96 protein-coding genes are annotated in these 115,343 nt (G+C 34.1%); 47 read left to right on the top strand and 49 right to left on the bottom strand.

Annotated features, from left to right (window positions below):
• Nucleotides 1-20: 20 nt before the first annotated feature.
• The gene (locus tag ABD859_RS04940; RefSeq protein WP_345141083.1) at nucleotides 21-2,795 is read left to right on the top strand and encodes a M4 family metallopeptidase; all 2,775 of its coding nucleotides are present in this window, start codon (nucleotides 21-23) and stop codon (nucleotides 2,793-2,795) included.
• A 136-nt stretch (nucleotides 2,796-2,931) separates the two neighbouring features.
• On the opposite strand, the gene ABD859_RS04935 is transcribed toward ABD859_RS04940, so the two are convergent.
• Nucleotides 2,932-3,462 (bottom strand): DUF6646 family protein, encoded by a 531-nt coding sequence (locus ABD859_RS04935; RefSeq protein WP_345141080.1) that lies wholly within the window; start codon nucleotides 3,460-3,462, stop codon nucleotides 2,932-2,934.
• A gap of 48 nt (nucleotides 3,463-3,510) precedes the next feature.
• On the bottom strand, nucleotides 3,511-4,245 hold the full coding sequence (locus ABD859_RS04930; protein ID WP_345141077.1) for a metallophosphoesterase family protein: 735 nt from the start codon (nucleotides 4,243-4,245) through the stop codon (nucleotides 3,511-3,513).
• A 140-nt stretch (nucleotides 4,246-4,385) separates the two neighbouring features.
• Between ABD859_RS04930 and dinB the strand changes: the two genes are divergently transcribed.
• Both dinB and ABD859_RS04920 read left to right on the top strand, forming a co-directional pair.
• Nucleotides 4,386-5,468: a DNA polymerase IV gene (gene dinB / locus ABD859_RS04925; RefSeq protein WP_345141074.1), complete on the top strand. Its 1,083-nt coding sequence runs from the start codon at nucleotides 4,386-4,388 to the stop codon at nucleotides 5,466-5,468.
• Nucleotides 5,469-5,551: 83 nt separating this feature from the next.
• Nucleotides 5,552-6,052 (top strand): PAS domain-containing protein, encoded by a 501-nt coding sequence (locus ABD859_RS04920; protein WP_345141071.1) that lies wholly within the window; start codon nucleotides 5,552-5,554, stop codon nucleotides 6,050-6,052.
• 151 nt (nucleotides 6,053-6,203) lie between these two features.
• On the opposite strand, the gene ABD859_RS04915 is transcribed toward ABD859_RS04920, so the two are convergent.
• From ABD859_RS04915 to ABD859_RS04870, 10 genes are all read right to left on the bottom strand, one after another.
• On the bottom strand, nucleotides 6,204-7,808 hold the full coding sequence (locus ABD859_RS04915; RefSeq protein WP_345141068.1) for a fumarate hydratase: 1,605 nt from the start codon (nucleotides 7,806-7,808) through the stop codon (nucleotides 6,204-6,206).
• Between the two features lie 71 nt (nucleotides 7,809-7,879).
• Nucleotides 7,880-8,623: a hypothetical protein gene (locus ABD859_RS04910; RefSeq protein ID WP_345141065.1), complete on the bottom strand. Its 744-nt coding sequence runs from the start codon at nucleotides 8,621-8,623 to the stop codon at nucleotides 7,880-7,882.
• Between the two features lie 4 nt (nucleotides 8,624-8,627).
• The gene (tnpA, locus tag ABD859_RS04905) at nucleotides 8,628-9,089 is read right to left on the bottom strand and encodes an IS200/IS605 family transposase (protein WP_345141061.1); all 462 of its coding nucleotides are present in this window, start codon (nucleotides 9,087-9,089) and stop codon (nucleotides 8,628-8,630) included.
• A gap of 817 nt (nucleotides 9,090-9,906) precedes the next feature.
• The gene (locus tag ABD859_RS04900) at nucleotides 9,907-11,346 is read right to left on the bottom strand and encodes a nucleoside recognition domain-containing protein (protein ID WP_345141058.1); all 1,440 of its coding nucleotides are present in this window, start codon (nucleotides 11,344-11,346) and stop codon (nucleotides 9,907-9,909) included.
• Between the two features lie 258 nt (nucleotides 11,347-11,604).
• A complete protein-coding gene (locus tag ABD859_RS04895; protein WP_345141055.1) occupies nucleotides 11,605-12,678 on the bottom strand; it encodes a winged helix DNA-binding domain-containing protein in 1,074 nt (357 codons plus the stop codon).
• A gap of 92 nt (nucleotides 12,679-12,770) precedes the next feature.
• Nucleotides 12,771-13,484, bottom strand: coding sequence for a 3'-5' exonuclease (locus tag ABD859_RS04890; RefSeq protein WP_345141048.1), 714 nt, complete (start codon nucleotides 13,482-13,484; stop codon nucleotides 12,771-12,773).
• A 142-nt stretch (nucleotides 13,485-13,626) separates the two neighbouring features.
• Nucleotides 13,627-14,103, bottom strand: coding sequence for a methylated-DNA--[protein]-cysteine S-methyltransferase (locus tag ABD859_RS04885; protein ID WP_345141045.1), 477 nt, complete (start codon nucleotides 14,101-14,103; stop codon nucleotides 13,627-13,629).
• Between the two features lie 74 nt (nucleotides 14,104-14,177).
• Nucleotides 14,178-15,002, bottom strand: coding sequence for an SDR family oxidoreductase (locus tag ABD859_RS04880; RefSeq protein WP_345141042.1), 825 nt, complete (start codon nucleotides 15,000-15,002; stop codon nucleotides 14,178-14,180).
• A 56-nt stretch (nucleotides 15,003-15,058) separates the two neighbouring features.
• Nucleotides 15,059-15,514 (bottom strand): GNAT family N-acetyltransferase, encoded by a 456-nt coding sequence (locus tag ABD859_RS04875; protein ID WP_345141039.1) that lies wholly within the window; start codon nucleotides 15,512-15,514, stop codon nucleotides 15,059-15,061.
• Complete coding sequence (locus ABD859_RS04870) at nucleotides 15,502-16,401, bottom strand: LysR family transcriptional regulator (RefSeq protein ID WP_345141036.1); 900 nt, start codon at nucleotides 16,399-16,401, stop codon at nucleotides 15,502-15,504. Before ABD859_RS04870 ends, ABD859_RS04875 begins: the two co-directional genes overlap by 13 nt.
• A 146-nt stretch (nucleotides 16,402-16,547) precedes the next feature.
• On the opposite strand from ABD859_RS04870, the gene ABD859_RS04865 reads away from it, so the two are divergent.
• Nucleotides 16,548-16,943: a rhodanese-like domain-containing protein gene (locus tag ABD859_RS04865; protein WP_345141033.1), complete on the top strand. Its 396-nt coding sequence runs from the start codon at nucleotides 16,548-16,550 to the stop codon at nucleotides 16,941-16,943.
• 58 nt (nucleotides 16,944-17,001) lie between these two features.
• Here ABD859_RS04865 and ABD859_RS04860 read toward each other — a convergent pair whose 3' ends face one another.
• From ABD859_RS04860 to ABD859_RS04850, 3 genes are read right to left on the bottom strand one after another with little or no spacing between them, the layout of a single operon-like run.
• A complete protein-coding gene (locus ABD859_RS04860; protein ID WP_345141030.1) occupies nucleotides 17,002-19,392 on the bottom strand; it encodes a M28 family peptidase in 2,391 nt (796 codons plus the stop codon).
• Nucleotides 19,393-19,403: 11 nt separating this feature from the next.
• Nucleotides 19,404-19,751 carry a hypothetical protein gene (locus ABD859_RS04855; RefSeq protein WP_345141028.1) on the bottom strand — a complete coding sequence of 116 codons (348 nt, stop codon included), beginning with the start codon at nucleotides 19,749-19,751 and terminating at the stop codon, nucleotides 19,404-19,406.
• Nucleotides 19,751-21,277 (bottom strand): carbon-nitrogen hydrolase family protein, encoded by a 1,527-nt coding sequence (locus tag ABD859_RS04850; RefSeq protein WP_345141026.1) that lies wholly within the window; start codon nucleotides 21,275-21,277, stop codon nucleotides 19,751-19,753. Before ABD859_RS04850 ends, ABD859_RS04855 begins: the two co-directional genes overlap by 1 nt.
• Before the next feature lie 172 nt (nucleotides 21,278-21,449).
• On the opposite strand from ABD859_RS04850, the gene ABD859_RS04845 reads away from it, so the two are divergent.
• Complete coding sequence (locus ABD859_RS04845) at nucleotides 21,450-21,782, top strand: single-stranded DNA-binding protein (RefSeq protein ID WP_345141024.1); 333 nt, start codon at nucleotides 21,450-21,452, stop codon at nucleotides 21,780-21,782.
• 85 nt (nucleotides 21,783-21,867) lie between these two features.
• Here the strand turns inward: ABD859_RS04845 and ABD859_RS04840 are convergent, their stop codons facing one another.
• The 13 genes from ABD859_RS04840 to metG form a co-directional block, all read right to left on the bottom strand.
• Nucleotides 21,868-22,560 carry a DUF2461 domain-containing protein gene (locus tag ABD859_RS04840; RefSeq protein WP_345141022.1) on the bottom strand — a complete coding sequence of 231 codons (693 nt, stop codon included), beginning with the start codon at nucleotides 22,558-22,560 and terminating at the stop codon, nucleotides 21,868-21,870.
• Nucleotides 22,561-22,918: 358 nt separating this feature from the next.
• Nucleotides 22,919-23,437, bottom strand: coding sequence for a ferritin (locus ABD859_RS04835; protein WP_345141020.1), 519 nt, complete (start codon nucleotides 23,435-23,437; stop codon nucleotides 22,919-22,921).
• 94 nt (nucleotides 23,438-23,531) lie between these two features.
• Nucleotides 23,532-24,983 carry a hypothetical protein gene (locus ABD859_RS04830; RefSeq protein WP_345141018.1) on the bottom strand — a complete coding sequence of 484 codons (1,452 nt, stop codon included), beginning with the start codon at nucleotides 24,981-24,983 and terminating at the stop codon, nucleotides 23,532-23,534.
• A 153-nt stretch (nucleotides 24,984-25,136) separates the two neighbouring features.
• Nucleotides 25,137-26,273: an OmpA family protein gene (locus ABD859_RS04825; RefSeq protein ID WP_345141016.1), complete on the bottom strand. Its 1,137-nt coding sequence runs from the start codon at nucleotides 26,271-26,273 to the stop codon at nucleotides 25,137-25,139.
• A gap of 108 nt (nucleotides 26,274-26,381) precedes the next feature.
• Nucleotides 26,382-27,014, bottom strand: a complete 633-nt coding sequence (locus ABD859_RS04820) for a CatA-like O-acetyltransferase (protein ID WP_345141014.1) — start codon at nucleotides 27,012-27,014, stop codon at nucleotides 26,382-26,384.
• Nucleotides 27,014-27,721, bottom strand: a complete 708-nt coding sequence (locus tag ABD859_RS04815) for an HAD family hydrolase (RefSeq protein WP_345141011.1) — start codon at nucleotides 27,719-27,721, stop codon at nucleotides 27,014-27,016. The genes ABD859_RS04820 and ABD859_RS04815 overlap by 1 nt, the downstream gene beginning before the upstream one ends.
• Nucleotides 27,722-27,889: 168 nt before the next feature.
• Entirely contained in the window at nucleotides 27,890-28,780 is an 891-nt protein-coding gene (locus ABD859_RS04810) for a DMT family transporter (RefSeq protein ID WP_345141007.1), read from the bottom strand.
• Nucleotides 28,781-28,904: 124 nt separating this feature from the next.
• Nucleotides 28,905-30,422: a flotillin family protein gene (locus tag ABD859_RS04805; RefSeq protein ID WP_345141004.1), complete on the bottom strand. Its 1,518-nt coding sequence runs from the start codon at nucleotides 30,420-30,422 to the stop codon at nucleotides 28,905-28,907.
• Between the two features lie 16 nt (nucleotides 30,423-30,438).
• The gene (locus ABD859_RS04800; protein WP_345141002.1) at nucleotides 30,439-30,999 is read right to left on the bottom strand and encodes an NfeD family protein; all 561 of its coding nucleotides are present in this window, start codon (nucleotides 30,997-30,999) and stop codon (nucleotides 30,439-30,441) included.
• Nucleotides 31,000-31,171: 172 nt separating this feature from the next.
• Entirely contained in the window at nucleotides 31,172-31,858 is a 687-nt protein-coding gene (locus ABD859_RS04795) for an RloB family protein (RefSeq protein ID WP_345140999.1), read from the bottom strand.
• Nucleotides 31,859-33,223, bottom strand: coding sequence for an AAA family ATPase (locus ABD859_RS04790; protein ID WP_345140996.1), 1,365 nt, complete (start codon nucleotides 33,221-33,223; stop codon nucleotides 31,859-31,861).
• A 167-nt stretch (nucleotides 33,224-33,390) separates the two neighbouring features.
• Complete coding sequence (locus ABD859_RS04785) at nucleotides 33,391-33,666, bottom strand: hypothetical protein (protein WP_345140993.1); 276 nt, start codon at nucleotides 33,664-33,666, stop codon at nucleotides 33,391-33,393.
• A gap of 244 nt (nucleotides 33,667-33,910) precedes the next feature.
• Nucleotides 33,911-35,968, bottom strand: a complete 2,058-nt coding sequence (gene metG / locus ABD859_RS04780) for a methionine--tRNA ligase (protein ID WP_345140991.1) — start codon at nucleotides 35,966-35,968, stop codon at nucleotides 33,911-33,913.
• Between the two features lie 491 nt (nucleotides 35,969-36,459).
• Here metG and ABD859_RS04775 point away from each other — a divergent pair, with 491 nt between their 5' ends.
• Nucleotides 36,460-36,687 (top strand): CDGSH iron-sulfur domain-containing protein, encoded by a 228-nt coding sequence (locus ABD859_RS04775; protein WP_012022943.1) that lies wholly within the window; start codon nucleotides 36,460-36,462, stop codon nucleotides 36,685-36,687.
• Nucleotides 36,688-36,744: 57 nt separating this feature from the next.
• Here the strand turns inward: ABD859_RS04775 and ABD859_RS04770 are convergent, their stop codons facing one another.
• The 10 genes from ABD859_RS04770 to ABD859_RS04725 all read right to left on the bottom strand — a co-directional run bounded on the left by ABD859_RS04770 (nucleotide 36,745) and on the right by ABD859_RS04725 (nucleotide 42,799).
• Nucleotides 36,745-37,107, bottom strand: coding sequence for a DUF7716 domain-containing protein (locus tag ABD859_RS04770; protein ID WP_345140985.1), 363 nt, complete (start codon nucleotides 37,105-37,107; stop codon nucleotides 36,745-36,747).
• Between the two features lie 10 nt (nucleotides 37,108-37,117).
• Entirely contained in the window at nucleotides 37,118-37,861 is a 744-nt protein-coding gene (locus tag ABD859_RS04765) for a hypothetical protein (RefSeq protein ID WP_345140982.1), read from the bottom strand.
• 51 nt (nucleotides 37,862-37,912) lie between these two features.
• Nucleotides 37,913-38,275: a hypothetical protein gene (locus ABD859_RS04760; protein ID WP_345140980.1), complete on the bottom strand. Its 363-nt coding sequence runs from the start codon at nucleotides 38,273-38,275 to the stop codon at nucleotides 37,913-37,915.
• 217 nt (nucleotides 38,276-38,492) lie between these two features.
• Nucleotides 38,493-38,924, bottom strand: coding sequence for a hypothetical protein (locus tag ABD859_RS04755; RefSeq protein WP_345140977.1), 432 nt, complete (start codon nucleotides 38,922-38,924; stop codon nucleotides 38,493-38,495).
• Between the two features lie 14 nt (nucleotides 38,925-38,938).
• Nucleotides 38,939-39,190 (bottom strand): DUF4304 domain-containing protein, encoded by a 252-nt coding sequence (locus tag ABD859_RS04750; RefSeq protein WP_345140974.1) that lies wholly within the window; start codon nucleotides 39,188-39,190, stop codon nucleotides 38,939-38,941.
• Nucleotides 39,191-39,262: 72 nt separating this feature from the next.
• Entirely contained in the window at nucleotides 39,263-40,165 is a 903-nt protein-coding gene (locus tag ABD859_RS04745; protein ID WP_345140971.1) for a PhzF family phenazine biosynthesis protein, read from the bottom strand.
• A 74-nt stretch (nucleotides 40,166-40,239) separates the two neighbouring features.
• Nucleotides 40,240-40,797 (bottom strand): YdeI/OmpD-associated family protein, encoded by a 558-nt coding sequence (locus tag ABD859_RS04740; RefSeq protein WP_345140968.1) that lies wholly within the window; start codon nucleotides 40,795-40,797, stop codon nucleotides 40,240-40,242.
• Nucleotides 40,798-40,810: 13 nt separating this feature from the next.
• Entirely contained in the window at nucleotides 40,811-41,362 is a 552-nt protein-coding gene (locus ABD859_RS04735) for a DUF6438 domain-containing protein (protein WP_345140965.1), read from the bottom strand.
• Between the two features lie 102 nt (nucleotides 41,363-41,464).
• Nucleotides 41,465-41,911 carry a protease complex subunit PrcB family protein gene (locus ABD859_RS04730; protein WP_345140963.1) on the bottom strand — a complete coding sequence of 149 codons (447 nt, stop codon included), beginning with the start codon at nucleotides 41,909-41,911 and terminating at the stop codon, nucleotides 41,465-41,467.
• Nucleotides 41,912-42,055: 144 nt separating this feature from the next.
• Nucleotides 42,056-42,799 carry a hypothetical protein gene (locus tag ABD859_RS04725; protein ID WP_345140960.1) on the bottom strand — a complete coding sequence of 248 codons (744 nt, stop codon included), beginning with the start codon at nucleotides 42,797-42,799 and terminating at the stop codon, nucleotides 42,056-42,058.
• Nucleotides 42,800-42,998: 199 nt separating this feature from the next.
• On the opposite strand from ABD859_RS04725, the gene ABD859_RS04720 reads away from it, so the two are divergent.
• The 10 genes from ABD859_RS04720 (at nucleotide 42,999) to proC (ending at nucleotide 53,711) form a co-directional block, all read left to right on the top strand.
• Nucleotides 42,999-43,538: a DMP19 family protein gene (locus ABD859_RS04720; RefSeq protein WP_345140957.1), complete on the top strand. Its 540-nt coding sequence runs from the start codon at nucleotides 42,999-43,001 to the stop codon at nucleotides 43,536-43,538.
• 139 nt (nucleotides 43,539-43,677) lie between these two features.
• Nucleotides 43,678-44,574, top strand: coding sequence for a hypothetical protein (locus ABD859_RS04715; protein ID WP_345140954.1), 897 nt, complete (start codon nucleotides 43,678-43,680; stop codon nucleotides 44,572-44,574).
• A 27-nt stretch (nucleotides 44,575-44,601) separates the two neighbouring features.
• Nucleotides 44,602-46,011, top strand: a complete 1,410-nt coding sequence (locus ABD859_RS04710; protein ID WP_345140951.1) for a tetratricopeptide repeat protein — start codon at nucleotides 44,602-44,604, stop codon at nucleotides 46,009-46,011.
• Nucleotides 46,012-46,090: 79 nt separating this feature from the next.
• Complete coding sequence (gene serS, locus ABD859_RS04705; RefSeq protein WP_345140948.1) at nucleotides 46,091-47,362, top strand: serine--tRNA ligase; 1,272 nt, start codon at nucleotides 46,091-46,093, stop codon at nucleotides 47,360-47,362.
• A gap of 91 nt (nucleotides 47,363-47,453) precedes the next feature.
• Nucleotides 47,454-48,296 (top strand): prolipoprotein diacylglyceryl transferase, encoded by an 843-nt coding sequence (gene lgt / locus ABD859_RS04700; RefSeq protein ID WP_345140947.1) that lies wholly within the window; start codon nucleotides 47,454-47,456, stop codon nucleotides 48,294-48,296.
• 50 nt (nucleotides 48,297-48,346) lie between these two features.
• On the top strand, nucleotides 48,347-50,128 hold the full coding sequence (locus tag ABD859_RS04695; RefSeq protein ID WP_345140944.1) for a tetratricopeptide repeat protein: 1,782 nt from the start codon (nucleotides 48,347-48,349) through the stop codon (nucleotides 50,126-50,128).
• Between the two features lie 87 nt (nucleotides 50,129-50,215).
• Nucleotides 50,216-50,527 carry a DUF4286 family protein gene (locus ABD859_RS04690; RefSeq protein ID WP_345140941.1) on the top strand — a complete coding sequence of 104 codons (312 nt, stop codon included), beginning with the start codon at nucleotides 50,216-50,218 and terminating at the stop codon, nucleotides 50,525-50,527.
• Between the two features lie 177 nt (nucleotides 50,528-50,704).
• A complete protein-coding gene (rsmA, locus tag ABD859_RS04685; protein WP_345140938.1) occupies nucleotides 50,705-51,490 on the top strand; it encodes a 16S rRNA (adenine(1518)-N(6)/adenine(1519)-N(6))-dimethyltransferase RsmA in 786 nt (261 codons plus the stop codon).
• The gene (gene mgtE / locus ABD859_RS04680) at nucleotides 51,474-52,823 is read left to right on the top strand and encodes a magnesium transporter (protein WP_345140934.1); all 1,350 of its coding nucleotides are present in this window, start codon (nucleotides 51,474-51,476) and stop codon (nucleotides 52,821-52,823) included. The genes rsmA and mgtE overlap by 17 nt, the downstream gene beginning before the upstream one ends.
• A gap of 111 nt (nucleotides 52,824-52,934) precedes the next feature.
• Nucleotides 52,935-53,711, top strand: coding sequence for a pyrroline-5-carboxylate reductase (gene proC, locus ABD859_RS04675; protein WP_345140931.1), 777 nt, complete (start codon nucleotides 52,935-52,937; stop codon nucleotides 53,709-53,711).
• Nucleotides 53,712-53,778: 67 nt separating this feature from the next.
• Here proC and ABD859_RS04670 read toward each other — a convergent pair whose 3' ends face one another.
• A complete protein-coding gene (locus tag ABD859_RS04670) occupies nucleotides 53,779-54,303 on the bottom strand; it encodes a hypothetical protein (protein ID WP_345140928.1) in 525 nt (174 codons plus the stop codon).
• A gap of 1 nt (nucleotide 54,304) precedes the next feature.
• Nucleotides 54,305-55,447 (bottom strand): Na+/H+ antiporter NhaA, encoded by a 1,143-nt coding sequence (gene nhaA, locus ABD859_RS04665; protein WP_345140925.1) that lies wholly within the window; start codon nucleotides 55,445-55,447, stop codon nucleotides 54,305-54,307.
• Between the two features lie 187 nt (nucleotides 55,448-55,634).
• Between nhaA and ABD859_RS04660 the strand changes: the two genes are divergently transcribed.
• The 8 genes from ABD859_RS04660 to ABD859_RS04625 all read left to right on the top strand — a co-directional run bounded on the left by ABD859_RS04660 (nucleotide 55,635) and on the right by ABD859_RS04625 (nucleotide 61,669).
• Nucleotides 55,635-57,182: a hypothetical protein gene (locus ABD859_RS04660; RefSeq protein ID WP_345140922.1), complete on the top strand. Its 1,548-nt coding sequence runs from the start codon at nucleotides 55,635-55,637 to the stop codon at nucleotides 57,180-57,182.
• A gap of 38 nt (nucleotides 57,183-57,220) precedes the next feature.
• Nucleotides 57,221-58,165, top strand: coding sequence for a 2-hydroxyacid dehydrogenase (locus ABD859_RS04655; RefSeq protein ID WP_345140919.1), 945 nt, complete (start codon nucleotides 57,221-57,223; stop codon nucleotides 58,163-58,165).
• Between the two features lie 202 nt (nucleotides 58,166-58,367).
• Nucleotides 58,368-58,739 (top strand): DUF805 domain-containing protein, encoded by a 372-nt coding sequence (locus tag ABD859_RS04650; protein WP_345140916.1) that lies wholly within the window; start codon nucleotides 58,368-58,370, stop codon nucleotides 58,737-58,739.
• Nucleotides 58,740-58,758: 19 nt separating this feature from the next.
• Nucleotides 58,759-59,037, top strand: coding sequence for a TM2 domain-containing protein (locus tag ABD859_RS04645; RefSeq protein WP_345140914.1), 279 nt, complete (start codon nucleotides 58,759-58,761; stop codon nucleotides 59,035-59,037).
• Nucleotides 59,038-59,116: 79 nt separating this feature from the next.
• Nucleotides 59,117-59,380 (top strand): TM2 domain-containing protein, encoded by a 264-nt coding sequence (locus tag ABD859_RS04640; protein WP_345140911.1) that lies wholly within the window; start codon nucleotides 59,117-59,119, stop codon nucleotides 59,378-59,380.
• 183 nt (nucleotides 59,381-59,563) lie between these two features.
• Nucleotides 59,564-59,842: a TM2 domain-containing protein gene (locus tag ABD859_RS04635; RefSeq protein ID WP_345140908.1), complete on the top strand. Its 279-nt coding sequence runs from the start codon at nucleotides 59,564-59,566 to the stop codon at nucleotides 59,840-59,842.
• Nucleotides 59,843-60,041: 199 nt separating this feature from the next.
• Nucleotides 60,042-60,407, top strand: coding sequence for a DUF805 domain-containing protein (locus ABD859_RS04630; RefSeq protein WP_345140906.1), 366 nt, complete (start codon nucleotides 60,042-60,044; stop codon nucleotides 60,405-60,407).
• Between the two features lie 164 nt (nucleotides 60,408-60,571).
• On the top strand, nucleotides 60,572-61,669 hold the full coding sequence (locus tag ABD859_RS04625) for a suppressor of fused domain protein (RefSeq protein ID WP_345140903.1): 1,098 nt from the start codon (nucleotides 60,572-60,574) through the stop codon (nucleotides 61,667-61,669).
• Between the two features lie 65 nt (nucleotides 61,670-61,734).
• On the opposite strand, the gene ABD859_RS04620 is transcribed toward ABD859_RS04625, so the two are convergent.
• The gene (locus ABD859_RS04620) at nucleotides 61,735-63,537 is read right to left on the bottom strand and encodes a GNAT family N-acyltransferase (RefSeq protein WP_345140901.1); all 1,803 of its coding nucleotides are present in this window, start codon (nucleotides 63,535-63,537) and stop codon (nucleotides 61,735-61,737) included.
• Nucleotides 63,538-63,657: 120 nt separating this feature from the next.
• Here ABD859_RS04620 and ABD859_RS04615 point away from each other — a divergent pair, with 120 nt between their 5' ends.
• From ABD859_RS04615 to ABD859_RS04600, 4 genes are all read left to right on the top strand, one after another.
• The gene (locus tag ABD859_RS04615; RefSeq protein ID WP_345140898.1) at nucleotides 63,658-64,419 is read left to right on the top strand and encodes an exodeoxyribonuclease III; all 762 of its coding nucleotides are present in this window, start codon (nucleotides 63,658-63,660) and stop codon (nucleotides 64,417-64,419) included.
• Nucleotides 64,420-64,521: 102 nt separating this feature from the next.
• Nucleotides 64,522-65,769 (top strand): porin family protein, encoded by a 1,248-nt coding sequence (locus tag ABD859_RS04610; protein ID WP_345140895.1) that lies wholly within the window; start codon nucleotides 64,522-64,524, stop codon nucleotides 65,767-65,769.
• 129 nt (nucleotides 65,770-65,898) lie between these two features.
• Entirely contained in the window at nucleotides 65,899-66,843 is a 945-nt protein-coding gene (locus tag ABD859_RS04605; protein WP_345140891.1) for an OmpA family protein, read from the top strand.
• A 178-nt stretch (nucleotides 66,844-67,021) separates the two neighbouring features.
• Nucleotides 67,022-68,059: an aldo/keto reductase gene (locus tag ABD859_RS04600; protein ID WP_345140889.1), complete on the top strand. Its 1,038-nt coding sequence runs from the start codon at nucleotides 67,022-67,024 to the stop codon at nucleotides 68,057-68,059.
• A 122-nt stretch (nucleotides 68,060-68,181) separates the two neighbouring features.
• Here the strand turns inward: ABD859_RS04600 and ABD859_RS04595 are convergent, their stop codons facing one another.
• From ABD859_RS04595 to panC, 5 genes are all read right to left on the bottom strand, one after another.
• Nucleotides 68,182-70,146, bottom strand: coding sequence for a transglycosylase domain-containing protein (locus tag ABD859_RS04595; RefSeq protein WP_345140886.1), 1,965 nt, complete (start codon nucleotides 70,144-70,146; stop codon nucleotides 68,182-68,184).
• Nucleotides 70,147-70,328: 182 nt separating this feature from the next.
• Nucleotides 70,329-71,690 carry a DNA repair protein RadA gene (radA, locus tag ABD859_RS04590; RefSeq protein WP_345140883.1) on the bottom strand — a complete coding sequence of 454 codons (1,362 nt, stop codon included), beginning with the start codon at nucleotides 71,688-71,690 and terminating at the stop codon, nucleotides 70,329-70,331.
• A complete protein-coding gene (locus tag ABD859_RS04585) occupies nucleotides 71,690-72,844 on the bottom strand; it encodes an alpha/beta hydrolase (protein ID WP_345140880.1) in 1,155 nt (384 codons plus the stop codon). The genes radA and ABD859_RS04585 overlap by 1 nt, the downstream gene beginning before the upstream one ends.
• A 196-nt stretch (nucleotides 72,845-73,040) precedes the next feature.
• The gene (gene panD, locus ABD859_RS04580; RefSeq protein ID WP_008465481.1) at nucleotides 73,041-73,391 is read right to left on the bottom strand and encodes an aspartate 1-decarboxylase; all 351 of its coding nucleotides are present in this window, start codon (nucleotides 73,389-73,391) and stop codon (nucleotides 73,041-73,043) included.
• A 14-nt stretch (nucleotides 73,392-73,405) separates the two neighbouring features.
• Complete coding sequence (gene panC / locus ABD859_RS04575; RefSeq protein WP_345140876.1) at nucleotides 73,406-74,284, bottom strand: pantoate--beta-alanine ligase; 879 nt, start codon at nucleotides 74,282-74,284, stop codon at nucleotides 73,406-73,408.
• Between the two features lie 78 nt (nucleotides 74,285-74,362).
• Here panC and ABD859_RS04570 point away from each other — a divergent pair, with 78 nt between their 5' ends.
• From ABD859_RS04570 to ABD859_RS04495, 16 genes are all read left to right on the top strand, one after another.
• Entirely contained in the window at nucleotides 74,363-75,169 is an 807-nt protein-coding gene (locus tag ABD859_RS04570; protein WP_012022912.1) for a glycogen/starch synthase, read from the top strand.
• Between the two features lie 21 nt (nucleotides 75,170-75,190).
• On the top strand, nucleotides 75,191-76,810 hold the full coding sequence (gene bamH, locus ABD859_RS04565; protein WP_345140872.1) for a BamH family beta-barrel-assembly machinery protein: 1,620 nt from the start codon (nucleotides 75,191-75,193) through the stop codon (nucleotides 76,808-76,810).
• A 9-nt stretch (nucleotides 76,811-76,819) separates the two neighbouring features.
• Nucleotides 76,820-78,670 (top strand): glutamine--fructose-6-phosphate transaminase (isomerizing), encoded by a 1,851-nt coding sequence (gene glmS, locus ABD859_RS04560; RefSeq protein WP_345140869.1) that lies wholly within the window; start codon nucleotides 76,820-76,822, stop codon nucleotides 78,668-78,670.
• 317 nt (nucleotides 78,671-78,987) lie between these two features.
• Nucleotides 78,988-81,780, top strand: a complete 2,793-nt coding sequence (locus ABD859_RS04555) for a TonB-dependent receptor (protein ID WP_345140866.1) — start codon at nucleotides 78,988-78,990, stop codon at nucleotides 81,778-81,780.
• Between the two features lie 49 nt (nucleotides 81,781-81,829).
• Nucleotides 81,830-83,401: a G-D-S-L family lipolytic protein gene (locus ABD859_RS04550; protein WP_345140863.1), complete on the top strand. Its 1,572-nt coding sequence runs from the start codon at nucleotides 81,830-81,832 to the stop codon at nucleotides 83,399-83,401.
• A gap of 237 nt (nucleotides 83,402-83,638) precedes the next feature.
• The gene (gene atpD / locus ABD859_RS04545) at nucleotides 83,639-85,150 is read left to right on the top strand and encodes a F0F1 ATP synthase subunit beta (protein ID WP_345140860.1); all 1,512 of its coding nucleotides are present in this window, start codon (nucleotides 83,639-83,641) and stop codon (nucleotides 85,148-85,150) included.
• 93 nt (nucleotides 85,151-85,243) lie between these two features.
• Complete coding sequence (locus ABD859_RS04540; protein ID WP_345140857.1) at nucleotides 85,244-85,525, top strand: F0F1 ATP synthase subunit delta/epsilon; 282 nt, start codon at nucleotides 85,244-85,246, stop codon at nucleotides 85,523-85,525.
• Nucleotides 85,526-85,747: 222 nt separating this feature from the next.
• Nucleotides 85,748-86,035, top strand: a complete 288-nt coding sequence (locus ABD859_RS04535) for a hypothetical protein (protein ID WP_345140854.1) — start codon at nucleotides 85,748-85,750, stop codon at nucleotides 86,033-86,035.
• 81 nt (nucleotides 86,036-86,116) lie between these two features.
• The gene (locus ABD859_RS04530) at nucleotides 86,117-86,641 is read left to right on the top strand and encodes a hypothetical protein (protein WP_345140851.1); all 525 of its coding nucleotides are present in this window, start codon (nucleotides 86,117-86,119) and stop codon (nucleotides 86,639-86,641) included.
• 183 nt (nucleotides 86,642-86,824) lie between these two features.
• Nucleotides 86,825-87,463: an NAD(P)-dependent oxidoreductase gene (locus ABD859_RS04525; protein WP_345140848.1), complete on the top strand. Its 639-nt coding sequence runs from the start codon at nucleotides 86,825-86,827 to the stop codon at nucleotides 87,461-87,463.
• A gap of 74 nt (nucleotides 87,464-87,537) precedes the next feature.
• Nucleotides 87,538-88,674 carry an aminotransferase class I/II-fold pyridoxal phosphate-dependent enzyme gene (locus tag ABD859_RS04520; RefSeq protein ID WP_345140846.1) on the top strand — a complete coding sequence of 379 codons (1,137 nt, stop codon included), beginning with the start codon at nucleotides 87,538-87,540 and terminating at the stop codon, nucleotides 88,672-88,674.
• Between the two features lie 5 nt (nucleotides 88,675-88,679).
• The gene (locus ABD859_RS04515) at nucleotides 88,680-89,090 is read left to right on the top strand and encodes a putative signal transducing protein (RefSeq protein WP_345140844.1); all 411 of its coding nucleotides are present in this window, start codon (nucleotides 88,680-88,682) and stop codon (nucleotides 89,088-89,090) included.
• A gap of 31 nt (nucleotides 89,091-89,121) precedes the next feature.
• Entirely contained in the window at nucleotides 89,122-89,985 is an 864-nt protein-coding gene (locus ABD859_RS04510) for a TraB/GumN family protein (protein ID WP_345140841.1), read from the top strand.
• A gap of 9 nt (nucleotides 89,986-89,994) precedes the next feature.
• Nucleotides 89,995-90,618, top strand: a complete 624-nt coding sequence (gene bioD, locus ABD859_RS04505; protein ID WP_345140838.1) for a dethiobiotin synthase — start codon at nucleotides 89,995-89,997, stop codon at nucleotides 90,616-90,618.
• An 18-nt stretch (nucleotides 90,619-90,636) separates the two neighbouring features.
• Nucleotides 90,637-91,908, top strand: coding sequence for an adenosylmethionine--8-amino-7-oxononanoate transaminase (bioA, locus tag ABD859_RS04500; RefSeq protein ID WP_345140835.1), 1,272 nt, complete (start codon nucleotides 90,637-90,639; stop codon nucleotides 91,906-91,908).
• 46 nt (nucleotides 91,909-91,954) lie between these two features.
• Complete coding sequence (locus ABD859_RS04495) at nucleotides 91,955-93,124, top strand: beta-ketoacyl synthase N-terminal-like domain-containing protein (RefSeq protein WP_345140832.1); 1,170 nt, start codon at nucleotides 91,955-91,957, stop codon at nucleotides 93,122-93,124.
• A gap of 61 nt (nucleotides 93,125-93,185) precedes the next feature.
• Here the strand turns inward: ABD859_RS04495 and ABD859_RS04490 are convergent, their stop codons facing one another.
• From ABD859_RS04490 to ABD859_RS04480, 3 genes are all read right to left on the bottom strand, one after another.
• On the bottom strand, nucleotides 93,186-96,242 hold the full coding sequence (locus ABD859_RS04490) for a DUF7507 domain-containing protein (protein ID WP_345140829.1): 3,057 nt from the start codon (nucleotides 96,240-96,242) through the stop codon (nucleotides 93,186-93,188).
• Nucleotides 96,243-96,379: 137 nt separating this feature from the next.
• Nucleotides 96,380-100,594 carry an Ig-like domain-containing protein gene (locus ABD859_RS04485; protein WP_345140826.1) on the bottom strand — a complete coding sequence of 1,405 codons (4,215 nt, stop codon included), beginning with the start codon at nucleotides 100,592-100,594 and terminating at the stop codon, nucleotides 96,380-96,382.
• A 401-nt stretch (nucleotides 100,595-100,995) separates the two neighbouring features.
• Complete coding sequence (locus ABD859_RS04480; protein WP_345140823.1) at nucleotides 100,996-101,472, bottom strand: regulatory protein RecX; 477 nt, start codon at nucleotides 101,470-101,472, stop codon at nucleotides 100,996-100,998.
• 289 nt (nucleotides 101,473-101,761) lie between these two features.
• On the opposite strand from ABD859_RS04480, the gene ABD859_RS04475 reads away from it, so the two are divergent.
• The 3 genes from ABD859_RS04475 to ABD859_RS04465 all read left to right on the top strand — a co-directional run.
• Nucleotides 101,762-107,407 (top strand): T9SS sorting signal type C domain-containing protein, encoded by a 5,646-nt coding sequence (locus tag ABD859_RS04475; RefSeq protein WP_345140820.1) that lies wholly within the window; start codon nucleotides 101,762-101,764, stop codon nucleotides 107,405-107,407.
• Nucleotides 107,408-107,562: 155 nt separating this feature from the next.
• On the top strand, nucleotides 107,563-111,414 hold the full coding sequence (locus ABD859_RS04470; protein ID WP_345140818.1) for a calcium-binding protein: 3,852 nt from the start codon (nucleotides 107,563-107,565) through the stop codon (nucleotides 111,412-111,414).
• A gap of 621 nt (nucleotides 111,415-112,035) precedes the next feature.
• Nucleotides 112,036-115,343 (top strand): beta strand repeat-containing protein (locus tag ABD859_RS04465; RefSeq protein WP_425554226.1); only part of this gene is annotated, 3,308 nt, incomplete at its 3' end.

Below are 115,343 nucleotides of genomic sequence, written 5' to 3'. Positions count from 1 at the left end.
CTTAAAAACCCCCAATTATTATGGAAAGAAAATTACCAAGAATTATTACCGCAGCTTTACTTATTTTATCACTTTCTGCAGCGGCGCAAGTTACTGACAAACGGGTAAGCCAAAAAAATGTATCCGAAAATGGACAGCCTAGTTTAATTACATTTAGTGATGTGTCGACTTACAAAGGGACAGATTCTCAAAAAGTTTTTAAAGAACAGCTTGGATTGAAAGATAATCAGTCTTTTAGAAAAGTAAAAGCTGAAACTGACAAACAAGGTTATACACACGAAAAATTTCAACTGTATGAGCAGGGCATTAAAGTAGAATTTGCAAATTACACACTGCACTCTCAAAACGGAAAATTAGTTTCGATGAATGGAGAATACTACAACATCGAAAATGTAAAACTAACTCCTGCACTTTCTCAGCAGGAAGCTTTTAACAGAGCACTCAGTCATACCCATGCATCAGAATATCTTTGGGAAAAACCACAAGATGCAAAAGAAATAGGGTATGAAAAACCTGTTGGAGAATTGGTTCTTCTGCCAGATATGGAACAACAGGGTGAACAAAGAACTACAGATAAAGTCCGCCTTGCCTACAAATTTGATATTTATGCCACAAAGCCGTTAAGCCGCGGTGATTTGTACATAGACGCACAAACAGGAAAAGCATTGTTTTATAATGCGACGATAAAACACCTGAACGATAATGTTCATGCAAGAAAAGTTTCTGCTTCAAAAAGTGAAAGTAAAGAAACTGTTTCAGCTAAAAAAGCGATTGTAGCCGCGAACGCTGCAACACGCTACAGCGGTACACAAACCATCCAAACTACTTTAAGCGGTTCCTCTTATATTTTATTGGATGGAACTCGTGGTAACGGAATCCAAACTTATAATTCTGCAAGAACAGCTACATACCCAACTACAAACTTTACTGATGCTGACAATAACTGGACGGCTGCAGAATATAACAATACCAATAAAGACAACGGCGCTCTTGATGCACATTGGGGAGCCGAAATGACTTACGATTATTGGTCTGCAGTACACGGCAGAAATAGTTATGACGATGCCGGAGCAAAAATTAAAAGCTATGTGCATTACAATTTAATTGCTGCAGGATATTCAAGCAATAATAATGCTTTCTGGAACGGAAGTGTTATGACATACGGCGACGGAAGCGGTACAGGAGGATTTGATATTTTAACTTCTTTGGATGTTGCCGGACACGAAATTGGCCACGCGGTTTGTACCTATACAGCAAATCTTGCATACCAAAAAGAATCTGGAGCAATGAATGAAGCTTTTTCCGATATCTGGGCGGCTTGTATCGAATATCGTGCAGCACCGACAAAATCGACTTGGTTAGTGGGTGAAGATATTGAAAGAAGAAGCGGACATGTAGCACTTCGTTCAATGAGCAATCCAAAATCAGAAGGGCAGCCGGACACTTATGGAGGAACTAATTGGATTAGTGTAAGCTGTACGCCTACAAGCAGTAACGACTATTGCGGTGTGCATACTAACTCAGGAGTTTTTAATCACTGGTTTTATATTTTATCTGTTGGAAAAACAGGAACTAATGATATAGGAAGTTCATACAATGTAACAGGAATTGGAATTGATAAAGCTGCGAAAATTGCCTTTAGATTAGAAGATGTATATTTAACTTCAAACTCAACTTTTGCCAATGCAAGAACATCAGGTATTCAGTCTGCAATTGATTTATACGGAGCAGGATCTGCGGAAGTTATTGCAACTACAAATGCATTTTATGCAATAGGTGTTGGAGCGGTATATTCTGGATCAACAGATACAACTGCGCCATCTGCTCCAACAGGTTTAGCAGCTTCCGGAACAACTGGAACTACTACAAATTTAACCTGGACAGCTTCTACAGATAATGTGGCAGTTACTGGATATGATATTTACCAAGGAACAACTTTAAAAGGTTCTTCTACTACAACATCATACAACGTAACCGGATTAACAGCTTTAACAACATACAGTTTTACTGTAAAAGCAAAAGATGCAGCCGGAAATGTTTCTGCTGCGAGTAATGCGGTAAGTGTAACAACTACAGCGGCAACAGTTTCTTATTGCGCATCTCAAGGAAACAGCACAGCAGATGAAAGAATAAGCAAAGTTGTTTTTGGAACAATCAACAATACATCTACAGGAACTGCGGGTTATGAAAACTATACTTCGCTTTCTACCAATGCGGCAAGAGGAAGTGCTTACACTATTACCATAACTCCGGTTTGGACATCAACCACTTACAATGAAGGTTATGCTGTATTTATTGATTATAATCAGGATGGTGATTTTGCAGATTCTGGTGAAACCGTATGGACAAAAGCAGCTTCAAAAACTACTCCGGTAACTGGAACAATTACAATTCCGGCAACAGCAGTTTTAGGAGCAACTAGAATGAGAGTTTCTATGAAATATAATGCGATTCCAACATCTTGTGAAGGGTTCTCTTATGGACAAGTAGAAGATTACACAATAAACATTACAGCTTCTGGAACTATTGAAGCCGAACCAATCGCAGCAGGAATTACTGAAACAACAGAAACTGAAAGTTTTGCATTATATCCAAATCCTGTTGAAAGCGAATTAAATATTTCACTTTCAGAAGCAAACGGCTATTCGTATAAAATTATTAATACATTAGGTCAGCAGCTGGGTTCAGGACAAGTTTCAGGAACAATTGACGTAAGCAGACTAAGCACAGGAATTTATCTTATAGAATTAAATAATGGTGCAAAAAAAATCGTTAAGAAATTTGCCAAACAGTAAAAAACAGAAATAAATAAAAACAAAAACCGCTCAAATATTTGAGCGGTTTTTAATTTATAATACTTTGCAAAACAATTTTTTATAATGCTGTATTTAAAGTAAACATAGAATGTTTTGCTGTAGATTTTTAATTAAATTAGTTTAGTTTGAAAGAAGCTCCTAAACTAAAAGTAACCTGATTGTTTAAATGATCAAATACATCATTGTTGTCACTGTATTTTGCAATTGGAAATCCAATTTCTGTGAAAACACCAAAACCATCAGTAAAAAAGTAACGTCCGCCAACATGGCCTCCAAAATTACGCAAACCTAAACTTAAACCTGGGTAAACATCTAATTGTTCAACTCCAATAACACTGCTTAAATTAGCATTAATCCTTGCTTTAGCATCAAAACGATCTTTAAATTCTGGTTTGTAATCATTGTATGGAGTTGGATTGTTGTGGTAGAAACCGTTAAAATTATCTACACCAAGCAAATAATTAGCAACAAATCCAAAAGAGAAATTTTCTCCTAAACCAAAATCAACAGAACCCTGAATTCCTGAACCGCCATCTTGAAGATTAGCACCTACATTTACTCTAACATCGCCTTTACCAGTAAAAGCCTGCTGCGCCTGAATAAATCCAAAGGATACTAAAAACAAAAATGTGATAACTTTTTTCATAACTTAAATATTAATTATTTTGATGGTGCAAATTTAGTTTTTTACTGATTAATTCCTACCTTTTTCGTTAGAATACAATTCATTTAACGGATCGCTCTGCCAGAATTCCTTGGTGTCGATGTTCATAATCGTCAACGGACCTTTAAAAGCCGCACCTGTATCAACGTTCCAGACACAAGCCTTGTTTACAGGTACAGTTTGTCCAATTCGGGTAACCGGCGTGTGGCCAATATAAATCTCTTTATAAACGGTAAAACGCTTTGGATAATATAAATCATCAGGTTTTAATTTTGGATCTAATGCTAAAGCAGATTCCCAAAGAGTTCTGTCCCAATAAAATAATTTTGGAAAATATTCCCAGACTACGCCGTTTAAATTGGTAAATCCGGCATGAACAAAAAGTCGGTTTTCATCATCAAGATAATAATCTTTCAAAGACTCAAAAAACGCAATATGTTCTTTTTTTCTTTCAGGAGATATTTTAGAATATCCTTCAACAGTAGCTTTTCCGCCATGTTTGTACCACATTTCTTCATCAAAATCTTCATGTCGGTTTTCAAGCCAGTCTAAGGCAAGTTGATCATGATTTCCTCTAATGCAAATGCAGTTTTGTTTGGTTTTAAGGTCGATTAAAAAATCAATAACTTCTGCCGACTGGCTCCAGCCGTCAACATAATCGCCTAAAAATATAAGAGTGTCTTTTGTAGTAACTTCGGCTTTCTTCAATACTTGTTCAAGTGCGAGTAATCCTCCGTGTATGTCGCCTATAACAAATGTTCGCATTTTTAAATATTTCGGGTGTAACTACAAAAATAATTAAAATGATTCGTTTGTGATCATTAAGTTGTTAATCTTTAAAAATTGATACTATTTATAACTAATTCTGCTGTTCTTTTTATGTCTTTCCTGTTTAAATTTGCATAATGTCAGACACGCCAGTATATCGTAAAATAATTCATATTGATATGGATGCCTTTTATGCTTCGGTAGAGCAGATGGATAATCCTGCTTTGCGCGGAAAACCCGTAGCTGTAGGCGGTTCTGAAAATAGAGGAGTAGTTTCTGCTGCAAGTTACGAAGCTCGAAAATTTGGTGTGCGAAGTGCTATTAGCGGCGTTCTTGCGAAAAAATATTGTCCTGAAATTATTTTTGTCCGTCCCAGATTTGACCGTTATAAAGAAATCTCATCCAAAATTCATAAAATCTTTCATGAATATACTGATTTAGTCGAACCGCTTTCGCTCGATGAAGCTTATCTGGATGTAACCCAAAACAAAAAAGGAAATCCAAGCGCCAGTTTATTAGCACAGGAAATCAGATCCCGAATATTAAATGAAGTTGGATTAACAGCTTCTGCCGGAATATCAGTTAATAAATTTGTGGCCAAAATTGCCAGCGACATCAACAAACCCAATGGGCAAAAAACAGTAAATCCCGATGAAATTATTCCATTTTTGGAAGAACTGCCCATTAGAAAATTCTACGGCGTTGGAAAAGTAACGACAGAAAAGATGTATCAGCTGGGTATTTTTACCGGATTAGATCTTAAAAGCAAATCATTAGAGTTTTTAGAAAAGCACTTTGGCAAATCGGGAACATTTTATTACAGTGTCGTTAGAGGAATTCATAACAGCGAAGTAAAACCACACCGAATTACAAAATCAGTTGCGGCAGAACATACATTTGATGTAAATCTTTCATCGGAGATTTTTATGCTGGAACAGCTTGAAAGAATTGCAATTTCTTTAGAAAAAAGACTCAAGCGACATAACGTTTCGGGAAAAACAGTAACGCTTAAAATAAAATACAGCGATTTTACACAGCAAACGAGAAGTAAAACACTGGCTTATTTTATTTCCGATAAAAGTTTGATAATGGAAACCATTCAGGAATTACTTTATCAGGAAAAAATGAAAGATTCAGTTCGATTACTCGGAATTTCACTTAGTAATTTAAATACAGAAGAAAAAAAAGCAGTGGTTGTGCAGTTAAAATTTGCATTTTAATCGGTTTAAATACGGTTTTCGTTGAAAAGTTTGCAATTTTAGTGCTACCTTTGAGGGAAAAGTATTTCTAAAATTCATTTATAATGAAAAAGAATAGCTCTGAAGAAATAATAAACCGCACTTTGGTGCCAATTTTGGCCTTAGATCTTCATTATGAGTATTTAAATGAATTAAAGGCTGTTTTTGCCGATATGAAAAAGGTGAATAAAATTTCTTCTCAATTTACCTGGAACGAAAAAGACCTCAAAATTGAAGAAAGAATCAAAGACGAAGTCGTTCTTATTACCGATTTAGATTTGAAAATTGTCTTCGCATCAAACGGAATAAAAAGAATGACAGGATATCAGGAAGAAGAAGTTCTGGGAAAAACACCCAGAATGTTTCAAGGTCCGGCAACCAATAAATCTGTTTTAAAAGAAATTAAAGAAGCCATAAAACAGGAAATTCCGTTTAAAAAAACAATCGAAAATTATAAAAAAGACGGAAGAACTTATAAATGCAGCGTCGATGCTACACCGGTTTATAATTTGAAAGGAAAACTTTCGCATTTTATTGCCTTTGAGAGAGAAGATAAAAGTGCTTAATGTTTTATCTAACCGCAAGGTACACTAGGAATTACGCAAAGCGCGCTGCCTTTTAAAATATAAGAAACATAAAAGCCGTCTCATGAGACGGCTTTTATTATATTTTTTGCGAACCTTGCGCAAACCTTAGCGTGCTTTGCGGTTAAACTCTCTAAAGATTCTCAAAGAAATCATTTCCTTTATCATCTGTAATAATAAAAGCTGGGAAATCTTTAACCGTGATTTTGCGAACAGCTTCCATTCCTAATTCTTCAAAATCAACAACTTCAACTTTCAAGATATTATCCTGAGCCAAAATTGCAGCCGGTCCTCCAATAGAACCTAAGTAGAATCCGCCATATTTGTTACAAGCATCTGTAACCTGTTTAGTACGATTTCCTTTTGCCAGCATAACCATACTGCCGCCATGTTTTTGGAATTCATCAACATAGACATCCATACGTCCAGCTGTTGTTGGTCCAAAACTTCCTGAAGCCATTCCTTCCGGAGTTTTTGCTGGTCCGGCGTAATAAACAGGGTGATTTTTAAAGTAATCCGGCATTGGTTTTCCGGCATCCAGTAATTCTTTAATTTTTGCGTGTGCAATATCTCGGGCTACAATAACAGTTCCGTTTAGTTTTAAACGTGTTTTAATAGGGTATTGAGAAAGTTTTGCCAAAATATCTGCCATTGGCTGGTCTAAGTCAATTTCAACCGGAGCTTCTAAATGCGGCGCCGTTTCTGGTAAAAATTGTTTTGGATTTACTTCTAACTGTTCAACGAAAATTCCGTCTTTTGTAATTTTCCCTTTGATATTTCTGTCAGCAGAACAAGAAACGCCCAATCCAACCGGACAGGAAGCTGCATGACGAGGTAAACGAATTACGCGGACATCGTGCGTGAAATATTTTCCGCCAAACTGAGCTCCGATTTCACTTTCCTGACAGATTTTTTGAACACGAGCTTCCCATTCTAAGTCACGAAACGCCTGACCTGCCATATTTCCTGTAGTTGGCAGATTATCATAATATCCGGCAGATGCTTTTTTAACAGCGCTTAAGTTTGCTTCTGCAGAAGTACCGCCAATAACCAAAGCTAAATGGTAAGGAGGACAAGCCGAAGTTCCTAAATCTTTAATTTTCGCACGGATAAAAGCATCCATCGATTTGTCGTTTAATAACGATTTTGTCTGTTGATATAAATATGTTTTATTCGCAGATCCACCGCCTTTTGCCATAAACAAAAACTCGTATGAAGCTCCTTTTTTAGCATAAATGTCAATTTGCGCCGGAAGATTTGATCCTGAGTTTTTTTCCTCAAACATCGAAATCGGAACAATTTGAGAATAACGTAAATTACGCTTTTGATACGTATTAAAAATACCACGGCTTAACCATTCAGCATCATCAACACCAGTAAAAATACTTTCTCCTTTTTTGGCCATTACAATCGCAGTTCCAGTATCCTGACAGCTTGGTAACTGACCTTCTGCGGCAACAGTTGCATTTTGCAGTAAATTGTAAGCTACGAAACGGTCATTGTCTGTAGCTTCCGGATCGTCAAGAATGTTTCTTAGTTTTTGTAAATGAGTTGTTCTCAGCATAAATGAAACATCGGTTAATGCTTCTTCTGCCAATAATTCTAAACCTTTTGGATCAACGGTTAAAACTTCGCGTTCTCCAAACTGTTCAACTTTTACAAAATCAGAGGTGATTTTGCGGTACTGCGTATCATCCTTCAAAATTGGGTAAGGATCCTGGTATATAAAATCAATCATTTCTTTGTTTTTTTACAAAGTTAGAAATTATTTACCTAAGAAAGAATTTGAATAAGGTCTCTTAAAAGAGTTTATTGCTGTTTATGAAACTCATCAAAAGTCATCTTTTTTTCGAAGTAAGGTTTTTCTTTTGCCGAAAGAAGTTTCTTTTTCCATTTATCTCCTTTCAAAGTAAAAGATATTGAATCTGAGTATTGTACGACTCCAGAATCTTCAGAATCATCGTCTGTCGGTACAAATGCAACAGTTTTGCAATAAAAGGATTTTGGATCTTTTTCAGAATCCCCGCTTATGAATTCGGTCCAGCTTCCCCAGCCGCTGTCTGACATTGAGAACCATTCATGAACAAGGTCTACATTATTGTTTTTTAAATAATAAAGATAATTGTCATGCGTATAACCACATGCAGGATATCCTGAGGTAACTTTTATAAATGAAGAATTTTTATCTGATGAATCAGTTAAACCAAAAGAACCGTACCATTCTGCACCTTTTTCATATTGTTTGATTGCTACATTTGAAGAAGCAACTTTGGTTTTATTTTGATAAAAATCAAGTCTGAATTTAGAAGTCACAATACTGTCTTTGTCTACATCTTTCTCTATTAAGTTTGCCAGAATGTGACTAATATTTGAATTTTTATCGTCAGAAAGCATTATGGTATCTATCTGCAGCGGACTTTTTTCGGTTTCTTGTACACTGTTTTCAGCAGTTTCCGGAATTTCTATAGCGTTTAAGTCTGCTGTTTCAGCTTTCTTCTGTTCTTTTTGGCAGGCAGCCAAAAGTATTATAATGAAAAGATATTTTAGTTTCATAAAATTATTTTAGTTCTTCAAAAATATATGTTTCTTCGTATTGCACATTGAATTTGTTCAGAAAATTTAGACATTCTTTATTGAAACTTTGTTTTTGATGATGCTCTTTTTGATTTTGAATGTATTTATAAACGGAGTCAATTTGAGATTGGCTGTATGAAAAAACGCCATAACCCTCCTGCCAGGAAAATTTAGACTTTGTTAATTGGTTTTCGTTTATATATTTTGACGATTTTGCCTTGACAGTTTTCATTAATTCAGAAATTGTAATTGTCGGTTTTAACGATAGCAGACAATGAACGTGATCTTCAACTCCGTTGATAATAATCGTTTTACATCCGGTTTCATTGATTAAATTTCCAATTACACCAAGTAAATTAGATCTCCATTTTTCATCAATAACTGCATTTCGATATTTTACAGCAAAAATTATTTGAAGATAAACTTGATGGTATGTGTTTGCCATTCTTCTTTTTTATTGCAAAATAAATCTTTTTGCTTTGACGTGGTTATTTTTTTTGTAATATTTAACTTTCTTTTTTGGTAAGATATCGGTCGTTCCTATGGAACTTAAAATCAGACGTCATAATAATCAACGGATTAAAATCCGTTGCTACAAAATTGATTCGTTCCTATCGGAACTTTAGCGGTTAAGAAATTAAGAAGAACCATTGGTTCGCAACATTTTGTAGGGCCGGATTTTAATCCGGTTTAAAATATCGATAGTTAAAAAAGATCCATCGGATCGGCCGATATTATTCGTTTTTTAAAAGGTCTAGACAAAAGTTTTCGCAAGATTGAATGATTCTTCTAAAACTTATATTTTAAGAATTAAGAAGAACCATTGGTTCGCAACATCTTGTAGAGCCGGATTTTAATCCGGTTTACAAAATATTGAAATAGAAAAATATCCGTCGGATTAACCAATATTCCCTTTTTTTTAAAAGACCGCGACAAAGCTGCCATAAGATTGAACGGTTTTTCTAAAACCTATATTTTAAGAAATTAAGAAGAGCCATTGGCTCGAAACATATTGGAGAGCCGGATTTTAATCCGGTTTAAAATATCGAAATAGAAAAAGATCCGTTGGATTAACCAATATTCCCGTTTTTTTAAAAGACCGCAACAAAAGCACAAGATTGAATGGTTCTTCTAAAACTTATGTTTTAAAAAATTAAGAAGAGCCATTGGCTCGAACATATTGTAGAGCCGGATTTTAATCCGGTTTTAAAATGTCGATAGTAAAAAGAGATCCATCGGATCGACCGATAATAATCAGATTTTTAAAAAAACCAAGTTGCTACAAAAATCGCTGTAATAACGCAGATCAAATCTACTAAAAGCATGGTTCCTAAAGCATAACGCGTATTTTTGATATTAACCGATCCGAAATAAACTGCAATTACATAAAAAGTACTTTCGGCACTGCACTGAAAAATACTGCTTAGTCTGGCTGTTAAAGAATCAGCACCAAAAGTATTCATAGAATCAATTAAGAAACCGCGTGAACCAGCTGAGCTAAACGGACGAAGCATAGCAACCGGCAAAGCATTTGTAATTTCTTTGCTTACGCCCATGTTTGAGAATACAAAAGCAATTCCGTCGCTGATAATTTCAAATAAACCGCTGTTTCTGAATAGTGAAATCGCAACCAGCATTCCTAAAACGTAAGGAAAAATCGTAACTCCGGTTTTAACCCCGTTGTTGGCGCCTACAACAAAAGTGTCAAAAACAGTTGTGTTGGCTTCAGAGAATTTCTTTTCGTTTTTGAAAGAGAAAATCAGCGTAAAAGCAATAATAGCAATTAAAATTAATCCTGAAAGATTAGAAGTAAAATAGTTCTTTCCAATTAAGTCAAGATGATTTACATACATTAACAAACCAATAATAGCCGCAATTAATCCCATTAAACCAATTAAAAGCGAAGCACTTTTAAAGTTGATTTTTTGTTTAACTCCCACAATTAAAAAAGCTGCAATGGTACCAATAAACGAGGTAATAATACATGGCAGCATAACATCCGCAGGATTACTTGCGTTTGCAGCAGCGCGATATCCAATAATTGAAGTGGCAATTAAAGTTAAACCCGACGCATGAAGACACATAAACATAATCTGTGCATCGCTGGCTTTGTCCTTATCGGGATTTATTTCCTGAAGACTTTCCATGGCTTTAAGACCAAAAGGCGTTGCAGCCGAATCTAATCCTAAGAAATTGGCAGCAAAGTTTAAAGTCATGTACGATATAGAAGGGTGATTTTTAGGAATACTTGGAAAAACCTTTACAAATACCGGACTTAATACTTTTGCCAGATTTCCAGAAGCGCCTGAAACAATTAAAAGTTCCATAAGACCGCAGAAAAAAGCTAAGTAAGCAATAAGAGGCAGAATTAAATCGACTAAAGTGCTTTTACAAGTTGGTAAAAGTCCGTCTGATTTTTGAAGACCGCTGTAAATTTTTACCGTTTTGTTTTTATAAACATAAGTCGTGTCGGCATTTAGCGTGTCACGATTGATAATCATGGTTTGATCCGGTGCTTTTTTAATGCTGTCTTTAATGAAAGCAGGAAGCTGTTCGATATATTTTTCAGAAACAAGAATTGGATCGTCCTTTTTTCCATTTAAAACAGAATCAATAGTATAAGTATTGGCTGTAAATAAGCTTACCACAATAAAAACAATCGAAGAAATAAAAATGACTAACCAAAATCTGCTCAATACCATAATACTATTTTTTTGTAAATGTAATTATTTAGACATAAAATGCATAAAGATTTTGTTTAATGAAACGGGAATTATAAGATTTTGGGTTTGGTTGATGTATCAAAATTTGATTTTTTTGATGTCACCCCGCTGGGGCTTATATTCTTTGTGTGATTATAATGCTATAAATATGTCGCTCTTCCAGAGCTATTTTTATAACGCTGAAGATAACTCCGGAAGAGCAACATATTTGTAGAACTCCAGCTGAGCGAAATATAATTATTCAATCACAACTTTTGTCTGCAGATAATTTTCAAAAGCTTTTATTCCTTCAAATAAAACTTCTTTTTTAGAACTCTCGGTTTCATTGAAAAAATCCGTTTCTATTTTTGCGTGATCTTTTTTAATGGTTCGTTTCCATATTCCAATTACTTTTCCGTTTTCTAAAATTATGGGTTTAAAAATACCATTATTGGTAAAAACTTTCGATTGATGATCTGCCAAGAAAGAAGCTTCGCGTGTTTTATAAGAAATCAAAATTTCATCAAAAGCGGGAAGAAAATGAACGCTTTCAATAGATTTATTATTGTCAAAAGCTTGATTTTTAAAGTAATAATATTGGTTTTCAATCTCAATAGAATTTAATTGCAACTTAATTGCGTTAATAGATTTTAGGCAGATTGTAGGCGGAAAACCAGACCACCAGGAAAAATCTTGTAACGTTGCCGGACCGTGACTTTCAAAATAACGCAAAGCGAGTTTTGCAAGACCTTCTTCTTTTGTGAGTTTTGAATTTGGATTTTTTACACGTTCTTCAAGAAGTGCATAAGTGATTTGTTTGCCTTTCATTTTTCCGTTGCACACCAAACCGTCCAATTCTGCATGCATTATAATCGCGGCACTAAGAAAATCCTCTTTCGAAGTTTTCTTAATATCGAGTTCCTGCATGATTTCGTCTCGGGTTAAATGATTATTTCCAGATAATAACTTTTGTATTGAATGAAGAGTTTTGTCTAGTTTTTGAGTATCAAAGCCATATTTTTTGGCGGCTGAAATTGTAAAACGTTTTACCTGAGGAGCAGATAAATCAAGCATCCAATAAATATCTTCGGCTGCAACAAAGTGCCAGGTTGGTCGTAAAATATGAGTTCGGATTATTTTACCTGAGTTTACAGCTTCTTCGATTTCTTTTTCAGAAGCTTCACATCTGCAGCCAACTGCCCATTTTGCCATTGCATAATCCTGAGCCTGCATTGCTCCAAAATGTTTTACAATTTCCTGCGGCGAGCATTTTTCTACATTATACAGTTTTTGTGAAACCATTCGATGATGTGATATTTCTTCACTTTTCATATTCTAAATAATTTAAAAACATTAAGTTATATTAATTTACTTAAATAAAAACTTATGATCTCAGAATTTCACAACCTTAGCAGCAAGAATAACTATACATGAATAATTTCATCTTCAATCAGCAGATCTTCTCTGCGAAGGCGAAGGAAAATCTGCGCTACGGCAATGGTATCTTTTTCACAATAGGTAATAATTCGGTCTATGTCTTTTTCGACATAAAAAACATTTGCAACCTGACTACCGTCGATATCGCCTTTTGGAGATGGAATACCCAGAATTTTAGTTAAGAGTTTTAAAGATGTAAAATGTTTATAGTCACCAAATTTCCATAATTCTAAAGTATCTAAATGCGGGACTTCCCACGGTTTTTTTCCAAATAAATTCAATTTATCCGGAATAGGCATTTGGTTAATAATCATTCGTCTGGCAATAAACGGAATATCGAATTCTTTCGAATTATGTCCGCACATTAAATGCTGAGGCTGATTAAAATGATTGTTAATCAGGTTAGAAAAGTCTTTTAAAATTTTCTTTTCTTCACCAAAAAACGAAGTAACCCTGAAATTACGAACATCACCTTTAATCGTGAAATAACCGACAGAAATACAAATGATCTTTCCAAACTCAGCCCAGATTCCGGCACGTTCATAAAATTCTTCAGGGGTAAAATCGTCTTTTCGCTGATATTGCGTTTTAATATCCCATAAAGACTGCATTTCTGCATCTAGCGAATTGAAGTTTTCCTCTTCGGGAACTGTTTCTATATCAAGAAAGAGAATGTTGTTGAGATTTATTTTTTCAATCATATTTTTTGAGACTGCACGAATTACTCTAATTTCCGTTGATTCTTTTTCGAAAAGAGAACACAAAACAAAGGAATTATCTTACTTTATTGTTTAAGCAAAAGTATTTAAAATTAGTGCAAATTAGTGTAATTCGTGGCTAAAACTAAAATAAACTTTGTTGCTGCGAAGGACTTTCATGTTCCAAAAGCCATTTTTTTCGGGAAAGCCCGCCGGCATAACCTGTTAGAGATCCGTTTGTGCCAATAACGCGGTGACAAGGAACGACAATCCATAACGGATTTTTACCGTTTGCCGATGCTACAGCACGAATTGCTTTTACATCACCCAGCTTTTTGGTCTGATCCATATAGCTGACTGTTTTTCCATACGGAATTTCCAATAGCGCTTTCCATACTTTCTGCTGAAACTCTGTTCCCTGCGGATTTAGTTTGAGATCAAAATTAGTTCTTTTGCCTTCAAAGTATTCATTTAACTGCAAAACTGCATCCTGTAAAACTTTTGGAATAGTTTTCGAAACCTCATTTGTTCCCACATCTGAAACAGAAATTACCGCAATGCCGTTTTCATCTCCAATGATTTTGGTGATTCCTAAAGGCGAATTGATATATACTGTTTCCATATTTTTTAACCGCAATGGTATTAAGGTTTATCACAAAGTTCGCAAAGTTTTTTTAAACGATGTTTGTTTCAAACTTAATAATCCTCCAGTCTAAATTTATAATTTAAGACGGTTTCCACTTTTTCACTAGAAATTATCTTTTTAATGTTCGATTTTTGAGAACTAAATTTAGGTAAAACCAGATTTAAGTCTTTTGCTTTTTGAGTATAAAAGTCTTTTCTTGTTGGGTGAAAAGGAGCAGAGGCATTAAAAACTTCATTCCATTTCGATTGGTTTATGATTTCTTCTATGATTTTGATGCAGTCATTCTGGTGAATTAAATTTACCGGAGCGTCGCCATTTTCCAGATTTTCTTTTCCGGCCAAGAACTTAACAGGCTGGCGATCTTCGCCAATTAATCCGCCAAATCGAAGAATAGTGGTTTTAAAATTTTTGTTTTCGAGTAATACGTTTTCAGAAATTAGTAATTGTCTGCCGCTTTCTGTTTCTGGAATTGCGGTTGTTTGTTCTGTAATTGTTTCGTTTTGATCTCCATAAACCGAAGTCGAACTTACAAAAAGAACTTTTGAAACAGTAGATTGTTCTATAAACGAAATTAAATTTTTTATTTTTTGTACAAATTCCATTTTTGCAGCTGTTTCTAAATCAGCAGGTTTTCTGCCTAATTTGGGCGGAATGTCAATAATAAGAATTTCGCTTTCGGCTAAAAAATCAATGATATTTTCAGAAATACTTTCGCTTTCAAGCGTAACCAAAAACGGATTTATTCCAGCTTCTTTTAAAATAGCAAGTTTGTTTTCTGAAGTTGTAGAACCGTTTACTAAATGTCCTTTTTGAATTAGTCTTTTTGCTAAAGGAAGACCGAGCCAGCCACAACCTAATATGCTTATTTGTTTCATTTTTTATGGTTCAAAGTAACAAAGGTACAAAGATACCGAGGTTTCTTTTTGATGTTTTATAGATTTAAATCTAAAGTAAATCTCACTTTGTCTTTGCCTTTTGCACCAATTCTGTTGTAAAACTTAATGGCTCTTTCATTAAACTGAGGTGTCTGCCATTGTATGTTAACACAATTGTTTTTGGTTCCGATTTCTTTTAGTTTGTTGATTAAAACTTCGCCAATTCCAAAACTTCGTGCTTCTTCTTCAAGAAACAAACAATCCATGTATAAAAAATGGGCAGCATCCCAGGTTGAAAAATCAAAAGTATACGACGTATAACCAACAACAGTTTCTTTTGCAGCCACTACCAAACAGTACAATTTCGGATTTTTACCAAAAAGCGCTTTTTTCAAGCCTTCTTCTTTTCCTTCAGGAGAAAATTCGGCTTTTTCAAATTGGGCGTGTTTTTCTAATAGTATAATTAGTTTGGGTAAATCGGTTATTTCGCAGTTTCTTATTAAATATTCCATAAAAGGTTAATTTCGGTTTGTAAAAAATTGATAAAATGCTCAAAGTATTCCGGAAGATTTTCTTTGGCTCGTGTGGCGATAAAATGTTTCCGTTTTAGGCCATTTTTACCCACTTTTACGGCTTTAATAGAATTATTCTTTAAATGTGGCTGTAATGCCCATTTTGCCATTGACATAACGCCCATTTCTGCTTTTACCATTTCGAGAGAAGCTTCGGTCAATGGAAGCGGTGTAATTTTTCTTGGTGTTACTTTGGCTGGAGCCAAAAAAAACTGATGTATGGTAACCGTTTCCAGCGGAAGCGAATGGATTAGTAAATGTTCGTTTACGAAGTCTTCGGCGACAACATATTTCTTATCGGCCCAGGGATGATTTTCAGAAACCACCATTACAACTTCATCCTGAAACAATTCGGTATATTTTATATTGCTGTCTTTAGTAATATCGCTTACAATGGCAATGTCTATGGTGTTGTCCAGAAGTTTTTGAAGCGGAATATGCGTGGCTTCGGTTATAATTTTAAGTTCGATGTTGGGATATAAAAGATGAAATTGTTTTAAAACCGACGGAAGCCAGTGATACCCCGAGAAACATTCGGTACTGATTCTGATTTCGCCGTATTCGCCAAAAACCATTTGCTTAATCTGCGATTGGGTTTCTGAGAGTTTGTGAAGAATTTCATTAGCCAGTTCGTAGATTTTTTCGCCCGCTTTGGTCAAAACCAATTTTTTGTTGGTTCTTAAAAAAATGGCCGTACCTAATTGATGTTCGGCTTCTTTCAGCTGATGACTTAATGCCGATTGTGTCAAATGAAGTTTATCAATAGCTTTTGTAATGCTGCCTTCTTCAACAATTGCTTTTATCAATTTTAAATGACGTATTTCCATTTTGCGAGGATTAATACAACAAAGTAACAAAATTTTGAAGTGGCTTTACATGAAAAAAACTAATGCGTTTCATGAATTCTTTTCGTTTTTATGGTGTGGATTGATAATCTACTTTTGGAAAACAAAATCATTAAAACACAATTAAAATGGAAGCACAAATTAAACATTACGAGAATAAGTTAGCTTTTGAAATGGATCCTTCAGATTTGTTTGATGCACTTAACAACGGTGAAAAAGTAATAGCTCTTGATGCCAGAAAAGCTTTTGGGTTTGAAGCAGAACATATTCCGAATGCCATAAATATTCCGCATCGCGAAATGAATGCAGAATCCACCAAACATTTAGACCGCGATATTTTGTATGTGACATATTGTGACGGAATTGGATGCAACGCGTCGACAAAAGGTGCTTTGAATATGGCGAAACTGGGTTTTAAAGTGAAAGAATTAATGGGCGGTATCGAGTGGTGGAAGTTTGACGGTTATGCAACCGAAGGCACAAAAGGAAAAACGGAAGGTCTAAAATTTGAATGTGCTTGCTAAAAGCAAAAAAGCAGACTTCGATTAGAAAGTCTGCTTTTTTTATTTTTTGAAATTTAAATTACGGTTGTACAACCGGTTTTAAACTGTCTTTTACAATTGTGGCACTGTCTTTAATTGGTGCGGGCTGAATTGGCGGATTAACCGGAGGTGTATATCGTTTTATTTTCTGCTGAATCATTACGGCATCATTTAAAACAAAAGGTGTCGGCATCATCCAGTCGCTTCTTGGTTTTACTTTTAAAAGTGGATTTGTCATTAAATCAAAAGAACTTTCAATTAAATCCATATCAAAAATAGACGATTTGTTGATATAGAAATCCATTACAAGTGGTTCATTGCCTACAACATAGTAGCATAAAAGTTTCATGCCGTCTCTTTCCAGACGATTTCCTTTTGCGTCAGAAGTCGAAACTCCGTTTGCTTTAAAGTTGTAAAACGTCATTTTTGGATTGGCATAAATATCGTAACGGTTTACTTTTCTATTTGGCGTAATCTTGATTTGTAAATATCGGTTATTGCCCACAACACTGTCTTTTAAGAAAGAAATGGTTGGTTTTGGAACTTCTATAACCGGAGCAATAGCGCTGTATGTAAATCCAGAATTGTATTTACTGGCAATTGGCAGACTGTTTAATCCAACCGCTTTTTGTGTTTTTTCGCCTAAATACGATTTAGTCCATTCATCAAGATTTACGTCGTAAGTTGCCCAAACAGCAGAATTGGTATTGGCATTGTAAACATATAACAAACTGTTGGATTTTGCTTTTCCATGTTCGTAGTTGGAATGATATCCTGCGTAAATAAAAAATCCTATAGAAACAGCAAAGAAAACCATGATCCATGCACCTTTTTTTGCAAAAGTGTTGAATATTGGCAATAATAATCCAAAAAGCAGAACCGTTAAAATTGCGCTTCCAAAAAGTATTTTTAAACCTAAACCAATTGGAAACATTACAATAAACGGCGCAACAATGGCTAAAGCCGGAATGCTGAAAAGCAGATTCATTCCTAAGCTGTAATGCTGCGTGAAAACAAAAATACCAAACAAAAGAATTCCAAAATATACCGGAATAATTAAAAAACCTGCGCCAGTTAAGCTGTTTGCTAAAAATCCGTTTATGATAATCCAAAGGATAAGCGGCGAGATAAAATGGTTCATTGTTATTTTAGCATCAGAAAAATGATGGTAAAAAGCGAAACATATCGCAATGCTTAAAGTTACAAAGGCGCCAATGTAAGCGTGGCCGTTATAAGTAAAGCCGTTTAACAGATCTGAATACTGCGGATAAATTTCTAAAATGATTTTCCATCCTAAAAATGTAACCAGACCAGCAATAATTACAGAACCTAAAAGCGGTACAAAACCTTTGAATATTTCTCTTACAGAAATCATTCTTTTGGCTTTTCCAATGAACAGGAAAATTACCAAAAGCCCAAAAGCGATTAATGTCATTGGCATTACCCATGAAAAAGGATAGCTTATGAAAGAAAACGGAGCACTGAAATAAACATAATCTTCTGTTGAAGCGGTTTGATTTAAATCAGCGTTTGCAAAGTATTTTAGTAACGGCATTAAGTAAGAACCCTGATGAGCGAGTGTCATTTTGTTTAAATGCTGCACATCGTCCTGTTGTGTGTGGTAATTGTAATGTCCGTCGATAAAAGCGAAATTAAATCCCTGAATATTTCCCTGCTCTCTAAAAACAGTTAAATCAGTATCGTTAGGAAGCATTTTGTAAATGCTGTACATCAATGAGTTTGATACTGGATAAGAAGGTTTTGCCTTAGTGAATTCTTGTACAAGTGCCTGATTTCCCTGATTGGTTTCCATCAGCATATAACTTGGCCCCGAAGTTCCTCTTGCTTCAAAATTTAAAACTAAACCAACATCTTTTGCCCATGGATGTTTGTTTACAAAAAGCGCTGCTCCGTTTAAACCTAATTCTTCAGCATCTGAAAAAAGAATAATGATATCGTTTTTTTGAGGTTCTTTAGCATATAAAAAAGCTCTGATTCCTTCAAGAATTGTAGCAACTCCAGATGCATCGTCGCTGGCACCTTTTGAAAACGAATGCGGTGCACTGTCGTAATGTGAAAGAAGTAAAAGTGCTTTTGTGTTATTGGTTCCCTTAATTCGGGCAAGTATATTTTTAGATTTTACCAGAAGACCTTTGTCATTAAGTGTGAAACCTTCCTGAACACTAGTCTCTAGTCCAATTCTGTTTAGCTCAAGTTTAAGATAATTAGCTACGAGCTCGTGATTGGTTGAACCTACATAATGAGGTTTTTGTGCTATAATTTCAACCTGATTTAAAGCTCTTTCTGTAGAAAAATCAGCGAGAGCTTCGTCATTTTTTGAAATGTATTGAGGCATCATCGTCGCATAAATAATAGCTAATAATGCTAGAATGCAGATTATTGCGAGAATCGAGGTGGGGTTTTTTCTCATGGTAAATACATCTAAATTTCTTTTTTAACAAGCATATAATAATCATTGTCCAAAGACCTGTATCCCTGGTCATACAGGAAATAGTAGGTATTGCCTGTTTTGGTCTGCAAGATATTAGTAAAGAAATCAAAATCAAAGCCTTTGTTAATCATTTTATCCCTTGTTGCCTTTGATTTTCCCTCAACATTCAGCTCTGATAAAATACGATAATTTTTTCGTAGTTTATTATTTACATTTCTCATGTAATTATTACTGTCTTTGTTTATTTTGTTGTTGTAGGCATTACGGCAGCCATCTGAACAAAACTTTTTATCTTCCCGTCCTACAAGTTTTTCAGAGCATTCAAGACATGTTCTCATTATTTGGTTTTGTTAATTTGATATAAATCTTTTCTTCGGTCTTTTAAGATTCGTACGCTTCCATGTTCATGCAGATTTTTCAGCAAGTTAAGATCAACATCAACAATTAGAGTCATTTCTGTATTTGGAGTGGCTTCGGCTTTAATTCCGTTACTTGGAAAAGCAAAATCAGAAGGCGTAAAAACAGATGCCTGTGCATATTGAATATCCATATTGTTAACTTTTGGAAGATTTCCAACACAGCCGGCAATTGCCACATAACACTCGTTTTCTATAGCACGTGCCTGCGAGCAGTGTTTTACTCGGGTATAAGCATTTTGAGTATCAGTTAAAAATGGAACAAAAAGAATATTCATTCCTTCATCTGCCAATAATCTTGAAAGTTCCGGGAACTCGACATCATAACAAATCAAAATTCCAATTTTACCACAATCGGTATCATAAGTCTTAAATTCAGAACCACCTTTCATTCCCCAATGATGGACTTCGTTTGGTGTGATATGAATTTTATAATACATTTCAGAAGTTCCGTCCCTTTTGCATAAAAAGCCAACATTGTACAGAATACCGTTTTCAAGATGCGGCATACTTCCGGTTATAATGTTGATGTTGTATGAAATAGCAAATTCCTGAAAACGCTTTCTAATAGGTTCTGAATGTCGGGCAAGTTCACGAATCGCTTCCGCTTCAGATAAATGATTAAAGTCGGCCATTAATGGTGCTGTAAAAAGTTCCGGGAAAAGAGCGAAATCACTTCCATAACCTGAAACAACATCAATGAAAAATTCTGCTTGTTCAAAAAGGGCTTCAACATTGTTCAGCTGACGCATCTGCCATTGAATTAATCCTAAACGAATAATACTTTTTTCAGAATTAATCAACTTAGGACTTTCATCATAATAAACATTGTTCCATTCCAGAAGAACAGCAAATTCTTTAGATTCTTCGTCGCCTTCCAGATAGTTTTTAAGTATTTTAAGCACGTGAAAATCATTGCTCAGCTGAAAAGAAAGCACCGGATCATGAAGTTCTTTGTCTTTTACTTTTTCGATATAATTTCTTGGCGAAAACTTTTTGGCATACTGGCTGTAATTTGGAATTCTGCCTGCAAAAACAATAGCTTTTAAATTCAGTTGTTCGCAAAGTTCTTTTCGGGCATCATATAAACGTCGGCCTAAACGCAAGCCACGATAATTTGGATGAATAAAAACATCAATCCCGTATAAAATTTCACCGTCAGGATTATGGGTCGAGAATGTGTAATCACCAATAATTTGTCTGTAATTGTGTCTTTTGTCAACCAGTTTTTCATCTACAATAAGTGATAATGCCGAGCCTACCACTACGCCGTCGACTAAGATTACTAACTGTCCTTCGGGAAATATTGAAAGTAATTTTTTTATATCGTTTGATCTCCAATAGGAGTTGGCCATTTCTGGATACGATTCAACCATTGAATTTTTCAATTGTTTGTAATCTTCAAATGCAAGGTTTCGTAACTCAACTTTTTTAATTTCTGTCTGCATATATGTACGATTTATCTCAAATATAGCAAAAATAAATTCCATTTACAAACGCTTACAAATAATTACAACCGAAAGTAAATAGTTTGTAACCGAATATTTTTTGCGGGTTGGCGCAACTTTGCAACGTTGAATTAATCAACAATTTTATATGAACATTTAAATAGTATACGCCATGAATGCAATGAAAAACAGAGTACAATTAATTGGTAACGCAGGTAACGATCCTGAAATTAAAACATTAGAAAGCGGTAAAAAGCTGGCTCATTTAACAATCGCTACAAACGAAGTTTACAGAAATGATAAAGGCGATAAAGTAGAGCAAACAGAATGGCACCGCGTAACAGCGTGGGGAAAAACAGCTGAAATTATCGAAAAATATGTGGTAAAAGGTAAAGAAGTTGCCGTTGAAGGTAAATTGACTCACAGAAGCTACGACGACAAAAACGGAGAAAAAAAATACATTACAGAAGTGGTAGTAAATGAAATTTTACTACTTAGTAAATAATCTTTGATAAAACCACGAAAGTAAGTATCAGTAAAAACAAACCCGACAGGTTTTTAAAAAACTGTCGGGTTTAATATTTTAATGTTTATAAAACTGAAGCACCGTTTATATCTGTCGACAGAACTTCGCTCATATAATCGAAAAAAGGTCTCATGTGTATGAATGTCTGCAATGCCTGATCTAAAAACTGCGGGCTCAATACTTCCTCGTCAGTAAAACGTTTTATGATTAAAAACTGTTTAAAGCGCAGTAGATCTATAGCTTCATGATCTGCATCAAATCCTTTTGGTGTAGTTTTAAGCTGTTCGCCCTGCAGAGTTCCAAAAGTTTCAATGAAAGTTTTCGAATTTAAAATTTTTCTAAAAGATTCATGATCGTGGGCAAACTCACTTCTTATACGTTTTAAATCGGCTGCATTGGGTCCCCAGAAACCGCCGGCAAAAAAGCTGTTTCCTTTTTCAAGATGGAAATAGTAACCACCGCGTCGCGCACTTGTTGCGCGAGTGTAACTTCCTCCCCAAAAAGTCTTAAACGGAGTTTTGTCTTTAGAAAAACGAATGTCACGGTAAATTCTGTAAACACTCTTTTTACCCGATTGTGTTTCCAGAACATCGGTTTTAGAAAGTTCTTTGAGCAGAGCATCTGCAAAGTTTTGAATGTGGTTTAATTCGATTAAATATTTCGGTTTATTTTCGTCAAACCACGGTTTATTATTGTTGTTTTTAAGTTTATGTAAAAAATCAAGACTTGATTTGGGTATCGCAACACTGTTTTTCATAATTAGATAAGGAATTTTTTAAAAACCAGAAGACGAATGTAAGTAAAATTAAAAACCCACCAGATTTCTTGGTGGGTTTTTTATATATCGTTAAGCAGTTTTTTTGATTAAATCAAACATAGGACAGCGTGTGCAGCGTTTCTTTTCGCTTTTTTTATATTTCTCGCAGCAAGAAGATTTACAATTTTCAATCTTCTTGATTTTGTCAAGGATATCTTTATTCTTTTTTTTCTTTTTATCCTTTTTCTTGTCCTTGTCTTTTTCTTTCTTGCCCAATTTTCCTCTGTATTAGTAAAAACAGAGACAAATATAAACGAAAAAAGTTATTTTTAAGCGTTCTAAATAAACTTTAACTTTTTTATTTTGGATTAATAGCAATTGAACTCGTAACTGTTAATTGCTGAATATCACGGTCAAACAAGTAAAGTCCGCCTTTATCATCGCCAATTAAGTTGATTTTATCTAAAATAGATTTAGCCGTTGCTTCTTCTTCGATTTGTTCAGAAACATACCATTGTAAGAAATTATGTGTTGCATAATCTTTATCTTCAAAAGTAATGTGTACTAATTCGTTGATCGATTGTGAAACAAAAAGTTCATGATTGTAAAGTTCCTCAAACATTTCTTTAAAAGTAGAATAACTTGTTTTAGGCGCTTTTAAATCTGTAATCTGAGCATGTCCTCCTCGTTCGTTTACATATTTTACCAATTTAAGCATGTGCGCACGCTCTTCGTCTGACTGTGTGTACATGAATTGAGCTATTCCTTCTAATCCGTGTACTTCGGCCCAGCAAGCCATAGAAAGATAGGTTTGAGAAGATTCTGCTTCTATGCGGATTTGCTTATTTAAAGCTGATTCAATATTTTTTGATAGCATAATGATGTCTTTTTTGTAAAATTAAAAAAAATAATCCAAACCCTTTTTTCAAACCCTGAAAACATTGAGACATTGTCATAAAATCTCAATAGCCTTAACGGGGTTTTATAGACCCAAACGACGCCGGATTTGAGAATATCGCCTTATTCATGATTGGATTTCCAATGTCGTTTGTAAAACCATCAGTAAATTTTCGCATAACAAGCTGTCTTAATGCAGAATCATAATAACTTAAAATGTAGAAATCTTTAAGTTTTAGTGTGTTTTGCAATGTGATATTCTTGCTGATATTTAAAAAATAGTATAAGTTGTCTGTTGCTAAAGGTTCTGGCTTTTCATTTTTTACAAAATCTAAATTTTTATTTAGCATAGAATCAAAATAAACCATTTTGCTTTGTGTACGCATACCCGGAAAATTTAAAATTTCCTCTTTGCTGTATAAATAATCAGTATCTATGTATTCTATGTAACCACCAAGGGTAACCAAATTATTTTCACCATTTTTAGTTACAGAAACCCCGGCACCCAGGTTTGCTAAGTTCCTAATAAATTTGGCTGTGTTTTTTATTTCCTGAGGTCGGTTATTATCTGTCTGAACTAAAAAAGGAGAGTTTTTAAACCGAATTGTATCGTTTTTTGATGCGGTAAAATTTTTAATACTATTTCCGGAATCAAAATCTTTTATATCAAACAAAAATTCTTCTTTATTGGCAGCCAGCTGAAATAACTTTTTGTCGTAATAAAATGAATTTGCGGTTTGAGCAGGATTTTTAGAAACAGGCAGATTGAAAAACTTTTCGTTAACATCTGAAGTCTCCAGATTAAGATCGAAAACTTGTGTTTTTTTAGAATTATAATCCAGCGTTAAAATGATATGATTATCCAAAACATACATTTTATTGATTGCAGCAGCTTTATCTAAAGGATTAAAATCATTTAAATCCATTTTTTGGATGGGGTAGTACCGAATAAGAGTACTGAAAGAAAAACTTTTGCCTCCTCCATTCTGAAATGCGAAAGAAGAAAAATCAAACATCTTTATTTCGCAGTTTCCATTATCAAATTTATAAAGAAGAAGATGCTGCTGGGCTCTTTCTTTTGCCAAAAGATAAAAAGCATTATCTTTTTGAAATGAGGTTATAATGTATTCAAGATTATCGGGAAAATCAAAATTTAGTGACCTCGAAGTTTTAGCTTCAGGGAAATATTTGACAATACGTATATTTCTCAAATTAAATGAAGCCCAATACAACAAAGGATTTTTGTCTTCGCCAATACTGTAACCTATTAAATCTCTATTTAAAGCAAATTTGATAGAATCAGTAAACTGAGTGGTAAGGAATAATGCTTTATTATATTTTAAAATGGTAGTTTTTTTATCATCTGATGCAAAAACATAAACATCATGGGTTTTTACATCTTCGGCATTTAGAATCTGCCCTTCATCTAAAGGGTTATTTAAATTTAAGGGAAAAGAGTTTAATACAGTTTGACCTATCAGTACTGATTTAGAGAGTAAAAGCGAGATAAGTAATAGTTTTTTCATGAATTTCTAAGCGTCAAATATCATTCCAAATTTAACGAAATAAACTGTATGTAATTTCAGTAGAGCAGAATAGGAGTCGTTTTATAATTAAAGAAACAAAAAAAAGTCCTTAAGAAATTTCTTAAGGACTTGATTTTTAATGATCAGAAAAAATTAGTTTACTTTAAAAGTAACTCTTCTTGCTAATCTTCTAGCTTCTTCTGAATCTTTTTGAATTGAAGTATCTGCTCCAGAAGCCACAACATTTAATCTTGAAGATGCAATTCCAGCTTTTTCAAAGATAGTTTTTACATTGTTTGCTCTGTGGTTAGATAGTTTTTCATTGTATTCAGCTTTTCCAACTTGGTCAGCATATCCAATAATATCAAGATTTGCAGATGGATTTTTTCTTAAGTAAGTTAAAACCACATCAATCGCAGCAGTTGAATTTTCAATTGGAGTTGCTTTGTTAAAATCGAAATAAACACTGTAGTATTTATCGTTGATCATTTCTTTAACAATGTCTTTATCGCTTACTACATTTGTTGTTGTTGTAACCGGTTTTTCTACGATAACTTGTTTTGATTGAGGAATGTTCTTGATTTGATTTTCAAGATCAGCAATTTTGTTGTCGTAATCTCTAAGATCAACATTTTCAGAAATTACGGTCCAGTCTGCATGCTTAGCATTTTTACCTAAGTAAATGTTTAAACCAACAGTTCCGTTGAACATTAATCCAGAAAATCCTCTGTTGCCGTCAAGATAAGCACCATCAAAAGAACGGTCCTGAGAAGCGTTTAAGATAGTAGAGAAGTCTCCCGTTAAAGCGATTCTGTTTGATAATCTTATTTGTCCGGTTACACCAGCAATAAAGTTACCCATTTCGTCTGATCCTCTAAAGCTGTCGCTTTTTAATTGAGCGTAACCAAAACCAGCATGTCCTAATAAACCAAAAGTGTTAGTCCACGTTTCAAAATTCATGATACGGCCTAAGTTAGCAACTGCTTGTAAATCTACTCGGTAGTATTTTGAATCAAAATCGATAGAACTGCCTTTTGCAGTAAAACTATTGTATCCAAAATCTGCCTTAAGACCAAATTTGTTGTTAAACATATAACGAACTCCTAAGTCTCCAGTCCAGGGACCTAAAGTGTTAGTTGCATAACCTGCAGAAAATGGTCGCTGAGGTTTAGTTAATCCCCCTGATAATTCTACAGACCATTTGTTATAGCTGTCTGCAGTTTTTTCTGTTTGCGCATTTACATGAATTAACCCTAAAGCAAACGCCAGAGTAATAACAATTTTTTTCATTGTAATTGAGTTTTAAAATTTTCCTCAAACCAACGAATTTATTGCTGCTTACAATGTCCAGTAAAAGACATTAGAATATTAAAATAAGGTAAAAATGTAAGATTAATGCTATTTCCCATTCATGACTTCCTGAAAATTATCTACAAAGCGTCCTACATGCATTCCGTCCATTAAACCATGGTGAACGTGCACTGACATTGCGATAGTTCGTTTTCCGGTTTCTGAAGTTATCATTTTTCCAAATGATATTTTTGGGCAGCTGTCTGGAAATGTGAAACTTCGGGCGTGTGTAAGCGAAGTAAAGTTTATCCATGGAATTGCCGAAAAATGAATCAGATTATCATCTTCAAAAGATCTTGTAAAAAGGCCGGTTGTGTTTTGAATGCGCTCGATTTCTGCCAAAGCATTTTTTTCGAAAATTCTAAAATCAGGATTGTACTCCATTAAAGAAAATCCAAAAGTTCCGTCTTCACGTCCAATTGTAGCCGAAGCATCAATTCGATCGTTACTATAAATCTTGCCTTCGGAAATTCTGTATTTAAAATTTTCGACTGAGTTTACGGCAGTTAAAGTTTTGTGCAAGTAGAAAATAAAGAAAGAAGCGTTTAATTCTTTGGCCGTTTTATAGGCTTTTGTACAGTCAATTTCGACAGTAACGCCAAAAAAAGGTTCTTCCATTCGGCTGAAATGTTCAAAATGTTCTTTTCTATTCCAGTTTTCTAAGTCTAAAAGTGTTTTCATTATAGTAAATTATGGACTACCTCAGTAATCTTTTCAAATGAGCTGAAATGTTTATGCTCGACTTTGTGATTTATTTTTTCGTGTTCCCAAGTGGTATGAAACGGAATATGAACGGCATATCCGCCAATTTCCAAAACTGGAAGAACATCTGATTTTAATGAATTTCCAATCATTAAAAATTCGCTTGACTGAATTTCTAAACGTCCCAGCAGTTTTTGATAATCAATCTGTTGTTTGTCTGACATCACTTCGATATGGTGAAAATAATGTCCTAAACCTGAACGATGCAGTTTGCTGTGCTGATCTTTTAAATCGCCTTTTGTGGCAACAACCAGTTTATATTTTCCGTGAAGTGCCTGCAGTGTTTCTTCGACTCCGTCCAGAAGTTCTATTGGTTTTTCAAGCAGTTCTTTTCCGTATTGAATGATTTTGCCAATAACTTCAACCGGAATAGTGTTGTTTGAAATATTCATGGCCGCTTCAATCATTGACAAAATATAACCTTTGATTCCATATCCATATAATGGGAGATTGGCAATTTCAATTTTAAATAATTCCTGCGAAATGCCCTGATGCGAAAGATAATCTTCCATCAAAGCGCAGAATTTATGTTCGGTTTCCTCAAAATAAGGTTCGTTTACAAATAAAGTATCATCGGCATCAAACGCGATTACTTTTAAGTTTGGTATTTTGCTTTTATGTAACATGGTTTTTTGTTTGAAGTGTGTTTTGTTTCAGGTTTCAAGTTCTTGACACGAATTTCACCAATTTATATGCATTCATTAAAAAAGATTAAAATAAATCCGCTCAATCTGCGTGATCTGCTTGAAACTTTTTTTGTCTCGAATTCCTCGAATTTACACTAAATTTTTATGTTATGAGTTCTTTGAAAACAGTCTTTTTAAAGAAATAGTTTTATCATAAAACGTGATTCGGATTCCGAAAAGTAAAATGATACCGCCGAAAACCATTTGTAAAGTTATTTTTTCTTCTAAAAACAACCAAGCCAAAATGGAGGTAATTACTGCCTGACTTAATAAACTAAGCGAAACTCTCGTTGCGCGCATGTGCTGTGTGGCATAACTAATCGAAAGCCACGCACACAATTGGCAGATCACGGCCTGTAAAATTAATACAAACCAGCCGGTATCAGAAAATCCGGTGAAGGGTTCGTTTAGCGAATAACATAAAATTCCCAAATAAATACTGGAAGCCAATAAACTAATTGTCATAAACGATAATACATCAACCTGAGATAACACATTTTTGCTTACCAAAAGGTAAATCGAATATAAGATTCCTGATAAAACAGCAAACAGAAAGGCTTTATCGAAATTTAAATCGATAAAAAACTCAAATCCAACTAAAGTTATCATTCCGAATAAAGCCACGAGAGTTCCAATCCAGAAATTCGTTGCAGGTTTTGTTTTCAAGAAGAAAAATGAACCTACACCAACCCAAACCGGAGATAAATTAGTAAGCAGAGAAGCCTGAGTCGCGCTTGATGCCTGAATGGCGATATTCCAAACCGCCACATCTGAGGCAAACATAACGCCGCAAAGTGCTGCCAAAAGTGTGAATTTTAAACTTGGAAGTTTAAAGTTTTTACTAAATATAACGTAAGGTAATAGTAAAGTAACTGCAAAAGCCATTCTGTAAAAAGCCGAAATTAATCCCGGAGTTAAACGTAATTTTACCAATATTGGAAAAATTGAAATGCAGAGAATACCGCAGATTAGAGCTAATCTTGGTTTGGTAATTTTCATTGTATTTTATTCTTGTATTATTTTTCAAAGATAGTTGAGAAAGCGAATATTTTGAAAGCAAAAAACGCGAATCAATTAAAAATATTAACCAATTCACGCTTTTTTTATTTTAAAAAGTAAAAGTTTATTCTTTATCCTCTACAACTTCTGCTGTTGCTGCCGAAGGAGCTTCTGGAATATCTTCGCCTTTTAAATACGTTGGTAAGTTTAATCCGGCCATGTTGAATAAATCATTTAATGGCGGCACGGTTTTCATCATGCCCGAAACAAAGTTGGCAGTTGAACCATTTTCGCCCTGACCATTTCCAGAATCCCAAACCGTAATTTTATCGATTTTAATATTTTTAACGGCTTCAACCTGCGTTTTAACAAGTTCAGGAAGTTTTTCTAATAATAAAAGCTGGAATGCTTTGCTTGGATCTCCGCCTGCAGCAGCAACAACATCTTTATAACCTTCTGCCTGTTTGGTTAAGATTTCAAAAAGACCTTTTGCTTCGGCTTCCATTTTAGCGTAAATCGCATCGGCTTCACCTCGTGCATTTTCTCTAATAGTTTCTGCTGCTGCCTGAGCTTCAATAATCGCTCTTTGTTTGGCAATTTCGGCAGGAACAACAATGTTTGCAATTTGTGTAGAACGCTCTCTTTCAGAACGTGCAAGCTCGGCTTTTTGTTCTGCAAGATATGATTCTTCAAGTGCTTTTGCTTGTTGTACTTTTTCTGCAGCAATTGCAATACGCAAAGATTCTGCTTCTTTTTCTCTACGAATTGCTTCAGAGTTTGCGATCGCAATTTTTGCCTCGTTTTCTCCCTGAATCGCAATAGCGTTGGCTTCAGAAGTTTTTACCCTTGTATCTCTTGCCGCTTCTGCTTTACCAATTGTTTCATCTTTAGAAGCAGTAGCAATACTGATTTCTTTATCTTTTTGCGTAATGGCGATTTTTACGTCACGGTCTCTGTGTGTTTCTGCGATTTGAGTATCTTTTTCTCTATCGGCAAGAGCCTTACCAATTTCCCCGATTTTCTCCTGCTCGGCAACGCTGATTTTTGCTTCGTTGATTGCTTTTGCTGCAGCTTCTTTTCCTAAAGCTTCGATATAGCCAGATTCGTCTCTAATATCGGTAACGTTAACGTTGATTAGTTTTAAACCAATTTTCTTTAATTCGCTGTCAACGTTTTTAGAAATATTATCAAGGAATTTATCACGGTCTGAGTTGATTTCTTCAATGGTCATAGTTGCAATTACCAAACGCAATTGCCCAAATAAAATATCTTTTGCCAATTCCTGAACTTGTTCATACGACAAGCCTAATAATCTTTCGGCTGCTGTATTCATACTGTCTGATTCTGTAGAAATTGCAATTGTAAATCGGCAGGGAACATCGACTCTAATGTTCTGACGGCTTAATGCATTGGTTAAATTGGCTTCGATAGAAAGCGGTTTTAAATCCAGAAATGCATAATCCTGAATTACCGGCCATATAAAAGCACCGCCTCCGTGTACACATCGTGCCGATGTGCCGCCGGTGCGCCCGTAAATAACTAAGATTTTATCTGAAGGACAGCGTTTGTACCTCGATATTAATGCCGAAATGGTTACGAATAGAACTATTGCCGCAACTGCAATTAGAATAATTGGATTCATTATCATTTTATTTATGTTATATGGTTTCTACAATTAAAATGTTGTTTTCTACTTTAATGACTTTTACTGATGATCCTGATGGAATTCGGTCACTTTCGGTCATGGCTTCAAGTTCATGAAAAGCACCATTTACGCTGATTAGAATTTTGCCTTTCCCGGTTTTATTCTCGGGAATGGTCAAATACACTTCGGCGGTTTTATTTAAAGTATTATTGATTTGAAAAGAATTGTCTTCGGCCAGTTTTTGAACTTGTTTGATTACGAAGAAAAACAAAAGCACAAATAAAACACCAACAACAAACGACAGAACAATTAAAAACCAAGTATGTTCGCCAATTGTAGAATAAAAAGAAATTCCGGTCCAGCTAAAACCTAAAAGAAAATTGATGAGGTTTCGAAGTGAAAACAATTGAAAATCGCCGTCGTGTGCATCAGCATGAAAGTCGGTATCAAAACCATCGGCAACGTCAAGACCTGTAAAGGTGATAATAGTCTGAATTAGAAAAATTAAACTTGTTGGAATTGCGATGTACCAAAAAGATTTTAATAAGACTGGTAAACTTTCTAATAGCTCCATAATGTTTGATTTTTTACGAATAACATTTGGTGCTAATATCTTATTTTTTATGAAAGAAAACTAATTTCAGGAAAAAATGTATTTACAAGTATTTGTAGAATAAGAAAGCGTGAAATTCATTTTGAAATTTCACGCTTTTAATACTGTTTTAAAAAGAATTTATATTCTTGTATTATGGTGCTTGCGGTTCTATAACTTCTTTATTAATTAAGGAGTATCTTAAAAGCTCTTTCATTAAGAGATATACTTTTGTAGATTTTACCGCAGGGAAGTAGCTATCTTTATTGATATCTGCCTTTTCGGCTCTTTCGATCGCTTTTAAAATTAGATCAGGAGTTAAATATCCTTTAGGGTAATTTTTGATTTTTGAAGTGGTATGTTTTTCACCAAGTTCTGTTTTTGATTCTTTACTAGTTGTACATTGAATGTTTTCTCGTTCATCTAAGTGGAATAAAAGCCAAATCTCAAAACAATAATTACTTATAAATAAATTTGCATCAACTAGACTTTCACAATATGCTTTTAATTCTGGATATTCTTCTGGTGGATGTTGATCTACATCAAGCACAAATCTAAATTTGTCTTCTGCTGAAGGGGTTACTGGTAAATCTTTAGGAGGGTTTTCGATAAATGATTTTGCTCTTTCGATTAATTTTTTGGGTTGAGAACCAACAACATTTGTATCTTTTTCAAACACGTGTAAAATACTCGCTTTTTTAGGTTCAAAAAACAAATTATTAAATGTTCCAAAATATTTTGGCTCTTTATCCTCTCCTTCATAAACAATGAAGAATTTAGTTGCATCTTTAAATGATTCTTTTTTATTATAATCATCTAGTGTAAATCTTTTACGCTCCATTTATGAAAGATTTTCTTCTGATATTAATTTTGAAAAATCACCTAAAAATGGAATTCCGCCATATCTTCCCTCTAAATATCCTCTTTCTAAAACCTTATCACCACGAGGATTAAAATTACTTAAAGGATAGAATTCGGTACTACCATCGGACTTTTTTTCTGTAAACCAAATTTCATCTCTCCGTAATATATGATCGTCTAATAAATGACTTTCGTGAGTTGTAAAAATCAGTTGACTATTAGTTTTTGAATTTAAAGAATATGTTTTTAACAGTTCTTTTGCTAGTAAAGGATGCATACTTCTTTCTAATTCATCGATTATATATACAGAATCATTTTCGTGCAGTAATTCTTCAAAAGCAGGAGCAAGTTCGAATAGTCGATTTGTACCATCTGATTCTTCATGAAAATCAAACATGAAATTAGAGTTTTCATGTTTGGTTGATAATGTCAAAACAAAATAGTTGTTATTGTCCTTTATAAAACTAAAATGCTTCTCTCTATATTTAAATACGATTGCATTTTTCTTTGTTTTATTTTCATTGTTTTGAATATCGGATTCTAATTCATCAATTAAATTGTTCTTTATATTTATGTCATCCAAACCAAAAAATAAATCTGCATCAATTTTCCTTCTTATAATTTTTTCAATTCCAGTTTTACTATTTAGAAGTATTGCGTTTATGAAATCTAACTTTTTAGTTCCCAGCAGTGCAGATTCGGTAAATGCAATATTTATGGAATTGGGAAAAACTAAATGTAATTTTGAAAATGCTTCAATTATTTTATCTAATATATTGTTGCTCTCTAAGAGTAAATAACAATTATTTAAAACAGTTTCATTTTCTTTCAGCTGTTTTTTTAGAAATTTTTTAGCAAACTTAATGTCATTTATATCTTTAAAATATTTTCCGAATTCAACTTCATTGTCAATTCTTTTAAATAATAATTCTTCATTATTATTTTTAACAGAATTTATTAAATAAAGCCATTCTTCCTTAATTTTTCCTTTTAAAATTTCTACAGCGTAATCAAAATGAATTCCTTGATATTCATATTCAATTCTAAATGTTGAAGGTTTGTCAAGATAAATTTTATCTAATCTGAATCTTTTGCTTTGGGGCACTAACAATTCCACATCATTTATAGCAATTGATTTTAGAAAAGATATGGCTCTTACTAAATTACTTTTTCCTGCAGCATTAGCACCATAAATCGCAGCTGTTTTTAAAACTTCGACACCAGATTTAGTTTTCTTTATGTGATTTGTAAGCTGGCGTGATCCATTTCCTTTTGCAGGAAGCATGTTAAATTCTGTCTCATCTTTGAAAGACATAAAATTACTGACAACAAAACGGATAAGCATGGTTTTACGATTTTTTCGTTAAAAATTATATTTTGAAGTAAAATAACGAATATATTAATGGTAAAAAAAATTCCTGAACGATTTTTTCGAAAATATTAACTTGCATTAAATATTTAAAATAAAAAAGCATGAAATCCATTTTGGGATTTCACGCTTTCTAGGATTTTTTAAATTGCAACGAATTTACTACAAGCCTTTTCAATTTCATTATCAGAAAACTGTCCGAGAGTTTCATTCAGCATTTTGCTGGCTCTAATGGAGTTAATCATTCTGATTCTCAAATCTTGATCGTTGCCCATTTCAGTCAGCAAAATGGTTTCGAAAATTTCAGACAAATGTTCAGGATGTTCTCTAAAATCATCTACAAACCAAAGGTCTGAAAGAAATTGTGCCATTGCTGTCATTACAGCGGTTTCTGTTGTTTTTTCATTTTCTTTAGTCATCTCGAAAATATTAAACGCACGAAACCCTCGCTTTAGGTGTGACTAAATATCCGTAGATAGATTTAGGGCAGTTTCCTGCTCCTTCACCATAACAAGGGTTCGCTTATTGTTAACTTCTAATAAGTTTTTATTGAAAGTCTACAGAAATTTAGTCACTACAAACATACAATTATAAACGTATATAAAAGTAAAAAACATGAGAAATTTCTCATGTTTTTAATATTTCGATTCTGTAAAAGAACTTTTAGTTTACAGTCGCTCCATTTGGTGCATCAGCATCTGGATTTACAAAAACCAGTTTTCCTTCTGCATTTGTTGTCATCAGGATCATTCCCTGACTTTCAACACCGCGTAAAGCTCTCGGAGCCAAGTTTGCTAAAACAGAAACGCGTTTTCCAATAATTTCTTCTGGAGAAAAACTTTCAGCAATTCCTGAAACAATCGTGCGGACATCGATTCCCGTATCTACTTTAAGAACTAAAAGTTTGTTTGCTTTTGGCATTTTTTCTGCCTCAAGAATAGTTCCTATACGAATATCCATTTTTGCAAAATCCTCAAACTGAATTAAATCTTTTTGTGGTTCAGCTTGTTTGTTTTCTGCAAGATTAGCTGTTTTTGTTGCTTCCAATTTATCTATTTGTTTTTGTATTTCTTCGTCTTCTATTTTTGCGAAAAGCAATTCTGCTTCGCCAATTTGGTGTCCAGATGCAATTAATTCTGAATTATCTGCAACATCACTCCATTTTATACTGCCTTCGTTTTTCAATATTTTTGAAAGTTTAGCAGCTGTAAAAGGTAAAAACGGCTCAGATAAAACGCTTAAAGCAGCAGCGATTTGAAGCGCCACATACATTTGCGTTTTTACACGCTCTGGATTGTCTTTCATAACCTTCCAAGGCTCTTCGTCGGCAAGATATTTATTTCCTAAACGTGCAACATTCATTAATTCACCAAGAGCTTCACGGAATCTGTAACGCTCAACCGAACTTGCAATTACAGCCGGATATGCTTTTAATTCTGCTAAAGTTGCTTCGTCGATTTCTGTAAACTCATTTGGAGTTGGAATAATACCTTCGTAATATTTGTTGGTTAAAACTACAACACGGTTTACGAAGTTTCCGAAAACGGCAACTAATTCGTTATTATTTCTAGCTTGGAAATCTTTCCATGTAAAGTCGTTATCTTTTGTTTCCGGCGCGTTTGATGTTAATGCGTAACGTAAAACATCCTGCTTATCCGGGAATTCTTCTAAATATTCGTGTAACCAAACTGCCCAGTTTTTAGAAGTCGAAAGTTTGTTTCCTTCTAAATTCAGGAACTCATTTGCCGGAACGTTATCTGGTAAAATATAGCTTCCTTCTGCTTTAAGCATTGCCGGGAAAATAATACAGTGAAAAACAATATTGTCTTTCCCAATAAAGTGAACCAGTTTTGTATCCTGATCTTTCCAGTAAGGTTCCCATTCTTTTCCTTCGCGTGCAGCCCATTCTTTTGTTGATGAAATGTACCCAATTGGCGCATCAAACCAAACGTATAGTTTTTTGCCTTCGGCACCTTCAACCGGAACATCAATTCCCCAGTCAAGGTCACGCGTTACTGCGCGAGGTTCTAATCCTGCATCGATCCATGATTTTACTTGTCCGTAAACATTGGTTTTCCAATCATTTTTATGACCTTCTAAAATCCATTCGCGCAAAAATGCATCGTAACGATCAAGAGGTAAAAACCAGTGTTTTGTTGATTTTAAAATTGGGGTTTCTCCAGTAATAGTCGATTTTGGGTTAATCAAATCAGTCGCATTTAAAGTAGAACCGCAGTTTTCGCACTGATCTCCGTAAGCTCCGTCATGATTACATCTTGGGCAAGTTCCCACAACAAAACGGTCTGCCAAAAACTGATTTGCTTTTGCATCGTACAATTGTTCTGTAACTTCTTCAATAAAATCGCCTTTATCATACAAAGTCCTAAAGAATTCCGAAGCCGTATCGTGATGAATTTTTGCCGAAGTTCTTGAATAATTGTTGAATGAAATCCCGAAATCTGAAAATGATTTACGGATAATTCCATCATATTTATCAATAACCTGCTGTGGTGTAATTCCTTCTTTTTTGGCTTTCATTGAGATTGCAACACCGTGTTCATCGCTTCCGCAGATAAATGCAACGTCTTTTCCCTGCAGGCGCAGGTATCTCGAATATATATCAGCAGGCACGTAAACCCCAGCCAAGTGACCAATATGAATTGGTCCGTTTGTGTAAGGTAATGCCGCCGTAATGGTATATCTTTTTGGATTCTGTATCATCTTTCAAATTTATTGAGTGCAAAAATAAGCAATAGAATTGAGATTTCGTTATTACGCAGAGATTCACTGAGAAAAAGCACAGAGATTTACGAAGTTTTTTATTGATTTTTTTCTCGCAGATTCGGCAGATTAAGCGGATTTTTAAAATGAAACTTAAAATTAATATGAATCGTTCCTACGGAACTTTAGTTTCTGGTTTCGTTTCTTCAACGGATTAAAATCCGTTACTACAAAATAAATTGTTCCTGCCGGAACTTTTTACAAAGAACCATTGGCTCGAAAAATATTTTAACAACGGATTTTAATCCGTTGAAAATAAAACGTTATCCAATTAAAGTTCCGTAGGAACGATCGATATTCATTTTAAAAATCTGTAAATTTCTATTATAAACTCTCATAAAATAGAACCAGTTTAAACTAGCATTTGCAGTAAAATCTTCGGGATTTATTTCGCAATCTTTGCCTCAGAAAAAAAACAAAAAAACAAGTTTATGAGCAAGACTAAATTAATCATCAATAAAAACGGATCTATCAAAATTGAAGGTGATTTTGAAATCATGGATCCGGAAGGAGCGCTTTACGGCTTACAAGGAAGATCTGCACTTGGACTTTGCCGCTGCGGATTATCTGCAAACAAACCATTTTGCGATGGAGGTCACAGAAACAATTTCGAACACGATTCTGTTGCGTTTGATTTGCCGCCAATGAAAACAAACTAAGATTTTCTAAGTTTAGAATATTAAAAAGCTGCATTTTTCTGAATGCAGCTTTTTTATTTATAAATCTAAGAAATCATCATTTTCACTATAATAATTTAGGCATTCTACTATTTTGGAAACACTAACAGAAGGATTTTGTTCTGTTGCTAAATCTATAACATCTTGGAAATTGCTGCATGAATATTCGAACCAATAATTCATTTGGTTAACAATATCTGGAAAAGTCTCATTGTCATTATCATCAACCTGAACAGTCTCTCCAACATAGATAATAGTTTCTTCCGATAATCGACTATTATCATCTGGAGCATAAATATCATAGTTATAATCAGGATTATAATTTGTTGAGCGATCTTTTTTTGCCTGAACAAATTTTATAAAGTCGCTTAAAATCCAGGTTTTGTTTTTAAAATCGGTCATGATGTAATTCTTATATTTTTTTTAGCTGAGGTTTTACTTTTTCAAAAAAAGCTTGGTAATCATTTTTGTATTTTGGGTTTGTTATTCGAGAAAAACCGCAGTTTTCAAAACAGATTCTTAAATAATTGATAAACGTAGTATTGTGTTCTTCATTTAAAAATTGAGAATCAACACTTGGATTTTTAGTGATTTGTAATGCATATGGAGCACCGCCGCTAATATTGTCTTTATGTAAATAATCGGCAGACAAATCAAGATGTATAAAACCATCTTCATTATAATATTCTTCAAAAGTTTCTAGTGCATACTCATCTGTATACATCGAAACAAGGTCATCTAAACTAATAATCTGAATAGGATCGGCACAATTCCAGATATAATCTTCATTAGTGTCATAATCCCAGGCAAAATTGCAGGCGCCAACAATTTTATAGAACATTATTAAAGACAAGGGAACAAACCCGAATTGTTTAACAGATTTGTCAAGTTCTTGGAGCAATGATTCAGTATTTTTTAGAGGTTTTATTAATGGACGTTCAAAATTATATTGAAAGTCAGTTTTAAAAACATAATTAATATTGACTAATTCTTTGTAAATAATATCGAGGTTATATGCAGTTCTTTCAAAAGTTTCTGTCAGCACTTTTTCGACGTCAATAATATTATCTGAAAGAAAAGCATCTGCACCTAATTTATGAATATCGTCGTAAACCTCTTTTGTTTCTCCGTTTATATATCTTTGGTAAAATGTCATGAAAATTTTTTTTTGAATAAAAATTGTTATCGCCCAAAATATTTAGACAATCTAATTTGAATTTCTTCTTTCTTTTTCATCTGTGATTTGAAAATGAAGTTCTCTTTGGCCATTTAGTATTGGGAATCCCCAGTCTTTAATATTCCAATCCACTGAATTTCCTAAAAGATCATTTACGGGGTTTTCATTAAATTCGGCTTGATACCATTTTGAATATTTTTTCGATAGAACACCAAAAGAAGTCCAAAATTCTGCACATTCATTTTCCTGATTGTACTTACAGCAATGAAAAGAAATTATCTGCACAAATTCATTTACTTTTCTATCAAATGATAAAGTGTTTTTAGAAAATGAAAATCCAATTTCTGCTAAAGTTTCTTCAATGCTTTTTGTAATTAAGTCTTTTGGTTTCATGGTATAAAAATTAAAAAGTCAAATTTTTATAAAACACAAAAGTAGTAAAAAGACTACTTTTAAAAATTGAGATTATATATAAAGTTCACCTTTCATGGTAATAATTGAAGAACCGCCTACTAAAATATCTTCTTCGCGGTTCATAACTTCAATCATTGAGGCTTGTTTTAATCTTACGCCTTGTAGAATTTTATATTCTTTATCGGATTTAGATTACTTATTTGACTGAGTTTAAATCATACTTTTCCATTAATCGAATTTTTATTTTTTCCAAAATCATTAAAGCATCAGCAGAATTTTTAATGTACTTTTTATATATTAGTAAGATACCTTTTAAAACTTCGTTTAGTACATATTCCATTCTCTTTTTTAAATTCATTGTCCGAAAAAATGGAATAAATATAGTAAATTCAACCTCTTTGTTTTTTTTAATGTAGGTAGGTCCTAGCAACAAAACCTCATTTATTTTACTTTTTGAAGAAATAATTGCGATTATCGAATAATCTTCTGTTTTAAGAATATCTTCTATTGGTGATATAGGTAAAGGAGGATTTTCATTTATGAAATATGATAAATCAGTGAAAAACTCTTGTGGCAAAGAAAAACTCACACTTTCTTCAATATATACTGTTGGGAAATAAAATTTCATCACTATTTAATTTTTTACTTTCTTTTTTCCAAATTCAGTTTTATACCATTTTGATATTTGTTTGATGAAACACCAAAAGAAGTCCAAAATTCTGCACAGACATTTTCCTGATTGTACTTGTTGCATTGAAAGCGAATGCTTTGAACAAATTCATCAACCTTTCTTTTAAAAGTCAAAGTGTTTTTAGAAAATGAAAATCCAATTTCTGCTAAAGGTTCAGCTAAAGTTTCTTCAATGCTTTTTGTAATTAAGTCTTTTGGTTTCATGTTATAAAAATTAAAAAGTCAAATTTTCATAAAACACAAAAGTAGTAAAAAGACTACGTTTAAAAGTTAAGATTATATATAAAGTTCGCCTTTCATGGTAATAATTGAAGAACCGCCTACTAAAATATCTTCTTCGCGGTTCATAACTTCAATCATTGAGGCTTGTTTTAATCTTACGCCTTGTAGAATTTTATATTCTTTATCGGATTTAGTGAATTTCTTCTGAGTAAGAAATCCAATTAATGGACCTGCCGCGGTTCCCGTTGCCGGATCTTCATTTATACCAATTATTGGATTAAAAAATCTTGTTTCTACAATATGTTCCTGACCTTCTTCGGCAATGGTGAAACAATAAAATCCTTCAAAATTATATTCTTTTGAGATCTCGATTAAAAGCTGATTGTCTGGAACAAAGCTGTTAAGTAATTGACTATTTTTTATAGGAACCATGGCGTGTGCGACTTCTGTTTTAACCACTGTTGGTACAAAAGCATTTACATCCAGATCTTCGATTTTTAAGCCAAGAGCCACTGCAATTTTATAGGTTGGAATTTCCTGTTTAATAACGGCTGATTTTTGGTGCATTTGAACGGTAGGATAAAAAGTAACCGAATCGAAACTTACGCTTAACGGAATCGCCGAATGTTTCATAATTACAAAAGGTTCGCTTTCGTTTTGTTCATCAAAAATAGGCATTCCTTTTAGGAGAGCACCGCAGACTGCGCCCAATAAATTATGACCTGCTCCGTCGATTTCGATTCCGGTTGGGGTAAACGAACGAACTATAAGTGCGTTTTCTCTTGTCGAATAATAAACAAAAGAGGTTTCAGAATAGCGAAATTCTTTAGAAATGTCCTGATAGGTTTCGAGTTTTAGATTTCCATTTGTAAAAACTACAGAAAGCGGGTTTCCTTTGTAGCTTTCGTTTGAAAACACATCTAAAACGTAATATTCTAATGCTGTTCTTCCGTCCATATTTTCCTTTTTTATAGCTGACTTTGTTTAGACGGAATAAAGTTACAGTTTAAAAAAATTCAAAACAACAGCTTTTATAACATTCGTTTCTGTTCAGCGCTTATGTTTATAGCTTTTTCGAGTCTGGAAATTCTGGTTTTTTCCTGTTTGGCGCTCATAATCACGTGAATTATAACTTTTTTATAAGACGGCGCCTGCTTATCAAAATATTCCCATGCCTTTTTATTGGCTTTAAATCGTTTTTCAAATTCTGGATCAAGAACATAAGCTTCTTTTTCGTGTGAATATACTCTGGATCTTTCTTCAGATCTGTGCTCAAAAGCTTTTATTCCGGCTTCTTTCATAAGTCCGGCTTTTGTGAGTTCTTCGACTTTTTTAATATTAATCGCACTCCAGATGCTGGATTTTTTTCTTGGAGTAAATCTAATGGTATAACTTTCGTCGTCGATGGTTTTACGAACGCCGTCTATCCAGCCAAAACAAAGCGCCTGATCTACAGATTCTGACCAGGACATTGTTGGTTTTTTGCTTTTTACTTTATAATAACCAACCAAAAGCTCGGTTTCTTTTTCGGAATGTTTTTCTAGCCATTCTCTGAATTTTTCCTGGGTTGAAAAGAAAGTTGGGTTCATTTGATCAAGTTGTTTATTCAGTTTTTATTGGCGGAGGCGGTGGAGGCGGCAGAATATATTTCGAACTTTTAAAAGTCAGTTTTTTATCAGTCTGGATTAATTTTGCTTTCTTTTTCCAATTGTAAATCCATTTTCCTAAGGAATCTAATTCTTTTGGGACATTGTTTTTATGGCTATGTATGTAAATTGATTTTTGAATAGAATCTTTATTTATATAAAAAATGTAAGTCATACCATCTGCAAAATTTTCGTCATAAATAGAATCGTATTTTTTAAGCTGGGTTTGAGTAATTAACTTCATTAATTGCTTTCTGTCTGTCTTACTTATAACAGCAATATAATTTGTTTTTTCTTTCGGTATATGAGTGCTGTCCCAAATACCATATGCATTCCAATGTTCCCGAATATAAATACTGTCATTCGGTGTCGCTTTAATGCTAAAACAACTTCCAAAGGTATCATTATATGAAAATTCAAAATATTTGAATTGATTATCAGAGTTCTCTTTTTTTGAACAAGATAGCAATGATACAATTAAAATAATTAGCAAAAACTTTATTTTCATAGTTTTATTTATTCCATTCCTTAAAATTATAAAACCATAAAAACAATATTTACTGTCTTTATGGTTTTATAAAAGTATAACAAATAAGAGAAAGGAAAAACTTTATTCAAAAACTACTTTTTTATTGCTTTTAGGTATTTTAACAATATGGTACGGCTGCGTAATTACAGTAGCAAGACCTCCAGAATTTAATTGTTCAACCTTAACTGATATTGAATTGTTAGTCTGAGTAATTTTGGTAATATCTATAGAATAACCTCCGTAGTTGCGAATTTCATCAATAACTGCAATTACCTGATATTTTTCAAAGTCAATATCTGTGCTTATGGCGTTTTGCCAGGGTTTAATGTCAAGGTTCAGCTTTACCAATAACTTATTCCATTCTGCTAAGTCTTTAATAACAAGATTCGCTTTTGGATTGTTGTAATCTCCATTGAAAAAATCTCCATGATAAACTTCTGTAAATTCTACTTTTGATGATGCAGAGTCATCATTGCTGCAACTTGTAAGTGTAAAGAAAATACTCAAAATAAATAAAATCTGTTTCATGATTTTTGGTTTTAGTTAATTAGCATTTACTGTAAAATGCTATTTACTAAACAGATATGATTTCTTTAAATAGTTGCGTATTTTAATGTTAAGTTTATGATGAATAACGTTTTAATAACCTCGACTTCAATTTTTGTTAAAGTATTAAATCATCTTTAACTGAGGTTTCACTTTTTCGAAAAAGCTTAAATAATCATTGGCATATTCTGGGTTTGTAATTCTCGAAAAGCCACAGTTTTGAAAGCAAATTCGAAGATAATTTATAAAAGTAGTATTGTGTTCTTCGCGTAAAAAAGGCGCATCGATACTTTGTTTTGATGTAATTTGAAGAGAATAAGGCAGTCCTCCGTTAATATTGTCTTTGTGCAGATAATCAGAAGAAAGATCTAATGACACAAAACCATCTTCATTAAAACATTCCTGAAAAATTTCGGGGCTGTACTCATCTGTAATATGCGAAACAAAATCATCGAGACTTACAATCTGGATAGGATCGGCGCGCTCCCAGATAAAATCTTCATTAGTTTCATAATCCCAGCTAAAATTGCAGGCTCCCACAATTTTATAAAACATTTTTAATGAGGCAGGAATAAACCCAAAAGGTTCTACAGATTTTTCGAGTCTTCTTAATAACTGATCAGTATTCGAAAGAGGTTTTACCAGCGGTCGCTCAAAGTTGAACTGAAAATTGGTTTTAAAGCGATAATTTATATTATTCAGTTCATTATAAATAACCGTTAAGTTATGGGCCGTTCTTTCAAATGTTTCGGTTAAAACTTTTTCAATATCAGCAATGTTTTCAGGCAGAAAAGCATCTTCACCTAATTTATCAATGTCGTTGTAAACGGTTTCTGTTTCTCCGTTTAAATATCTTTCGTAAAATTTCATATTGGGTCTATGAATAGTATATTCAAAAAAGATTTGAATACAATTTAAAAATATATTTCTGGGACTTTTATAATCTATAAAAGTGTGATACTATACAGATATGATTTTTTTAAATGGTTGCGTTAACCAATAAAAAGATTGTGAATTATATTATTTTTTCTCTCAACTTTGCAGAACAAATCCTTAAAAATAAACTCAAATGGAATTCGGTAGAATATTAGTTTCAGAAACGGCAATGAAAAGTGAAAATTCTCAGGATATAATAAACTCTAATATTTCTGTAATAAACTTAATGCGTGAAGAAGGTGTAGATGACGAACTTATTCATGAAGATGCGCTTACCAGTTATTATCTGGATTATTACTATTCGCAATATACGCAGGGCAATTTTTCGCAGTTTGTTTATAATTCCGGCTGGAACAAAGAATTAAACGAATTAATTGAAGAAGGCCTGGCTTTAATAGGCGCTCAAAAACATCTGGAATTGTTTCAGGAACAAAGCAAAAAAGTTAGAATTATGAGCAATATAAAACTGGGTAAATTTCTAAAAGGTAAATTAGAAGGTGTAAACCCGGTTCGTGATGCTTTAAACAACAATGCCTTTTTTGAATTAGAAGAAAATCTGGTAGAATTAAATGCTGATTTTTTAAAAAATCATCCCGACTTTGAAGTGCTTTCTGTAGACGAAATGTTTGCCGTTCTGGAAGAATTTGTTGGACACGAGATTAAAAGGGCATAATTTCATTGATTTAATTTTTGAGGATTTGCGATTGTTTTTGCGAATTTTTAAATTTATAAGTGTATTTTTTTGATTTAATTTAAAAAGCTTACTCAGAATATTTTATATTTGATAGCCCCTAATTTTAAAATCAAAACCAATGAAAATTAACACCTACTTAATTCTCAGCGGCGCTTTTCTGTTTTTGTTCTCCTGCGGGAAGAATGAAAAACAGCGTATTGAAGAAAACGCCCCATCGTTAGCAGTTCAGTCTGAAAGCCCCAAAGCAGTCGAAAAGCTGATTTTCAAAAAAAGCGAATACATTATTCCTTCAGATGAACTCGATTTGAGTCTGCTTAAGAAAACGGCAGAAAATCTAAACATCAATTATGCGACTATTAAAACCGAAGATGTAAGTTCTATTTGTTATAGTGATAAGATTACTTTTTTCGTTATCTCTATCACTAAAAAGTCAGAAAAGGCAAAATCAAATGAAGAAGATTTAGGCAATTTCTACGAAAGGAAATATGTTTTTGCGAATAATGAAGATGGAAAAATTCTGGATGTCGAAACAGATAAAAATCTTGGTTATTATGAAAATGAAGGTTTAAGAGCTGCTAAAACCTATATTCTGAAGGATTTATTGCAATTAAATGACAAAACCAAAGCGATTGCTTTAAGTACAGAAGTATATTCAAACAGCAGAGTTGTAATGTATTCTGAAGAAAAATTTACGATTATAACTTTCGACGGCAGGAAAATGAAAAAAGTTTTATACGAATATCCAATTCGTTCTGCAAATGGAGATTCTAATGGCGGCGGAACATATCAAATAGAAACCTTAGAAACCGGAATGAGTATTTCGGACATGCAGACAAACGGTTTTTATGATTTAATGGTTTCAAAAGTTTTTACCTACGAAGATGCTGTTGAAGAGGATCTTGAAAACGATATTCAGAAAAAAAACGATTTAAAAGTCAAAAAAGAATTTCAAAGATTAAAATTTGACGGTAAAACTTATTTGTTTCATAAAGACGATCGCAGCCGATTTTTATAAATTCCCATTATAAATTAAAATTACAAAATGTTTAAAAAGATACTTACTGTTTTATTTGTATGTCCCATTTTTATGCTGGCTCAAGACAAACAAAAAGAGGTGTCTGAGAATGTTACGCGTTATTTTTATGATGACAAAGAGGTTTCGGTCGCAATTTGGTATGGTGAAGACAAAAAACCAGACAGTTCAAAAACCTATTATTCTAACGGAAAACTAAATGAAGTTTTCTATTTCGATAAAGACGGACTAAAAGACGGAGATTGTTTTCAGTATAATAAACAAGGCGAAAAACTGGTGACCTGGAATTTTGCTCACGGCAAAATGACCGGCAGAACAGATCATAAACTTCCGTTTAATAAAGATCGCGAAGAAAGTGTCAAAAAAGCATTAAAAATGCTGGTCGAAATTAACGAAAGAACCAATTTTAATCCCACAAAAATTAATGATCTCTATAATCGCGGCGTTTTAAGTATTAGTCTTGGAAATAATACGCTGGCGATTGAAGATTTAAAAAAGGTAGAATTTGCCATTGACAAAGATCCTAAAAACAAAAATCTAAAGCTTTCTGATTCTGCTCAAAAGAAAACGGCAGTCTTTAGAAGTAAACTTTACGATCGCATAGCCAGTATTTATGCCGGCATGGAAATGGAAAATGCAGCGTATAATTACTACCACAAAGCAATTAAGAACGCGCCCAATGATTATCGTATTTTATACAACTTTGCAACATTGTTGCAACAAAGAAAATCAAATGATTTGGCGCGTTATTATTTAGAGAAAATTGTAATCGAAAAACCAGATCATGCCCACGCATACTGGGGACTCGCCAGGTTATTGAGTGATACGGGAGAATATGAAAAAGCCTTTGAAAATATCGAAAAAGCTTTTCAATATGAGAAGCAGATTATTGAAAGAACCGCTGCTTATGGCGGAAGAGATTTACAGACAACCAGAGGTTTGATTTATCATAAACTGGGTGAATCTAAAAAAGGAATTGCTGATTTGAAAGCTGCATTAGAAATGGATAAAAACAATTCGTATGCGATGAAAAATCTTGGAATCATTTATCTCGACCAGAAAAAATACAACGATGCCTGCGAATTGTTTCAAAAAGCAAAAGAGCTCAATTATACTTTAGCTTACGATGAATATGATTTAGACGAACTTTTAGAAAGCGCCTGCAGCAAACATCAGTTCGAAAAAACGGTTACAAACAAGCCTTTTGTTTTTCCAAATCCGGCAAAAACCGAAATCAGAGTTGAAAATTTTACTTCTAAAAACTTCGATTTTGAATTTTTTAACTTCGAATCAATATCAGTTTTAAAAGGAAAAACCAGCGACGGAACTATAAATGTTATTGGTTTAGATTCAGGGTTTTATATTTTAAAAGTAACTTTTGCTGAAACAGTTGAAGTTTTTAAAGTCATAAAAGAATAAATCAGCAGAATATCTTATCAAACATTTCCTTAAATTTGCTTCCGTTATAAAAAAATACAATAGTTATAAAAATCAAGCTATGTTACAAATTGCATTTATTAGAGAGAATCAGGAGAAAGTAATCAAGGCTTTAGCAAAACGAAATATCGATGCTAAAAGCGTTGTTGAAGAGGTGGTGAAATTAGACGAGAATCGTCGTGCTGCACAAGTGGAGCTGGACAATACTTTGTCTGAATCTAATAAATTGTCCAAAGACATAGGTGAATTAATGAAAGCTGGAGAGAAAGCAAAAGCAGCAATCTTAAAAGAAAAAACAGCAACATTAAAAGAAAAAAGTAAAGAACTAGGAGAAAAAGCAGAAGCTTTAGCAGTTGAGTTAACCAATAAATTATACACGCTGCCAAATCTTCCGGCTGATATTGTACCTGAAGGAAAAACACCAGATGATAATTTAAATGTTTTTGAAGAAGGCGATATTCCGGTTTTACACGAAGGCGCACAGCCACACTGGGAACTGGTAAAAAAATACGATATCATCGATTTTGAATTAGGTGTAAAAATTACTGGTGCCGGTTTTCCTGTTTACAAAGGAAAAGGTGCTCGTTTACAACGTGCATTAATCAACTATTTTTTAGATAAAAATACAGCTGCAGGATATAATGAAGTTCAGGTTCCTCATTTGGTAAACGAAGCTTCTGGTTATGGAACAGGACAATTGCCGGATAAAGAAGGGCAAATGTACCATGCCGCGGTTGATGATTTATATTTGATTCCAACGGCAGAGGTTCCGGTTACAAATTTATTCCGCGATGTTATTTTAAGCGAAAGCGAACTGCCGGTTTTACAAACTGCTTACACACCATGTTTCCGTCGTGAAGCAGGTTCTTACGGAGCACATGTACGCGGGTTAAACCGTTTACACCAGTTTGACAAAGTAGAAATTGTTCGTATCGAGCATCCGGATAATTCATACGCAGCACTTGACGGAATGGTTGAGCATGTTAAAAACATTCTTCAGGAATTGAAATTACCATACAGAATTTTACGTCTTTGCGGCGGAGATATGGGATTTACTTCTGCGCTGACTTATGATTTTGAAGTGTTTTCTACAGCACAAGACCGCTGGTTAGAAATCAGTTCTGTTTCTAACTTTGAAACTTTTCAGGCAAACCGCTTAAAATTACGTTTCAAAGACAAAGAAGGAAAAAAACAACTGGCACATACATTAAACGGAAGTTCATTGGCACTGCCTAGAGTTTTAGCCGGAATTTTAGAAAATTACCAAACTCCGGAAGGAATCGTAATCCCGGAAGTTTTACGTCCATACTGCGGATTTGATATTATAAATTAAATTTTAAAACATAAGAATTTAACCTAACAGGTTTTTATAACCTGTTAGGTTTTCTTAATTTTAAATCAGGAATAAATTAAAAAAGAGTATTATGAACGGAATTTTAAATTGGAATGTTGATCCCGTTATTTTTATGATAACAGATAGTTTTCCTCTAAAATATTACGGCGCTCTTTTTGCAATCGGACTTTTGCTTGGTTATTTCATTCTGAGAAAAATCTATAAAAATGAAGGTCAATCACTTGAAAATCTCGACAGTTTATTGGTTTATGTAATTGTTGGAACGATTTTAGGAGCAAGATTAGGACATTGTTTCTTTTACGAACCTGATTATTTTTTCAAACATCCAATAGAAATATTACTTCCAATTCAGAAAATTGCCGGAGTTTATCAATTTGTAGGTTATCAAGGTCTAGCAAGTCACGGCGGAACCGTTGGAGTTCTTATTGCAATTATTTTATATTGCAGAAAATATAAAGTTCCATTTTTGTGGCTTTTAGACAGAATGGCTGTGGGAGTTCCTGTTGCCGGTGCTTTTATTAGATTTGGAAATTTTATGAACTCAGAAATTTACGGAAAACCAACCAATGGAAATTGGGGCGTAATATTTCAGAGAGATGATATGATTCCGAGACATCCAACACAATTGTACGAAGCATTTGCCTATTTATTGATTTGCCTAATTTTATATTTTATGTACAAATCAAAATCAATTAGAAAATCAGAAGGATTAATTTTTGGATGTTTCTTAACTTTATTGTTTCTCGCCAGATTCATTATCGAATTTTTCAAAGAAAACCAGGAAAGTTTTGAAGATAACATGATGATTAATATGGGACAAATATTAAGTATTCCATTTGTTTTAATTGGTTTGGCTGTGATTATTTGGAAATCAAAACCCAAAAGCGACACATTAAAAATTGATAATATATAAATTAATCGTCTGAGCGTTTATTGAATAAATACCACTTTAAAAACTGAAATATGAAAAACATCTTTATCTATATCGTTTTGTTGTGGTCAGGTCTTACGTTTTCTCAAAACGAACAATTAGCGAATAATTACTATGATAAAGGCGATTTTGAAAAGGCCAAAATCATTTATGAAGATCTCTTAAGAAGTTCGCCTTCTAATACCCAATACTTTCTGCGAACTATCGATTGTTATCAGCAGTTACAGCAGTTTGATATTGCCGAAAAAACAATCCTGGAACGTTACAACCGTTACAAGCAAGGTGTTTTTCTGGTAGAATTAGGATACAATTATCAGCTTCAGAAAAACGAATCCAAAGCAAAAAGCTACTACGAACAGGCAATCGAAAAAATAAAAACCAATCCAAACGATGTTTATGGAGTTGGAAATGCCTTCGAAAAAAAGGTTTTGCTGGAATATGCCTTAAAGGCGTATCAAACCGCAATGCAGGTTCAGCCGAATTATAATTTCAATTTTCAGGTTGGAATGCTATACGGACAGTTAGGAAAAACCGATTTGATGATCGATCTTTTATTAACAGAATCGTATAATAATCAGCAAAATGCCAATTTAATTCAAATGCAGCTTTCTCGTTTCATGAACGGCGAGACAGATAATACGGCGTTTAAAGATGCTATGCGAAAAGCACTGATTTTAAGAACTCAAAAAGATCAGGACGTTTTCTGGAATCATTATTTAAGCTGGTTTTATATACAGCAGAAAGAATTTGGAAAAGCATTTATTCAGGAAAAAGCCATTTACAAGCGCGAACCAGAATCGTTAATGAGTATTGTAAATTTAAGTCAGTTTGCTTTGAATGAAGATGATACTGAAACAGCTTCTGAAATTCTGAATTTTATTCTTCAAAATACAAAAGATGTAGATCTGCTTATAAAGAGTAATGCCAGTTTAATGCAGATTAAAATCGACAAGGCGCAGGAAAAAGATTATCCTGCCATTGAAGCCGAACTGCAGCAATTACTGGTAACTTATGAAGTAAGTCCATTTACCTTATCTTTGCAATTAATTCAGGCTCATTTTTTTGCTTTTAATTTAAAGAAAACAGAAGAAGCCAAAGCGATTGTAAAAAAAGCCCTGGCGTTAAATCTAAATGCTTATCAGCAGGCCGATGCCAAAATGGAACTGGCAGATATTCTTCTTCTGGAAGAAAAGTTCAATCAGGCGTTGATTTACTATTCGCAGATTCAGCTTGATTTAAAAAATGATGTAATGGCGCACGAAGCGAGTTTAAAAGCGGCTAAAACAAGTTATTTTAAAACCGATTTTGAATGGGCTTTAAAACAGTTTAAAGAATTAAAATCAGCCAATACGCAATTAATTGCTAACGACGCTCTCGAATATTTCCTGCTTATAAATGACAACACAGCTGCTGACTCTACGCAGACAGCTTTGAAACAGTTTGCAAAAGGCGATTTTTTACTGTATCAAAATAAGAAACAAGATGCAATTGCGCAGTTTCAAAGTGTTTTGAAAAACTTTAAAGGACAGGAAATCGAAGCGGTAACATTGTTGCGTTTAGGAAAAATATACGAAAGTCAAAAAGATTATCCTTTGGCTTTAAGCCAGTATCAGCAGATAATTGACAATCACAGCGACGGAATTTATGTAGATGAAGCACTGTTTTTCTCAGCAGAAATTTACAACGACGAATTAAAAGATATAGAAAAGGCAAAGCCTTTATATGAAAAGGTAATTTTTAATCATCAGGATAGTATTTACTTTGTTGATGCCCGAAAAAAATACCGTGAGTTAAGAGGAGATAAGAATTTATAAAAAATAAGTTCCAATTTAAAAATCTCAAATTCCAAAGAGGAAAAGCTTAGTTGCTTAACCTCTCAGAACCTTAGAACCTAAAAAAAAATGATTATTTTCAACGTTACTACCAATATACACGAAAGCGCACACGATCAATGGTTAAAATGGATGCAGGAAAAGCACATACCAGAGATTTTGGCGACGCAAAAATTTTCTTCAGCACGAATCGTAAAGGTTTTAATTGAAGAAGAAATGGGCGGGATTACTTATTCTGTACAATACGTAACAGACAGTAAAGATACTTTAGAGAAATATTATCTGGAAGATCAGCCAAGGTTTGACAAAGAAGCCTTAGAGTTATTTGCAGATAAAATGCTTTCTTTTAGAACAGAACTTGAGGTTATTTCAGAGCACTGATTTTTTAGTTTTCAGTCACAGTCGCAGTTTTTAGTTTAAAAAATCATATAAAGAACAAGAAAATTGCGCCTTCGAGCCTTTGCGGCGAGAAAAAAATAAAAAAATAATGCTTTGCTTCTTAGTGCCTTCGCGGTAAAAAGAATACTTTTGCAGCCTCGCGGCAAACAAGAAAAGAAAATGGAAAAAGTAAAAGCCAAAAAACATTTAGGACAGCATTTCCTTAAAGACGAAAGTATCGCAAAAGCAATTGCCGATACTTTGAGCCTAAAAGGATACGAGGAGGTTTTAGAAATAGGACCTGGAATGGGTGTGCTTACTAAATACTTACTTGATAAGCCTGTTACGACAAGAGTAATTGAGATCGACACAGAATCTGTGGCGTATCTGGATGCGAATTATCCAAAATTAAAAGACAAAATTATTTCAGAAGACTTCCTGAAATACAATATAAATCAGGTTTACGAAAATAAGCAGTTTGCCATAATTGGTAACTTCCCCTATAATATTTCATCTCAAATTGTTTTTAGAACATTAGAATTTAGAGATCAGATTCCGGAGTTTTCAGGAATGTTTCAAAAGGAAGTTGCAGAACGCATCTGCGAAAAAAAAGGATCAAAAACCTACGGAATCCTGTCTGTACTGGCACAGGCTTTCTATGATACTGAGTATTTATTTACTGTAAACGAAAATGTTTTTATTCCTCCGCCCAAGGTCAAGTCGGGTGTGATGAAAATGACCCGAAAGGAAGATTACAGTCTTCCATGTGGTGAAAAGTTATTTTTTACTGTTGTAAAAACGGCTTTTCAGCAAAGACGAAAAACATTACGTAACAGTTTGAAAACATTAAATTTATCAGACAAACTGCGAGAAGACACTATCTTTGATAAACGTCCGGAACAGCTTAGCGTTGACGAATTTATTGTTTTGACTCAAAAAATAGAAGCCGATGGAGTTCAAAGTTAGCAGAGAATTTATCCACCAATTAGAGGAACTAATCGTTAAGAAAAATGACAATGAACTTGAAGTTTTACTTAATGATCTTCACCACGCTGATATCGCCGAGATTCTTGAAGAATTAGATTTTGACGAAGCAACTTATATTTTTAAAGTTTTAGATAGTGATAAAACCGCCGAAATTCTTCTGGAATTAGAAGAAGATCTGCGTGAAAATATCTTAAGCCGACTTTCGCCAAAAGAGATTGCAGAAGAGCTTGACGAGCTTGAAACAAATGACGCTGCAGATATTATCGCCGAACTTTCGCAGGAAATTAAGGCAGAAGTTATCTCCGAGCTTGTCGATGTTGAGCACGCTAAAGACATTGTCGAGTTATTACGCTATGACGAAAACACGGCGGGAGGTTTAATGGGTAAAGAGCTTGTAAAAGTCAACGAAAATTGGAACGTTTTAACCTGCGTAAAAGAAATGCGAATTCAGGCAGAAAACGTTTCGAGAGTCCATTCTATTTATGTTGTTGATGATGAAAACAGACTAAAAGGACGTTTGTCTCTTAAAGATTTACTGACTTCTTCTACCAAAACCCAAATTGGAGAAGTTTATATTAGAAAATTAAACTTTGTAAATGTCGATACCGAAGATGTTGAGGTGGCGCGTATCATGCAAAAATACGATTTAGAGGCAATTCCGGTTGTAGATGAACTTGGCCGTTTGGTGGGAAGAATTACAATTGATGATATTGTAGACGTAATCAAAGAAGAAGCCGACAAGGATTACCAGTTAGCAGCGGGTATTACACAGGATATTGAAACTAATGACAGCGTTCTTGAATTAACAAAAGCACGTTTGCCTTGGCTTTTAATAGGAATGGTGATCGAGATTGTAGCTTCTTTTGTTTTAAAAGATAACGAAACCGCTTTCCAGAAATATTCAACTTTAATTATTTTTGTGCCATTACTTTCGGCAACAGCCGGAAATATTGGTGTTCAGGCCTCGGCGATCGTTGTACAAGGTTTGGCAAACGGAACTTTAAAAGAATTTAGCCGCAGTTATTTTAGTAAAGAAATTACCGTGTCAATGATTTCCGGAAGTATCATCTCATTACTTTTACTGGCATATCATTCTCTCATGTACGGACAATATTTAGTAGGGATTGCCATTTCAATTTCTATGATTGTAGTAATTATGTTTGCCGCAACTTTAGGAACTTTAGTGCCGCTTTTTCTTCACAAAAACAAAATTGATCCTGCGATTGCTACCGGACCTTTTATTACAACTACGAATGACGTTTTTGGAATTATGCTCTACTTTGGAGTAGCCAAACTAATTCTTGGCTTTTAAATTTTTGCCACAAATTGACCGCTTACAGTGATTTAAAATCTGTAAAATCTGCGTAATTTACACGCCGAAAGATATGCTGTTTAACAGCCAAAAAAAATTAAATCAAGCAGGATGAAAGTACACATTATAGGAGGAGGAAACCTCGGGGTTTCTATTGCCTTGGGAATTGCAAAATTTTCGAAAAACAATCAAATAACAGTTACAAGAAGAAACACGGCAAGTATTCAGTATTTAGCTGAATATGGAATTACAGTTTCTAACGACAATAAACACAATATTCAGGAAGCCGATGTGGTAATCTTAACCATAAAACCGTATCAGGTCGATACTGTTTTGGCCGAGATTCTTCCGGTAATTCAAAATAAAACCATAGCATCTGCAGTAAGCGGATTGTCATTAGATGTTCTTCAAACCAAAACCAACTACGAATATCCGGTAGTTCGCATTATGCCAAATATTGCAGCGCAGTTTGGAGAATCTGCAACTTGTATTTCTTTCCCTGAAAAATACAAAGAAAATGCTTCGCCAATTGTTGACTTATTTCAGGATTTAGGAACTGCTCCTGTAATCGACGAAAAATTGATGGATGCAGCGACAGTTTTGGGTGCATGTGGTACTGCGTATGCTTTACGCTATATTCGTGCCTCTATGCAGGCCGGAATTGAAATAGGATTCGATTCTAATACAGCTCTTGCAATTGCTGCACAAACAGTAAAAGGAGCTGCAAAAATGCTTTTAGAAGAGAGAGTTCACCCAGAGCAATTAATTGACCGTGTAACAACGCCGCAAGGCTGTACAATTGTAGGTTTAAATGAAATGGAGCATAATGGTTTCAGTTCATCTTTAATAAAAGGAATCAAGACTTCTTTAAAACAAATTAAAGGTTAGTTTTTATAGAAATTTCAATTTTTTGAAATTCCAAATTCCAATTTTCTTATTGGGATTTGGGATTTTTTTATTTCTTAATCAATCTTATGTACTTTCTTCCACATTCAGAAAGTATAGTGTAGTAATTCATAGAGTTACCATAATTCTGAATCGTAAGTGTATCTTTAACATAGTTTGCGCTGATACCAACGGGAATTTCTAATTCTTTTGAATTTGAAATTGAATCATTTTCTTCTTCATTGCTGATATCTCCTTCGTATTCATCCCATTTTATGCCTTCTAATTTTAAAAACTGCTCTCCTGATTTTTCTGTAGTAAAATTGGCAATCCCTTTGAGTTTTCTCTTGTTAGTTTTTAAGAAATAAGAATATCCTTTTGCTGTTTTGCTTATTTGCAACGAGATTTTACATTCGGTAGATTCTGTGTCATCTAATTGAGTTTCGTAAATTCCTTCTATCGATTCATTTTCATTTTTCTCAATAACAACTTCTGATTTTGTTTCCGTTTTTTCAACTACTGGATCTGTTTTTTTGTTATTGCAGGAAATAATTGAAAGCATGAATAGTAAAGAAAAAATTAAATTCGATTTCATATTAAGCTGTTTTCTTTGTTAGAATAAATTTCAAATATACATATCCAAGAACTCCGGAGAGTACGGAAGCAATCAAAATCGATATTTTAGAATATAATATAATATCAGGATCGTTGAATGCTAGAAGCGTAATGAAAATAGACATTGTAAAACCAATTCCGCCCAGCATTCCGGCACCTAAAACGTGTGCCCATTTTAAATTTTTAGGCAGTGCACATAATCCTGCACTTACACCAATGGAAGAAAAGAGTGCGATTCCCAGAGGTTTGCCTATTACTAAGCCCAGAATAATTCCAAATGCATTGGGATGGTTTAACCCGGCATGCCAATTTGATTGTATAGCGATACAGGTATTCGCAACGGCAAATAATGGAAGAATAATAAAAGCCACAGGTTTATGTAAAAAATGCTGTAATTTATATGAAGTTGATTTTTCGCCGCCGTCACCAAACGGAATTACAAATGCTAAAATTACGCCTGTTATCGTAGCATGAATTCCTGAATTAAGCATAAAATACCACATTATGATACCGCCAATTAAATACGGAATAAGATTGTAGACTTTCATTCTGTTTAAAACAAATAAGAAAATCCAGATTCCTAAAGCTACTCCAAGTTTTACAAATGAAATTGAAGTCGTGTAAAATACTGCAATAACAATTATAGCTCCTAGGTCATCAATTACGGCAAGAGCCGTTAAAAAGACTTTTAAAGAAGCAGGAACTTTATTTCCCAAAAGAGATAAAATGCCAATGGCAAAAGCAATATCAGTTGCCATAGGGATTCCGGCTCCGTTTTGAGTTGTTGTGCCAAAATTCAACGCCAGGAAAATTGCAGCAGGAACCAGCATACCGCCAAATGCCGCCATAATTGGCAGGGAAGCATTTTTTATGTTCGATAATTCACCATGATAAATTTCGCGTTCCAGTTCTAAACCAATTAATAAAAAGAAAATGGTCATCAATCCGTCATTTATCCAATGTGTGATCGAATGTCTTCCTAAATCCTTTTCCCAAAATGAGATATACTCTGCTGAATATGATGAATTGGCAGCACATAATGAAATTACGGTGACAAAGAGCAGGAGTAATCCACCGGATTTTTCGTTTTCAAAAAAGGCTTTAAAAGTCTTGGTTAATTTCATTGTGGAAGTTTGTAATGATTTAAAAGAAACTGAATTTCTATGGAAGTATATATTCAAAGTTAAAAAAAATCTCACCAATAAAAAAGTCAGTGCACAAAGCTGTAAAGATTGTTTTTTAAAAACTGTAAAACATTTTTAAGAAAAAACTTAGAAATAAATATATTTTTGTTTTTGAAAATTATACGCGATGAATTATAAAAACATTTTTTTTAGTGCCGTAAGTCTTTCTTTTATCCTGATTCAAACTTCCTGTAAAAAAGAAACAAGTACAAATAATGAGGAAATAACAGAAAGTGTGAGTAAATCAGTTTCTGTGCAGGTTGATAAACTATATCAAACAGATGAAAAAGTCCTGGATAATGAAAAATTGGAAGTAAAATCTACGATTAATTTTGCAGCAAATTATAACTCGCCCGAATTGTGGCATTATCAAAAAGATGTAAATCAAGGAACACTACGAAATTTTAGTGCATTAGAAAATGGGAATTTTGTATACTTTATGCAGGAAGGCGATGGCAAATATAATTTTACTCCTTTCGTGTTAATTCTTGACAAAAACGGTAAACAAATATTTCTTGAAAAAGCAGGCGATAAAGTTTCAAAATACAATCCATACAATTCATTAATAACAGAGGAGAATAACGGATTTAGTTTATTTCTTAAAAAAGAAATTAAATACTCAGGCTCTTTAAATAATGATGATGCCGAAAAAATACAAAACGTTTTGTCGGGCTGGCAGATTGAAAAAATTACTTATAAAATAAGCAGTTCAGAATATAAATCTGAAGTAAAATCGATGAAAGATATTTTTCTGAAATCTTTTCAGGACAGAGGTTTTACTTATACCAGAAAAGCCGATTTTTCTCTTTCATATCTAAAAGGGAAAATTTTTGTGTGCGGAACAGCATCAAAACCCAATCAAAGTGAAATTCCATTTATTGCTGTACTGGACAAAAATCTAAAGCTATTGAAATTTAACAGTTTTGAAGATTACCCGGATACAGATATCAATTCCATAAAGTTAAATTTAGATAATACTTTTTATGTAGAAGGAGTCGAAGATTCAGCAGCCGACGGATCGTATTACTCAACTCATAAAAGATTTATTATGAATGAAAATTTAAAACTTCTGGAAGACAAATCAGATAAAGAGCCTTATTCATCCATTTACAGAGGTCCATCTGCACCTGATGTTGAAGAAGAAGAAGTTTCAGAAGAAAACACAACCGAATCTGAAACCGAAACTCAGTCTGAAACTGAAGTTAAAGAAACAGGAAGCACAGCCATTTTCTATTCACATCAATCTGAAAAATTTTATTACAGTCTTAAAGAGAAAAAAATTAATTCAAATGAAATAGTTTTTGAGAAAAACAGAAGTCAGGACAGCAGTGCTGTGTGGCAAGTTAAGTTTGTATTTCCTAAAAATTATGAAGTTCCTTATTCTAACAGTTCACAAGGATTTAAACGTAAAAATGGCGATTTTGTATTCTCGTTATTCTTGCGCGATGAGTCAGTAAAAAGTGGTGTTTTGAGTATGGCAATTTTTGTGTTCAATAAAGAAGGACGTCTGATTCGTCAGTTTCAAACTCCGGCCTATTTTGGTTTAACTGATTTTGAAATGAAAGAATCCAACGGAAAACTCATTGCCGGATTTATATCTTACAATGCTAATTATGTAAATAATAATTGGGAATATCCACATGTTTTTCGTTCGATATCTTATCCTCTTGATTAAATTAAGCCGTATTTTTGTTTCAGTTAAAATACAATAAAATGAGTGTAAAAATTCTACATATAGACAGCAACCATCCGGTTCTGTGGAATCAATTAGAAGAAGCAGGTTTTGAAAACCATGCTGATTTTAAATCTTCAAAGGAAGAAATCGAAGCTAAAATTCAGGATTATAACGGAATTGTAATTAGAAGCCGTTTTAAAATCGACAAAGTATTTTTAGACAAAGCCATAAATCTTCAATTTATTGCAAGAGTTGGAGCCGGTTTAGAAAGTATAGACTGTGATTATGCCGAAACAAAAGGAATTCATTTAATTGCAGCGCCGGAAGGAAACCGAAATGCTGTTGCAGAACATTCGCTTGGCGTAATTTTGTCTCTTTTTAATAATTTGAATCAGGCTGACGCCGAAGTAAAAGCCGGACAATGGAATCGTGAAAGTAACCGTGGACATGAATTGGATGGAAAAACGGTTGGAATTATTGGTTATGGAAACATGGGAAAAGCTTTTGCAAAAAAACTCCGTGGTTTTGAAACTGATGTTTTGTGTTATGATATTCTGGAAAATGTGGGAGATGAAAATGCCAAACAGGTTTCATTACAAGAATTGCAAAAAAGAGCTGATGTTTTGAGTCTACATTTGCCTTGGACACCGCAAACAGATAAAATGGTTAACGCGGCTTTTATAAATGCATTCGAAAAGCCATTTTGGATTATTAATACTTCACGCGGAAAAAATATAGTTACGGCAGATTTAGTCGAAGCAATGAAAATTAAAAAAGTATTAGGTGCCGGGTTAGACGTTTTAGAATATGAAAAATTATCTTTTGAAACACTTTTTCAGGATAAAAACACTCCAGAAGCTTTTCAATATTTGCTCGAAGCTAAAAATGTACTTCTTACACCGCACATTGCAGGTTGGACATTTGAAAGTCATGAACGGCTGGCTCAAGTTATTGTAAATAAAATTAAGGCTGTATATGCCTAGAACGTTGATTTTGCTGTTAATTTTAAATAACGAGTCTTTTCCTGTAAATTTTTTGCTGCCAATTAGTTTTATTTGTTAATTTTTAATAATATTGTTTCCGAAAAAATTAAAGAATCAGTCTAAATAACTTTTCATTAATTTCTTGGAGAAGCCGAAAATCCGAAAAAGAGTAGGCATTATTACTAAACTAAATTTATTAATTATGATTGAATGGTACAAAAAAGTAGTTTTTGAAAACTATGCAAACTTTGAAGGAAGAGCAAGAAGAAAAGAATATTGGATGTTTTTCTTAGCAAATATGATTATCAGTTTTGCTTTAGGTTTCGTTATGGGATTAATTTCTCCAAGTTTAGGATTAGTTGCAAATGTTTACAGTCTTGCAGTTTTAGTTCCTTCAATTGCTGTTGCAATTAGAAGAATGCATGATGTTGGAAAAAGCGGCTGGTTTATCCTTATTCCAATTTATAACTTGATTTTGGCATGTACAGAAGGAGATAAAGGAGCAAATGCATACGGTCCGGATCCTAAAAATGAATTTGACGAAGTCAATGAAATTGGTAAAGCAGAATTGTAATATTTATTAATACAAAAATATGGAAACTACAAAACCAGAATCTTGGAATACGCCTTCAGGGCCAAAACCAGAAAATAAAAAAGTAGCTGCGGGTGTTCTTGGTATCTTATTAGGAGGATTTGGAATTCACAAATTCGTTTTAGGATACACTCAGGAAGGAATTATCCAGATTGTTATTACTTTAGTTACTTGTGGAGCCGGAAGTTTAATTGGCTTCATTGAAGGAATTATCTACCTTACTAAATCAGACGAAGAATTCTACCAAACTTACCAAGTAGGTAAAAAAGGCTGGTTCTAAAAACAATATTAAATCCCATTTATAGCAAATGGGATTTTTTTTACCCCATATTTAATATTAAACTTTAAAAGAAATAACCATGGAAAATACACAATCAGAATTTGGAGGACCAAAACCAGAGAACAAAAAGATCGCTGCCGGAATTCTTGCCATTTTAATAGGAGTGTTTGGAATTCACAAGTTTTATTTAGGATATACCAAAGAAGGTATAATTCAGCTTATTTTAGGGCTTTTATGCGGTATAGGCGGTGTAATTGCTTTAGTAGAAGGAATTATCTATCTAACGAAGTCTGATGAAGAATTTTATCAGACGTATCAGGTAGGTAAAAAAGGCTGGTTCTAAAAAATAAAAAAATCCCATTCGAAAGAATGGGATTTTTTTTATCGAGTTTAAAATGTCTTTTTTTAATATTATTATGACGTCTATGGTCTTAAAATGAACTTTAAAGTAACTAATCTTGCACTTTGGTAAAAAAGTTAAATTAACGGCCAAAATAGTAATTGTAATAATTAATTAAGGATATAAATGGAAAGTACAAAATCAGAATCAGTGAATGAATCATCACAGCTAAAATCAGAAAATAAAAAAGTTGTTGCAGGTATTCTAGGGATCTTGTTTGGGGGATTTGGAATTCACAAATTCGTTTTAGGATATACTAAAGAAGGGATAATTCAGATTATTGCTACTTTGGTAACTTGCGGAGCAGGAAGCCTTATTGGTTTCATTGAAGGAATTATTTATCTAACAAAGTCTGATGAAGAATTTTATCAGACGTATCAGGTAGGTAAAAAAGGCTGGTTCTAAAAAATAAAAAAATCCCATTCGAAAGAATGGGATTTTTTTTGAAAATATTTGACCTAAAAAAATGTCTTTTTTTGATATTATTATAACGTTTACCTCCTTAAAATAAACTTTAAAGTAATTAATCTTGCACTTTGGTAAAAAAAGAAATGGAGTAACTGAAAATCCATAAGAGTAGGGGAATTTATAAAGATTTTTAATTATGTTAGAAGTTTACAAAAGAGTAGTTCTCGAAAACTACTCAAATTTTAATGGAAGAGCCAGAAGAAGTGAATATTGGTTGTTTACTTTGCTAAGTACAATTATCAGTATAGTGTTAAGTGTTGTATTCTCTTTGATTTCACCAAGTCTGGGATTGATAGGTAATGTTTACAGTCTGGCGGTTTTTATTCCCACGATTGCAGTTGGAGCAAGAAGAATGCACGATGTGGGAAAAAGCGGATGGTATCAAATTATACCTATTTATGGTTTAATTTTAGCTTGTACTGAAGGAGAAAAAGGACCAAATGAATATGGTGCTGATCCTAAAAATCAATTGGAAGATATTGATGAAATTGGAAAAGAATAAATCTAACAGCATTAAATAAAAATTGTTAATTAAAAGCCCTGTTCACGTCTAATGAATGGGGCTTATATATTTTTTATAATGATATTAGGTTATAAAATCCTGCTTTATTTTAAATAAAAATCGTTACTTGGATAAAGTTTAATTTTAAAAAGAATAATATAAATATGGGATTATTTAGCAGAAGCAATAAGATTGAAAAACCTAAGGTTGTTCTTGAATTAAGAAGCCCTAGTTGTCCGATAACTGCAATTGTAGAACAAGATAATAGAACGGCCTATTTTTATTTGTTTGGAGATAACGAAGATTTTGGTGTAAAAAGCTGTTGGATAAGAAATTTAACCGCTGCGCCAGAAGAGATGGAAATAAAATTGATGGAGAAAGGCGTACCGCCTATGTTAACTAGGGAGTTTTGTAAATTTCCACAAGGGCAGGAAGTGCTTAATGAAAAGAATCTGGAAATTGTTTGGCTGGAAGAAGGAGATGGTGCTGCATTATTAGAAAATGGCGAGATTTTGTGTGTAATTCCTAGTTGGGGAGGCAATGACGGGTTTTATGGATATGCACGTGATTGTAAAGGAGAAGGGAATTTTGCTTGGGAATTTTCTACAGATAATGAAATGCACAAACGTGTTAAAAATGCAATCTCTTTTGTAAAATCTTGGGATGAAGAAGCGAATCCTTTCCAATTACTGCAACCAAAAGTTTTAGATTATTATGATGAAATATTTGGAAAAAGCGAAAAGTATTATGCAATTGATAATTCAGAGTGGCCTCCAAAAGGATTATATGTATATGAAGGTGAAGAAAAGATTGTTTTTGCAACCGTTGCAGTATCATTAAGATCACAGCCAAAAATCGAAATGTATTTTGAGAATCCTGCTGAGGTAAACAGAATTGAACTTGGAACGATTTTGAAGTCAGGATTGACAAACGAGCAAATAAATAATATTGCAAGTCTGATAAGCGGAATTACAACAATACCTTGGGATTATATCACTTTTTTGGCAGAAGGTCATACAGTTGAATTTCAAACTACTGCCAGCGAGAAATTTAAATATGCAGTTCTTACTAATAAATTAAAAGCTTTACCACGTGTTAATTTGCCTTCGTTAGGGAATTCACAAACCAATTTTTTATGGATTGTACCTATTTCAAGTGAAGAATGGAAGGTAATGAAAGAATCTGGTTCTCAAGTTATATTGGATAAATTAGATGCCATTGGCGAAGAAATATTCAATTTGAACCGAGAAGAAGTTGTTTAGGATATATCATAAAAAAGAAAAACTCATAAGTTAGCTTATGAGTTTTTCTTTTTTATAGGTAAAAGTTAATCTTCTTTTTCAGATAATTTCTTTTCCAGCTCTATCTGAAATTCTTCAATAACTGGTTTCATGGTGCTTTCTGGTATATCGGCGATTCTAATATACATTAAACCGTCAATTGCGTTGTTAAATAATGGATCAACATTAAAAGCTACTACGCGGGCATTCTGTTTGATATACTTTTTAATTAAAACCGGCAAGCGTAAGTTTCCTGGTTCTAATTCGTCAATAATTTTGTCAAATTTATTCAAATCAGATTCTGCTTCATCAAAGATAAAATCTTTATCAGCATCCTTTAATTTTACTTTATAAGCTTTTTTAGGATGAATGTATTGAGCAATATACGGATCGTAATAATTTGATTTCATAAACTCAATCATTAATGATTTAGAGAAATCAGAAAATTGATTACTAATACTTACACCGCCTACAAGATATTTGTGTTCCGGATGACGAAGTGTGGTATGAATAATTCCTTTCCATAACAAGAATAAAGGCATTGGTTTTTGCTGATATTCACGCGTAATGAAGGCACGCCCCATTTCGATCGATTTGTGCATCATATCATGAAGTTCCGGTTCGAATCTAAAAAGATCAGTTAGATAAAAACCTTCAATTCCATATTTCGGATAGATTTCAGAACCTAATCCCATACGATACGCTCCGGCAATTTTCTTGGTTTCGTCATCCCATAAAAACATATGGTGATAATATTTGTCGTATTCGTCTATGTCTATAGATTCGTTTGTTCCTTCACCCACTTCACGGAAAGTAATTTCGCGAAGACGTCCTATTTCATGCAGAATATTCGGAATTTCTTTTGCTCTGGCAAAAAACACTTCGTAGTTTTTACTTTGCAGAAATCTGCTGTCACTGTTACGCAGTGCCTGAACTTCATCAATCATTTTTGATTCGTTGGCAGGAGTAACAATTTTTTTAGGTGCTTTTGTGATTTTAAGACTTGCTGTGTCAATCAGTTTGGTGTCTTTTTCAAAAGGATTGGCAAGCATATAGGTTTTCTTTCTTAAGAATTCAGAGTATTCTTCAAAAGATTCTATTTCGTTTTGTTCGCTTACAGAAATTGGTTTACCAATACGAACTTTAATCACGCGGTCTTTTTGAGTTAGTAACTCAGATGGTAATTTTGCGGTACGTAAAGTATCATCAATTTTAGAAAGCCAGTAAAATAATTTACTGTTTTTTGCATGAAAGTAAATTGGTACAACAGGTACTTTTGCCTTTCTGATTAATTTAAGAGCGCCTTCTTCCCAAGGTTTATCTACAACTAGTTTTCCATCTTTGTAGGTTGAAACTTCTCCGGCAGGAAAAATTCCCAAAGGTTTTCCATCACTTAAATGACGCAGGGTTTCTTTAATACCAATCACGCTCGATTTTGCATCCTTATGGTTTTCAAAAGGATTAACCGGCATGATGTATTTTTTCATTGGAACAATTCTGTGTAATAAGAAATTGGCAATGATTTTGAAATTTGGTTCTCTTTCAAGCATCAATTTCAAAAGCAAAATACCGTCAATTCCTCCAAGCGGATGATTGGAAATTGTAATATAAGCGCCGTCTTTTGGCAGACGTTTTAAATCTTCTTCCGGTATTTCGAACTTAATTTCCATTTCGTCCAAAATTCCGTTTAAAAATGCAAGATCTTCTAAATGCTTATTACGGTCGTAAATTTTATTAAGGGTCGAGATCTTAAGAACCTTCATAAGAATCCAGCCAGAAAAGGTACCGAGAACTCCGTACTTTTCAACATTTATTGCTTTTGCAACTTCTTTCGCGGTAACTAAACCCATGTACTATTTTTAATTTATTAGAACAGCGAACAAAGATAACAAAAAACTCTACTTTTCATTGTTTCCAAGATAAACTTTGCACTTTTTTATTACATTTGGAATCCTAAAAAAATTACCAATATGAAAATTATTTCCTATAATGTAAACGGAATTCGTGCTGCAATTAATAAAGGTTTTATCGAATGGCTGCAAGCGGCGAGTCCAGATGTTATATGCCTTCAGGAGATTAAAGCGACTCAGGATCAAATTCCTGTAGAAGCTATAACGGCTGCCGGTTATCCTTATCAATATTATTATCCGGCAACAAAAAAAGGATACAGCGGTGTTGCTATTTTATCTAAAATTGAGCCTCAAAAAGTGGTTTATGGAACCGGAATTCATCATATGGATTTTGAAGGACGAAACCTTCGTGCCGATTTTGAAGATGTTTCGGTAATGAGTTTGTACCTTCCATCTGGAACTAATATTGAGCGTTTAGATCATAAATTTATGTTTATGGATGATTTTCAGTCTTATATTAATGAGTTGAAAATTAGTATTCCAAATCTAATAATTTGCGGAGATTATAATATCTGTCATGAAGCTATAGATATTCATGATCCTGTTCGCAACAAAACGGTTTCTGGGTTTTTACCAGAAGAACGTGCCTGGCTTGATGCATTTATGAAATCGGGGTTTATTGATAGTTTCCGTCATTTTAATAAAGATCCGCATCATTATTCGTGGTGGAGTTATCGCGCAGGCGCAAGAGGGAATAATAAAGGATGGCGTATTGATTATAATTTAGTAAGCAATGCTATGGAGCATAGACTAAAACGTGCTGTTATTCTTCCAGATGCTGTTCACTCAGACCATTGTCCGGTTTTAGTCGAGATTGAATAAAGAATTTATATCTCAAAATTTTTTGAAGACAACAAAAAAATAAATTTTATTATAAATTTTTTTTTGTTGTCTTTGCATTTAAAAAAACAACTCTAAAACTCTATGAAACAAAAATTACTATTTTTTTTATTTATCCTAAGCATAAAATTTTACGCGCAAATTAATTACTATAAATCCTATTTTATAGATAATAATGGAAACAAAACGGAATGTTTTATTAAAGATCGTGATAAAAAGGATAACCCGATTGATTTTGAGTATAAGTTAAGTACTGAGGAATCTCAAACGATGAAAGAAGATATTAAAAATGTAACAGAATTTAAAGTTGGGGAATTCTTAAAATATGAAAGAGCAACCGTTAAGATTGATACTTCTCTTGTTAATTTGAATTCTTTTAATGAAAAAAGAGAACCTCAATGGAAAGAAGTTACAGTTTTTCTAGAAGTTTTAGTTGATAGTAAAGTCAGCTTGTATGAATATAAAATCGGAAACATAAAACGTTTTTTTTATAAAACAGAAAGTGGCACTATTGAACAGCTTATCTGGAAAAAATATACAGTGAATGATGAGGCAGGTGTAAAATTAGTTTCTAATAATGATTTTCAAAAACAATTATGGCAAAATGTTAATTGTGGGAATAAAAATATAGATGATCTTTTAAAATTAAGATATGGACAAAAAGATCTGATAAAATACTTTACAGATTATAATATTTGTAAAAACAATGCAATTGTAGCTTTTGAAAAGAAATCAGAATCTGGAAGTATAAATTTTAAAGTTAATTTAGGAATCTCGTCAGCCTCTCTGTCTATTTCCAATCATGTCACGAATGTGATATCTGATTTTGAGAAAAAAACAAATTTTACCGGAGGTGCTGAAATAGAATGGGTTTTACCAGTTAACAGAAATAAGTGGGCATTATATTTAGCACCAAGTTATAATTCCTATAAAAGTCCTGGAATGGGAATATCCTATAATAGAGGGCCATTCAGTTCAGATACAATAATTGAAAATTGGAATGCCTCATTAAGTTATATTGATGTAGCGTTTGGAGTTAGGTATTATATATTTATAAGTGATAATTCAAGGATTTTTATTGCCGGATCTTATATTAATTCCAGTATGTTAAGTTCAGATATTCACCAAGATCAGGGAGTTTACAAAGTTGAAGCTAAAATTCGAAATAGGTTAGGCGGTTCAATAGGGTATAGTTATAAAAATAAATTTAATGCTGAACTAAAATACAGCGGTGCTAATATTTTTGACAATTATGTTTATTGGGACTCTAACTACAGCACAACTTCTCTAACTTTTGGCTACACAATTTTTGACAGCAAAAAGAAAAAATAAAGTTTTGCCTTGAAAACTCTAATAACAATTTAAGATATTTGATTTTTGGATGATAAATGGAATAAAATTTGCTTTGTAAAATTTATTCAAAATTATAAATCGCCTCCAAATAAAAAACCAAAAAGAAACATGATTAAAAAAGCCTCCATTGGATTAGTAGTTCTGGCATTGTCTGCAACTTCTTGCGTATCCAAAAAGATTTACAATGATCTTGAAACGAAATATTCAGATCTAAAAAAAGAAAACCGTTCTATCGCTGATGAAAATGCGGATTTGAAAAAAGCTAAAAATCAGTTAGAATTAGATCGTGATAAACTAACAAAAGATCTTGCAAGTACAAAAGATGACTTAGCAAAACAAAAAGCTGATTTAGCCGCTGAACAAAAGAAATACAAAGTTTTGCAGGATTCGTATAATGCATTAGAGAAAAACAGCAACGATGCATTAGAGAAAAACCTGGCTAAAAACCGTGAATTATTAGCACAGTTAGAGGCAAAAGGAAAAGCTCTTGCCGATGAGCAGGCTCGTTTAGACAAAACCGCAAGTCGATTAAAAGAACTTGAAGATATGATTGCAGCTAAAGAAGAAGCAATGCGTAAACTAAAAGAAACTTTATCTAAAGCATTAACAGGTTTTGAAGGTAAAGGTTTAACAGTTGAACATAAAAACGGAAAAGTATATGTTTCTATGGAAAACAAATTACTTTTCAATTCAGGAAGCTGGGCAGTTGGTACCGAAGGAAGAAGAGCCGTAGTAGAACTTGGAAAAGTTCTAGGCGACAATCCAGATCTTTCTGTTCTTATTGAAGGTCATACAGATGATGATCCGTATGCAGGTTCTGGTCCAATTGCAAATAACTGGGATTTATCTACAAAAAGAGCAACAGCAATTGTGGCTATTTTAAGTGAAAACCCAAAAATCAATAAACAAAAATTAACAGCAGCAGGCCGAAGCGAATTTTCTCCGCTTGCAAGTAACGCAACTCCAGAAGGCAAAGCAAAAAACAGAAGAATTGAAATTATCTTAACTCCAAGACTAGATGAAATTGCGGAGATGTTAAATAGCATTAACTAAGCGTCTAAGGTTCTGAGGAACTAGCCGCTAAGATTTGCAAAGGCTCAAAGGTTTTTACTTTTGAGCCTTTTTCTTTTTTTTGGATTTCATCTTATCAATATTTTCACCTTGCCACATTTCTATTTGAAAAATCACTTTGTACCTTTGTCTCTTTGCAACTTTGAACCTAAAGAAAAAAATGAAATACACAACATTACCAAACACTGATATAAAAGTCTCAAAAATATGTCTCGGAACCATGACTTTCGGACAGCAGAATACAGAAGCCGAAGGACACGAACAAATGGATTATGCACTTGAAAGAGGTGTAAACTTTTTTGATACAGCCGAAATGTATTCGGTTCCGGCGAGTGAAGCAACTTATGGAAGTACAGAAAAAATTATAGGAACTTGGTTTAAAAAATCTGGAAATAGAGATAAAGTAATTCTGGCTTCAAAAATTGCAGGTCCAAACCCAAATTTTGGATACATGCGCGATAAATTGGATTTTTCGCCAGCGAGCATCAAATTTGCGGTTGAGCAAAGTTTAAAAAGACTGCAAACGGATTATATCGACTTGTACCAAATGCACTGGCCGGAAAGAAAAACCAATAATTTCGGGCAGCGTGCTTTTCACGGGCATGATGATGTTTGGCAAGATAACTTTAGAGAAATCCTTGAAACTTTCGACGGATTAATTAAAGAAGGAAAAATTAAGCATATTGGAGTTTCAAATGAAAATGCCTGGGGAATGATGCGTTTGCTTGAAGAAAGTAAATACAATAATCTGCCAAGAATACAAACTGTTCAAAATCCTTATTCTTTATTGAATCGTTTGTTTGAAGTTAATTCTGCAGAAGTTTCAAAATATGAAAATGTTGGTTTGCTTGGATATTCGCCTTTAGCATTTGGCGTTTTGACCGGAAAGTTCTTAACCGGCGAAAGTCATCCGAAAGCGAGAGTTAATCTTTTTCCGCAATACAAACGTTATAATAGCGACCAATGTACCGAAGCAACAAAGATGTATCAGGAAATTGCTAAAAAACATGGTTTAACGTTAACCCAGCTTGCAATGGGATTTGTTTTGTCGCAGCCATTTTTAACAAGTGCCATTATTGGCGCAACAACTTTGGAACAATTAAAAGAAAATATCGATACGATTGATGTGGTACTTTCTAAACAAATACTAGCAGAAATTGATGCCGTTCAGGCAATAATTCCGGACCCTGCTCCTTAAAAAAATGTATTTAACCGCAAAGAGCGCAAAGATTTACGCAAAAGCACACAAAGTTTTTTTTAATTAAACATTGCGAACTTTGCGTTAATCTTTGCGCTCTTTGCGGTTAAGCTTTACTTCACTTACAAATCAAATTCATCATCCGTTGCGAGAGAATCTAATTTTACCGCTGTCGAATCCGGAGCTTTGATTTTTATAAACGAACGTGCATTTCCGGAAATATAAACCGGTAATTGTCCAATTGTATCTTCTGGAATTAGAAGACCTCTGCGGAACATTAAATTCTTTAAAAACTTCTGATTTTTCAATGCATAATCTTTCAAATTACCTTCGTCATTAAACTGGTACATGAACTTTCTAGGTTTTGGAATAATCGTAGCCAAATACAAGCACTCATCGACATTTAGCGATGATGGACTTTTTTGGAAATAGAAATGACTTGCTTCACCAATTCCATACACATTTGGTCCCCATTCGATAATATTGAAATAAACTTCCAGCATTCTTTCTTTGCTTACAATTCGGTTATTTTCTAAAATGTAAACTAAGAGGATTTCTTCAAGCTTTCGCGAAAGCGTTTTTTCGCGAGTTAAAAAGACATTCTTAATTAACTGCATGCTGATTGTACTCGCGCCTCGAGAGAATTTTTTAGTGCGGATGTTTTTTAGGATCGATTGTTTAAAAGCTTCATTTATAAATCCGCGATGCGAAAAGAATGAAGGATCTTCTGTTGTTAGAACACATTTTCTTAAATAAGGAGAAATTTGGTCTAAAGGTGTATAATTTGGATTTGCATTTCCAACCAAGATTGGTCTTTGTAAAACATTCTGAATTATGGCACGATATACAAATTCGCCGTTTAGTTTATTAAGATCGGCTTCACCGTATTTGGTAATTCTTAAATCTTCTTTATTAAGCTTACTGTCAAAAACTAGAGTGTTAGGTTTGTTTTGATTGAATTTGAAATCCAGTTTATAGTCAAAATTTCCTGTAGCCTGCATTCCTTGGAAATGAGTAAATAATCCGTCAGGAAGTGAAACAATAAAGTCCTGCGCTTTCATTTTTGGAATGTCAACTTTTAGTGTATAAACAGTATCTTTTTCGGTATCGTAAGAAACATAAGGACGAAGTTTGATTTTATTCAACGTCATTGTTGAGGTACTGTCAATCGAAATAAAACTATCACCTAATAAAAATCGGTAATCAAAACGGGCATTTTTAATGACAACGTCTTTGCTGGCAATTTTTGGATGATTAATTTTTAAGTTTACAATAGAAGTAAAGCCGTCAAGATGAAGTTCGCTGCCGCTTTTATCAATATTTTCAACATTTAAGCGAATAGAGTCAAAACTTGCTTTTAGGTTATATCTTTCATCAAGATAAGGAACTCTGATTGCTCCGGTGTCTAAATTAAAAAAGCGAATATCTGCTTTTTGATTTCTTGGATCAGCAAATCCTTTTAAGTTCCATCGCTGATCAAAATTTTTACTGACAACGTGAATGTTTGTTTCAAGCTGTTTGTTGTTTAAAACAAGCTTATTTATCGCGATATTGGTTTTTTTGCCATTGTCGTCGATTTTGAATTGGAAGTTTTCCAGATTCATATCCGTTGGAACCAGATTAAGCAGTTTTGAAATAATACGATACGCAAAAGCACCGTATTTTCTCTTTTCACTTTTTTCAGAGTCGTCTTTGTTTCTTTTTAAGAAAGCATCAAAATTTTTGATTTTTCCTTTTTTAACTAATTGAATATAACCTTTATTTACATTTAAAGTTCCTACCTGAACATCGCCAATCAATAAATTGCTTAAACTCACACTGGTTTCAATGTTGTTGATTTTCAAAAGTGTGTCGGCATTTTTTGGAACCAAGACAACATCCGTAAGTTTTATAGTTGACAAACCATTAAAAGTGGCTTCTTTAATAGAAAAATCACTATTGTAATCTACTGCCATTTTGTGGGTTACTTTTGCAATGGCTTGATTTAAAAGTGAATCCCGGAAATAATAAAGCGCAATGCAAAGCACAACGATTATTATTCCTAATATTTTTAATGCTTTATATATTTTTTGTTTTGGAAAATTCATAAGGTTGAATTTACAATATTTTTTAATGTTTTTAGGTTGGTTTTTTAGCCACGAATTACACTAATATTTACTAATTCTTTTTTCTTTTAGGCACAGATTAAAATGATTATGAAAATTAATCTGCGCGAATCCTTTTAATCTGTGGCAAAAATTCGAGTAATTAGCGGCAAACAAAAATAATATTAGCCAAAAAGAATACTCGCAACATCTTCAATCTTTGCAACAAGTTCAATTTTGATTCCGGTATTTTTTAAAGCAATTTTGTTGTATTTCGAAACAAAGATGGTGTCAAAACCTAATTTTTCGGCTTCCTGAATGCGTTGATCTACGCGGTTTACAGGACGAATTTCGCCTGAAAGTCCAACTTCACCGGCAAAACAAAATCCTTTTCCAACCGGAATATCTTCGTTTGAAGATAAAATTGCGGCTACAACGGCTAAATCAATGGCAGGATCATCAACAGAAATTCCTCCGGTTACATTCAGGAAAACGTCTTTTGCGCCTAAACGAAATCCGGCTCTTTTTTCAAGTACAGCCAAAATCATATTTAAACGTTTAGCATTGTATCCTGTTGTGCTTCTTTGAGGTGTTCCGTAAACCGCGGTACTTACTAAAGACTGAATTTCGATCATAAGCGGACGCATGCCTTCGAGTGTAGTGGCAATTGCTGTTCCTGATAATTCTTCGTCTTTGTGAGAAATTAAAATTTCAGAAGGATTACTTACTTCACGAAGACCGCTTCCCAGCATTTCGTAAATTCCAAGTTCAGATGTTGAGCCAAAACGATTTTTTAGTGAACGTAAAATTCGGTAAATATGATTTCTGTCGCCTTCAAACTGAAGAACGGTATCAACCATATGTTCCAGAATTTTTGGTCCGGCAATATTTCCGTCTTTGGTAATGTGTCCAATTAAAATGACTGGAATATTGGTTTCTTTAGCAAATTTGATTAATTCGGCAGTAGTTTCTCTGATTTGAGAAATACTTCCGGCCGTAGATTCTATATAATCGGTATGCAGAGTTTGAATCGAATCGATAATTACGATTTCTGGTTCAATGGCTTCAATTTGTTTGAAAATATTTTGCGTTTTAGTTTCCGTTAAAATATAGCAGTTATCGCTATTTGGCGTTATTCTTTCGGCGCGCATTTTGATCTGCTTCTGACTTTCTTCGCCAGAAACATATAAAGTTTTATAAGGTAATTTTAATGATATTTGAAGTAAAAGTGTACTTTTTCCAATTCCCGGTTCTCCGCCCAAAAGTGTTAAAGATCCCGGAACAATGCCGCCGCCAAGAACACGATTTAATTCGCCGTCGGTAGTGTCCATGCGGATTTCCTGAGCCGAATCTATTTCGTTAATTTTTAAAGGTCTTGGCGCTTTACTAGTTGAGGTTGGCTCACTTTTCCAGGCAACTTTTTCCTGCTTTTGAATTATTTCTTCGGCAATTGTATTCCATTCTTTGCACGCATTGCATTGTCCCTGCCATTTAGAATACTGGGTTCCGCAATTTTGACAAAAAAAGGAAGTTTTAACTTTTGACATTATTTACTTTTTTTAGCAAGCGTATTCATTTCGTCAATTTTCTCATACATCAAATCTTTGTTCAAGTCTCCAATTGGCTCCATTTGTGAAGCATTTTGGTATTTTTTTGAAGCATGTTTAGGATCGCCCATTTTTTCGTACATCAAGCCTAATTCATATTCTCCTAACATGGCTTTTGGATAATTTACATTTCCAATTTCGGCCATTTTTCCTAATTCATCGTATGCGTTCTTTTTTAAAATAACATTTTCAATTACTTTAAAATCACTCATTCTTACCGGAATCTGAACGCCTAATATTTCTGACATAGTGTTGTATTTTTTTTCTAAATAATCAGCATAACCAGTTTCAAGAACGGCAATTTTATCGTTGTATTCTGCAGAATTTATAGGTCTGTATGCTTCAAATATTTGATACAATGCACTTGGTATAGAATGTAAAACTTCGGTGTAATGTGTTGCACCTTTAAAAACCTCGTATTTGTAATTTACTAACGGATTATTAGCAATTTTAATATTGCTGTTTAATTTTTCTATTGGTTCTTTTATTTTTTTGATATCACCTTCTCCTGCAGAAAGGTAATAGAATACCGGTTTTTGGATTTTAGCAAATTTTTCAGCAATACGAACTTCCATTTTTGGGGCAAGTTCCGGGCTTAAACAGATATATGCATTAAAAAGCGGATTTTCTTTATATAAATAAAAATTGGCAAAACTAGCTGTAACGTCGTGTCCGGCAATAATCCTGAAAGGCGATGTGCGGTATTTTTTCTCAACGTACGGAATTAGTTCTGCTCCAATGAATTCAAAAAACTTAGCTCCTTTTTCAAAAGGAAGTCCTTCGTTTTGATCTATTGTTGTGTCATCATAACGTTCTTCGTCTTTATTTTGATGAATTCCTATAATGATCATTTCCGGAATATCATCCCAATAAGATCCATAACTTACTGCTCCTGAAAACGGATCAAACAAATAATCTCCGTCTAATAAATACAAAACCGGATATTTTCTGTCTGATTTTGCATCGTAAGAAGCCGGAAGTCCAATGGTTATTCTTCTTTCTTCTCCGAGTTTTTCAGACTTAATATTGTCAAATTTTTTCTGTGCAAAAACAGATACGGAAATTAATGTAATCAGTAGGTAAACTTTTTTCATGATTTGTGGCATTTCAGTGAATTAAAAAGTATTGAAAATAGAGGGCAATATAATACTTTATTTGCTTTTTTGTTATTGGGGTTTTAAAAAAGCAATGATTTCTTACGTAAAGATATTTCGATTTATACAAAAGCAGATTTGTTTGTGCAAAAATGTTTTTGACAAAGCCTGAATTAAAGTAAGTTGGGTGTAGATTCTAAGTTAACGAATTATCGTTTTCATTTGGAAATATGATCCATGGTTTGAAGGTTTTTGCTTCTTCAAAATCAAGGGTTGCATACGAAATGATAATAATAATGTCGTCTTTTTGAACTTTTCTGGCAGCAGGACCGTTCAGGGTAATTTCACCTGAATTTTTTTCTCCTTTTATGGCGTAAGTTTCAAAACGTTCTCCATTATTAATGTTAACAATAGATACTTTTTCGCCTTCAATAATGTTTGAGGCTTCCAGCAGGGTTTCATCAATAGTAATACTGCCAATATAATTTAAATCAGCTCCAGTAACTTTTACTCGATGAATTTTTGATTTTATAACTTGAATTTGCATGCAGCAAAGGTAATTTAATTTAATGAAATGGTGTCAATTAACCTTATAGAATTAACAAATACCGCTATAAAGGCACGATATTTTTTGTCATTAATTTTATGATCAATTGGTAATAATGTAGATTCGTCAGCAATTACAAAATATTCGAGATCGAATCTTTCGTTGTTTTTAAATGAATCTTCAACAAATTTTATAGTTTCTTCGGGTGTGCTGTTTTGGAATATTTCCTTGGCTTCGGTTAAAACTTTGTAAATTATTGAAGCCTCTTTTCTTTCATCGGCAGAAAGACGTTCATTTCTGGAACTCATTGCCAGCTGGTTGTCTTCTCTAAAAATAGGGCAGCCCACAATATTTACTGGCAGATTGTTTTTTTCTACCAGTTTTTTAACAATTTGAAGCTGCTGAAAATCTTTTTCGCCAAAATAGGCATTTGTTGGAGTTACGATTTCAAATAAACGTTTTACAATAGTTCCAACTCCATTAAAATGTCCGGGACGAAATTTTCCTTCCATTTGATTTTCTAAACCGTCGAAATCAAAATCCTGCGAAACTGTGTTTCCTTCATAGATATCTTCAACAGATGGAGCGTATAAAATTATTTTATCGCTTAAACCTCGCATTTTTTTTACATCTTCTTCAAGAGTCCGCGGGTATTTATCAAGATCTTCAGGATTGTTAAATTGGGTTGGATTGACAAAAATACTTACAACAGTGTCGTCGTTTTCTTTAAGCGATCGCTGCATTAAAGCCAGATGTCCTTGGTGTAAAGCTCCCATTGTTGGGACAAATCCTATAGTCGAATTTGCGGTTTTGATAGTTTTTAAATAAGCTATCAGCGCTGCTTTACTGTAGAAAATATGCATGGCGGTATTATTAAAATTTAGTGCAAACATAATATATTAGTTATAAACTGCATAAAATTTTGTAATTTTGCGACGTTTTTATTACCAAAAATTAAGTAAAATACTATTATGAAAGATAAGAGGATATTATACGTATCATCTGAAGTCGTGCCGTATCTGGCTGAAAATGAGGTTTCTTTAATGTCTTACGACGTTCCTAAAATGATTAATGATCAGGGCGGTCAGATAAGAATTTTCATGCCAAGATATGGAAATATCAATGAGAGAAGACATCAATTGCATGAAGTAATCAGACTTTCAGGGATGAATTTGGTAGTGAATGATTTAGATATGCCATTGATTATCAAAGTCGCTTCAATTCCCAAAGAAAGAATTCAGGTTTATTTTATTGATAACGATGAGTATTTTAAACGTAAAGCAACCTTTGCTGATGAAGAAGGTGCTTTATATCCTGATAATGATGAGCGTGCCATATTTTTTGCAAAAGGTGTTGTTGAGACTGTGAAAAAATTAAACTGGGTTCCAGATATTATTCACGTTCACGGTTGGCTTGCTGCAATGCTTCCAATTTATATGAAGCATTATTATAAAAATGAAGCTTTGTTTAATGATACTAAAATTATTACCTCAGTTTACGGTCAGTCTTTTGATGAGAATTTAGATATGGAGATGATTAATAAGGTGAAATTTGATGGTGTTCCGCACGAATCAATTTCGGATCTTGAAACTCCAAACTACGAAAATATTTTAAAAGCCAGCATATTACATTCTGATGGTGTAGTTATAGCATCGCCAAATGTTTCGCCAAGTTTAACAAAATTTATAGAATCTTCAGGAAAACCTTTTTTACCTTTCGCCACGAAAGATGCATTCGCTGAAGCGTATACAAATTTCTACAGAACGTTTGGTCTTTAAAATTTAACTTTATTATTTAATATGTACAATACTTCTTTTTTTAAGAAAATTCTATTAGCAGCAACTGCTGTTTTTTTCTATTCCTGCGATAAAGATTTTAATGCAATTGGTGGAGATTTAATTGGGGATGATCATTTTGGGCTTGAGTCTGAAAAATATGATGTTATATCTTATAATCAAGAAGTTACTTCTGTACAGTCAAATGGATTACCTACAAGTGCTTTAGGTATTTACAATAATCCGGTTTTTGGAGAAACCACTGCAAATTATGTAACACAAGTTGCTCTTGCAGCATATGCGCCAAGTATTGGAGCAGATCCTGTTATTGAAAGTGCTGTATTAAGTATTCCTTATTTTAGTCATGTAACTGTAAATAATACAGATGGCAGTCATACTTATGAGTTAGATTCTATTTATGGGCCTGCTAACGGAAAATTGAAGTTAAGTGTATATGAGTCTGGATATCAAATGCGAAGCTCTTATCCTAGTAATGGTGTTGAATTACTTCAATATTATTACACTGCACAAAATTCTGTTTTTGATCAGGCGAAAGTTGGGGCACGTTTAAATGATGATGCAACGAAGCCATTTCAAAACGATCAATTCTTTTTTAGTGCCGAAGAATATAAAACAGTTACAAAAGATGATGCTGGTAAGGAAACAACAACTTATACAGCTCCAGAAATGCGTTTGAATTTGAACACTGCTTTTTTTCAGGAAAAAATCTTAAAGGCGGCATCGTCTAAATTAGCAAGTACCGACGTTTTTCAGGAATACTTCAGAGGATTATATTTTAATGTAGAAAAAGCAGCTGATGGAAGCCCGTCAAATATGGCTTTAATGGATTTTTCTAAAGGAAAAATTACCATTACTTATAAAGCTAAAACAGATATTACTACTGATGCACCTGAAACAACAGAAGAGAGAACGATTGTTGTTAATTTAGTAAATCCAACTAGTTCAGGCGGTACAGCAAATTTACTTCAGGATGTTAAGGATGCTAATTATTCAGCAGCTATAAGCTCTTCTAATGTTAACAAAACCGAAGGAGATGAGAGATTGTATTTAAAAGGAGGACAAGGATCTGCGGTTGTTATTAAGCTTAACGATTTTGTGTCTAAACTTGATGATATTCGAGCAAAAAACTGGAAGGTTAATGAAGCAAATTTGATTTTTAATATTGATTCTGAAAAAATGACGGGTGCTGATGAGCCTAAAAGAATCTATTTATACGATTTAACCAATAATGTTCCTCTAGCAGATTATTATGCAGATCAGTCTACAAGTTTGACGGCTGGAGACACTAAAGGAGCTAAACGAGTTTTTGGAGGCTTAATTAACCTTGATGCTAACAAAAGAGGAAAGACATATAAAATCACAGTTACAGAATATATTAGAAGTCTTATTAAAAGCACGACTGCTCAAAATGTTGATTTAGGACTGGTTGTTACAGAGAGCATTGGTATTACTGCTTCTAATTTTCTGGAAAATAGAATTGTACTTCAGCCAAACGAGTACTTTTCGCAAGTACCGAGAGCATCAATTATGAATCCGCTGGGTACAATTTTGTATGGTGGAAAATCTTCTGTCCCGGAAGATAAACGATTAAGGCTTGAGGTTTACTACACGAAACCAAATTAATTAATATATATGTGTGGAATTGTTGGATATATCGGTCACCGAGAGGCCTATCCTATTGTAATAAAAGGATTAAAGCGTCTTGAGTACAGAGGGTATGATAGTGCCGGCGTTATGTTGTACGATGACGAATCGGGCATAAAAGTTTGTAAAACAAAAGGAAAAGTTTTAGATCTTGAAGCTAAAGCACAAGAAGGATTTACTGTAAACGGAAATATTGGAATTGGACACACACGCTGGGCAACCCACGGTGTTCCAAATGATGTGAACTCCCATCCGCATCTTTCAAATTCTGGAGATTTGGTAATTATTCACAACGGAATTATAGAGAATTATGCACCGCTTAAAGAAGAATTAATTAAGCGTGGCTATACTTTTAAATCAGATACAGATACTGAGGTTTTGGTAAACCTGATTGAAGAAGTTCAGAAAAAAGAAAACATAAAACTTGGTAAAGCTGTCCAAATAGCTTTAAACCAAGTAGTAGGCGCGTATGCAATTGCTGTTTTTGATAAAAAAAATCCAAACGAAATTGTTGCTGCCAGATTAGGAAGTCCATTAGCTATTGGAGTAGGTGAAGGTGAGTATTTTATCGCTTCTGATGCTTCTCCGTTTATTGAGTATACTTCTAATGCAGTGTACTTAGAAGATGGTGAAATGGCAAATATTAGATTGCATAAGCCTCTTAAAATTAGAAAAATTAAAGATGATTCTTTAGTTGATCCTTATATTCAGGAACTTCAAATGAATTTGGAGCAGATCGAAAAAGGAGGTTACGATCATTTCATGTTAAAAGAGATCTATGAACAGCCAAGTGTTATTAAAGATACTTACAGAGGAAGACTTCATGCAAATGAAGGAATCGTTCAAATGGCTGGTGTTGAAGATAACATCGAAAAATTCTTAAATGCAAAACGTATTCTTATTGTAGCTTGCGGTACTTCATGGCACGCAGGTTTAGTAGCTGAATATATCTTTGAAGAGTTTACAAGAATTCCGGTTGAAGTAGAATATGCTTCTGAATTTAGATACAGAAACCCAATTATCAATAAAGATGATGTTGTAATTGCTATTTCTCAATCTGGAGAAACGGCTGATACAATGGCAGCTATTAAATTGGCTAAAGAAAACGGAGCGTTTGTATTTGGAGTTTGTAATGTAGTAGGTTCTTCTATTTCAAGAGAAAGTCACGCAGGTGCTTATACCCACGCGGGTCCGGAAATTGGAGTAGCTTCTACAAAAGCATTTACAACTCAAATCACAGTTTTAACTATGATTGCTTTGCGACTAGGTAAAGCAAAAGGAACTTTGTCAAATCCTGATTTTCATGCTTACTTACAAGAATTAGAATTAATTCCTGAAAAAGTATCTGAAGCTTTGGAGACTAATGATAGAGCAAAAGAAATTGCTGCTGCTTTTAAAGATGCACCAAACTGTCTTTATTTAGGTCGTGGTTATAATTTCCCGGTTGCATTAGAAGGAGCGTTAAAATTAAAAGAGATTTCATATATCCATGCTGAAGGTTATCCTGCGGCTGAAATGAAACACGGGCCTATTGCTTTAATTGATGAGCATATGCCGGTTATTGTTATTGCACCTAAACAAGGTCATTACGATAAAATTGTAAGTAATATTCAGGAAATTAAATCCAGAAGTGGTAAAATTATTGCCGTTGTAACTAAAGGTGACATCCAAGTACGCGAACTTGCTGATTATGTAATTGAAATTCCGGAAACTTCAGATGCATTATCACCGCTGATTACTACAATTCCTTTACAATTACTTTCTTACTACATTGCTGTAATGAGAGGTTGTAATGTCGATCAGCCTCGAAATCTGGCTAAATCGGTTACGGTAGAATAATATTTTAAATTATAAATAATGTTAAAAAAGCGAGATTTAGGTCTCGCTTTTTTTTATTGTCGAATTTTTTTTCTTGAGGGTGAATTTTTATTAAATATTTATAAAATTGATAAAAATTGTATGTATGCATAGTATTACTGATTATATAGTATCAATATTTTGATTTTAATACAAGAAATTTAATTACGAAATAGTTAAGATTGTTTTAAAAAATGTGGTGAAAGTTTGTTTTTTTTAACCTTTTTTTAATAATATTAAAATTATTTGTATTTTGGCTATATAAACTAACTAGTAACTAATCCAAAAACTTAACCCTAATGAGAGTCTACGTGCTAATTATGTTGTTGTTCAGCGGAATAACTTTTGCGCAGAATACAATTACAGGTTCTGTTACAGACAGTAACAAACAATCTATTCCTGGTGCTAATATTGTTGTGGTCGGAGAAAGCGGAGGAGCTTCCGCTGATTTTGACGGCTCGTTTAAATTAACAACCAATGCTAAATTTCCCTTGTCGATAAAAGTTTCGGCAGTTGGTTTTGAATCCAAAACAGTAAGTGTTACCGCAGCTAATCAAAAAGTAAATGTGGTTTTAAAAGATGAAGAAACCAAGCTTGACGAAATTGTAGTTTCGGCTTCGAGAACGCCTGAAAGAGTAATCGAGTCTCCAGTAACAATTGAAAGAATGGGAATTCAGGAGATTAAAAATACTACAGCAGCCACTTTTTATGATGGTTTAGAAAATTTAAAAGAAGTAAATTTCAATACGAGCAGTATTTCTTTTAAGTCAGTAAATACTCGTGGTTTTGCTACAGTTGCCAACACTCGTTTTATGCAGCTGGTAGATGGTATGGATAATTCTTCTCCTGCCTTAAACTTCGTGTTAGGAAACTTAATTGGTGTTTCAGATATTGATGTGGCAAGTGTAGAGCTTTTGCCGGGTGCTTCTTCTGCGCTTTATGGTGCAAATGCCTTTAACGGAATTATGTTTATGACCAGTAAAAGTCCGTTTACAAATGAAGGTATAAGTGTATATTATAAATATGGGCAAACAAGTCAGGATGCTGCTGGAACTAATGATTATAATGATTTTGGAATTAGAGCAGCAAAAGCATTTACAAAACATTTTGCAATGAAAGCTAACTTTACTTATATGGAAGCAAGTGAATGGATTGCAAATGACACAAGAAGTATGACTGGTGGTTCAATTGGGCATGCGATGAATCAGAATTATGACGGGTTAAATATTTATGGTGACGAGGTTACTACTTTTATTCCAAATGTTGGGCAGGTTAGTAGAACAGGTTATCGTGAACAGGATTTGACAGATAATAAAGTTCAGAGTATGAAAGCTGATTTCAGTGCACATATTAAACCTTGGGCAGATGATACAGAATTTATATTGCAATATAAAATAGGTACTGGAAGTACGATTTATCAAGGGGCAAACAGATATGCTTTAAAAGATTTCTTAATGCAGCAAGGTAAATTTGAAGTTAAAGGTAAAAACTTCTTTGGTAGAATATATTTTACAAGTGAAGATGCCGGAAACTCTTATGATATGAGATTTGCAGCGTGGAACGTAAACAGAGCTGCTAAATCAGATCAGGAATGGTTTACCAACTATGCAACTGCTTATCAATATGCAGGTGCGGTTATGGGAACAAATGCAAATGAATCTGCTTCTATCGCTAGAAACTTTGCAGACTATAATGTTTTGCCGGCGCAGATTTCATTTATTCCAAAGCCAACTGGTTCTGCTAGATTTGAACCGGGTTCAGCGCAGTTTAATAGTGCTTTGAAAACCGTTGTGGCAAATCCTGATTTAACACAAGGTGCAAAATTTATTGATCATTCAAAATTATATCATTCAGATGTGAATTATAATTTTAAAGATATTATTCAATGGGCAGAATTTCAGGTTGGAGGTTCTTGGAGAAAATATGTAATGGATTCTGAAGGAACAATTTTTACTGATTACGATGGTCCAATCGAATATAAAGAATATGGAGCTTATGCACAGATGCAGAAAAAATTCTTAGACGACAGATTAAAATTTACGGGATCTTTACGTTATGATAAAAGCCAGAATTTTGACGGAAATGTTTCTCCAAGAGTATCGTTTGTATACTCTGCAGGAGCAAACAAAAATCATAACTTTAGATTATCTTATCAAACAGGTTTCCGTAACCCAACTACACAAGATCAGTACATTGGTTTAGACTTAGGACCATTTGCATTAATTGGTTCTGCTCCGGAAAACTTAGATCGTTTTCAGGAAACTGTAAATGTAAGTGCAGCGGGACAGGCAATCGCTGGTCAGCCGGCAACTATTGGAATGTCTGGACAAAATGCATATCATAATGCATATACTGTGGCTTCAGTTCAGGCTTTTGCGGCTTCTTCAAATCCGGCAGATCTTCAAGTAGCAGATATTGGATTGGTAAAACCAGAACAAGTTCAGGCTTTTGAAGCAGGATATCGTACAGTAATTCAAAATGACTTATCAGTAGATTTGAATGCTTACTATAATATCTATAACGACTTTATGAATACTGCGAGAGTTATTTCTCCTTACTATGGTACAGTAGGTACAGATTCAAGTAATCCTGCGGTACAGCAAACATATCAGGCACTTGCTTTTGGAGACAGAAGAGTATATCAGGTGTATACTAATACAACAGCTCAGATATCTTCTTTTGGTGTTGGTGTAGGATTGGCAAAAAAAGTATATAAAGATTTTGAATTAGGCGTAAACTATAATTATTCTCAATTTGATTTCGATCAATCAGAAGATCCAGATTTCGTAGCTGGTTTTAATACTCCTAAACACAGAATCAAAGCTTCTTTAGGGAATGCAAAAGTGATTAAAAACTTAGGTTTTAATGTAAATGTTAGATGGAACTCTGAATATTTATGGGAATCTTCTTTTGGAGATGGAATGATTCCGGAGAATACAGTACTTGATGCTCAGGTAAATTATTCAATCCCAAAATGGAAATCAGTTGTTAAAGTTGGAGCAACAAATCTTTTCGGAAAAGATTATCTTCAGGTAATTGGAGCAGGTATGATTGGTCAAATGTGGTTTGCTTCTTGGACAATCAATCCATAAATGATTGTGAAGTAAAAATGAAAGAGATAATAATTTAAAAAGTACTACGATGAAAAAAAATATAAAAATGCTGTTATTGGTTTCTTTGACCTTTATGGCGGCTTGTAATAATGATGATAATAATGTTCCAGAGGAAGTTCCGGTAACTCCAGGTTCTGCAGTTTTTACAAAATATATAGCACTAGGTGATTCTTTTGCTGCGGGTTACAGTGATAATGCTTTGTTTAAAAAAGGACAAGAGAATTCGTATCCCAATATTTTAGCGCAGCAATTTGTGGCTGCCGGAGGAGGAGCTTTTGCGCAGCCTTTAATGAATGATAATATTGGAGGTTTGCTTTTAGGAGGAAATGTAGTTGCCGGTACACGTTTATCTTTTGATGGAGCAACTCAAACTCCAGTAAATGTTGCAGGAAAGCCCACTACAGAAGTTACTGTTCATCTTACAGGTTCGTTTAATAATTTAGGTGTTCCGGGGGCAAAAAGCTTTCACTTATTAGCGGCAAACTATGGTAATGTTGCCGGTGTAGCGACAGGAGCGGCAAACCCTTATTTTGCAAGATTTGCAAGTACGCCGTCAACAACAGTTTTAGCTGATGCCTTAGTGCAAGACCCTACCTTTTTCTCATTATTTATAGGAGGAAATGATGTTTTGGCCTATGCGACTTCTGGAGGAACAGGGAAAGATCAAACTGGAAATCCAAATCCGGCTACCTATGGATCAAATGATATTACAGATCCGGCAGTTTTTGCAAATGTTTACGGAAATTTAGTTACTGCTTTAACTGCTAAAGGAGCAAAAGGAGTTGTAGCAAATTTGCCATATATTACCGCTTTGCCTCATTTTACAACTGTGCCTTATAATCCGCTTACGGCTAAATCCATAGGTAAAAATAATGAAGCTGTAGGTTTGGCTAATATCAAAGCTCTAAATGCTCAGTTATATGGACCTTTAAAACAGGCATTGACGGCTTTTAATGCCGGAGATAGAATTAATTTGCTTTCTGAGACAGGCGCAAGTCCTTTATTGATAAAAGATGAAAGTCTGCCTAATTTGTCAGCTCAGTTAACTGCTGCATTTACTCCAACATTAGGCGCTCAAAACGCAGCTTTTTATGGTGCTGTTTTTGGGCAGGCCAGACAAGCTAAGGCTACTGATTTAGTTGTGCTGACAACAAGACCAGATATTGGTGCCGCGCCAACAGCTGCAAATTCCGGAATTGGAATTGCGCCGCCGGCTCCGCTAAATGCATTTGGAATCTCATATCCTTTACAAGATAAACATGTATTAATCCCGACAGAAATTACAGAGATTAAAAATGCAACAGATGCTTACAATACAACAATTGAAGCGGTTGCAAAAGAAAAAGGTCTGGCATTTGTTGATACAAGAGCAACTTTAACACAACTGGCAAATGGAGGAATCAGATTTGGGAACTTTACAATGAGTTCGTCTTTTGCAACAGGAGGAGCGTTTTCTCTTGATGGTGTACATCCAAGTGCAAGAGGTTATGGATTAATTGCTAATATTTTTATTGATGCGATTAATGCAAAGTATGGTTCGACGCTTCGTCATGTTGATTTAGGTGTCTATCCAATTCAATATCCAGCGACACTTCCATGATATCTGAAATAAAATCAATAAAAAAAACCGCTCATTTTTTAGAATGCAGCGGTTTTTTTCTTTTAATAAAAAAATGCTGTTTTTGTTATTTTTAAGGCCAGTTTTATGAATCAAACAAAATCATGCTGTTTTTTATGAAAAAAAAGTTGATTTTATATTTTAAAAAATTATCTTTGCGCTCTGAAAAAAGAGGTATTTTCGATAAACCTAAATAGCTATTTAATAAATACATAAGTAATGTCAAAAGTAATAGGAAAAGTTGCTCAAATCATTGGACCAGTAGTTGACGTAGTTTTCAACGGTAAAGATGTTGAACTTCCAAAAATTTATGATTCACTAGAAATCACTAAAAAAGATGGAACAATGCTAGTTCTAGAAGTACAATCTCATATTGGTGAAAACACTGTTCGTACCATTTCTATGGACTCAACAGATGGTTTAAGCAGAGGATATGAGGTAGTTGGAACTGGAAATCCAATCCAAATGCCAATCGGTCCAGATGTATATGGAAGATTATTCAATGTAATTGGAGATGCAATTGATGGTTTAGGAAACTTGCCAAAAACTGGAGAAAACGGTTTGTCAATTCACAGACCAGCTCCTAAATTCGAAGATTTATCAACTTCATCTGAAGTTTTATTTACAGGTATCAAAGTAATCGATTTGATTGAGCCTTATGCAAAAGGAGGTAAAATTGGATTGTTTGGTGGTGCTGGTGTTGGTAAAACAGTATTGATTCAGGAGTTGATCAACAATATCGCAAAAGGTCACGGTGGACTTTCAGTATTCGCTGGAGTAGGTGAAAGAACACGTGAAGGAAATGACTTGCTTCGTGAGATGTTAGAGTCAGGAATTATTAAATACGGTGATGATTTCATGCACTCTATGGAAAATGGAGGATGGGATTTATCTAAAGTAGATATGCCAGGAATGAGAGAGTCTAAAGCTACTTTCGTTTTCGGACAAATGAATGAGCCACCTGGAGCTCGTGCACGTGTGGCACTTTCAGGATTATCTATCGCTGAGTATTTCCGTGATGGAGCTGGATCAGACCAAGGAAAAGATGTATTATTCTTCGTTGATAACATCTTCCGTTTTACACAAGCAGGTTCTGAAGTATCAGCACTTTTAGGACGTATGCCTTCTGCAGTAGGTTACCAGCCAACTCTAGCAACAGAAATGGGTGCTATGCAAGAGCGTATTACTTCTACAAACAAAGGATCTATTACATCTGTACAGGCGGTTTACGTTCCTGCGGATGACTTAACTGACCCGGCACCGGCAACAACTTTCGCGCACTTAGATGCAACAACTGTATTGTCTCGTAAAATTGCTGAGTTAGGTATCTATCCTGCGGTTGACCCGTTAGATTCTACTTCAAGAATTTTAACTCCACACATCTTAGGTGATGAGCACTACAACTGTGCACAAAGAGTAAAAGAAATTCTTCAAAAATACAAACAATTACAGGATATCATCGCTATCTTAGGTATGGAAGAGTTATCTGAAGAAGATAAACTTTCTGTATCAAGAGCACGTCGTGTACAACGTTTCTTGTCTCAGCCATTCCACGTAGCAGAGCAATTTACAGGTATTCCAGGTGTATTAGTAGATATTAAAGATACTATCAAAGGATTTAACATGATTATCGATGGTGAGTTAGATCACCTTCCAGAAGCGGCTTTCAACTTGAAAGGTTCTATTCAAGATGCAATCGAAGCTGGAGAGAAAATGTTAGCTGAAGCATAATCAAGCGAAGCTTGATCAACATCAAAAATAAAATTCCAAATTCCAAAATTGGGATTTGGAATTTTTTTATAATTTGAATTTTAAAAAACAGTTATGATTTTAGATATAGTATCACCAGAAGCAAAATTATTCTCAGGAACTGTAACATCTGTTACTTTGCCTGGAGTTGATGGAAGCTTTCAGATTTTGAATAATCACGCTCCTATTGTTTCTATTCTAGAAAAAGGAACTGTAAAAATTACAGCGCCAAGTTTTAATTTTTCTAAAGAAACAGCAGATAAATTTACGAGAGTTAACGACCAAACTTATACATTAGAGATTACGTCAGGTACAATCGAAATGAAAGACAATAAAATAATTGTTTTAGTTGACTAAACAATTCGACAAATATGATAAAGCCAAACAGAAATGTTTGGCTTTTTTTATGGTTTAAAATGAAAGAAAATTTTTGAAAATGCACTTTGAATAAATTGATAACCAAAACGATATCTGTCAGAAAATTAACAAAATACATTAAAAAGCAATTTAAAAAATTGTAATATTTTACTGCATATATATTACGTTTGTAAGTGTATTAACATTTAAAAAAATAATAGTATGAAAAAAGTTTTTTTAGGAATGCTGCTTATCGCATTAGGTTTTGGGACAATGTCTCTAACTATAAGTTCTGATAATGTTATTAAAGCTTCAAACTGTCAAAAAGAAATTGAAGCAGACAATCTCGCAGCCGGACCAACATTTACGGCTCCTTGGCTTGGAGATTGTTGTGAATCGCCACTTGTTGCCATTCATCGCGACATTGTTAACCGTGGCTATAATCCGGCGACTACCAATTACACGATTAATAGTGTTGGCACGAATACCGTTACTTATACAATTTATTAATAAATTAGATAAAGCTTTATTTAATTTATGAGCTTGAAAATAGTCAAACAGTAATGTTTGGCTTTTTTTTATTTTTGACAAATGAAAGATCAGCAATCAGATGTGTTAGTATATACTACAAAAAGACCATTTTGGCATTTTCTGCTGGCTTTACCTCTTTATTTTTTTACCATTTCAATGTCATTGAAAATGTTTAACCTCTTTTGTGAAAACAAATTCATGAGCGGTTTAAAATTTACTACAGCGGTATTTTTTATGTTTGTTTGTGCGGCAGGATTAACTTTTACAAAAAGAGTTTATACAAATGCCAATGCCAAGACAGTGAGTTTTGCTTTTACTTTATTTCAAATACCACTTTGTAAAAAAATCGTATTTAAGAATGTCCAGTATGTATCGGTTTATAAAAATTATGCCGATAGAGATTTTGAAATTCAAATTTGGATTTCAGAAACAAAAAAAGAATCTGTTTCCGTCCATTTAAACAGCAAGCCGGCTTTTTATCTCGCATCTAAAATTGCTGAAGGCTTCGAAGTTGATTTACTTGATGCAACAGAAAAAGGTAATTTTAAATGGGTTGAAAAAGAAAATGAAAATCAAAAACTTTAGATGTAAGTTTTTGTAACAACTTTTTCAATTCATGCTTTTAAAAATATTTCTTACTTTTGAAGTATTAAAATCTCTTTATAAAATATTGATTCTATTATAAAAGCTCAGTAAGCTTTTATGTTTTCGCTTTACAACTTGTATTAAAGCGAGAATTATTTATGTCAAATTTTATAGAGAATAATTATGAAAAATATATTAAAAGCAGCCGTTTTAGGCGGTGGTGGAAGAATTGGAAAATATCTTGTAAACCAGTTATTAGAACAAGGATTCAGCTTAAAAGTTTTACTTAGAAATCCTGACAACTTCGAAATTCAAAATTCAAATATTGAAATTATTAAGGGCGATGCTCTCGATTTTGAAATCATAAAATTATTGCTAAATGACTGTCAGGCTGTTATAAGCACTATCGGGCAGAGAAAAGATGAACCTTTGGTTGCAAGTGCATTTACAAAAAATGTGTTGAAGGCCATGAAAGAATATAATATAGATCGTTATGTACTTTTGGCCGGACTGAACATTGACACTCCATTTGATAAAAAAAGCCAGAAAACAACTATGGCGACTGATTGGATGAAAGCTAATTTTCCAATAATTCAGGAAGATCGTCAAAAAGCCTACAGCCTTTTAGAAGAAAGTGATGTAAACTGGACACAAGTTCGAGTGCCTTTTATTGAGTTTTCAGATAACAGTTCTGAAATTGCAGTTAGTATTGAAGATTGTTTGGGAGATAAAATCAGCGCTTTTGATATTGCTGTTTTTATGACTAAAGAAATGACGGAATCTAAATACAAAAGGCAGTCACCTTTTATAAGTAATATTTAATACATAAAATAACAGCGGGAACTTCTAAACCCGCTGTTTGTTTTTATCAAAATTCAATTTCATAACTTTGTTTTATGAACTTACCAGAAAACCTTAATCAAAAGTTAGTAAAGCGGGTACAGAATAATTCGCTTAGAAAACTTCCTGTGTTTAATAATCTCATTGATTTTTCTTCTAATGATTATATTGGTTTTTCAAAATCAGAATCGATCTTTAAGTTAACTCACACTTATTTGCTCGAAAATGAAATTTTTCAAAACGGTGCAACGGGCTCCAGATTAATTTCGGGAAATCATTCATTGTATCAAATTGCAGAAGATTTTATTTCGCAGTTTCACGATGCAGAATCGGCTTTAATTTTTAATTCGGGCTACGATGCCAATTTGGGTTTTTTTAGCGCTGTACCACAAAGAAATGATGTTATTTTGTATGATGAGTTAAGTCATGCTTCCATTAGAGATGGAATTACAATGTCAAATGCAAAATCGTATAAATTCAATCATAACGACTTTGAAGATTTAGAACATTTAATTCTCAAATTTCCGGATACAAATATTTACATAGTTACAGAAACTGTCTTTTCTATGGATGGCGACAGTCCGAATTTAGAAGAGCTGGTTCTGCTTTCTGAAAAATACAATTGTTATCTGGTTGTTGATGAAGCACACACTCTGGGAGTATTTGGTGAAAAAGGCGAAGGACTCACGCAGTATTTAAATCTGCATAGCAGAATTTTTGCCAGAATTATGACTTTTGGAAAAGGTTTAGGCTGTCATGGTGCAGTTGTTCTTGGAAGTCCTGGGCTTAAAGAATATCTTATAAACTTTGCCCGAAGTTTTATTTATACGACTGGGTTATCTCCTCATTCTGTTGCCACAATTTTAACAGCATATCAGCAGTTAGAAATAGAAAAAGATGCCATTCAAAAATTGCGGGAGAATATTATTTTTTTCAATCAGCAGAAAAACTTATTAGGATTAAAACCAATATTTGTGCGTAGTAAATCAGCAATTCAATCTGCCATTGTTCAGGGAAATGAAAATGTAAAAAAACTGGCACAGCAATTACAAGATAAAGGTTTTGATGTAAAACCCATACTTTCTCCTACGGTTCCTGAAGGTCAGGAACGTTTGCGCTTTTGCATTCACAGTTATAATTCTGAAGATGAAATCAGGCAGATTTTAGAATTGTTACGAGATTTTATTTATTAAGATTTATGGATCAAGATTTTAAATTGATTAGACGTTATCAATATTCTTCTGAGGCTTTAATTTTTCAGGGTAAACTTGAATCAGAAGGTATTCAGGTTTTTGCCAGAGATATTAATACCATTAATTCAAATCCTTTATTGAGTAATGCAATAGGCGGTGTTAAGCTTTTTGTTAAGGCCGAAGATTATGAAAAAGCAAGTAAAGTCCTTTCAGAAGAAATCAGTAAATTTTCATTGGATGAAAATAATAACCTGATTAAATGTCCAAAATGTGGTGCGGAAGAAATAGAAATGGTTACTTCGATTAAAGATGTAAAGAGACTTTTTGCTTTTATTCTCTTATTGTATTTTGCAATGATGCCTCTTAAATCTAAACACAAATATAAATGTTCTAAATGTTCCTTTGAGTTTAATTAATTCTTTCGAATTAGAATATATAATCTTCAAAATGAAAAAAATAGTAAAACTGTTTATAGTATTTGCAATTACTTTCTTCAGTATAAAAGTTCAGGCACAATCTAGATCTCAAAAATTAGAAAACTCTCTTTTGTGGGAAGTTTCAGGAAATGGACTTTCGAAACCTTCTTATTTATACGGTACAATCCATATGATTTGTTCTTCGGATTATTTTTTAACAGATAAAACTAAGAAAGCTTTTGAATCTTCAGAAAAATTAATGCTCGAAATTAACTTTTCAGATCCAAAAGAAATGTCTGAAATGCGGCAACTGGCAATGGGAAAAGAACCGTTGAGTAAAAAATTAAACCCGGAACAATTAACAAAACTGAATGCTATTTTGAAAAAAACTACCGGAATGACAGTACAGCAGGTTGATAGTTTTAGTCTGTTGACTGTTATGAGTTTGATTTCTATGAAAACCTTTGGCTGTTTAGATTTAAAATTTTATGAAATGGAATTTATAGAACAGGCGAAAAAGAGAAATATCGAAATTGGCGGACTTGAATCTGTAAAAGAACAATTTGGAATACTTGAAAACGCTTATACAAATGACGAAATGATTGCTATGCTTGAGGAATCAACTTCTGATGAAACGAGTAAATTAGTTTCGACTTATAAAACTGAAAATATAGATTCATTATATGAAGTTACAACAGATGAAAAGTTTACAAGTCAAAAAACAAAAAAGATCATTTTAGATGAAAGAAATCTAAATTGGGTTAAAAAAATGCCTGAATTAATGAAAAAGCAAAGTATTTTTTTTGCGATAGGATCAGCTCATTTAGGTGGAGATTTTGGCGTTATCAATTTGCTTAGAAAAGCCGGATATACTGTTAAACCCATTTTGAATTAAGATAAATCTATGAAAATATTCGTTACAGGAATTTCGACCGATGTTGGAAAAACAATTGCTTCGTCTATAATTGTCGAAGCTTTAGAAGCTGATTATTGGAAACCAATTCAGGCTGGAGATTTAGATAATTCGGACAGCCATAAAGTTCAGATTCGAATTTCGAACCAAAAAACTCAGATTTTTGAGAACAGTTATCAATTACATACTCCGGCAAGTCCGCATTTTGCAGCAGAAATTGATAGAATAAAAATTGAATTAAATCAGATAAAAGAACCCCAAACAAAAAATCATTTAGTAATTGAAGGCGCAGGAGGCATTTTTGTTCCGTTAAACGAAAATGAAACCATTATCGATTTAATAAAACCGGATTATAAAGTTGTTGTAGTTTCCAGACATTATTTGGGAAGTATAAATCATACTTTATTAACTATTGAAGCAATTCAGAACCGAGGATTTGAAGTCGCTGGAATTATCTTCAGCGGAAGCGAAAACAAATCAACCGAAGAATTAATTTTGAATAAAACCAAAGTAAAAAACATTGGAAGAATTGATGAAGAACCGTATTTCGATCAAAATGTAATTAAAGAATATGCAGATTTGTTTCGAAATACTCTGCTTTCATTGGAAAACTAAATCTGTAATATTATATCGATGACTTTAACAGAAAAAGACAGCCAATATCTTTGGCATCCTTATACACAGCATAAAACATCTCAAACTCCAATAGCTATTACAAAAGCTGAAGGAGCATTGTTGTGGGATGAAAATGGAAAAGAATATATTGATGCAATTGCTTCGTGGTGGGTAAATCCATTTGGGCATAGTAACAAAATTATAGCCGATGCTGTTTATAAACAACTGACAACTTTAGAACATGTTTTGTTTGGAGGTTTTACACATGAACCAGCAGTAAAAGTGGCTGAAAAGCTAATGGAGATTCTTCCTGAAAATCAGCAGAAAATCTTCTTTTCAGATAATGGTTCGACTGCTGTTGAAGTGGCGATAAAAGTTGCGCTTCAGTATTTTTTTAATAAAAATGAAAAGCGAACTACTATTATTGCTTTTGAAAATGCTTTTCACGGAGATACTTTTGCGGCAATGGCTGCAAGCGGAATTTCATTTTATACACAGGCTTTTCAGGGAATGTTTATAGATGTTGTCCGAATTCCGGTGCCAGTAAAAGGGCAGGAGCAGACAAGTTTTGAAGCTTTGGAAAGTGCTATTAAGAATAATAATTGCGCTGGATTTATTTTTGAACCTTTAGTGCTGGGAGCGGCCGGAATGGTTATGTATGAACCAGAAGCTTTGGCAAAACTGATTCAAATTTGTAAAAAAAATAATGTCTTGACAATTGCAGATGAAGTAATGACCGGTTTTGGAAAAACGGGAAAAACTTTCGCGATGGATTATGTATCTGAACAACCAGATATGATCTGCCTTTCTAAAGCATTAACCGGCGGCACAATCCCAATGGCGATTACAACATTTACTCAGGATATTTTCGATGCATTTTACGATGACGATATTAATAAAGCATTATTTCACGGACATACATTTACAGCAAATCCAACAGGCTGTGCTGCGGTTTTAGCCAGTATTGATTTACTGCAGACCAGTGTAATGCAAAATAATATTGAAAGAATAAATGAAAAACATTTAGAATTTCAAAAGAAAATCGAAAAGCATCCAAAGGTAATCACAGCAAGAACTTTGGGCGTTATTTTTGCGGTTGAAATAAAATCAAATTCAGAAGAAAGCTATTACGGATCGATGCGTACAAAACTGTATAATTTTTTTATTGATAAAGGACTCGTTTTGAGACCAGTTGGAAATATTGTTTACATTCTGCCTCCTTATATAATGACAAATGAACAGCTTCAAAAAGTTTATAATACAATTGAAGAGGCTATAGAAATGGTTTAGAAAGTCCGAACTTTTTGAGGAGAATTTTGAAAATAAATTAAATATTGTGGATACATCAAAAATTGCCATAACTGCCTTTTCTTCTATTTCTCCGTTAGGGAATAACAGCGATGAAGTATGGGAAAAATATCTGGACAAAAAGCATTGTTTTACAAAGCAGTTTTTAGATGGCCAGGAAACTTATGTTGCGTCTTTAGATGCTTATTCAAAACGGATTGTTGATGAAATACGAGAATCAGATATTCGATATAAATTTTTGGATAATTCTGTTTTGTTCGCTTTGGCTGCTTCCCGAAAAGCGGTTAAAGATGCGGGTTGGAAAAAAGAAGATATCTTCGGAATAAATATAGGTTCTTCGAGAGGTGCAACCGATTTATTTGAAAAGCATCATAGAGAATATCTGGAAACAGGAAAAGCTCAGACTTTGGCTTCTCCAACTACAACTTTAGGAAATATTTCATCGTGGATTGCGCATGATCTGCAAAGTTCTGGTCCTGAAATTTCACATTCAATTACATGTTCAACCGCGCTTCATGCACTTTTGAATGGAATAGCATGGCTAAAATCAGGAATGTCCGATAAATTTTTAGTTGGCGGAAGTGAAGCGCCTTTAACAGATTTTACAATTGGACAGATGCGGGCTTTAAAAATATATTCCCGCTTAAATCAAGATGTGGATTTCTGGCCCAATTTAGCCTCAGATTTTGAGAAAACACAAAACACTATGATTCTGGGTGAAGGAGCTGCAATTTGCTGCTTAGAAACAGGAGAAAAGGAAAATGCTATTGCTTATATTACGGGTGTTGGTTTTGCAACTGAAATTTTAGAACACAATATATCAATTTCTACGGAAGCTGACTGTTTTCAAAAATCCATGAAAATGGCTTTAAAAGATGAGGATTTAGAAACTGTAGATGTTATTGTTATGCATGCGCCCGGAACTATAAAAGGCGACTTAACAGAATTGAGAGCGATTGAAAAAGTTTTTGGTTCATCTGTACCTCTGTTAACGACAAATAAATGGAAAATTGGCCATACGTTTGGCGCATCAGGAATGCTGAGTCTGGAGTTAGCATTGTTAATGATACAGCATAATATTTTTATAGAAACGCCTTTTTTAAAACAGAAAGACATCAATAAACCGATAATAAAAGTGCTTGTAAATGCTGTTGGTTTTGGAGGAAATGCAGTTAGTATTTTAATAGAAAAAGCTTAAATAAAAAAATCCATTTGTCAATCAAGGCAAATGGATTTTTTATTTGGTTTAAAAAGTGTCTTTATTTGAAAATCACTTTTCTGTTTACTTCAGCATTGTTTTCAAGAGAAACTTTTACAAGCAGCACCTGATCACCTGCCTGAAGGTTTACGATTGAAAGTTCTGTACTGCCTACTTTCTTTTTATTGTAAATCAGTTTTCCTGTAATATCAAAAACAGAAACTTCTTTAATATTTTCTTTTGCAGAAGTTACTTTGATCACTTTGTCTTTTACCGAAATTAAAAGTCCGTCTTTTACATTCTCAAAATCATCGTTTCCTAATGTTTTATTGGTGTAGCGAAGTGTAAAACGATCTGTAAAAGTTCCGGCTTCTGTTTTAAAAGTATAATCAGCTGTTTTTAAATCAGAGATGATGCCTGTTTTTTTGTCTTCCAGATATACATTCTGATTATCGAAGAATCCATCAACATGGTCAATCGAGATTTTGAAATCTCCGGCAATTGTTGATTTATATCCTAACGGGATTATGTCACTGTCCTGGAATGGAAGCGCACGCGCCTGGATAGAGAATTTAACCGTTTCACTGATGCTGTAGAAATCTATATAGCTGTTTCCGTTGAAACTTGCCGCATCGTAATTTAAATCCTGTCCGTTTGTGGCTCCTTCTATATAACCCACCAGCATTTGTTTAAAAGCACCTTCGGCATTTGATAAATTCAGCCATACACGGTTTCTTTCCAGATTTTCTGTTTTGGCTGTTTTGTAGAAATTGCCGTTATTACTGCCCACTCTCATATCATTGGTAAAGGTAATGCTGTTTGTTACCGGTTTGGCAAAGAATCCCTGTCCGGCAGCAATGTATCCGGTAGGAAGTACAGCATCTCCTCCTGTTTTAATACCTCCTGATAAGTTAAACGCCGCATAATCGGAAGAAGCGTATTTGTATTTACCGCTTCCATCTCCGGCAGGAGGCGTATTATGAGTCCATAAATAAATGGTTCCAATATTGGTGTCGCCGATAAGCTTAATACCGTTTATAGCCGAAGGATAAGGGTTTCCAAGTAAATTGAATTTATTTGGAACAGTTGTTTTAGGCACATCTCCATTAGCAGGCACTCCTATAAAAGAAGCGGTCTGTATACTTGGTGTAACAATATCAAAATTCTGAGGACCTCTCACACTGTATCCTTCTCCGGGTTTCATGGTTAATCCTCCGCCAAAATGAATTACCCAGCTGAAATCAGAATCATAACTTGTGTATTTGTCAGCAAGGGTTAATGGCGACATATTGAAAAGCGTGAAGTTTGAATCCAGTGTTAATGGCGATGACCAGTAAGTATAATCATAACGGCGCACGCTGGTTTCTCTGATGTAGGTAATGTTTCCTGAGTTAACTGCGTTTTTATTTGTCTGAACTAAACTTGAATTGTTGTTGAAGGTTAGTGAACTTCCAGAATTAACGGTAACCGCGTTAATAACATTTAATGTAATTCCTGTTGGAACAACTAAATTTACAGGAGAGTTTATGGTGCAAGAGCACGCATCCATATTTGCTGTAAAAGTATAAGGACCAGTAAAAACTACACTTTTAGTTGTATTCGGATCGCCATTTGACCATCCGGTTCCATTCCATGTTGTTGATGATTGGTTTGTGACACTAACCGCTGCACTTGCCGGCGATTTACACCCAGCTGCGTTTGTAACCCTAAAAGTATAACTTGTCCCAGCTGCAAGACCAGAAATCGTTGTGCTTGTTCCTGAACCATTTGTTATTTGTCCATCGGGAATTCGTTGTATTTGCCAATTTCCAACCGACGGAAGATTATTTAAAACTACTGTTCCTAAACTGGTGCAAGTGGTATTTACTGTTGTTCCAATTGTTGGTGGAGCTAGTAAATCTATTGAGGTTGCAACATCATTGTTAAAAGCTGTACCCGAAATATCTTCAACAACATTCAACGAAGGATCTATTCCAGTTACTTTTGCTGAATTTATCACTCTTCCTGCTGTTACATCGGCAGCAGTAACAGTATAGGTACCTGTCAATGTTGTAGTTGCTCCCGGTGCTAAAGATGCAATAGTGTTTCCAGTGGTATAAGTAATAGGCTTAGGATCTGTAATATGAATATCTGTAATAGGAACTTCTCCAGGATTTTTTACTTCAAAAGTATAATTAATAGTACTGCCTTCTACTGCGCATGAAGAGATAGAAGCTGTTTTTAAAAGCTGTAATTCTGCAATTTTTAGCGAGTTTGTATTAAAAGCGATAAAAGCACAATCTGAACTGCCTGAAAAAGTTACTACGAAACGATCTACTAATGCCGCATTAGAAGCATTAATATCAAACTCACTTGTTTCAATTGCAATCATTCGGAGTTCTCTTGTTGCTGCCGGAGTAAAAGCATAAGTACCGTTCATATTAAATAAATCGAGACTGTATGTTCCCATTGAAGGGGTTGCACTGCTAAAGGTTATAGATAATTCTCTTCCCACAGTATTTCCTGATGCATCAACAAATTTAAATTTATCCGCAGTTCCTCCATATTCAGCAACTTGAGTTACAACCAAATCTGGTGTTCCATCATTAATTCCTGCTGTATTAAGATTGTTCGTCCCAATTTTAAATTCTGCTGTACCTGCTTTTATATTGGCTACACCAGTTCCTAATGATAATCCATTAACCCCATCAGTTAATCTGGCCGCTAGTTCGGCACCTGTTGCAGAAGCTCCTAATAGAGCTGGTTCTAATCTGGTAACAGTATTTGATCCGTCGATCATAGAACCTTGCAAAAAGTAAGTGCTTGTTGTTGATCCTAAAGTCTGGATTTTTAATGCTCTAAATTTTTGTTTGTTATAAATAACAGAATGTGTATCAAGAGCATTATCATTAACGCCTGTTGAATAGGTTTTACCATTCCAGCTAAAACCAATCAGATTGTTTTCAAGATCTGGACGATTACCTGCAACGGTTGAAGAATTTGATGTCCAATAGCCTCTCCAGTCTGTATAAATTCTTGATACAGTAGATTGACCAAAGCCATTTGCAGATATTAAAAAAAAGATGAATAATAATTTTAAAAATAAAGAACGGGTAAACAAAAGTGATTTTGGGCACATATTGGTTTATAATTTTTTGGTTGATTTGGGCTAAATGCGTGTATTTTATTAATATTTATTTATAAATTATGAAATGTTATTACATGGAAAAATCCGACAATGTTCGTTGTCGGATTTTTACTATTTTATTATTTTTACTATTTAAAAATCACTTTTTTAGTTGTTGTATAATTATTTTCAAGAGTGATTTTTACTAACAGAATCTGATCGCTTGATTGTAAATTTGATATAGAATGTTCTGTTGTTCCAACTTTTCCTTTTTGATATATAACTTTTCCTGAGATATCAAATAAGCTAACATCTTTAATGTTTTCTTTTGATGATGTTACTCTGATTACTTTATCTTTTACAGAAACTAAAAGTCCACCATCAACATTTTCAAAATCATCAGTTCCTAATGTTTTATTTGTGTAACGAAGTGTGAAACGATCTGCAAAAGTTCCTGCTTCTGTTTTAAAGTTATAGTCTCCTGCTTTTAAGTCAGAGATAACACCAGTTGTTTTATCTTCTAAATAAACATTTTGATTATCGAAGAATCCGTCAACATGATCGATTGAAATTTTGAAATCTCCGGCAACTGTTGATTTATATCCTAACGGAATTACATCGGCGTTGTCAAACGGAAGTGCACGTGCCTGAATAGAGAATTTAACTGTTTCATTGATGCTATAAAAATCTACATAACTGTTTCCGTTAAAAGATGCAGCATCATAATTCAGGTCTTGTCCGTTTGTTGCACCTTCTATATAACCAACCAAAGTTTGTTTGAAAGCACCTTCTGCATTTGATAAATTAAGCCATAAACGGTTTCTTTCGAGATTTTCAGTTTTAGCCGTTTTATAGAAATTATTATTTCTATTACCAACTCTCATTGCATTTGTATAAGTGATACTTGTAGTTATAGGTTTAGCAAAAAATCCCTGCCCAGCTGCAATGTATCCTGTCGGACCTGTGGCATCTCCTCCATTTCTAACACTTCCTGATAAGTTAAATGCGGCATAATCTGCAGAAGCGTATTTATATTTACCACTTCCGTCACCAGCTGGAGGTGTATTATGAGTCCATAAATAAATGGTTCCAATATTGGTATCTCTGATAAGTTTGTAACCATCTATTGCTGATGGATAAGGATTTCCAAGTAAATTAAATCTATCCTTAACAACAGTTTTGGGAACATCTCCATTATTAGGAATTCCTTCAAAAGAAGCTGTTTGTGTAGACGCAGTAACAATATCAAAATTTTGAGGACCTCTCACACTATATCCTTCTCCTGGCACCATATCAACTCCACCGCCATAATGAATTACCCAACTGGCATTTGGATTGTAGCTGGTGTATTTGTCTGCAAGTGTGTTTGGAGACATTTTGTAAAGCGTAAACTTAGAATCCAGTGTTAATGGTGAAGACCAATAGGTATAGTCATAACGACGAACTACCGTTTTTCTTTCCATTACAAAATTACTTACACCACCTTGAAAAGCACTTGATGTAGTATTATTTTGTAACAAAGCACCACCATCACTTATAAGTAATTTTCCTGTTCCTTCTGTAATTAACGCATCATCAATTGTTAGTGTTCTGTCTTTTGGGACTGTTAATGTAACACCTGTTTTAACAGTACAAGAACAAACAGTTAAGTCTGATGCTAAAGTAGTGTTTGAATTAATTGTTATTGCAGTTCCCGGTGCAGGAGTTGTTGATCCATCATAATAAACAGGAACAGTAGTAAAACTTACTGCAATGTTTGCATCACCACCTCTTTCGCCTAAACGAACTTCAATTTCTGATGTTGAATTTAAAGTATAGGTACCAACAGTACTTGCTGCAGTTGTATATCCATTTTGAAGAAAAATTCTTGTTCCGTTAAGATAAATCTCTCCAACATCATCACAGTTTACTAACTGTATCTGATAACTACCGCATGGAAAACCTTTACGTTTGTAAGTAACCGTAAAATCATCATCACTTATAGGTGCACCTTGCCAACCAGAAGCGATTGAAGGGGATTTTGTTTTATTCCAATATGTTTGTGAATTAACATTAGTGTTTGTGTCTTCATAACTACCAGCATAAGAATTAGCAGGTATATTTACTGTCGTTGCTGTATTTGAACCTGTAATATTTACAGTAGTAAAACCATAAACATTCCATTTGTTTATACCGAAAGGAAGTGCAGGATTTCCTTTTATTGGTGCATAAGAAAAAGATACTCTTGATGATCCGGCATTTTCGTAATATTCTAAAACAAAATTATGTGTTCCAACCGTTAAGTTACGTAAAGCAGCATATTTAACATAACTATTACTTCCTCCCCATGAAGCTGTTGCAAGCCCCGTTACTAAAACACCATCAACATATAATCTCACACCATCATCTGCCCCTATTGTAAAATTATATATTTCTTCAACAGTCGTGTTAACCTGCATATAGTAACGAACAAGAGCATAATCACTTGGCACTGTCCCACAAAAGTTATTAGGCTCAACAGTCGTATCACCTGAAATAGTTCCTGTACCAACATTACGATCAAAATTGGCTTTTTCTGCTATTGATCCTACATACGTAGTTGCCGCTGGTGTAGTATTATTTGCAAAAGTATAAACATATCCTTTCCAATAATTATTTCCCGCAGTTGGTGTTGCTGCGCAAATAGCAGCTGTTCCATTTATGTAAACAGTTGCTGATGAGTAATTTGAATTTGCATTACGAAGTGTGTAGGTAAATGATGTAGTTCCTAAAAATCCACTTGATGGAGTAAAAGTTATTTCATTTGCTGCATTAACAGTAGCAGTTCCATTTGCTGGCTGTGTTACAGTTATAGGTTGTAAAGATGATTTTCCAACAACATCATTTTCTAAAACTTTAATCGTGATTGCCTGATTAACCGGAGTACTTTTATAATCATTATTTGCTAATAATGTATTAACATCCTTTATTGTACCTGTTATTACAGGTCCAACGCTATTTCCATTTCCGTTTAATATTTCAAAAGTATTGTTAGTACTGTAAGCATATATTCTTATATACATCGTTTGATTATACAAAAGAGGACTTATATCCGAAGCAAAAGTATATGTTACAGTTGTCCAATTATTTGCCGTATTTGCTCCATTTACCCAAACTCTAACATCATTTTGAAAATTACTGTCTTTAGAATAAACTACTCTAAATTTTCCACCGTTATTGCGATATGTAAAACTAAATTGTTTCAAAGTCAGTTCATGATCCTGATCAGGATTTATTTTAAACTGAATATATTTATTGGCATCATAACTTCCTCCATTTTGTTCAGGAGTAGGCCAGGTTCCCTGCCAGGTTCCAGTTTGAAAAAAAGCACTTGTTGTATTTTCATAAATATACCCCATAGAAACATTATTTGCTGTTATTGGAGAATTAGGATCTACATAGGTTTTTGTAATTGGATTAAAACTATTTCCTGCTCCATTCCAAAGTGATAAATTTTCATCAATATCATTAGCAATGTTAATCCTTACTGTCGCTGTTGAAGTTTGTGTCCCATCAGAAATGGTATAACTGAAAGTAGAAGTACCTGTAAAATTTTGTGCCGGATTAAAAGTAATAGTCCTATCAGGGTTAATGATTGCTGTTCCTTGTGATGCTGTTGGAGGTGTCGTAATAGTAAGCGAAGTAACATTCTCCTTTTTTACATCATTTTTCAAAGCATTAATATTTATGGCCAAATTTGTCTTTGTGTTTACATAATCATTAATTGCTAATATTTTATTTGAATCAAAGCTTGAAACGGCTCCTCTAATTAATGGTACAACGTTTGAAACATTAGTACCCGTTCTAATCTCAAACGTATTCCATGTACTATAAGAGTAAATTCTAACATATACAGTTTCATTATCTAAAACGGGATTGATTTCTGTAGAAAATGGCAAAGTATAAGTTGTCCAATTACCTTGGTTAGCTGTTTCTGTTAGTAAATCTTTTACATCAGTAGTAAATGAAGAACTTTTAGAATATTTAATTCTAAATTTTCCAGATCCAGATCGGCATTGGAATGTGAAAGTACTTAAATCTATTTTATTACCCGAATTAGGTTTTATTGCAAATTGAATGTATCTATCTGGATTGTACTCACCTCCAAATTGTGAAGGATTTGGCCAAGGTCCTGTCCAATTTCCTGTACGATAGAAAACATCTGTGTCGTTTTCATAAACGTATTCCAAACTTGCTCCTACTGCAGTTACAGCTTGTGCTGAAACATTAGCTGAAATGTTTGTCGCAGCATATCCAGAATTTACCGCATTCCACTTAGCAAGATCAGTTTGTGCAATACCAAAAAATGGAAGTAAAAATAAAAATAAAAGTAGAGTTTTTTTCATACTAGATGTTTTTCTATCAGTTTGTTATGCTGGCATAGTTTTTCGAACCGAGCAAATATAGATACATCTACGTGTTTGATTTTATTAAGGTTTTTACAAGTGGCATATAATCGATAAACTGGTGAAATAATCGACGAAATGCATGCTAAAAATTAACAATTAATGGAATTTCTTATAAAATCGCTTTGTTAAAAATAGGAAAAATCCGTAATATAATGGTTTTTCGACTGTGTTTTTCAATAGAATATTCGAAAAAACGTCAGGTTTGGTGAAAATTTCTTAGAAAAGCAATATTTTACAACTTAAGGTTGTTTTTTATTACGTAAGGAATTTAGGATGTTTATTGAGTGTAATTTATTCATGAAAGAAAAACAAATTATAGGATTATTTCTTGCTTTTTTTCACTCTTGATTTTGTTCCAGCTCTTTCACTTTTTCATAAACCAAATCACTTTCATACCCACGACGAAGGATATAATCACAAAACTTTTTACGTTTTTTTAATGCATTTTTTTCGTGAATAGAATTCCAGCATCTTTCAGAAAGATTTTCAAAAGTTTGAAAATATTCTTCTGGTGAAATTTCTTTTAATGCAAGTGCAATATTTGTTGAAGAAATATGACGAGCTTTTAATTCGTTTGTAATTCTGATTTTTCCCCAAGATTTCATTCGATGTTTTCCTCTCGCAAAACTGCACGCAAAACGAGTTTCGTTTAAAAAATTTCCTTCAATGAGTTGAACGACAATTAAATTGATCTCATCTGAGGTCATTTTTAAGCTATAAAGCTTTGATACAACTTCATCATGACAACGCTCTTGATAAGCACAAAAATGCTCCAATTTCTGTAAAGCTTCTTTTGGAGTATAAATTTTATCCATGTGTATTTCCTTCTTTTTAACTTTAATTGCTAAAAATAAACAATTAACTGTTAAATTTTATGATAATTTATTTACAATTCTTAAAACCCATTCCTTAAGGGGTTGTTTTTTATTCCAATTTGTAATAGTTTTGTGGGGAAATTCTGTTTGTTAAACTGTTTGATATATTAAACAGTTATTAATAAGATTTTTAACAATTTAACAGTCAAAAAGTCCGTTTTGTGAAAAACGAAATTTCTGATTTTTTATTTGAATTTCGCCCCAAAAACAATAATTTAATACCACGCCTATGACTAGAAAATTACTCTTGATCGTTTTTAATTTATTTCTTCTTTCTTATAAATTTTATAAAGAAAGATTTTTTAAATCAAGTTTGAGTTTTATGTGTTTTGGAATGTTTTTAGTTTCCAATCTTGGGTTTAGTCAAATTTTGCAGAGAGGCTCTTCTACCACATCTTCAACAGCAACATCAACTTTAGTCATTAACAGACCTTCGACTGTTTTAGAAGGAGATATATTAATTGTAAATATTGCTCAAGTAGGAAATGGTACATTAACAGCACCTACTTCATCTGGCTGGCTTACAATTGATGGAGCTAATCTTGGTACAAATGGTGGAACAACTAGGAGAGGTACCGTTTTATATAAGGTCGCTACTTCTTCTGAACCAATAAATTATACATTTAATGTTTATTCAAATATTACAGGTGCTGTAGGATCAATAGTTGCTTTTTATGGTGTTGACACAGTAACACCAATAGATGCGACAGGATCATTTAACACTGTAAATAATAGTACAACTGCTGTAACCGCAGGAAGTCTTACTACAACTATTAATAATGCAGCAGTAATTATGTTTGGACAGACGGCTAATTCTTCTCCTACATGGAATGATAATAGTTGGAGAACTGGTAGTCCAGGATCATTAACTTTAGCTGAACTATATGATAATCAGGAAGGAGCAGGGATTGGTGGAGACGTAAGTGTGGGTGCTGCATGGGCAATCAAGACTTCAGCAGGTAATACTGGTACAGGAATGGCAACTATGTCTGGAGGTCAAAGAAATGGAGGACTTTTAATTGCTCTAAAACCAAAGGTAGCTTATAAAAGTCAAATAATATCGACTAATACAGGATCTACCAATTGGTGCCCAGGAGAAACAAGAAATGTAACAGTTACCATAAAAAATGTCGGAACAGCAACTTGGACAGATGGTCCTGTTGGAAGTGGGATTCCTGATATTAATATTGGAATTAAATGGAATTATAAGGCAAGTAATGACAGTTGGTCAGATTACCACATTAGGACTGATGCTGGAAATTTAGCACCAGGAGAAACAAGAACCTATACATTTTCTCTACCTGCAATAAATGTTGGAGGAAGTAACAACGGAGATCTTTTAGATTCTGGAATAAACAATATAAGTTTTGATGTGGTAAATGAGGCAGTTTCTTGGTTTGCATGGAATATAAATGGGGTTGGACCAGGTAATGAAGCCTTTACTACAACAAATCAAACTATACTTGCTCCTCCGGCAAATAAAACTATTGCATCAACGTCTTCAACAGTTTGTCCTGGTACTGGAACTACTATTACAGTTGCTGCTTCAGAAATTGGCGTAAATTATCAATTAAGAAATGCCTCTAACGCAATTATTGGCTCACCAGTTGCTGGTACAGGTGGAACAATTAATCTTCCAACAGGAAACTTAACAAATACTACAACTTTTAATGTATTGGCTATTGGTTGTAGTTCCGTGCAAATGAGTACAACACCTACTGTTACAGTTACACCATTAGCAACAACATCTATTGGCACCTATACTTTTTGCATTGATAACACAAATACAATAACTACTGCAAGTACAAACGCTGGACAATATGCATTGATTAACGTTGTAAAAGGATTTACTTATACATTTAGTGTTGGTAATGTATTTGGAACGAATGAATATTTAACAGTGTTAGATGCTTCTAATGATTCTGCAATTATTAGTAATAATAATGCAAATGGAACAAATATAACTAATTGGATATCTACACTTTCTGGACAGATTAAATTAGTTCTTTCAGCTGGACCAAATTGCTCTAATAATGGAACTACTGGAGGTACTATGTCCTTAAATTTAGTTGGAGTAAACAATACACAGGATAATCAGTTGTTATCAGGAACTAATACATGGATAGGACATGTATATAATACTAATGGGGGACCACCAGCGACTAATGCTTACAACACTTCTTTGATAAATCCTAGTGGTTTATATGGTTATGTTGGATATTATACCAAACCTGAAATCTTTGGAACAGATAATTTTGGCGGTGATACGGTTTGCTTCTCCACACTATCAGACGGGGTTAACAGAGCTAATATTTATACTCAAGGATTTGGTGTAAGATACAGAATGCGATCTACAAAAACAGGATGCTACATGGTTACTGTTAGAGGTGATGATGGGGTTAGACTTTTTGTAGATGGCGTAAAAGTTTTTGATGCTTTTACAGATCATGTAGCCACAACATATGGAAATGTTATGGTTTATTTGTCTGGAAATAGTGAATTAGTTCTGGATTACTATGAAAATGGAGGAGTGAATGAAGTTTCTTTTGACATGGTAGCATTTGATAATTCTACAAATACCATTGTCCCTGCTTCAAGAATGTTATGTAGTGGAGGAACACAATTGCTTGATGGTTCGGCTTATTTATATAATGGAGGTACAAATTCTACAATAAGTTATCAATGGCAAAGATCAATAGATAATGCTAATTTTACAGATATAACTGGAGCTACATCTGAGGATTATACACCGCCAGCTCTAACTCCAACATCTAATACAACTTATTACTATAGAAGAACTATTTCTGCAACTGCATCTAATGCAAGTGCTTGTGTTTATTATAGCAATAGTGCTGTAGTGACGACCAGTCCTTCTGGCACTCCAGCGACTCCTGCAGCTATTACCGGTATAGCAACACAATGTCCTTCTGTAACAGGCCAAGTATATTCAGTGCCAATTGTAACAAATGCAGTGGTGTACAATTGGTCAATTCCGACTGGTTGGAATATAACTGCTGGTGCAGGTACTAACAGTATTACCGTTACAACAGGAGTTTCGGGACAAGGAGGAACGATTTCAGTGACAGCACAAAATGGATACGGAACAAGTACAAGCAGAACCCTATCAGTAACAGTAATTACAAACCTATCTGCTGTTAATGTGACTGGAACCACAACACAATCATTTTGTGTTAGTGGATCGGGGTCATTATTAACTGCCGGAGAGACAGGAGGAGGAACAATAACTTCCCGTCAATGGGGAAAACGCTCAATTCCGGGAGGCGTAATAACTCCAATAGCTTCTGCTACAGGATCAACTTACACTCCGACCGGAGCAAGTTTAGGAGCTGGAACATGGTATGTTGTATGTACTTCAACACCAACATGCGGAAACCCTGTTATTTCAAATGAATCAACTATTACTATAACACCAAATTTATCAACGGTTTCAATCACACCAAATGGTGATCAGGCGTTATGTGCATCAAATAGCGGAGCTCAATTAACAGTTGGAGAAACTGGAGGAGGAACAATAACATCACGTCAATGGGGAAAACGCTCTGCTTCTGGTGGTGTAATAACTCCTATAGCTTCTGCAACAGGATTAACTTACACTCCGACTGGAGCAGTTTTAGGAGTTGGAAATTGGTATATTGTTTGTACTTCAACACCAACATGTGGAAGTGCTGTTATCTCAAATGAAGTGAGAGTCGTTGTAAGTCCTGATATTACTGCAAGTGTAAGTATTTCAGCTTCACCAGCTGGAGCTATTTGCGCAGGAACATCAGTAACTTTTACTGCCACAGCAACAAATCAAGGAAGCAGTCCAACATATCAGTGGTATAAGGGGACAAACGCAATTCCTAGTGCTACAACAGGAACCTATACAAGTAATAGTTTAGTTAATTTAGATGCTATTTCAGTTGTTATGTTTTCTAATGCGTCACCATGTTTAACCGGAAGTCCTGCGACATCGAATACGATAACAATGACTGTTAATCCAACGCCAGCAGCACCAACCGCATCTGTAACATCGCAGCCAACTTGTGCTAATAATACTGGTACAATTACAATAACAAATCCAGCACCAGCACCTGGAATAACTTATAGTATTGATGGCTCTACTTACACAAACAACACTGGAATATTTGGTGGTCTTGCGCCCACAACATATAATGTAACGGTAAGAAATGCTAGTGGATGTATATCACAAGCCACATCTGTACAAGTTAATACGTCTGTTTCCAAAGTATGGAATGGGTCAGCTGATACAAAATGGAGTAATCCAGCAAACTGGACTCCAAATGGAGTTCCTGTACAGACGGATTGTGTTGTTATTCCAAATGCCCCTGTTAACAAACCTGTTATCGAAGGTACAAGTACAAACTTTTATGCACACACACTTACAGTAAATAATGCAACAACATTGACTGTAAATTCAGATAAAATATTAAACATGACCAACGAAATTACCGTAAACACAGGTGGCAGTTTAATTTTCAACAACAATTCAAGTTTAGTTCAGACAAATAAAAACGCAGTTAACTCAGGAAACATTACCTACATCAGAGAAACCAGCGTACGCCGTTATGATTATACTTATTGGTCATCACCATTAACACTGGCTTCAAACTTTACGCTTTTCAATATGTCGCCATTAACCCTTGCTGACAAATACACAAGTTATGATTCTGATGCCAGCTGGGTAATTCATTTTGGCGGAGGATTAACCATGAAACCTGGAGAAGGATACAGTGTGAGAGGTCCTCAGAATTTTGATATTGTTACACCAAGTATTCAGACAGCTTCTTTTATAGGAGTGCCTGCTAATGGAGATGTGCCTAAAACGACTGTTGCAAATAAATTCAATTTACTTGGAAACCCTTATCCTTCGGCTATAAATGGTATTAAGCTTATCGGTGACACCAATATTGGAACCATTTATTTATGGACTCATAATACGCCTCCTGCCGGAGATGGCAGCGGTAAATACAAGTACGCCTCTTCCGATTATGCGGCTTTTAACTTATCAGGAGGTATTAAAACAGGAGGAGATGCTGTACTTCCTACCGGATACATTGCTGCCGGACAGGGATTCTTTGCCAAACCGGTTACAAACAGCATTACCTTTACCAATGATATGAGAGTGGGCAGTAATAATGGAAACTTCTACAAAACAGCCAAAACAGAAAATCTGGAAAGAAACCGTGTATGGCTGAATTTATCAAATGCCGAAGGTGCTTTTAAACAAATGCTGGTGGGTTATATAGAAGGAGCCACAAACGGACAGGATTTAAATTACGATGCGGCAAGTTTCAACGGAAACAGTTATATAGATTTCTACAGCATCAGTGAAACGGTTAAATTCTCTATCCAGGCGCGTGCGCTTCCATTCCAGGACAGTGACATAATCCCGTTAGGATACAAATCAACAATTGCCGGAGATTTCAAAATCTCGATTGATCATGTTGACGGATTCTTCGATAATCAGAATGTATATCTGGAAGACAAAAAAACAGGCATCATCTCTGATTTAAAAACAGCCGATTATACTTTTAAAACAGAAGCCGGAACTTTTACAGATCGTTTTACACTTCGCTACACTAATAAAACATTAGGAAATGATGATTTTGAGAATGTAAAAGACGGACTTTTAATTTCTGTGAAAGACAAAGTGATCAAAGTAACTTCTGCAAAAGAAAGCATTAAAGAAGTTTCTGTTTTTGATATTACAGGAAAACTGATTTACAATAAAAAGAAAGTCGGCAGTACAGAACTTTCAATCGTAAACCTTCAGGCAGGTGATCAGGTGCTGCTTGTAAAAGTTTCTCTTGAAAACAATGCTGAAGTAAACAGAAAAGTGATTTTCAAATAAAAAAAAACACTTCTTAAACCAAATAAAAAATCCATTTGTCAATCAAGGCAAATGGATTTTTTTATTTATTTAAAAATCACCAAAAGTGGGTATTGCAGTTTTGTAAAAAGAAATTTAATTTCGGTTAATTCTTACAAAATTAGCAAATTTTCATTTTGATTAAAACTCTCATTTATACGCTTTTTTTTATTGGTTCATTTTCTCCGGCTTACATTTTTTCCCAGCAAGGTAAAGTTGATATAACATTTAATCCAATTGACGATGGATTAAAAGGAGATGGATTTGACGCAACAGTCCATGCTCTTTACCTGCAGTTAGATCAAAAGTTATTAGTTGGCGGAGAATATACAAGTCTTAATGGAAATGTTTCTTCGCACTTAACGCGCTTATTTCCTGACGGAACAATCGATGAAACCTTTAATACAGGGACTGGCTTTACAGGAAGCGTATATGCTTGCACAGTTCTGCCTGATGGTAAAATTATTGCAGCGGGTAATTTTACGGCTTTTAATGGAAATAGTGTAGGAAGATTAATTCGTTTAAATAGTGATGGAACATACGATGCTTCATTCAATACATCTATAGGTGCCACTACAGGAATTATTTATGATATAGCTTTACAGCCTGATGGGAAAATAATAATCGTTGGGAGTTTTACAAAGTATAATAATGTTACAGTAAATCGTATTGCACGTATATTGCCAAATGGTACTTTAGATACTTCGTTTGCAACTGGTTCCGGATCTTCTGTAAATATTACCAATGCAAGAATATTGGCTGACGGAAAAGTTTTAGTAACGGGCAATTTTACATCATTTAATGGATTTTTGAGTAATAAAATAATACGTTTAGATTCTAACGGAAGCCCAGATGCCACTTTTAATATTGGTGAGGGGTTTAATGATAATGTAAATGCGATTGAAGTCCAACCAGATAATAAAATTGTTCTGGGAGGAAGCTTTACATTATTTAATGGCGTTACAGCAAATAAAATAATTCGCCTTAATGAAGATGGTACTCGTGATTTAAATTTTACAGGAACCGGTTTTTCTCAGGGTGTAGTACAGATTATCAAAAGAGATAATCTCGGGAATCTTATGGCAGGTGGATCTTTCACCGGATTTTACAATGGAATTGATGTAAACAGAGTTGTTTTATTAAATCCTGATGGAACTATAAAAAATGATTTTGATACTGATCTGGGACCAGGAAATAATTCTGTTCTGGCAGTTGCCAATGATTTGGAAGGATCTTGGTATATAGGGGGATCATTTTCTGTTTTTGACGGACAAAATCAAGGAAGGCTTGCTAAGGTAAATGATGTTGGAGAATTGGATGTAAGTTATCTTTCGGCTGGTATTGGATTTGATAATTCGGTTTTGAAGGTTATATCTCTCGAAAATAAAAAGGAAATGGTATTTGGTAAATTCACAAAATACAATAACAATCCTGTTTCAAGAATTGCCAGACTTTTAGAAGATGGAACGTTAGATAAAACTTTCAATACAGAACAAACTGGAGCTAATAATTCAGTAACAACTGCAATAAAGCAGAACGATGGTAAAATTATTTTTGGAGGAAATTTTACAAAATATAATGATATAGTATGTAATCGCATAGCAAGAATATTACCAGACGGGTCTCTAGATAATACTTTTAATATTGGTTCTGGATTTAATGCACAAGTAAATGCAATAGCGATTCAGTCAGATCAAAAAATTATTATAGCCGGAAGTTTTGATCGATATAATAATACTTCTTCTCCCGCCAGAATTGTCAGGCTTTTACCAGACGGATCGCGAGATCCATCTTTTAATGTTAATCTTATTACAGACGCTCTTATTCAGGATGTTTTAACTCAGCCTGATGGTAAGATTTTAGTGGGAGGAAAATTTACGACATTTAACGGAAGAACTTGTTCTCGTTTAGTGCGATTAAACACTGATGGAAGTTTTGATTCTGAGTTTAATATTGGTGCAGGATTTGATAAAATAGTATACGCACTTGCATTGCAATCAGACAATAAAATAATTGTTGGAGGTACTTTTGTAACTTTTAATAATGCTTCTCAAAAACGAATTCTTCGATTGAATTCAAATGGAAGTTTAGATACAAGTTTTGAATCAGGAACTGGATTTAGTAAAGGAGATGTTCGTTCTATTTTAGTGCAGCCAGATGATCGTATTTTGGCTGGAGGTACATTTACGGGAACTTTCAAAAATACTGCAGTATCAAGATTGGTCAGACTTTTACAATCTGGTGATTTTGATCCGTCATTTGATGCTCGTTTAAATAAAAATCTCTACGCCATGAGTTCTACAGCTGATTATAGATTAATAATTGGAGGTGATTTTAACTCAATTTCCGGAATTTCTAAACACAGAATTGCTCGTCTCAAACTTTGTTTAGAATCAACAATCTGGAATGGAACTTCTTGGTCTAATGGATATCCTTCTGGGGGGAAAGAAATATTTTTTAAAGAAAACTTTCCAAGTCTGGTTTCTTCAAATGTCTGCAGCTGCAATATAGATAGGGGTAAAACGGTAACATTATTAAATCAAAATACACTGGAAATGGAGTTTTCGTACTCAGGTTTAGGAACTCTTATTTTAGAAGATGGAGCAAGTTTGTATCAATCAGACGATGATATCATAAATACAGGAATTATCTATTTAAAAAGAAAAACAAAACCTATTGTGCGTTATGATTATACATATTGGTCTTCTCCGGTTCAAAACCAAAAATTAATTGATTTTTCTCCCAATACCTTATCTGATAAATTTACTTCCTATAACACAGAATTAAAAAAGTGGGATATTGATCTGCCTTCAAATACAATGATTATTGGTAAAGGATATTCGATAAGAGGTCCGCAGGATTATTCAATAGAACAGCGATCGATTTTTGAAGGTGTATTTAAAGGAATACCCAATAATGGTAAAGTTGAGTTTAATTTAGTTGCCCCAGGATTATTCAGTTTAATAGGAAATCCATATCCTTCAGCAATCGATGCAGATAGTTTTCTAACGGTAAATAACTTAAAAACTTACGGAGCATTATATTTTTGGACTCATAACACACCAATAGTTAATTTTAAATACAGTTCAGATGATTATGCTGTTTATAATGTAATTGGCGGGATTAGTACTAAAGCAAAATCAGCAGGAGATGAAGAAACAGTGCCAGATGGAAAAATTGCATCGGGGCAGGCATTTTTTATAAGAAGTAACACTTCTGGAACTGTAGAATTTAATAATTCTATGCGAATAACAGGTCACAATAATATCTTTTATAAACCTTCAAAAGATGAAAATTTTAAAAAGTCAAATGAGTTGAATAAACACAGACTTTGGCTGAATCTCACGAATGAAAAAGGGATTTTTAAACAAATTTTAGTTGGTTATATAAATGAAAATATAAACTCTGATTTGCGATATAATGCAGAATCAATTAATGGAAACCAGTATGCTGATTTTTATAGCATTTATGAAAATAGAAAATTAGTTATTCAGGGGCAAACAATACCTTTTAAAGATTCGGATATAATCTATTTGGGATATAGAATTGCTGAGTCAGATGATATTACTATTTCAATCGATCATGCCGATGGAGAAATGAGCCAAAAAGAAATCTATTTATTTGATAAGATAAATGGAAACATTTGTAACCTGCAACAAAATAATTACACATTTAATAGTGATAAAGGAACTTTTTTAGAAAGATTTGAACTTCATTTTAGAAATGAAAATTTAGATGTTTCGGATTTTAAGAATAATAAAGAGAAAATATCAGTTTCAGTAAAAAACAAAATAATTGATATAACAACTGTAGAAAAAAATCTTAAAGCTGTTTACGTTTTTGGTATTAAGGGAGAATTACTTTATCAGAATAAAAATCTCTGCTCCAGTAAATTTGAAATTCGAGATTTGAAGGTCGCAAATCAAATTTTATTAATTAAAATTATTTTGGAAAACGATCATTTTGAAGTAAAAAAGATCATTTTCTAATTCTTCTGAATCTAAAAAACTAAAATTTAGATTGGATTTTTACACTTACTTTTCTTCAGCTACAATTAAAAATTTGATGTATTTTCTTTCATTAAACCTAGTGTTTTCGGGCGATTTCATAGATTAACATTTTTATTTTCAAACTACGATATTGATAATGAGAGTGTTAAAATTTTAATTTTAACTTTTGCGTCAAAAAAATATTGTAAATAAAATCGTACCTTGTAGTAAGCTTTAATCGACCTAAGTCTTAAAATGTCGTTTAAAAGCAATTTAAGCCTATCATTTATTTCGTTTTACTCTTAAAAATTTAGAGCTGAAATCCCAAGTTTCAGTTTTTTTATCTGCCTGAAGTTTTAAAAATTTCGTGTAAGATAGAATTCGATTATTAATTTTAAAATACCACCAATGAAAAAAAAATTACTTTCGACGCCCCGCAATTTTCAACATTTTAATCGATCTTTAATAGCTTTTCAATTGAATTATCTTAAAGCTATATCTTATAAAATATTTCTTCCAGTCTTCCTGTTCTTTTTATCTAATTTTATGTATGGACAGGCTACAATTACTCACACATTTGACACAAATAATTCAATCATAGTTCCAAATGGTTTAACTTCGATGAATATTCAAGCTTGGGGTGGCGGTGGATCCGGAGGTGGAGCAACCAATTTACCCGCACTTCAAGGACGATCTGGGTCTGGAGGTGGAGCAGGAGCGCGTGCCACAGCTACTATTACAGTTATCCCTGGAACTACTATATCTGCTTTAGTTGCGACTGCTGTTTCTGGAACGGCAGGAGCAAACGGTACTGCAGGAAATCCTTCAACAATTTCAGGATTTGAATCATTTATTTCCGCTTCTGGTGGTGCGGGAGGTTTAGGCAATATAACAGGAAACGCAAGTTATGCAGGAGGAGCAGGTGGATCTACAGGTGCTGGTACAGTAACTGCTGGTGGAAGTGGAGGACAAGGATTTACATCTGGATTAGCGGCATTATTTACATCTGGAGCAGGAGGCAATTCTCCTGGTTTTACCAATGGAGGAGCAAGTCATACTAGTGTAATTGGAGGAGTCAACGAAAATGGAAATCCAGGCGGTATACCAGGTGGAGGAGGAAGTGGCGGAATAATTACTAATACAGGAGAAGTTAGAGCAGGAGGCGCGGGTGGTGCTGGACGTGTTATTATTGGTTACACTTGTCCAACTTACAGCATTAATTCTACTTCGGCAGCGGGAGCCTGTGTTAGTACAGGAACTTCATTAGTGACTTTGACGGGACCTGCAGCTAATCTTCCAGTGGGAACTTATACAGTTACTTACAACCGTACGAATCCTACTGGTACAAACCTTACTGCAACTATGACTGTGAGCACTGCTGGAACGGCAACTTTTACAGCAGTTGGTTTTACTACAGTTGGAACAAGTACTGTTAGTATAGTTTCTATACGTTCGCAGGATTGTATATCAACAGTTAATTCAGGAAATAATTCAGCAAATGTTATAGTTTCCGCTCTAAGTGTTGGAGGATCAATTTCGGGTGGAAGTACAATTTGCAGTGGTGGTAACAGTGCTACTTTAACATTATCCGGACATACAGGTACGGTTCTAAGATGGCAGTATACAATAGCTCCTTTTACAACTTGGGTAGATATTGTAAATACTACATCTACGGCTTATGTTTTTACAACATTAACGCAAACTATACGATTTAGGGCAGTTGTAGCTAACGGACCTTGTGCTGAGGCCACTTCATCTGAAGCAATTGTAACGGTAAATCCACTTCCTCAAGGAAGTTTAACCGCCAACGGACCATTTTGTGTTACAGGTGCCGGCCAGCTGACTTTCACGGCAAGTGCAGGAACGGGACCATACACAGTAGTTTATAATGATGGCACTGCAGACCGAACTGTTACAGGCGTTGTGAGCGGTACGCCATTTAATACTTTTACGACTCCGGTTACCAATACAACGACTTATACATTGATTTCGGTAACGGGAGCAAATACCTGTGTTAGGAATACTGGATTTACAGGGCCTTCAGCAACAATTACCGTAAATCCTTTACCGCAGGGAAGTTTGACTGCCAACGGACCATTTTGTGCAACAGGTGCTAGTCAGCTGACTTTCACGGCAAGTGCAGGAACGGGGCCGTACACAGTAGTTTATAATGACGGCACAGCAAATCGTACAGCTACTGGTGTTGTAAGTGGTACTCCATTCAATACTTTTACAACTCCAGTTACAGGTACAACAACATATACATTAGTTTCAGTTACTGGAGCGAATACCTGTGTTAGGAATACTGGTTTTACAGGACCTTCAGCAACAATTACGGTGAATCCTTTACCGCAGGGAAGTTTGACGGCTAACGGACCATTTTGCGCAACAGGTGCGGGTCAGCTGACTTTCACTGCAAGTGCAGGAACTGGTCCTTATACAGTAGTTTATAATGACGGAACCGCAGATCGTACTGTCAATAATGTTGTGAGCGGTACTCCATTCAATACTTTTACGACTCCGGTTATCAGTACAACGACTTATACACTGGTTTCAGTAACGGGAGCAAATACCTGTGTTAGGAATACTGGTTTTACAGGAGCTTCAGCAACAATTACCGTAAATCCTTTACCGCAGGGAAGTTTGACCGCCAACGGACCATTTTGTGCAACAGGTGCCGGTCAGCTGACTTTCACGGCAAGTGCAGGAACTGGTCCTTATACAGTAGTTTATAGTGATGGCACAGCTAATCGTACTGCTACAGGTGTTGTTAGCGGTACACCATTCAATACTTTTGTAACTCCAGTTACAGGTACAACGACTTACACACTGGTTTCGGTAACGGGAGCAAATACCTGTGTTAGGAATACAGGTTTTACAGGAGCTTCAGCAATAATTACCGTAAATCCTTTACCGCAGGGAAGTTTGACGGCTAACGGACCATTTTGCGCAACAGGTGCGGGTCAGCTGACTTTCACTGCAAGTGCAGGAACTGGTCCTTACACAGTAGTTTATAATGACGGAACCGCAGACCGTACTGCTACAGGTGTTGTGAGTGGTACTCCATTTAATACCTTTACAACTCCTGTTACAGGTACAACAACATATACATTAATTTCAGTTACTGGAGCGAATACCTGTGTTAGGAATACTGGTTTTACAGGACCTTCAGCAACAATTACGGTGAATCCTTTACCGCAGGGAAGTTTGACGGCTAACGGACCATTTTGTGCAACAGGTGCTGGTCAGTTAACTTTTACGGCAAGTGCGGGAGCTGGCCCTTATACAATAGTTTATAATGACGGAACCGCAGATCGTACTGTCAATAATGTTGTGAGTGGTACGCCGTTTAATACTTTTACAACTCCGGTTATAGGTACGACGACTTACACACTGGTTTCAGTAACGGGAGCAAATACCTGTGTTAGAAATACAGGTTTTACCGGGCCTTCAGCAACAATTACTGTAAATCCTTTACCACAGGCAACTTTAAGTGCGGTTAGTCCTTTATGCGGATCAGGTGCCGGTCAGTTGACTTTCACCGCAAGTGCAGGAACTGGTCCTTATACTGTTGTATATACAGAAAATGGTGGAGTAAACAGAACAGCAACGGGAGTTGTGAGCGGTACATCTTTTACACCATTTACTACTCCGGTTACAGGAACAACCACCTATGCTTTAGTTTCCGTTACGGGAGCAAATAGCTGTGTTAGAAATACAGGTTTTACAGGAGCTTCAGCTACAATTACAGTGAATCCTTTACCGCAGGGAACCTTAAGTGCGGTTAGTCCTTTATGCGGATCAGGTGCCGGTCAGTTGACTTTCACCGCAAGTGCAGGAACTGGTCCTTATACTGTTGTATATACAGAAAATGGTGGAACAAACAGAACAGCAACGGGAGTTGTAAGCGGTACAGCTTTTACACCATT

The sequence above is a fragment of the Flavobacterium ginsengiterrae genome (genome assembly GCF_039539785.1).
In the GTDB taxonomy this organism is placed as follows: Bacteria; Bacteroidota; Bacteroidia; order Flavobacteriales; family Flavobacteriaceae; genus Flavobacterium; species Flavobacterium ginsengiterrae.
Note: the sequence above shows the minus strand (reverse complement) of the source record. Positions and strands in the feature narration are given on the sequence as shown.

Bases quoted from the DNA above. Each gene is read 5' to 3' on its own strand.
- ABD859_RS04825 (WP_345141016.1), bottom strand. From the start codon at position 26,273: ATGAAAAAAATTGTTATTACTCTGGCGTTTGCTTTAGGGTTAATTCAT.
- ABD859_RS04920 (WP_345141071.1), top strand. From the start codon at position 5,552: ATGAAAAAGAATAGCTCTGAAGAAATAATAAACCGCACTTTGGTGCCA.
- ABD859_RS04810 (WP_345141007.1), bottom strand. From the start codon at position 28,780: ATGAAAATTACCAAACCAAGATTAGCTCTAATCTGCGGTATTCTCTGC.
- ABD859_RS04890 (WP_345141048.1), bottom strand. From the start codon at position 13,484: ATGATTGAAAAAATAAATCTCAACAACATTCTCTTTCTTGATATAGAA.
- ABD859_RS04610 (WP_345140895.1), top strand. From the start codon at position 64,522: ATGAAACAAAAATTACTATTTTTTTTATTTATCCTAAGCATAAAATTT.
- ABD859_RS04795 (WP_345140999.1), bottom strand. From the start codon at position 31,858: ATGGAGCGTAAAAGATTTACACTAGATGATTATAATAAAAAAGAATCA.
- ABD859_RS04865 (WP_345141033.1), top strand. From the start codon at position 16,548: ATGGAAGCACAAATTAAACATTACGAGAATAAGTTAGCTTTTGAAATG.
- ABD859_RS04730 (WP_345140963.1), bottom strand. From the start codon at position 41,911: ATGAAACAGATTTTATTTATTTTGAGTATTTTCTTTACACTTACAAGT.
- ABD859_RS04720 (WP_345140957.1), top strand. From the start codon at position 42,999: ATGGAATTCGGTAGAATATTAGTTTCAGAAACGGCAATGAAAAGTGAA.
- ABD859_RS04815 (WP_345141011.1), bottom strand. From the start codon at position 27,721: ATGTTACATAAAAGCAAAATACCAAACTTAAAAGTAATCGCGTTTGAT.
- ABD859_RS04885 (WP_345141045.1), bottom strand. From the start codon at position 14,103: ATGGAAACAGTATATATCAATTCGCCTTTAGGAATCACCAAAATCATT.
- ABD859_RS04820 (WP_345141014.1), bottom strand. From the start codon at position 27,014: ATGAAAACACTTTTAGACTTAGAAAACTGGAATAGAAAAGAACATTTT.
- ABD859_RS04490 (WP_345140829.1), bottom strand. From the start codon at position 96,242: ATGTGCCCAAAATCACTTTTGTTTACCCGTTCTTTATTTTTAAAATTA.
- ABD859_RS04655 (WP_345140919.1), top strand. From the start codon at position 57,221: ATGAGTGTAAAAATTCTACATATAGACAGCAACCATCCGGTTCTGTGG.
- ABD859_RS04555 (WP_345140866.1), top strand. From the start codon at position 78,988: ATGAGAGTCTACGTGCTAATTATGTTGTTGTTCAGCGGAATAACTTTT.
- ABD859_RS04670 (WP_345140928.1), bottom strand. From the start codon at position 54,303: ATGAAATCGAATTTAATTTTTTCTTTACTATTCATGCTTTCAATTATT.
- ABD859_RS04660 (WP_345140922.1), top strand. From the start codon at position 55,635: ATGAATTATAAAAACATTTTTTTTAGTGCCGTAAGTCTTTCTTTTATC.
- ABD859_RS04830 (WP_345141018.1), bottom strand. From the start codon at position 24,983: ATGAAAAAACTATTACTTATCTCGCTTTTACTCTCTAAATCAGTACTG.
- dinB (WP_345141074.1), top strand. From the start codon at position 4,386: ATGTCAGACACGCCAGTATATCGTAAAATAATTCATATTGATATGGAT.
- ABD859_RS04605 (WP_345140891.1), top strand. From the start codon at position 65,899: ATGATTAAAAAAGCCTCCATTGGATTAGTAGTTCTGGCATTGTCTGCA.
- ABD859_RS04940 (WP_345141083.1), top strand. From the start codon at position 21: ATGGAAAGAAAATTACCAAGAATTATTACCGCAGCTTTACTTATTTTA.
- ABD859_RS04775 (WP_012022943.1), top strand. From the start codon at position 36,460: ATGAGCAAGACTAAATTAATCATCAATAAAAACGGATCTATCAAAATT.
- ABD859_RS04595 (WP_345140886.1), bottom strand. From the start codon at position 70,146: ATGAATTTTCCAAAACAAAAAATATATAAAGCATTAAAAATATTAGGA.
- ABD859_RS04650 (WP_345140916.1), top strand. From the start codon at position 58,368: ATGATTGAATGGTACAAAAAAGTAGTTTTTGAAAACTATGCAAACTTT.
- ABD859_RS04935 (WP_345141080.1), bottom strand. From the start codon at position 3,462: ATGAAAAAAGTTATCACATTTTTGTTTTTAGTATCCTTTGGATTTATT.
- panC (WP_345140876.1), bottom strand. From the start codon at position 74,284: ATGTTTGCACTAAATTTTAATAATACCGCCATGCATATTTTCTACAGT.
- proC (WP_345140931.1), top strand. From the start codon at position 52,935: ATGAAAGTACACATTATAGGAGGAGGAAACCTCGGGGTTTCTATTGCC.
- ABD859_RS04770 (WP_345140985.1), bottom strand. From the start codon at position 37,107: ATGACCGATTTTAAAAACAAAACCTGGATTTTAAGCGACTTTATAAAA.
- ABD859_RS04475 (WP_345140820.1), top strand. From the start codon at position 101,762: ATGACTAGAAAATTACTCTTGATCGTTTTTAATTTATTTCTTCTTTCT.
- ABD859_RS04635 (WP_345140908.1), top strand. From the start codon at position 59,564: ATGGAAAGTACAAAATCAGAATCAGTGAATGAATCATCACAGCTAAAA.
- ABD859_RS04630 (WP_345140906.1), top strand. From the start codon at position 60,042: ATGTTAGAAGTTTACAAAAGAGTAGTTCTCGAAAACTACTCAAATTTT.
- metG (WP_345140991.1), bottom strand. From the start codon at position 35,968: ATGATACAGAATCCAAAAAGATATACCATTACGGCGGCATTACCTTAC.
- bioD (WP_345140838.1), top strand. From the start codon at position 89,995: ATGAAAATATTCGTTACAGGAATTTCGACCGATGTTGGAAAAACAATT.
- ABD859_RS04765 (WP_345140982.1), bottom strand. From the start codon at position 37,861: ATGACATTTTACCAAAGATATATAAACGGAGAAACAAAAGAGGTTTAC.
- ABD859_RS04840 (WP_345141022.1), bottom strand. From the start codon at position 22,560: ATGAAAAACAGTGTTGCGATACCCAAATCAAGTCTTGATTTTTTACAT.
- bamH (WP_345140872.1), top strand. From the start codon at position 75,191: ATGTACAATACTTCTTTTTTTAAGAAAATTCTATTAGCAGCAACTGCT.
- ABD859_RS04640 (WP_345140911.1), top strand. From the start codon at position 59,117: ATGGAAAATACACAATCAGAATTTGGAGGACCAAAACCAGAGAACAAA.
- ABD859_RS04875 (WP_345141039.1), bottom strand. From the start codon at position 15,514: ATGGAATATTTAATAAGAAACTGCGAAATAACCGATTTACCCAAACTA.
- ABD859_RS04540 (WP_345140857.1), top strand. From the start codon at position 85,244: ATGATTTTAGATATAGTATCACCAGAAGCAAAATTATTCTCAGGAACT.
- rsmA (WP_345140938.1), top strand. From the start codon at position 50,705: ATGGAAAAAGTAAAAGCCAAAAAACATTTAGGACAGCATTTCCTTAAA.
- ABD859_RS04525 (WP_345140848.1), top strand. From the start codon at position 86,825: ATGAAAAATATATTAAAAGCAGCCGTTTTAGGCGGTGGTGGAAGAATT.
- ABD859_RS04570 (WP_012022912.1), top strand. From the start codon at position 74,363: ATGAAAGATAAGAGGATATTATACGTATCATCTGAAGTCGTGCCGTAT.
- ABD859_RS04535 (WP_345140854.1), top strand. From the start codon at position 85,748: ATGAAAAAAGTTTTTTTAGGAATGCTGCTTATCGCATTAGGTTTTGGG.
- lgt (WP_345140947.1), top strand. From the start codon at position 47,454: ATGAACGGAATTTTAAATTGGAATGTTGATCCCGTTATTTTTATGATA.
- ABD859_RS04710 (WP_345140951.1), top strand. From the start codon at position 44,602: ATGTTTAAAAAGATACTTACTGTTTTATTTGTATGTCCCATTTTTATG.
- ABD859_RS04690 (WP_345140941.1), top strand. From the start codon at position 50,216: ATGATTATTTTCAACGTTACTACCAATATACACGAAAGCGCACACGAT.
- tnpA (WP_345141061.1), bottom strand. From the start codon at position 9,089: ATGGCAAACACATACCATCAAGTTTATCTTCAAATAATTTTTGCTGTA.
- ABD859_RS04510 (WP_345140841.1), top strand. From the start codon at position 89,122: ATGAAAAAAATAGTAAAACTGTTTATAGTATTTGCAATTACTTTCTTC.
- ABD859_RS04745 (WP_345140971.1), bottom strand. From the start codon at position 40,165: ATGGACGGAAGAACAGCATTAGAATATTACGTTTTAGATGTGTTTTCA.
- glmS (WP_345140869.1), top strand. From the start codon at position 76,820: ATGTGTGGAATTGTTGGATATATCGGTCACCGAGAGGCCTATCCTATT.
- ABD859_RS04520 (WP_345140846.1), top strand. From the start codon at position 87,538: ATGAACTTACCAGAAAACCTTAATCAAAAGTTAGTAAAGCGGGTACAG.
- ABD859_RS04910 (WP_345141065.1), bottom strand. From the start codon at position 8,623: ATGAAACTAAAATATCTTTTCATTATAATACTTTTGGCTGCCTGCCAA.
- ABD859_RS04835 (WP_345141020.1), bottom strand. From the start codon at position 23,437: ATGCTATCAAAAAATATTGAATCAGCTTTAAATAAGCAAATCCGCATA.
- nhaA (WP_345140925.1), bottom strand. From the start codon at position 55,447: ATGAAATTAACCAAGACTTTTAAAGCCTTTTTTGAAAACGAAAAATCC.
- ABD859_RS04735 (WP_345140965.1), bottom strand. From the start codon at position 41,362: ATGAAAATAAAGTTTTTGCTAATTATTTTAATTGTATCATTGCTATCT.
- radA (WP_345140883.1), bottom strand. From the start codon at position 71,690: ATGTCAAAAGTTAAAACTTCCTTTTTTTGTCAAAATTGCGGAACCCAG.
- ABD859_RS04850 (WP_345141026.1), bottom strand. From the start codon at position 21,277: ATGCAGACAGAAATTAAAAAAGTTGAGTTACGAAACCTTGCATTTGAA.
- ABD859_RS04530 (WP_345140851.1), top strand. From the start codon at position 86,117: ATGAAAGATCAGCAATCAGATGTGTTAGTATATACTACAAAAAGACCA.
- ABD859_RS04600 (WP_345140889.1), top strand. From the start codon at position 67,022: ATGAAATACACAACATTACCAAACACTGATATAAAAGTCTCAAAAATA.
- atpD (WP_345140860.1), top strand. From the start codon at position 83,639: ATGTCAAAAGTAATAGGAAAAGTTGCTCAAATCATTGGACCAGTAGTT.
- mgtE (WP_345140934.1), top strand. From the start codon at position 51,474: ATGGAGTTCAAAGTTAGCAGAGAATTTATCCACCAATTAGAGGAACTA.
- ABD859_RS04930 (WP_345141077.1), bottom strand. From the start codon at position 4,245: ATGCGAACATTTGTTATAGGCGACATACACGGAGGATTACTCGCACTT.
- ABD859_RS04725 (WP_345140960.1), bottom strand. From the start codon at position 42,799: ATGAAATTTTACGAAAGATATTTAAACGGAGAAACAGAAACCGTTTAC.
- ABD859_RS04480 (WP_345140823.1), bottom strand. From the start codon at position 101,472: ATGGATAAAATTTATACTCCAAAAGAAGCTTTACAGAAATTGGAGCAT.
- ABD859_RS04880 (WP_345141042.1), bottom strand. From the start codon at position 15,002: ATGAAACAAATAAGCATATTAGGTTGTGGCTGGCTCGGTCTTCCTTTA.
- ABD859_RS04895 (WP_345141055.1), bottom strand. From the start codon at position 12,678: ATGAAAAGTGAAGAAATATCACATCATCGAATGGTTTCACAAAAACTG.
- ABD859_RS04755 (WP_345140977.1), bottom strand. From the start codon at position 38,924: ATGAAATTTTATTTCCCAACAGTATATATTGAAGAAAGTGTGAGTTTT.
- panD (WP_008465481.1), bottom strand. From the start codon at position 73,391: ATGCAAATTCAAGTTATAAAATCAAAAATTCATCGAGTAAAAGTTACT.
- ABD859_RS04915 (WP_345141068.1), bottom strand. From the start codon at position 7,808: ATGATTGATTTTATATACCAGGATCCTTACCCAATTTTGAAGGATGAT.
- ABD859_RS04645 (WP_345140914.1), top strand. From the start codon at position 58,759: ATGGAAACTACAAAACCAGAATCTTGGAATACGCCTTCAGGGCCAAAA.
- ABD859_RS04790 (WP_345140996.1), bottom strand. From the start codon at position 33,223: ATGCTTATCCGTTTTGTTGTCAGTAATTTTATGTCTTTCAAAGATGAG.
- ABD859_RS04805 (WP_345141004.1), bottom strand. From the start codon at position 30,422: ATGAATCCAATTATTCTAATTGCAGTTGCGGCAATAGTTCTATTCGTA.
- serS (WP_345140948.1), top strand. From the start codon at position 46,091: ATGTTACAAATTGCATTTATTAGAGAGAATCAGGAGAAAGTAATCAAG.
- ABD859_RS04615 (WP_345140898.1), top strand. From the start codon at position 63,658: ATGAAAATTATTTCCTATAATGTAAACGGAATTCGTGCTGCAATTAAT.
- ABD859_RS04785 (WP_345140993.1), bottom strand. From the start codon at position 33,666: ATGACTAAAGAAAATGAAAAAACAACAGAAACCGCTGTAATGACAGCA.
- ABD859_RS04800 (WP_345141002.1), bottom strand. From the start codon at position 30,999: ATGGAGCTATTAGAAAGTTTACCAGTCTTATTAAAATCTTTTTGGTAC.
- ABD859_RS04740 (WP_345140968.1), bottom strand. From the start codon at position 40,797: ATGAACCCAACTTTCTTTTCAACCCAGGAAAAATTCAGAGAATGGCTA.
- ABD859_RS04860 (WP_345141030.1), bottom strand. From the start codon at position 19,392: ATGAGAAAAAACCCCACCTCGATTCTCGCAATAATCTGCATTCTAGCA.
- ABD859_RS04715 (WP_345140954.1), top strand. From the start codon at position 43,678: ATGAAAATTAACACCTACTTAATTCTCAGCGGCGCTTTTCTGTTTTTG.
- ABD859_RS04855 (WP_345141028.1), bottom strand. From the start codon at position 19,751: ATGAGAACATGTCTTGAATGCTCTGAAAAACTTGTAGGACGGGAAGAT.
- ABD859_RS04485 (WP_345140826.1), bottom strand. From the start codon at position 100,594: ATGAAAAAAACTCTACTTTTATTTTTATTTTTACTTCCATTTTTTGGT.
- ABD859_RS04620 (WP_345140901.1), bottom strand. From the start codon at position 63,537: ATGGGTTTAGTTACCGCGAAAGAAGTTGCAAAAGCAATAAATGTTGAA.
- ABD859_RS04870 (WP_345141036.1), bottom strand. From the start codon at position 16,401: ATGGAAATACGTCATTTAAAATTGATAAAAGCAATTGTTGAAGAAGGC.
- bioA (WP_345140835.1), top strand. From the start codon at position 90,637: ATGACTTTAACAGAAAAAGACAGCCAATATCTTTGGCATCCTTATACA.
- ABD859_RS04845 (WP_345141024.1), top strand. From the start codon at position 21,450: ATGAATGCAATGAAAAACAGAGTACAATTAATTGGTAACGCAGGTAAC.
- ABD859_RS04695 (WP_345140944.1), top strand. From the start codon at position 48,347: ATGAAAAACATCTTTATCTATATCGTTTTGTTGTGGTCAGGTCTTACG.
- ABD859_RS04515 (WP_345140844.1), top strand. From the start codon at position 88,680: ATGGATCAAGATTTTAAATTGATTAGACGTTATCAATATTCTTCTGAG.
- ABD859_RS04550 (WP_345140863.1), top strand. From the start codon at position 81,830: ATGAAAAAAAATATAAAAATGCTGTTATTGGTTTCTTTGACCTTTATG.
- ABD859_RS04900 (WP_345141058.1), bottom strand. From the start codon at position 11,346: ATGGTATTGAGCAGATTTTGGTTAGTCATTTTTATTTCTTCGATTGTT.
- ABD859_RS04625 (WP_345140903.1), top strand. From the start codon at position 60,572: ATGGGATTATTTAGCAGAAGCAATAAGATTGAAAAACCTAAGGTTGTT.
- ABD859_RS04750 (WP_345140974.1), bottom strand. From the start codon at position 39,190: ATGAAACCAAAAGACTTAATTACAAAAAGCATTGAAGAAACTTTAGCT.
- ABD859_RS04760 (WP_345140980.1), bottom strand. From the start codon at position 38,275: ATGAAACCAAAAGACTTAATTACAAAAAGCATTGAAGAAACTTTAGCA.
- ABD859_RS04585 (WP_345140880.1), bottom strand. From the start codon at position 72,844: ATGAAAAAAGTTTACCTACTGATTACATTAATTTCCGTATCTGTTTTT.